Genomic DNA, 113,017 nt, shown 5'->3' on the forward strand with positions numbered 1-113,017 from the left:
AGCGGCTCGGCTGCCCCGCCCGCTCGGGCTTGCATGGCCCGGGATCCGCGCGTGTACGAGCATCTCGGGTGCCCCCCCTCGTCCCGGGGCTTGCGGGCATCGCCGGGTTCCTCGGATGCATGAGCGGCTCGGCTGCCCCGCCCGCTCGGGCTTGCATGGCCCGGGATCCGCGCGTGTACGAGCATCTCGGGTGCCCCCCCTCGTCCCGGGGCTTGCGGGGATCGCCGGGTTCCCTGGGGCGCACGGGTCACTGCGGCGTCCTGCTCGGGCTCGCGCTGCCCGGGTTCCCCGGATGCGCGGATGGCTCGGGTGTCCTGGCCGGGTCATGTGCCCGGGTGCTCCGGGCGTCGGCGGGGAAGGCCCGCCGGCGAGCGAAGGGTCGGGGGCTTCGCGTGATCCGGGGTCCGGGCGCCCTGGCCGGTGGGGCGTGGGAAAGGCCCCGCGAAACGTTTCCGTTCGCGGGGCCCTTGTGGCCGGTGGGGCTCAGCCGTTCGCGCCCACGTTGCCGAACGCCGGGTTCAGGGCACCGATGACGTTCACGCTGTCGCCGACCACGTTCACGGGGACGTGGACGGGGATCTGGGCGACGTTGCCGGAGCCGACGCCCGGCGACCGCACGGCCGCGCCCTCGGCGCCCGCGTCGGCCACAGCGGCACCGGCACAAGCGCCCGCGGCGATACCGGCGACGGTGACGGCCAGGGCGGCCTTCTTGGCGATGTTCATGGGAAGTGTTCCTCCTGCGTTTGCGGATCCGACCCTGCCGCGGGTCGTACGCTGAGCAACGCCGGGGAGTCGGGGACGGCACGGGACGGCCGTACTGATTGCCCCGTCCGATGCAGTCCGCCGATGAGCGGACAAGCCGACCGGCCCCCAGGGACACCCTGGAAGGCCGGTGGTCGTGTCGTTCCGGTGGGGAACCTCAGCGGTTGAGGCCGAGGTTGCCGAAGGCCGGGTCCAGGGCGCCGATGACGTTCACGCTGTTGCCGACCACGTTCACGGGAACGTCGACCGGGGCCTGGACGAGGTTGCCGGAGACGACCCCCGGGGAGCCCACGGCGTTGCCGGCGGCCGACGCGCCGTCCGTCGCCGAGGCCATGCCCGCGCCGGCGGCGACCAGGCCGCCCGCCACCATCGCGACGGCTGTGAACTTCTTCAGGTTCTTCACTTGCGAAACCCCTCCTCGCGAACACCGCGGCGGACCGCCGCGGCGCACTGGAGAACGGCCGGACCCCTCGCAGGATGCGCCATCCGGGTGACATACACCCGACGGTATGAATCTCATCCCGGAGCGGAACCCTCCGAGTTGACGCGCGGTGGCACCGTCCCGCCCGTGCGCCAGGGGAGTGCCCGGGGCGCGGATCCCCTGGTGGACGGTCGTTTGACGATCAGTCCGCGATCCCGTGGCGTACGGCCCAGAGCGCGGCCTGGGTGCGGTCGGCGAGGTCGAGCTTCATCAGGATGTTCGAAACGTGGGTCTTCACGGTCTTCTCGGAGAGGACGAGGGCGCGGGCGATCTCGCGGTTCGAGCGGCCGTCCGCGATCAGGCCGAGCACCTCGCGCTCCCGCTCGGTGAGGGAACCGCTTCTCCCCTGGCCCGAGTTGACCTCCTCCTGGGACAACAGGGCGCCCGCGACCTCGGCTTGGAGGACGACATGCCCCGCGTGGACGGAGCGGATGGCTCCGGCCAGCGCGTCCGGGTCCACGTCCTTGTAGACGTACCCTGCGGCGCCCGCGCGCAGCGCCGGCACGACCGTGCGCTGCTCGGTGAAGCTGGTGACGATCAGCACGCGCGCGGGGTTGGCGAGTTCGCGGAGCTTGCGCAGCGCGTCGACGCCGTCCATCCCCGGCATCTTGACGTCCATGAGGACGACGTCCGGTTTCAACTCCTCGGCACGGTCGACGCCTTCGGCCCCGTCGGATGCCTCTCCGACGACCTCGATGTCGTCCTGCACTTCGAGGAAGGTGCGCAGTCCCCGGCGGACGACCTGGTGGTCGTCGACGAGCAGCACCTTGATTGCGTCAGCCACCAGGGACCTCCATTTCGATCACGGTGCCCTTTCCGGGCGCCGATTCCACGGTGAGTGTGCCGCCGACCCCGCTCGTCCGGTCCCGCATCGACACCAGGCCGAGGTGGCGGCCGGCGCTGCGTATCGCGGTGGGGTCGAAGCCGCCGCCGTCGTCGGTGACGTGCAGGACGGCACCGGTGCCGCGTCGGTCCAGGGTGACGTCGACGTGGGTGGCGCCGGAGTGCCGCAACGCGTTGTGCAGGGCCTCCTGGGAGACCCGCAGCACGGCCTCCTCCTGGGAGGCGGGCAACGCTCGTACACCGTGGCTGGCGAAGGTCACGCGCGCGGAGTGGGCGCGGTCGAGGACCTGGATCTGGGTGCGCAGGGTGGCGACCAGGCCGTCCTCGTCGAGGGCGGCGGGGCGCAACTCGATGACGGCGGCGCGCAGTTCCTCGGTGGCCTCGGCGGCGAGAGCGGCCACGTGCTGGAGTTCGCCCTTGGCGCGGGAGGGGTCGCGGTCGACGAGGGTGGCGGCGGCCTGCGCCGTGAGGCGCAGGGAGAACAGCTTCTGGCTGACGGCGTCGTGCAGTTCGTGCGCGAGCCGGGAGCGCTCCTCCGCGATCGTGAGCTCGCGACTGCGTTCGTAGAGCCGGGCGTTGGTCAGGGCGATCGCCGCGTGCTGGGCGAGGATGGTGAGGAGTTCCTCGTCGTCCTCGGTGAAGCCGCAGCGGCCGTCCGGCTCGGGGCACGGTGGTCCCCCCTCGGGGCGCAGCTTGTTCGCGAGGAAGAGCGCGCCGATGGTCTCGTCGCCGTCGCGGATGGGCAGGCCCAGGAAGTCGGACATGTCGGGGTGGGCCTCGGGCCAGCCCTCGAAGCGGGGGTCCTTGCGGACGTCGGCCAGCCGCTCGGGGCGGGCCTCGCGCAGCATCGCGGCGAGGATGCCGTGCTGGCGCGGGAGCGGTCCGATGGCCTTCCACTGCGCGTCGCTGACCCCGTCGACGACGAACTGTGCGAAGCCGCCGTGGTCGTCGGGCACGCCGAGGGCCGCGTACTGCGCGTCGAGCAGCTCGCGGGCCGAGGCGACGATCGTCTTGAGGACGTCGCGCACTTCGAGATGCCTGCTCATGGCCAGCAGCGCGGAACTCACCGCGTACAGGCCCGACCGGGGTCCGTGACTCATGACCCCAAACTACCGGCGGGGTGTAACAGCGCGTATCGGGCGTGTGCGGCGTCCGCCGGGCCATTGGGCCTAGGACGAAGGGCCCCTGATCATTGCGCCCCGCGCACGAGGCGGCCGGGCGGCCCCCGTTCCTACGGTGAGGGCACCCGCCGGGAAGGCGGTCGGAGCGAGGGGACGGATGTCATGCCGGTAGCGATCATCACGGGGGCCTCGAAGGGGCTGGGTAGGGCGCTCGGCGCGGCTCTGGCGGAACGCGGCTGGGATCTGGTGCTCGACGCCAGAACGGCCGGGGTGCTGGAGGAGACCGCGGCGGCGCTGTCCGCGAACGGGACGCGCGTGGAGGCTCTGCCCGGGGACGTGACGGACGCGGGTCACCGCGCCGCGCTGGTGGCGGTGGCCCGGAAGCTGGGCGGTGTCGACCTGCTCGTGAACAACGCGAGCGCGCTGGGCGCGGAGCCGCTGGTGCGTCTGGAGGAACTGGGCCTGGACGGGCTGCGGCAGGCCCTGGAGGTCAATGTGGTCGCCGCACTGGGCCTGATCCAGGAGGCGCTGCCGCTGCTGAGGGCGGCCGGGGCGGGCGCGGTCGTCGACATCAGCTCGGACGCCGCGGCGGAGGCGTACGAGACCTGGGGCGGCTACGGCGCCTCGAAGGCCGCTCTCGACCGTCTCTCGGCGGTCCTCGGCGAGGAGGAGCCCGGCCTGCGGGTGTGGGCGGTGGACCCCGGGGACATGGGTACGGACCTCTACGCGGCGGCCGTGCCGGACGACGACGCTCCGCGGCCGACGCCGGAGAGTGCGGTTCCGGCCTTTCTGCGCCTGCTCGACGAGCGGCCGGCCAGCGGACGCTACGCGGCCGAGGCCCTGCTGGAGGAGCGGTGACGACGGCGATGGGGGTTCCTCAGGCCGGGCGCGGCCGGGAGTGGGGAAGCGTGCCGGAGGAGTTGTCGGCGCGGGTGCCGGCGGAGCAGCGTGGTCCCGGCCGCGACCGGGATTCCGTACGGCTGCTGGTGTCGCGCGGTACCGAGGTGTCGCATCACGCGTTCGTGGAGCTGCCCCGGCTGCTGCGGGCCGGGGACCTGCTGATCGTCAACACCTCGGCCACCCTGGCGGCGGCCGTGGACGGGCGGACCGGCCACGCGCGCGTGGTCGTGCATTTCTCCACGCGGGGCGATGACGGGCGGTGGGCGGTCGAGCTGCGGGATCCCGACGGAAGGGGGACCACGCGTGCGCGTGCGGGCGGCCCCGCGGGGACAGTGGTGTGCCTGCCCGGGGACGTACGCCTCGTCCTCGACGAGCCGTTGTCCGCGCGCGGTGGGCGGCTGTGGTGGGGGCGGGTGCCGGACACGGACGTGCTGGAGCTGCTGCGGCGGCACGGGCGGCCCATTCGCTACTCCTATACGGAACGGGACCAGCCGCTGTCCGTGTACCAGACGGTGTTCGCGCTGCCGTCCGGCGACGGTGCGGGGAGCGCGGAGATGCCGAGCGCGGCGCGTCCCTTCACCACGCGGCTGGTGGCGGAGCTGGTGAGCCGGGGGGTGCAGTTCGCGCCGGTCACGCTGCACACGGGGGTCGCTTCGGCGGAGTCGCACGAGCCTCCGTATCCGGAGCGGTACGAGGTGCCGTCGGTGTCGGCCCGGCTGATCAACGCGGCGCGGGCCGGCGGGGGCCGGATCGTCGCGGTCGGTACGACGGCGGTACGGGCCGTGGAGTCCGCGACCGGCACGGACGGGCTGGTGCGGGCGGCGAAGGGCTGGACCGGCCTCGTGGTGACCCCGGAGCGCGGCGTGCGGGCCGTCGACGGGCTGCTGACCGGGCTGCACGAGCCGGAGGCCTCGCATCTGCTGATGCTGGAGGCGATCGCGGGAGGGGCGGCGATCGACCGCGGCTACGAGGAAGCCCTGCGCAGGCGCTACCTGTGGCACGAGTTCGGGGACCTGCACCTCATCCTCCCGGCCGAGGGTGCTCACTCTGAGCATTGCTCTCGCAACTGCCGGTCAGAATGACCTGGGGCCCCTGTGAGCCCGCGCATAGGGTCCAGGTCACGTACGAAGGAGCATAGGAGATAAAAGGGACAAGATGACCAGGGAAGACGTGCCAGTCTGCCCCGATTTGCCCCATCCGTGTCCACTATCGGGCTTCGTACGTCACAGCTTTGCCAGGGCATTTTGCGACCGCTAAGAATTGCGTTGTCGCTCAGCGCATCGGGTTCTCCCCCGAAGCGTTTGTTCCGGAAACACAGTCCCCCGCCGGGACGAAGAGCGACCTCCGCGCTATTCGAAGAGGTCCATCAGTCATGCCCAAGAACATCGCCACTCCTGGTCATCGTCCGACGCTGACCAAGCTGCACAAGCTCTCGATCGCCGGTGTGGCCACCCTCGGTGCCGCCGCCCTCGCGTTCTCCGTGGTACCCGGCAACTCGCACACCACCACGGACGACGCCGCCGCCCCCACGGCGCAGGTCGCCTACAGCGAGCACCAGATAAAGGACGTCAAGGCCGGCGTCACCGGCCCGCTGGCCGGCGCCGACCTGAAGGCGCAGGCCATCGCGGCCAAGCAGAAGGCCACGGCCGACTCCGCGGCCACGGCGAAGAAGAAGGCGGCCCACGTGGCGGCCGCCAAGAAGAAGGCGGTCGTCCAGGCCGTCGCCAAGAAGAAGGCCGCCGCGACGAAGAAGGCCGCCGCCGAGCGGGCGAAGGCCGCCGTCGCGAGCCGTTCCACGCAGCGCATCAAGCTCCAGACGGTCGCCGCGAAGACGTACGCGAACAACCTCGACGGCTGGATCCGCGAGTCCCTCGACATCATGAAGGCCAAGGGCATCCCCGGCACCTACCAGGGGCTGCACAAGAACATCATGCGTGAGTCCTCGGGCAACCCGATGGCCATCAACAACTGGGACATCAACGCCATCAACGGCATCCCGTCGAAGGGCCTGCTGCAGGTCATCCCGCCGACGTTCACCGCGTACCACGTGGCGGGCACCTCGTGGGACATCTACAACCCGGTCGCCAACATCACCGCCGCCGCCAACTACGCGGCCGACAAGTACGGCTCGATGGACAACGTGAACAGCGCGTACTGAGGGCTCAGCGCGGAGTTCCCACACAGACGCCGAAGGGCGGCACCCCGATCCGGGGTGCCGCCCTCGCGTCGTTCCCGGGCCGCTACTTGCGCATGACCTCGGGCTCGTGGCGGCGCAGGAAGCGGGCCACGAAGAAGCCGCAGACCACGCCGAGGACGATCAGCGCGATCATGTCCAGGGTCCAGGCCCCGGCCGTGTGGTTCCACAGCGGGTCCGTGCTCGTCGGATCGTCCTGGTTCGGGAAGATGTTGTTCAGGTCCAGCGTGGCCCCGGAGGCGGCCACCGCCCAGCGGGCCGGCATCAGGTACGAGAACTGGTTGACACCCACCGTGCCGTTCAGGATGAACAGGCAGCCGGTGAAGACGACCTGGACGATCGCGAACATGACCAGGAGCGGCATGGTCTTCTCCGCGGTCTTCACCAGCGAAGAGATGATCAGACCGAACATCATCGACACGAAGCCGAGAGCCATGATCGGCAGCGTGAGCTCGACCTTGGGGAGGCTCTTGAGGATCAGCCCCTGGGCCGGGACCTCACGGCTGCCGAAGCCGATGGCGCCGACCAGAGCGCCCTGCAGCACGGTGATCACCCCGAGGACGATCACCTTGGACATCAGGTACGCCGAGCGCGACAGGCCCGTCGCCCGCTCCCGCTCGTAGATCACCCGTTCCTTGATCAGCTCACGGACCGAGTTGGCGGCGCCCGCGAAGCACGCGCCGACGGCGAGGATCAGGAGCACCGTCGTGGCCGTGCCGTTCGCCACATGGGCGCCCGAGGGCAGCACCTTGTCGTTGACCAGCAGCGTCTTTCCGTTGTCGATGAGCAGACTGACCGAGCCGAGGACCGCCGGCAGGATCACGGTCAGCGCCAGGAAGCCCTTGTCCGAGGCGATCACCGAGGTGTAGCGGCGGATCAGCGTCATGAGCTGGGAACCCCAGCTCTGCGGCTTCGGCGGCTTCATCGCCTGCGCGGGCGGCATCTGCGTCGACTGCGGAGCCACCGCGTCGATGTCCGCCGCGTACATCTGGTAGTGCTGCGAGCCCTTCCAGCGGCCGGCCCAGTCGTAGTCGCGGTAGTTCTCGAACGCGGAGAACACGTCGGCCCAGGTCTCGTAGCCGAAGAAGTTCAGCGCCTCCTCCGGCGGACCGAAGTAGGCGACGGAGCCACCAGGCGCCATGACGAGGAGCTTGTCGCAGATCGCGAGCTCGGCCACCGAGTGCGTGACGACGAGGACCGTACGGCCGTCGTCGGCGAGGCCGCGCAGCAGCTGCATGACATCGCGGTCCATGCCCGGGTCGAGACCGGAGGTCGGCTCGTCCAGGAAGATCAGCGACGGCTTGGTGAGCAGTTCCAGAGCCACCGAGACGCGCTTGCGCTGGCCACCGGAGAGGGAGGTGACCTTCTTCTCCTTGTGGATGTCCAGCTTCAGCTCGCGCAGCACCTCGTTTATGCGCGCCTCGCGCTCCTCGCCCGTGGTGTCGGCGGGGAAGCGCAGCTTGGCCGCGTACTTGAGGGCCTTCTTGACGGTCAGCTCCTTGTGCAGGATGTCGTCCTGCGGGACCAGACCGATGCGCTGCCGCAGCTCGGCGAACTGCTTGTACAGGTTCCGGTTGTCGTAGAGGACGTCGCCCTGGTTGGCGGGGCGGTAGCCCGTGAGCGCCTTCAGGAGGGTCGACTTGCCGGAACCCGACGGGCCGATGACCGCGACGAGCGACTTCTCGGGTACGCCGAAGGAGACGTCCTTGAGGATCTGCTTGCCGCCGTCGACCGTGACCGTCAGGTGGCGGGCCGAGAAGGAGACCTCACCGGTGTCGACGAACTCCTCGAGCCGGTCACCGACCAGACGGAACGTCGAGTGGCCGACGCCGACGATGTCGTTCGGGCCGAGCAGCGCGGAGCCGCCCTTGGCGATCGGCATACCGTTGACGTACGTGCCGTTGTGCGAGCCGAGATCGCGGATCTCGAAGCGGCCGTCCGGCGTCGCGTGGAACTCGGCGTGGTGGCGGGAGACCTGGAGGTCGGAGACCACCAGTTCGTTCTCCAGCGCACGGCCTATGCGCATCACGCGGCCGAGTGAGAACTGGTGGAAGGTCGTCGGGCTGCGGTCGCCGTAGACCGGCGGCGCCCCCGCGCCACCACCGGGTCCCTGCTGCTGCGGAATGCCCGCCGCCTGTTGCGCTCCCTGCGCGGGCTCCGGCGCCTGCGGCGTCGGCTGCTGAACCCAGCCGGGGCCTGCACCCTGCGCCGCCAGAGGCTGTTGCTGCGGCTGCGCCACCGGGGCCGCGGCACCGGACACGCTCAGACGCGGTCCGTCGGTCGCGTTGCCGAGGTGCACGGCCGAGCCGGGCCCGATTTCCAACTGGTGGATCCGCTGCCCCTGTACGAACGTGCCGTTGGTGCTCCCGTGGTCGTCGATGACCCAACTGCGGCCGTTCCAGCTGATCGTGGCGTGCCGCCAGGAGACCCTGGCGTCATCGAGCACGACGTCCCCCTGCGGATCACGTCCGAGGGTGTGAGGCCTGGACGCGTCGAGCGTCCAGGTCCGTCCATTCAATTCCAGTACGAGTTCCGGCACTCCAGCCCCACTGAGTTGTCCCCCGAGTTACCCCCATCACAGGGAGTCTAGGGATGTCGAACATCGTGGGGAACTATTTCAGTACAGGCCCCATGTCCGAAAGTCGGGCCTTGTGAACGATGGCCACGGGCGGGTTGCCTGTTTCCGTTGACGGGGTTGAAACCGGCCCGGAGAGTGGTAATCCCACGCGAGGGGGACATTCGCGGGGAACACCGCGGCGCGGATCGGGGGGTCTGGCGATGAGCATCGGGACCATGCACCACGGCGGGAGCACCAGGAGCGTGCCGTGGGGAGATGTGCTGTTGTCCGCGATCGCCTCCGTGAGCTGGGCGTTGATCGGCATGGCGGGCACCGCCGCGCTCGGGCTGCACCTGATCGGGGCGGATGCGGCGGCCTCGCTCGGCCCGATGACGGCGGCGGTGGTGGCTCTCGGGGTGAACGGCGCGGTGACGCCGTCCGGCAACGTCTCCGCCTTCGGGCTGAAGGGGGCCGACGCGCACACCGCCATCCAGATCACCCCGCTCGGTGTCGGGCTGGTCGGCGCCCTGCTGCTGTCGTGGTTCTTCCTACGGTCCTTGCGCGGGGCCGGAGTTGTCATCTCCCCGGCCGAACTCCTGGCGCGGGCGGGCGCGGTGATCGTCGTGTTCGTGGCGACACTGGGCGGGCTCGCCTGGGCCGGACACGACGTCATCACGATCGACGGCGGCAAGCTCGGGCTCGACAAGGTCACCGGCGGGGACGGCGGGCTCGGCAGGATCACGGACGGACTCCCGGGCGGGCTCGGGGACCTGGGTGGTCTGCTGCCCGGCAAGATCGGTGACCTCGTGAAGGCGAAGGCGGCCGTGGGCTTCTCCGTCGACACCGTGCCGACGCTGCTCGGCGGGGCCGCGTGGGCCGCCGGCGTCCTGCTGATCGCTCTGCTGGCCTCCCGGCGTACGCCGCTGCCGCCCGGCTGGGACGCCGTGCACCGCGCGGTGCGGCCGGCCGTCTCCTCTCTGGTCGCCGTTCTGCTGGTCGCCGTGCTGGCCGGGCTCACGGCGGCGGCGTACGCGGCGATCGGCGACGCCCATCCGAAGCGCATCGCGGGGGCGGCGCTGCTCGGGGCGCCCAACGGCGTGTGGCTCGGCGTCCCCGTCGGACTCTTCGTCCCCTGGGACGGCAAGGCCACCGGCGAACTCGCCAAACTGCTCCCCGCCCCCCTCGACAGGCTGCTGACCGTCGACACGTCCCGGCCCGTCACGCTCGGGCGGCTCGCCGAACTCGACGGGCGCGTATGGCTGTTGGGGGTCGCCGCCGCCTTGATGATGCTGTACGCGGGCGTCCTGACGGCTGCTCGTACGCCATATGTACGGGCGGGTGACGGCGCCGCTGCGGGAGCGCGTGCCTCAGATGTACGGGGTGACAGTGCTCTGCGGTTCGCCGGGCGCTGCGCACTTCGGCTCGGCGTCGTGACGGCGCTGGCCCTGCCGCTGCTCGCGTGGCTGACGGAGGTGTCGGTGGACGCCTCGCTGTCCGTGCTCGGGTTCGACGCGTTCGGGGCCGGGATCGAGTTGCACGGGCGGTTGGGGGTGGCGTTGGTGCTGGGGGCGCTCTGGGGGGCGGGGGCCGGTGCGGCGGGCGCGCTTCTGGCCTGTGCGAGTGGGGCCGCGGGGCGGCGGGCCGCGGGGTTGGCACGGGGTGACTCGGCGGGTGCGCGGATCGGGGAACCCGGGGGGCCCGGAGAGCTGGGCAGTGCCGGCGCGGGTGGTGGTGACGGTGGGAGTGCTGGGCCGTACCGGCCCGGGGGCTCGTACCGGGCACCCAACCCCGACACCAATCCGTATCTGAAGGTGCCGGACGAGTTGCGGGAGCCGGCGGATCGGAGGCCGGCTCCGAGGAGTCCTCGGGCGCCCGGTGATGTGTACGGGGCGCCTACCGTGGTGGGGCCGATAGGTCCCCCGCCGAAGCGGCGCCAGGACGGCCCGCCACCACCGCCTCCACCACCGGTCCCCCCTTCGCCGAACGAGGGACCGCCGCCCCCGCGCAGGCCACGGCGCTGAGGGTGCGCGGATGCGCTCCGGTGGGGCGCCGGCACCGACTGCGGTCGGCAGGTGACTGGGCTGCGCCCCCTCCCGCGACCTTCCGGCCGCAAAGGCAAGAGCCGGCCCCTGCGTGCGTCCCGCCCTCCGCCCGAGGCGAGGAATCCAGCCCCTCGGGCGCCTGGGAAGCGGGGAGCCGGGAGCGAGGAGCGGCTTGCGGGGGCTGGGGCTGATTCCAGCCCCTCCGGCGCTTGAGGAGCGGGGTCCGGGGCGGAGCCCAGGGGCCGGGAGGGGCAGGGGCTGAAAGGGCAGGGGCCCGGGGGGGCGAAGAGCGGGATGTGGGGCCCGCGCGACCAGAGGCCGGACGCAAACGGCGGGCGCGGGGGAAGAATTCAGCCCCTCCGGCGCTTGAGGAGCGGGGTCCGGGGCGGAGCCCAGGGGCCGGGAGGGGCAGGGCCGGGGACGGAGGGCGGGGTGTAGGGGCCGCGTGGCCCGGGGGCGGGGACAACGGCCGGTGCGGGGAGTTGTCTGGGATGTGGTGGATGCCGCCCGCGCAGCGGGGGTGGTCCGTTTGTCACCCGTGTGCCGTTTGGGCGTCACCCACTGTTCCGTGTCCGCTAGGCGGACCGGGCGGGCGGGAGGCACTGGGTGCCGGATACGGTGGGAACACCATGAGCGCTTTGCAGACCTCTGATGTGCCCACTCTTCTTGTCAAGATCTTCGGCAAGGACCGGCCGGGCATCACCGCCGGACTCTTCGACACCCTCGCCGCCTGGTCCGTCGACGTGGTCGACATCGAGCAGGTCGTCACCCGGGGCCGGATCGTGCTGTGCGCGCTCGTGACCGAGCCGCCCGCCGGCCTCGAAGGCGATCTGCGGGCCACCGTCCACAGCTGGGCGGAATCGATGAAGATGCAGGCGGAGATCATCTCCGGCCTCGGCGACAACCGCCCGCGCGGATCCGGACGTTCGCTGGTCACGGTGCTCGGGCATCCCCTCACCGCGGAGTCGACGGCCGCGATCGCCGCGCGGATCACGAAGACCGGCGGCAACATCGACCGTATCTTCCGGCTGGCCAAGTATCCGGTGACCGCGGTCGAGTTCGCGGTTTCCGGTACGGAGACCGCGACACTGCGCACGGCGCTGGTGACCGAGGCCTCGGCACTCGGTGTGGACATCGCCGTCGTGGCGGCCGGCCTGCACCGGCGGGCCCAGCGTCTCGTCGTGATGGACGTGGACTCCACGCTCATCCAGGACGAGGTGATCGAGCTCTTCGCCGCGCACGCCGGATGCGAGGACGAGGTCGCCGGGGTCACGGCGGCCGCGATGCGGGGTGAGCTGGACTTCGAGCAGTCGCTGCACGCGCGCGTGGCGCTCCTCAAGGGGCTGGACGCGTCGGTGGTGCAGAAGGTGCGCGAAGAAGTGCGGCTGACGCCGGGCGCGCGCACCCTGATCCGCACGCTGAAGCGACTCGGATTCCAAGTCGGTGTCGTCTCCGGCGGGTTCACGCAGGTGACCGACGATCTGAAGGAACGGCTCGGGCTCGACTTCGCCCAGGCCAACACGCTGGAGATCGTCGACGGGAAGCTGACCGGCCGGGTCACCGGGGAGATCGTGGACCGGGCGGGCAAGGCGCGGCTGCTGCGCCGGTTCGCCGCCGAGGCCGGGGTTCCGCTGGCCCAGACCGTGGCGATCGGCGACGGCGCCAACGACCTCGACATGCTGAACGCCGCCGGCCTCGGGGTCGCGTTCAACGCCAAGCCGGTCGTACGCCAGGCCGCGCACACCGCGGTGAACTTCCCGTTCCTCGACACGGTGCTGTATCTGCTGGGCGTCACCCGCGAAGAGGTCGAGGCCGCCGACATGCATGAGGACGACAACGCCCACTGAGTGACGTGCCACGACGGACGGGGGCCCGGCACCACCACGGTGCCGGGCCCCCGTCCGTCGTAGGGGTGGGTTCACTCCGTCGGGGCCCAGTAGTCGGTGAGGGCGCCCGATCCGGGCTCCAGGGACTTCCAGGGGCCGTCGAAGGAGAGCACCGCGAAGGCGGCGGTATGGAAGCCGTGGGCGTTCATGCGCGTACGGGTGTCACCCTCGGCCTGGCCCGCCAGGACATCGGCGAGGCCGTGCACGCCCGGGTTGTGACCGATGAGGATCACGTTGTGCGCGTCGTCCGGGGTTTCGTTGAGCACGGCGATCAGCTCGCCCGGCGAGGCTTCGTAGAGCCGCTCCTCATAGACCGTTTTCGGCCGGTGCGGGAGCTCCTGGACGGCGTGCTTCCATGTCTCGCGAGTACGGATCGCGGTGGAGCAAAGGGCCAGGTCCAGGGGGATGCCGGTGTCTGCCAGCCTGCGTCCGGCGACGGCGGCGTCCATGCGGCCCCGGTCGGCGAGCGGCCGCTCATGGTCGGACATCTGCGGCCAGTCGGCTTTCGCATGCCGGAAGAGGACAATCCTGCGGGGTTCTGCGACGCTCATGCGTCCCAGCTTCGCACGAAACATGCCATGGGGCGCAGGGAGTTGACGCGGTCCCCCGGCGGGGGTGACGCCGTGCTCCGTCAGGGCTGATGCCGTACCCCTTGAGGGGTGAAGCGGTCTCCCCGGGTTGCGGACGGCTTCCGGCTGTGCGTGAAGGCGCGACCCGGAATGCCTCCGGAACAGCTCGGTGGGGCGTGGCTTGATTGCGGTGGGTGAGACCCCGACGGCTCACGGAGCGTTGTGCAGGAACGTCTGCTGGATCCGTTCGAACATGTGGGTGATCGCCGGGTCGCTGCCCGCGGCGTGCGCGTCCGCCGGGTTGAGGATCATGAGCAGCAGGGAGATGAAGGCGAGCGTGGGCAGGGCGAGGGCCCACCAGGGCAGCCGGATGTCCACGCGGCCCCTGGTCGCCGGGTGGGGCCGGGTGTGCGTATGGGCCGACATGCCGCCTCCGAGAGTCTTCGAGTGGTCCCTGGACCGCGTCCAACGGTCACAACTCGAAGTTACGGACTCAGCCGGCCCCAACCCATCCGGTGATCCACCCACTTGACCCTGACACCCGCCCCCTAGGGGATGGGGGGTTAGCCCTACCTCCCGCGGCCCGAGGACGGTTCCGTGCCAGGGGCAGCATGCTCTGTGGGGCGTGCGAGGGCGTCCGAGCGGCTGCGGCTGCGGCTGCGGCTGCGGCTGCGGCTGCGGCTGCGGCTGCGGCTGCGGCTGCGGCTGCGGCTGCGGCTGCGGCTGCGGCTGCGGTCAGGGTGACGCCGCCGGCCGCGGGGCTCCGGCGATCACGGGGACGCGAAGGACGCGATGATGCCGATGATCACCGTGATGGCCAGCATCACGCCGAGCACGAGCAGCAGCTTCTTCTGGCCGTTCGGGGGGTTCGGGTCGAGCACAGGCATGCGGCAAGTCTCGCACCCTTCGTCCGCCGCGCCGCCGCCGGGGCCCATCACCGGGTCACCGGGTCACCGGGTCACCGGGTCACCGGGTCACCGGGCAGCCTCGTCCTCCACGGTGCGGTTGCGGCCCGCCAGGATGCCGATGCCGATCTGCGGGAGCATCAGCCCGGCCATCATCGCGAGCGGCAGGCCCCAGCCGCCGCTGTGCTGGTAGAGCACACCCACGAGCAGCGGGCCCGGGATCGAGATCAGATAGCCGGTGCTCTGCGCGAAGGCCGACAACTGGGCCACACCGGCGCCGGTCCGGGCCCGCATGCCGACCATGGTGAGGGCCAGCGGAAAGGCGCAGTTGGAGACGCCGAGCAACAGGGCCCAGGCCCAGGCACCCGCCGCCGGGGCCAGATAGAGGCCCGCGTATCCGGCGAGTCCGCAGAGGCCGAGGACGACCACGATGGGTCCCTGGTGGGGCAGGCGGGTGGCGAGGCGCGGGATGACGAAGGCCAGCGGCACGCCCATGACCATGGTGACGGCGAGGAGCAGTCCGGCGGTGCCGGCGGCTACACCCGCGTCGCGGAAGATCTGTGCCATCCAGCCCATCGTGATGTAGGCGGCGGTGGCCTGGAGGCCGAAGAAGACGGCGAGCGCCCAGGCCGTACGGCTGCGGGTGATGCGCAGCCTGCCGGACTCGTGCGCGGTGGCGGCAGCGGCAGCGGCAGCGGCAGCGGCAGCGGGCCCACGGTCTCCTGCACGGGCCGCGGCGGACCCGAGGTCACCGGTACGGACTGCGCCGGCGGCGACCGTCTCAGGGTCACCGGTACGACCTGCGCCGGACGCGGCGGGCCCTCGGTCATCGGTACGGACCGCGGTGGCGGCGGCAGCCTTACCGCGACCGGTGCGGGCCACGGCCGCGGCCGGCCCACGGTCAGCGTCGCGGGAATCGGCGCCCCGCGCGCGTACCAGCAGAATCCACGGGACGACGGCCGCCGCCGCGAGGCCCGCCCACACCACGAGTCCGGACCGCCAGGTGCCGCCCAGGGCGTCGGTCATCGGGACGGTCACCGCGGCGGCGGCCGAGGTGCCGAGCGCGAGGGCCATCGAGTAGAGGCCCGTCATGGAGCCGACCTTGTCGGGGAACCAGCGCTTGACGATCACCGGCATCAGGACATTGCTGACGGCGATGCCCATGAGCGCGAGCGCGCTGGCGGCCAGGAAGCCGGCGGTGCCCCCGATGTACGGGCGCACGGCCAGGCCCGTCGTGATGGCGACCATGCCCGCGCAGACGACGGCGGCGGGCCCGAAGCGGCGGGCGAGCCGCGGTGCCATCACGCCGAAGACGGCGAAGCACAGGGGCGGTACGGAGGTGAGCAGTCCGGCGACGCTGCCGCTCATGCCGAGGCCGCCGCGCACGTCTTCCAGGAGGGCGCCGAGGCTGGTGATGGCCGGGCGCAGGTTGAGTGCGGCGAGGACGACGCCGGCGACCACGAGTCGGGTCGTCCACGCGCGCGGGGCAGGCGTCTCGGGTGCCGTGCTCTCGGTGGAGCGGTGTATCGCTGGGGACGTCGTCGCCGTCCGGGTCTCCTCGATGGCCATGACGCCCATCATAGAATCATGGGATGATTGGCTGTCCAATCCTGCTGCGTTAATCTCCGGAACCTCCGGCCCCGCGCGAACGACCACAGCCGGGCCCGTACGAAGGACCGTCATGCCGCTGAGCCATCCCCGCCGTTCGGCCCTATCCGAGCAGGTCATCGCCGAGCTGCGGAACCAGATCACCTCGGGCGAGTGGCCGGTGGGCTCCCGTATCCCCACCGAGCCGGAGCTCGTCGACCAGCTCGGTGTCGCTCGCAACACCGTGCGCGAGGCCGTCCGGGCGCTCGCCCACAACGGGCTGCTGGACATCCGGCAGGGCTCCGGCACCTACGTCGTGGCGACCAGCGAGCTGGCGGGCGTGATGCACCGCCGGTTCGCGGACGCCGACCCGCGGCACATCGCCGAACTGCGTTCCACGCTGGAGTCGAGTGCCGCCCGGCTGGCCGCCGAGCGGCGCACCGAGCGCGATCTCAAGCAGTTGGACGCCCTTCTCGTACGCCGGGAAGAGGCTTGGGGGTCGGGCGACGCGGAGAGCTTCGTGGCCGCCGACGCGACCTTCCACCTGGCGGTGGTGGCCGCGTCCCACAACGACGTCATGACGGCGATGTACGCGGATCTGGGCGAGGTGCTGCGCGACTGGCTGCGCGAGGACGTCGGCAAGGAGCTGACGCCGGAGACGTACATGGACCACGACCGGCTCGTGGACGCGATCAGGACGGGCGACGCGGAGGCCGCCGCCTCGGAGGCCGCGAGCTACCCGTTCCAGTGCCGCCCCGGCCGGCCACCGGGTCAGGGCTAGTCACGCCTCCCGGCCGCCGACAGGCCCGCCTGCACACCCGGCCTGCACAGACACGGCCGGGGACGCCCGGCGGGCGCGGAGGCCACGAGCCAACCGTTCCAGCGCCGGCCCGACCCGCCGGCCGACAGGTCGGGGCTAGACACGCCTCCCAGCCGCGACAGGCCCGCCTGCACACCCGGCCTGCACGGACACGGCCGGGGACGCCCGGCGGGCGCGGACGGACGGGGACCGGCAAGCACGGGCACAGACCGGGACGCCGGCAGGCGCGGGCGCCGACCCGAGCAGTCAGCAGACGCGGGCACCGGACCCGGGACCGTCGGCAGGCCCGAGTGCTGGACCCGGGCAGGCAGCAGACGCGCACAACCGGCCCGGGCGGACGACAGGCGGGGGCGCCGGGCCCGGACAGCCGCCAGACCCGGACACCGGACCCGGGTGGGCGGGTGTCGCCGCCCGTGGGTGCGGGCAGTGGCTGCGGAGCGCGCTGGGCGTCATGGCCCGTGGGTGATCCAGACCGTGCGGATCTCCTTCCAGCAGCGGCCGGTCAGCCGGACCGTCATCGCGGGTCCGACGTCGACCGGGGCGCTGTCGCTGTCGATGTCCCACCAGCGGGCGCACTCGACGTGCAGACTCACGCGGTCGGTGCCCACATAGGGGTTGTGGCAGTACGCGACTACATGCGAACCGGTGACGGTGGTATGGCACTCGGCGCCGAACGGCTCGGGTACGGCGGGCGTCCGGGGCCCCCCGTTCGCACCGTCCACGCGCGGGTGGGGCATCGCTTCGTACGGCACGGCCATCACCAGGGCGACGGCGGCGAACACCGGGGCAATGCGGCGGGACAGGCGCACAAGGGGACCTCCTCGGCCGTACGGCTGCGGGGCGGTGCGTCCTCCCAGCGTGCGGGTCACGGGGTCCGGGCCGCCCGGTCGAATGGGCCGAACGGGCGACGCCCCGCTCCCCGCGCGCTGCGGGAAACGGGGCGTCGATGCCGTGCGTAAGCGTTTACGCGCCGATGGCGTGCAGACCGCCGTCCACGTGGATGATCTCGCCCGTGGTCTTCGGGAACCAGTCGCTCAGCAGGGCGACGACGCCCTTGCCGGCCGGCTCCGGGTCCTTGAGGTCCCACTCCAGGGGCGCGCGGGTGTCCCACACGGAGGCGAGCTCGCCGAAGCCCGGGATGGACTTGGCGGCCATGGAGCCGATCGGGCCCGCCGAGATGAGGTTGCAGCGGATGTTCTGCTTGCCCAGGTCGCGCGCCATGTAGCGGCTGGTCGCCTCCAGGGCGGCCTTGGCCGGGCCCATCCAGTCGTACTGCGGCCAGGCGTACTGCGCGTCGAAGGTGAGGCCGACGACGGAGCCGCCGTTCTGCATCAGCGGCAGGCAGGCCATCGTCAGCGACTTCAGGGAGAACGCCGAGACGTGCATGGCGGTGGCGACCGACTCGAACGGCGTGTTGAGGAAGTTGCCGCCGAGCGCGTCCTGCGGTGCGAAGCCGATGGAGTGCACGACGCCGTCGAGGCTGCCCAGCTCCTCGCCGACGACTTCGGCCAGACGCCCGAGGTGCTCCTCGTTGGTGACGTCCAACTCGATGACCTTGGTGGGCTTCGGCAGCTTCCTGGCGATGCGCTCGGTCAGCGTGGGCCGCGGGAACGCGGTCAGGATGATCTCGGCGCCCTGCTCCTGCGCCAGCTTGGCGGTGTGGAAGGCGATGGAGGACTCCATCAGCACACCGGTGATCAGGACGCGCTTGCCCTCGAGAATTCCGCTCATGGTGATCAGTGACCCATTCCCAGTCCGCCGTCAACCGGGATGACGGCTCCAGTGATGTACGAGGCTTCGTCCGAGGCGAGGAACCGCACCGTCGCGGCGATCTCCTCGGGCTGCGCGTAACGGCCCAGCGGTACCTGCGACACGATGTTCGCGCGCTGCTCCTCGGTGAGCGCCTGCGTCATGTCGGTGTCGACGAAACCGGGCGCGACGACGTTGAAGGTGAGGTTGCGCGAGCCGAGCTCCCGGGCGAGGGAACGCGCGAAGCCGACGAGGGCGGCCTTGGACGCGGCGTAGTTCGCCTGCCCCGCCGAGCCGAGCAGCCCGACGACCGACGAGATCAGCACCACGCGGCCCTTCTTGGCCCGCAGCATGCCACGGTTGGCGCGCTTGACCACGCGGAAGGCGCCGGTGAGGTTCGTGTCGATGACCGAGGTGAAATCCTCCTCGGACATACGCATGAGCAACTGGTCCTTGGTGACGCCGGCGTTGGCGACCAGGACCTCGACCGGGCCGTGCACGGCCTCGATCTCCTTGTAGGCCTGCTCCACCTGCTCGGTGTCGGTGATGTCGCACTTGACCGCCAGGCACCCCAATTCCGTCAGGGCGGCCGGCGGCTCACCGGACCGGTACGTGATGGCGACCTTGTCGCCTGCGTCGGCGAATGCGCGGGCGATGGCGAGGCCGATGCCCCGGTTGCCTCCGGTGACGAGAACCGAGCGGCTCAACGGATCACCCTTTCGTTAGCGGACTGAAACCCCTGCAATACAGGCGCCTTCCTCGAAAACCTATCGGTCCGCCCGGCCTCCCAGAGAATCGGGCACCGACAGTGGGTTCGGGTGACTGCTGTCGGATCCCTACAGAAAGCCGAGGCCGTACGGCCGGAAAGCCGGACGGCGCGGCCGAAAGACGCGCCCGGTCACGGCAAAGGCGTGGCCGCCGCACCGCCCGTCGCGACATGATCGGACCCGACGGGCCACGACAGCAGGGAGACCTCGGTGCCTCATTCCATCGACGAAGCCTTCACGGCGCTACCGCTGCGCGCACTCGCCGACGCCGCGCTCGCGCGGGCGCGGGCGCTGGGCGCCGACCACGCGGACTTCCGGTTCGAGCGGGTGCGCAGCGCGTCCTGGCGGCTGCGCGACGCCAAGCCCGCCGGGTCGTCGGACACCACCGACCTGGGGTACGCGGTACGGGTCGTGCACGGCGGGACCTGGGGGTTCGCGTCGGGTGTGGATCTGACGATGGACGCGGCCGCGAAGGTCGCCTCGCAGGCGGTGGCGATGGCCAAGCTGTCGGCCCAGGTGATCAAGGCGGCCGGGTCGGACGAGCGGGTGGAGCTGGCCCGGGAACCGGTGCATGCCGAGAAGACGTGGGTCTCGTCGTACGAGATCGATCCCTTCTCCGTGCCGGACGAGGAGAAGGCGGGGCTGCTCGCGGACTGGAGCGCGCGGCTGCTGGCGTCCGACGGCGTCAACCATGTCGACGCGTCGCTGCTGACCGTGCACGAGAACAAGTTCTACGCCGACACCTCCGGGACCGTGACCACCCAGCAGCGGGTGCGGCTGCACCCGCAGCTCACCGCGGTGGCCGTCGACGAGTCCAGCGGCGAGTTCGACTCGATGCGGACGATCGCTCCGCCGGCCGGGCGCGGCTGGGAGTACCTGCTGGGCACCGGCTGGGACTGGGACTCCGAGCTGGAGCGGATCCCCGGGCTGCTCGCGGAGAAGATGCGGGCCCCGAGCGTCGAGGCGGGGCTGTACGACCTCGTCGTCGACCCGTCCAACCTGTGGCTGACCATCCACGAGTCGATCGGGCACGCCACCGAGCTGGACCGCGCGCTCGGCTACGAGGCCGCGTACGCAGGGACCTCCTTCGCCACCTTCGACCAGCTCGGCAAGCTCAGGTACGGCTCCGATCTGATGAACGTGACCGGTGACCGCACCGCCGAGCACGGCCTCGCGACCGTCGGGTACGACGACGAGGGTGTCGAGGGCCAGTCCTGGGACCTGGTGAAGGAGGGCACGCTCGTCGGCTACCAGCTCGACCGGCGGATCGCGAGACTGACCGGCTTCGAGCGGTCCAACGGATGCGCGTACGCCGACTCCCCCCGGCATGTGCCGGTGCAGCGGATGGCCAACGTGTCGCTCCGGCCGGACCCCGGGGGGCTGTCCACCGAGGATCTGATCGGGGGCGTCGACCGCGGCATCTACGTCGTCGGCGACCGGTCCTGGTCCATCGACATGCAGCGCTACAACTTCCAGTTCACCGGCCAGCGCTTCTTCAAGATCGAGAACGGCCGGATCACGGGTCAGCTGCGTGATGTCGCCTACCAGGCCACGACCACCGACTTCTGGGGTTCGATGGCCGCGGTGGGCGGCCCGCAGACGTATGTCCTGGGCGGTGCCTTCAACTGCGGCAAGGCCCAGCCGGGCCAGGTCGCCGCGGTGTCGCACGGCTGCCCGTCCGCCCTCTTCAAGGGTGTCAACATCCTCAACACCACGTCGGAGGCCGGTCGATGAGCGCCCGTACGAGCAAGCCGCACGAGGTCGTCGAGCGCGCCCTCGAACTGTCCCGGGCCGACGGCTGTGTGGTGATCGCCGACGAGCAGTCCACCGCCAACCTCCGGTGGGCGGGCAACGCGCTCACCACGAACGGGGTCACGCGCGGGCGCACGCTCACCGTGATCGCCACCGTCGACGGCCGCGAGGGCACCTCGTCCGGTGTGGTCTCGCGCTCGGCCGTGACCGCCGACGAGCTGGAGCCGCTGGTGCGGGCGGCCGAGGCCGCGGCGCGGGGCGCCGGTCCCGCCGAGGACGGCCGGCCGCTGGTGACGGGCGTACCGGAGTCCCCGGACTTCACGGACGCGCCCGCCGAGACCTCCTCCACCGTCTTCGCCGACTTCGCGCCGACGCTCGGCGAATCGTTCGCACGCGCGCGGGCGGGCGGCCGTGAGCTGTACGGCTTCGCCAACCACGAGCTCGTCTCCAGCTACCTCGGTACGTCGACGGGGCTGCGGCTGCGGCACGACCAGCCGAACGGCACGCTGGAGCTCAACGCCAAGTCCCCGGACCGTACGCGTTCGGCGTGGGCGGGACGCTCGACGCGGGACTTCAAGGACGTCGACCCGGCCGCGCTGGACGCGGAACTGGCCGTACGGCTGGGCTGGGCGCAGCGGCGCGTCGAGCTGCCCGCCGGGCGCTACGAGACGCTGCTGCCGCCGACCGCCGTCGCGGACCTGCTGATCTACCAGATGTGGTCGGCAGCCGCCCGGGACGCGGCCGAGGGCCGGACCGTCTTCAGCAAGCCCGGAGGCGGCACCCGGATCGGCGAGCGGCTCACCGAGCTGCCGCTGACGCTGCGCAGCGACCCGAACGAGCCGGGGCTGGAGTCCGCTCCCTTCGTCCTCACGCACTCCTCGGGCGACGACGCCTCCGTGTTCGACAACGGGCTGCCGCTCAAGGCCACCGACTGGATCCACGAGGGCGAGCTGCGGCATCTGTCGACCACCCGGCACAGCGCCGGGCTGACGGGGCTGCCGGTGACGCCGACGATCGGCAATCTCGTCCTCGACGGCGGCGAGGACCGCTCCCTGGAGGAGATGGTCGCCGCGACCGGGCGCGGTCTGCTGCTGACCTGCCTCTGGTACATCCGCGAGGTCGACCCGGCGACGCTGCTGCTGACCGGGCTCACCCGGGACGGCGTCTATCTCGTCGAGAACGGCGAGGTCGTGGGCGAGGTGAACAACTTCCGGTTCAACGAGTCTCCGGTGAACCTGCTGGGGCGGGCCACGGAGGCCGGGCGGACGGAGAAGACGCTGCCCCGGGAGTGGAGCGACTGGTTCACCAGGGCCGCGATGCCCGCCCTTCGGGTGCCGGACTTCAATATGAGCTCTGTCAGCCAGGGCGTATAACCTCATACCTGATTCACGAGACCACTCAAGGAGATACGAGAACCGTGACGGACATCGTCGACGAGCTGAAGTGGCGGGGCCTGTTCTCCCTGTCCACTGACGAAGATGCTTTGCGCAAGGCGCTCGCGGACGGTCCCGTCACGTTCTATTGCGGCTTCGACCCGACCGCGCCCAGCCTGCACGTCGGCCACCTGGTCCAGGTGCTCACGATGCGCCGGCTCCAGCAGGCGGGGCTGCGGCCGCTCGCCCTGGTGGGCGGGGCGACGGGCCAGATCGGTGACCCGCGCCCGACGGCCGAGCGCACGCTGAACGACCCGGAGACGGTCGCGAACTGGGTGACACGGCTGCGTTCGCAGATCGAGCCGTTCCTGTCCTTCGAGGGCGAGAACGCCGCGCTCATGGTGAACAACCTCGACTGGACGGCGGGCCTGTCGGCCATCGAGTTCCTGCGGGACATCGGCAAGCACTTCCGCGTCAACAAGATGCTGACCAAGGACTCGGTGGCCCGGCGCCTGGAGTCCGAGGAGGGCATCAGCTACACGGAGTTCAGCTACCAGCTGCTGCAGGGCATGGACTTCCTGGAGCTGTACCGACGCCACGGCTGCACGTTGCAGCAGGGCGGCAGCGACCAGTGGGGCAACCTCACGGCGGGCCTGGACCTGATCCACCGCCTGGAGCCCGGCGCCCATGTGCACGCGCTGGCGACGCCCCTGATGGTCAAGGCGGACGGCACCAAGTTCGGCAAGACCGAGGGCGGCGCCATCTGGCTCGACCCCGAGATGACGACGCCGTACGCGTTCTACCAGTTCTGGCTGAACGTGGACGACCGGGACATCTCGACGTACATGCGCATCCTGTCCTTCCGTTCGCCCGAGGAGCTGGCGGAGCTGGAGCAGCAGACCGAGGAGCGTCCGCAGGCCCGTGCCGCCCAGCGCGCGCTGGCCGAGGAGCTGACGACGCTGGTGCACGGCGCCGATCAGACGGCTGCCGTGATCGCCGCGTCCAAGGCGCTCTTCGGGCAGGGCGAGCTGACAGAGCTCGACGAGCGGACGCTGAGCGCGGCCCTGTCCGAGGTGCCGCACATCCAGGTCGCCGAAGCGGGTCTCGTCGTGGACCTCTTCGCGGAGGTCGGTCTGGTGGCCAGCAAGTCCGCCGCGCGCCGCACGGTCAAGGAGGGCGGGGCGTACGTGAACAACGTGAAGGTCGCCGCCGAGGACGCGGTCCCGGGCAAGGAGGACCTGCTGCACGGGCGGTGGCTGGTGCTGCGCCGGGGCAAGAAGAGCCTGGCCGCGGTCGAGGTCACGGGCGGTTGAGGCCTGCCCGCGCCCATGCCCGCGCAGACGAAGGGGGCGGCTCCCTGACGGAGCCGCCCCCTTCGCCGTGCCGCCGTTTCCCGGGGAGGCCGGGTGGCGGGCGGTGGTCTCAGGCCTTCGCCTTGTCGCCCCGTAGGGCCATGTAGAGCATGTCGCCGAGGAAGACGAGGACGATCGCGGCGCCCAACTGCAGCGCGTGCCGTCCCCAGTCGATGCCTCTGGTCTCGGCGATGCCGAAGCCCCGGGCGATCGCGTTGCCGACGATCGCTCCGAGGATGCCGAAGATGGTGGTCAGCCAGAGCGGGCTGTGCTGCTTCCCGGGAATGATCGCCTTGGCGAGCAGGCCCAGCACGAACCCGACGATGATCGCCCACAACCAGCCCATGTCCGCCTCCTAGTACCGCTCCCCCGGTGCCGCTCCCCGTGAGCAGTACCGTCAGTCTCTTGCCGTCCGCCATACGGCGCATGTCGGGCGCCGCCGTACGCGCTACGACGCACCATGTCCACCCGATCGGGACATGCCCCGGTCTCGAAGGCGGCGCAGACGCGGCGTACCGTGGAGGGAGTCCGGGCCCGCTTCCTCGGCGGGTTCGTGCCGGGTACGGACCGGGGAGCGTCCGACAGGCAGGTGGTGGAGTGTGATCAGGAAGCAGAGCAACGTCCAGGTCTTCCGGATCACCGGAGCCAGGCAGAGCCTGGACGACGATGTGCGCGGCCGGCAGCGCCGCTATGTCATCTCGATGTCCGTCCGGACGGTGTCCGTGATCCTGGCGGCCACTCTGTGGAACGTCGAACGACCCGTCGCTCTCGTCGCGCTGGTCCTCGGGATCCTCCTGCCGTACGTCGCCGTGGTCATCGCCAACGCCGGCCGCGAGAACGCGCCGTCGCTCCCCTCGACTTTCGTCACCGCGCCGTTGCGTCCGATGATCACTCCGCCCCGGCAGGACGGCTCCGACGAGGCGTCTCCCCAGGGTGCCGCGGCCGATCCCGGGGCGCCGACGGGGGCCGAGCCGCGCGACCCCGGCTGAGCCCGGACCGGGGTCGCACCGACCCCGAACTCGCCGCGGGGGAAAGCCCGTTCAGCCCAGGACGGACATCGCGGGATGCTCCGAAAACGGAATATCGCCGCGCAAACAAGCTCAAGAAAAGCTCAGATCAATCATGTTGTTCCGGTGCCGGGTGGCGGGTTACCCGTGACATACTTCGTACGCGCTCCGCATCCCCCGTCGGAGCGACGGACCGACGCCGGGCAGCTCCCCCCGTGGCTGCTCGGCGTCGCCTTTGTGTGCCCTCGGAGCCCCACCCAAGAACACGGCAGGCCCACCGCGCGGAACGTGTGACGCGAGGCCTCGGCTAGGGTCGGCAGGGTGATTCTGAACGCCCCCGGCTCCGATCCCGCCTCCCCCGTCTGCTCGGCCAAGGCCTGCCGCGCGGACGCCGTGTGGGTGCTCGTCTGGAACAACCCGAAATTGCACACGCCCGAGCGCCGCAAGACCTGGCTCGCGTGCGAGGAGCACCGCGAGCACCTGTCGCAGTTCCTCGGTGTGCGCGGGTTCCTGAAGGACGTCGTGACGCTCGCCGAGTGGGAGGCCTCCCGGCCGGTCGAGCGCGGCGAGGAATAGCCGGCGGACCGCGTCAGCCGCCGATCGCCGACATCGGACGGTCGGGCTGCACGAACGACGGGTCGTCCAGGCCCGCCCCCGCCTTCTTGCCCCACATCGCGACGCGCCAGACGCGGGCTATCTCCTCGTCGGGCGCGCCCGAGCGCAGCGCGGCCCGCAGGTCGGTCTCCTCGGTGGCGAAGAGGCAGGTGCGCACCTGGCCGTCGGCGGTGAGCCGGGTGCGGTCGCAGGCCGAGCAGAACGGGCGGGTGACCGAGGCGATCACGCCGACGCGATGCGGGCCGCCGTCGACGATCCAGCGCTCGGCGGGGGCGGAACCCCGTTCGCCGGCGCCTTCCTCGGTGAGCTCGAAGCGGGTGCGCAGCGAGTCCAGGATGTCGCCGGCGGTGACCATGCCGTCGCGCTTCCAGCCGTGCTGGGCGTCCAGGGGCATCTGCTCGATGAAGCGGAGTTCGTAGTCGTGCTCCACGGCCCAGGCCAGCAGGTCCGGGGCTTCGTCGGCGTTCAGGCCCGGCATCAGAACCGAGTTGATCTTGACGGGGGTCAGGCCGGCGCCGTGGGCGGCTTCGAGGCCCTCGATGACGTCCTTGTGCCGGTCACGGCGGGTGAGGGTCTTGAAGACGTCGGGGCGCAGGGTGTCCAGCGAGACGTTCACCCGGTCCAGGCCGGCGGCCTTCAGGGCGGTCGCGGTGCGCTTGAGGCCGATGCCGTTGGTCGTGAGGGACATCCGGGGGCGGGGGGCGAGGGCCGCGACCCGCTCGACGATGCCCACCAGGCCGGGCCGCAGCAGGGGCTCGCCGCCGGTGAAGCGGACCTCCTCGATGCCGAGGCGGGTGACCGCGATCTCTATCAGGCGGACGATCTCGTCGTCCGTGAGCAGATCGGGCTTGGCGAGCCACTGCAGGCCCTCTTCGGGCATGCAGTACGTGCAGCGGAGATTGCAGCGGTCCGTCAGTGAGACACGCAGGTCGGTGGCGACCCGGCCATAGGTGTCGATGAGCACGCGGGCCCCCTCCCTCGATACAGATCTCTTTTCCGGACACCTGCGAGCCTACGTGACGGCACGGACAACGACAGGGGCCCGATCCCACGAGACGCGGCGCGGGCCCGTCGTAGGGACCTACCAGTGGTGATCCACCGGCAGCCCTGCGGCGGGCCCGCGCCGTGCCGTGTCCGGTCCCGGTCGCTAGTGCGCTCCGGTGCCCGTCAGGGAGCGGACCTCCAGCTCGGCGTACTTGCCGGCGTCCGGCTCCTCCTTGGACAGGACGGTGCCCAGCCAGCCCAGCAGGAAGCCGACCGGGATGGAGATGAGGCCCGGGTTCTCCAGCGGGAACCAGTGGAAGTCGACGTCCGGGAACATCGAGGCGGGCTTGCCCGAGACCACCGGGGAGAACAGCACCAGGCCGACCGCGGTGACCAGACCGCCGTAGATCGACCAGAGCGCGCCCGGGGTGGTGAACCTCTTCCAGAACAGGCTGTAGAGGATCGTCGGCAGGTTGGCGGAGGCGGCGACCGCGAAGGCGAGGGCGACCAGACCGGCGACGTTGAGGTCGCGGGAGAGGGCGCCCAGCAGGATGGACACGGCACCGATGCCGACCGTCGCGTAGCGGGCTGCCGCCATCTCCTGCTTCTCCGAAGCCTGCCCCCGCTTGATGACGTTCGCGTAGATGTCGTGCGCGAAGGAGGACGACGAGGCGAGCGTCAGTCCCGCGACGACCGCGAGGATCGTGGCGAAGGCGACGGCGGAGATGGTGGCGAGCAGGACCGCGCCCCAGGTGGAGTCGACGCCGCCGAGGTGCAGGGCGAGCAGGGGTGCCGCCGTGTTGCCCGCCTTGTTGGAGGCGATGATCTCGTCCGGCTTGATCAGCGCGGCGGCGCCGAAGCCGAGGGCGAGGGTCATCAGATAGAAGGTGCCGATGAGGCCGATCGCCCAGATGACCGACTTCCGCGCGGTCTTGGCGGTGGGCACGGTGTAGAACCGGATCAGGATGTGCGGCAGGCCCGCGGTGCCGAGGACCAGGGCCATGCCGAGCGAGATGAAGTCCAGTTTGGTGGTGGACGTGGCGCCGTACTTGAGGCCGGGTTCCAGGAACGGGGAGCCCTTGCCGCTGTTCTCGGCCGCCTTGCCGAGGAGGTCGGAGATGTTGAAGTGGAACTTCAGCAGCACCAGGAAGGTGAGCAGCAGGGCGCCGACGATCAGCAGGACCGCCTTGACCATCTGGACCCAGGTGGTGCCCTTCATCCCGCCGATGGTGACGTAGACGATCATCAGGACGCCGACGAGCGCGACGATGCCGATCTTACCGCCGTCGCTGGTGATGCCGAGGAGCAGCGAGACCAGGACGCCCGCGCCCGCCATCTGGGCCAGCAGGTAGAAGATCGACACGACGATGGTGGAGGTGCCCGCGGCGGTACGGACCGGGCGCTGGCGCATGCGGTACGCGAGGACGTCGCCCATCGTGTACCGGCCGGAGTTGCGCAGTGGTTCGGCGACCAGGAGCAGGGCCACCAGCCAGGCGACCAGGAAGCCGATGGAGTAGAGGAAGCCGTCGTAGCCGAAGAGGGCGATCGCGCCGGCGATGCCGAGGAAGGACGCGGCGGACATGTAGTCGCCGGAGACGGCGAGGCCGTTCTGGAAGCCGGTGAACTGGCGGCCGCCCGCGTAGAAGTCGGCGGCGTCCTTGGTCTGGCGGCCGGCCCAGACGGTGATGACGAGGGTGGCGGCGACGAACACCGCGAACAGGGTGATGATCAGCGGCCGGTGCTGGCTCGCCTCGCCCGCGGCCAGCACCGTGGTGTGCGCGGTCGTCCGTACGGAGCTCATGCGCCGCCCTCCATCCGGGACTTGATGGCGTCGGCCTTGGGGTCGAGCTGGGTGGCCGCGTGCCGCGAGTACCACCAGGCGATGAGGAAGGTGGTGAGGAACTGGGCGAGGCCGAGCACCAGGGCGACGTTGACGTTGCCGAACAGCTTGGTGCCCATGAAGCCGCCCGCGTAGTTCGAGAGCAGCACGTACAGCAGGTACCAGAGGATGAATCCGACGGTCAGCGGAAAGGCGAAGGAGCGGTGGGAGCTGCGGAGTTCACCGAATTCGGCGCTCTCCTGCATCTCGGTGAACGCCTCGGTGGACGGGAGCGGGGCTCCGGTTTTCGCGGGTGGTGGTGCGTCGGTGGCCACGGTGTCTCCTCGCGTTGCGGATGCGGTTACGACGGTGGACGGGGGCTGGTCGGGGACCCTCGGTCGGGGCGGGGACGGTTCGGGTGCGGACAGGGGGCGTTGACCTCAGAACGGCGGCATCACGTGACGGATCGCGATGACACGCATCCGTCCTGTGATCTTGTCGGGGGCTCGATCGTCCACGGGCTCCCTGCCCAAGGTCACGGCGCCACGCGTGGACCGGTTCAACTCCCCCGACTTCTTTCGGAAGTCGTGGCCGCAAGTCATTGCTGGCCCGGTCGGCGGGAGGATAGCTTCGGCCTGCACCATTCCGTCATGTACCTGCCCGGGCACCATCCGTGTTCGGGCAGCTCCGTTTTCCGGATGATGTGGAGATCCCATGGCTCATCTGCGTTCCAGACGCCGTCTCGCCCTCGCCGTGCCGGTCGTTCTGTCGCTCACCGCCTCGCTCGGCTTCCTGCCGGGCGCCGCGTCGGCCACACCTCTGACCGCGCCCGCCGCGACGACCGCGGACGGGCCGAACCTCTCGTACGTGGTCAACACGACCACGGACCACCGCACGATCGAGTCGGTGAAGAAGGCGATCGGCGCGGCCGGCGGGAGCGTCGTCATCGCGTACGAGCAGATCGGCGTGATCGTCGTCCACTCCGCGAACCCGGACTTCGGGCGGCAGATCCGGACGGTACGCGGAGTGCAGTCGGCCGGTGCCACGCGCACCTCGGCGCTGACCGCCGCGGGGACGACGGACGAGGGCGCGGTGCAGGTGCTGTCGGCCGCCGAGGCCGCCAAGGTCGCGAAGACCGCCGGGGCGGGCGAGGAACCCCTGGAGGCCGATCAGTGGGATCTGCGCGCGATAGGCGCCGACAAGGCGGCCGCCGTCGATCCGGGCAGCAAGAAGGTCACCGTCGCCGTGATCGACGTCGGCGTCGACGACACCCACCCGGACATCGCGCCCAACTTCTCCGCCTCGCAGTCCGCGAACTGTGTGGGCGGCAAGCCGGACACGACGTACGGCGCCTGGCGCCCGGTGGACGCGGACCACTACCACGGCACGCATGTCGCGGGGGAGATAGCCGCGGCCCGCAACGGCATCGGCGTCGCGGGGGTCGCGCCCGGCGTGAAGGTCGCGGGCATCACGGTGGCCGAGCCCGACTCCACCCAGTTGTTCTACCCGGAGAGCGTCGTGTGCGCCTTCGTGTTCGCCGCCGACCACGGTGTCGAGATCACCAACAACAGCTACTACGTCGACCCTTGGCTGTACAACTGCGTCGACGACCCCGACCAGAAGGCCATCGTCGACGCCGTCAACCGGGCCCAGCTCTACGCCCAGCGGAAGGGCACGCTGAACATCGCCGCGGCGGGCAACTCCAACGACGACCTCGACTCCAACGCGCTGACCGACGCGTCGAGCCCCGACGACTCGACCGCCACGACGCGCACGGTCGACCCGCACAAGTGCTTCGACGTACCCACCCAGTTGCCCGGTGTCGTCACGGTCGCCTCGACCGGCGTCAAGGGCGCCAAGTCCTACTTCTCCAGCTACGGCGACGGCGTCATCGATGTCGCGGCGCCCGGCGGCGACCGGTACCAGATCCCGGACACGCCGTCGCAGAACGGCCGCATCCTCTCGACGCTGCCGAACAACACGTACGGCTGGCTCCAGGGCACCTCGATGGCGACGCCGCACGTCGCCGGCGTGGCCGCGCTGCTGAAGTCCAAGTACCCCTGGGCGACGCCGGCTCAGCTCCAGATCCTGCTCAAGGCCCAGGCGGACAACCCGGGTTGCCCGACGGACCCGTACGACGGGAACGGCGACGGCGTCGTCGACGCGACCTGCGTGGGCGGCAAGCGGGTGAACGGCTTCTACGGATTCGGGATCGTCAACGCCCTGCGGGCGGTCAAGTAGCGCCTGCCGAAAGCCCCGTGGCCCCGGTCGTCCTGTGCGGCGACCGGGGCCGCGCCGTCGCCGGGGCGCCTTCCCTATTGATCGCGTCCACGCTGCATAGTGCGGCTATGACGCATTCACCGATGGCCGTTGTGTGGGAGGAACTGGGCGGAGACCCGGCGCTGCTCCCCGGGGTTTCGACCGTGGGGCGCGCGGGCGCGCTGGAAGCCCGGCTGCCCGTACGCGCGTTGGCGCGGGCCTGCGTGGGCGCCTGTGCGCTGGCGGCCGCCGAGCTGGGGGCCCGGCGGTCCGGGCTCGCGCGACTGCCGCGGGTGAACGTGGACGACGGCGCTGTCGCCACGGCCTTCGTCAGCGAACGGCACCTGCGGATCGACGGACGCGCACCGGTCAACTTCGCCCCGCTGTCCCGGTTCTGGCGGACCGAGGACGGCTGGGTGCGCACGCACGCGAACTATCCGCACCACCGGGCACGGCTGCTGGACGCCTTGGGGGCGGCGGGCGACGCGACCGTCGAGGACGTGGCCGGGGTGCTCGCCGGGCGGTCCGCGCGGGAGATCGAGGAGACGGTGTACGCCGCCGGCGGGCTCGCCGTCGCGCTGCGCACGACGAAGGAGTGGGCCGCGCACGAGCAGGCTCTCGCCCTGGCGGAGCGGCCGTTGATCGAGCGGGACCGGACCGCCGAGCGGGTCGGATCGGCCACCCCGGGCGCACGGGCCCTCGCCCCGCTGCCCGACGCGGGTCCGCTGCTGCCCGCCGCCGGGGTGCGCGTCCTCGACCTGACGCGGGTCATCGCGGGCCCGGTCGCCACCCGTACGCTCGCCCTGCTGGGCGCCGACGTGCTGCGCGTGGACGGCCCTCGACTGCCCGAGGACCCGGACGCGCACGCGGACACGGGCTTCGGGAAGCGCTCGACGGTGCTGGACCTGGTGGCCGGCCGGCGCGCCTTCGAGGAACTGCTGGCGACGGCGGACGTCGTCGTCACCGGGTACCGGCCCGGCGCCCTGGACCGCTTCGGGCTCTCCCCCGAGGCGCTGGCCGAGCGCCGTCCCGGCCTCGTCGTCGCCCAGGTGTCCGCATGGGGCGCGTACGGGCCCTGGGGCGGGCGGCGGGGCTTCGACAGTCTGGTGCAGGTCGCCACCGGGATCGCGGTGACGGAAGGGTCGCCGGAGCGGCCCGGCGCGCTGCCGGCGCAGGCCCTCGACCACGGCACCGGGTATCTGCTGGCGGCGGCCGTCCTGCGCGCGCTGACCGAACGGGAGGAGCACGGCCACGGGTCCGTCGTACGGCTGGCGCTGGCACGCACGGCGATGTGGCTGACGGACGGGATCGGCCGGGAGGAGGCGCCGGGCGCGGTGCCGGATCCCGCGGCGGGAGAACCGTACGACCGCCCCGACGCCTGGCTGTCCGAGCGGAACAGCCCCCTCGGCCGCCTCGGCCACGCCCTGCCCCCGGTCTCGTTCACGGGCGGCCCCACCGACTGGTCGCGCCCCCCGGGCCCCTGGGGGACGGACGGCGCGCGGTGGGCGTGAGCCTCGCGCTCTCGTCCTCGAACACCGTACGGGTTACGGTGACTTGCCCGGATCCGTGACCGCTGACGAGGTTCGTGGGGTGACGTTGATACGACCGACGGCCGGGGCGGCGGACACGAGCGGGGCGGCGCGGCGGCGGGCCACCCGCCGGGCCGTCGCCGTCCTCGCCCTGGTGGCCGTCGCGGTCCTGATCCCCTCGCTCGGCCCGCGCGCCGCGCTCACCGGCACGGGAGAGGCCGCGGCACCCGGCGTGGGCGGGATCGCCCTGCTGCGGACGGTGCTGTTCGCGGCGCTCTGCGTTCCCGTGGGGGAACTGTTCGCGGCCCGGCTGGCGCGCCGGGTGCCCGGCGCGCCGCCGGCGCCGCGGAGCTGGGCGGCGCCCGCGGCCGCCACCGGGTTCCTCGTCGCGCTGGGCCTGGCCTCCGTCGTGGCGACGGGCAATCTGCTGCCGCGTCACCTCGCCGACCTGGACATCGGCGGCCTGTACCGGATCCGGGACGGCCGGCTGGCGCTCCTGGAGGTCAACGCGTTCGCGGTGGCCTGGCTCTGCGCCCGCTCGCGCCGGCCCGCCGCCCAGGTGGGGCCGTTGGCCCTGGTGCTCCTCGCGGAGGCGCTGCGCGCGCATCCCGCGCCGGAGCACGACGCGCTGGTCGGCTCCGCCCTGACCCTCGTTCATCTGACCTGCGCGGCCCTGTGGGCGGGCGGTCTGCTGCAGGTTCTACGGCTGCTGCGCTGCTGGCGTGCCGCGGAGGGCGCACCCACCGGGGCGGGAGCGGTCGAGCCCACGGGCCAAGGAAGGACCGCGACCACCGGGCCGACTGCGGCTGCGGCTGCGGCTGCGGCTGCGGCTACCGGGCCAGGGACAGGCCTGACCACCGGGCCGGAGGCGGCCGGGGGTTCACGGGGCGGGGGTTCACGGGCCGGGGTCGCGCTACTCGGTCTCTACGCGCGCGTGGCGGCCGTCCTGTTCGCCGCGATCACCGCCTCGGGCATCTGGAGCGCGCTGCGCCGCATGCCGCCCGGCACGATCCTGGACCAGCTCACGTCGACGGCGTACGGGCGCACCCTGCTCGCGAAGGTGATCCTCGTGGCCGCCGTCGCCGCACTGGCCCTCCGGGCGCGGCTGCGGCTGCGTCGCGCGAAGGATCCGCTCGGCGCCTGCTCCCCGGCGCGCGCGGAGGTCGTGGCGCTGGGCGTGGTCGTCGCGGTGTCGGGCCTGCTGACGGCGCTCCCGCTGCCCATCCGGTGGTGAACCGCGGGACGGGCGGCGGGAGCGGGTGGCGGGACGGCGCGGCAGGAGTCGGGCGGCCGACCGTGAGCCCCTGGGTACCGCCCCGGCGTCAGTTGGTGACGAGGACCTTCAGCGCGGTCCGCTCGTCCATCGCCTTGTAGCCCTCGGGCACGCTCTCCAGGCCGATGGTCATGTCGAAGACCGGCGACGGGTCGATCGTGCCGTCGAGGACGTCGGGCAGCAGCTCGGGGATGTACGCGCGGACCGGGGCGACCCCGCCGCGCAGGGCGATGTTCCGGTCGAACATGACGCCCAGGTCGAGTCCCGTACCGCTGCCGTGGGGCACTCCGACGAAGCCGATCGCGCCGCCGTCGCGGGTGATGTTCACGGCCGTGCTCATGGACTGCTCGGTGCCGACCGCCTCGACGACGCACATCGCGCCCTGGCCCCGGGTCAGCTCGCGGACGGCCTCGACGGCCGCCTCGCCGCGCTCGGCGACGACGTCCGTGGCGCCGAAGCGGCGCGCTATGTCGGTGCGCACCTGGTGGCGGCCGAGCGCGATGATCCGATCGGCGCCGAGCCGCTTGGCGGCGAGCACGGCGCACAGTCCGACGGCGCCGTCCCCGACGACGGCGACGGTCGAGCCCTTGCGGACCCCGGCGCCGACGGCCGCGTGGTGGCCGGTGCCGAGGACGTCGGAGAGTGTCAGCAGCGCGGACAGCAGGTGGTCGTCGGAGGCCGCCTCCTTGGGCAGCTGTACGAGGGTGCCGTCGGCGAAGGGAACCCGCACGGCCTCGCCCTGGCCGCCGTCGTAGCCGACCGCGCCCCAGAAGCCGCCGTGCCGGCACGAGGTCGTGAGTCCGTCGCGGCAGTACTCGCACACGCCGTCGGACCACATGAAGGGCGCCACGACCAGGTCCCCGCGCCTGACGCCTGTCACCGCGGAGCCCGTCTCCTCGACGATGCCGAGGAACTCGTGCCCGATCCGCTGGCCCGCCTGCCGCTCCGCCTCGCCGCGGTACGCCCACAGGTCGCTGCCGCAGATGCAGGAGCGCAGCACGCGGACGACCGCGTCGGTGGGCAGTTGCACCATGGGCTCGGGAACGTCCTCCACGCGCATGTCGAACGGGGCGTGGATGGTGGTGGCGCGCATGGTGAGGATCCCTCTCGTGCGGGGCGTGGGTGAGATGCGCTCAGGGGGTGGTCGAGCGCATCTCACCGTACGCCGCCACGAGCGCGCGTCGCGCGGCGAGGGGGCCCAGGACGCCTCGGACCAGCAGAAACTGGGCCACGACGTACGTGAGCATGATCCAGAAGGCCGCCTTCGGAAGCTGCGGCCAGTCGGCCACGCCGGTGGCGATGAGCGTGTCCGAGAGCATGAAGAGAGCACCCCCGAGCGCCGCGACGGGCCCGAGCCGTGTGGCCCCGTACGCCATCGCGGTCAGCAGCACGCTGTAGCCCGCGACGGGGACGCGCAGGCCGGCCGGCAGACCGGGCCACAGGAGGACGACGAGGGCGACCAGGACGGTCGCGTACGCGCCGAGGAGCCGTGCGCTTCGCACGCGTGCGGTTCCGCGGAAGAGCACGAGGTAGCACACGTGCCCCGCCGCGAAGGAGGCCATGCCGAGGAGGAAGGCGGGGTCGGCGTCCGACATGAGCGCCAGGTCGCCGCACCAGCCAAGGAGCAGGGCCGTGACGAGGAGCCGGGGTGCGCCGCGTACGGCCGCGTACGCGGCGAGCAGCGGCATCAGGAGCGGCTTGGCGACCTGGTGCCCGAGGTCGGATCCGGCGAGCAGCGAGAGGAGGTCCACGGCCGCCGCCAGCGTGAAACAGACGAGCAGGACGCGCGCGGAACGCGGGCTCGGGCTCACGCGACGGACTCCGTGACCGGGGTCGGCGCGGTGGCGGCCGGGGGCGCGGGCTGCCAGCCGGGGCCGCCGAGGATCCGTCCGGCGCGCTCGCGCCAGTTCGCCGCCGCCCTGACGTCCCGGGCGATGGCGGTGTACTCGTGGGTGGCCACGCGCAGCGGGTTGTACGTGGTGATGTTCTTCGTGAGCCCGTAGACGGGCCGTTCGGTCTCCGCGACCCACGATCCGAACATCCGGTCCCAGACGATGAGGATGCCGCCGAAGTTGCGGTCCAGGTAGCCACCCTGGGAGGCGTGGTGGACGCGGTGGTGGGAGGGCGTGTTGAAGGCGGACTCGAACCATCGGGGCATCTTGTCGATGCGTTCGGTGTGGATCCAGAACTGGTAGACGAGGCTCACCGACGAGCAGAACGCGAGCGCGGCCGGGTGCACCCCGAGGGCGACCATCGGGAGGTAGAAGGGCCACGAGGTCCAGCCCGTCCAGGGCTGGCGCAGCGCGGTGGTGAGGTTGAACTTCCTGCTGGAATGGTGCACGACGTGACAGGCCCACAGGACGCGGATCACATGGTGGCCGCGGTGGGACCAGTAGTAGAAGAAGTCCTGCGCGAGCAGCATCAGCGGGATCGTCCACCACAGGACCGGTACCCGCAGCGGGGTCAGCGCGTAGACCGCCGTGTAGACCGCGACGATCGGGGTCTTCCACAGGAAGTCGAAGAACAGGCTGCCGAGTCCCATGCCGAGACTGGTCGCGGCGTCCTTCGTCTCGTATCCCGCGGCGTCGTCGTCCGGATGGATCCGGACGCTCACCATCTCGATCACGGCGAGCAGGACGAAGGCGGGTATCGACAGGAGCACGACGTCGGGCAGGTTCGGCATGGGTGCACCGTAGATGCGCTGGTCGGCTGCGTACAGAGTCTGTTACCGAGAAGTATTACCGCCGGTAGGCGCTTGTCTCCCGGTGCTCTCCGGCAAGGACGGTTCCCCGCGCCCGGCCTTGCGGCCGTACACCCGCCGGTACGGCCGCGCACGCGCCGGTACGCTCATACGCCCGTCGCTCCGAGCAGGGCTCCGGCCGCGTACGTCACCGCCATGGCGATTGCTCCCCCGGCCGTGTTCCGCAGCACCGCGCGCCGCGGGTCCGCCGAGCCCAGCCGTGCGCTGCTCCAGCCGGTGAGGGCGAGCGCGGCCAGCACGGAGACCACGGTGACGCCGAGCCGCCAGGCCTCCGGCGGGAGCACGATCGCCAGCAGCGGCAGCAGCGCTCCGGCGGTGAACGCGAGGAAACTCGCCCAGGCCGCGTGCCACGGGTTGGTCAGGTCGTCGGGGTCGATGCCGAGTTCCTCGGACGCGTGGGCCCGCAGGGCGTCCCGCTCGGTGAGCTGTCCGGCCGCCTCGCGTGCCACCTCCCGCGACAGGCCGCGCTGCTCCAACAGCTCGGTCAGCTCCTCCAGTTCGGCCTCCGGCTGTTCCTTGAGCTCCCGCTTCTCCATGGCCAGGGCCGCCAGTTCCGAGTCCCGCTGGGTGGAGACGGAGACGTATTCGCCCGCCGCCATGGACATCGACCCGGCGAGCAGTCCCGCGAGGCCCGCGGTGAACAGTGCCGCGCGGTCACTGGTCGCGCCGGCCACGCCCACGACGAGCCCCGCGGTGGAGACGATGCCGTCGTTGGCGCCCAGGACGGCGGCCCGCAGCCAGTTCAGCCGCGAGCCGAGGGTGCCGCCGTGGGCCTCGTCGTGCGTCGGTTGCGTCACACCGGGAGGATCGCACCCCGGGGCCGGGGCGCGCCGCACCGACCCGGTGGTGCCCCGGTCCGTACGGGCCGAGGAGCCCCCGGGGTGACGGCGGCGCTCACCACACGCGCACCGAGCCTCCTCTCGCGAACGCCGGGCTCGTCGCGTCGGCGGGCGGAGTGCCGAGCGGTTCGGCGATCTCGGCCACCGTGGGGCCGACCTTCGCGGCGATCTCGTCGAGATACTCCAGGTCGAAGCCGTAGACGCGGGCCGCGTTGCCGCCGACCATGGCGGCGATCTCGGCCCGGGGCAGGCCCGCGTAGGCGATGCGCAGGCCCTCGCGGGTGTAGGGATGGGTGCCTTCGTCGTGCGGGTAGTCGCTCCCCCACATGATCTTGTCGAGGCCGATGCGGTCGCGCAGCGGCACCTCGTGGGGGCGCATGAAACTGGCCCCGACGAAGCAGTTGTCGCGCCAGACCTCGGAGGGGCGCTCGCCCATCGTCGCGGCCAGCCCCGCGCCGAACTTCGACTCGGCCGTCGACGCCTTCGACGCGGTCGACGCCTTGCCGGCCGCCGCGACCAGGCGCCCGTGGTAGTAGTCCAGCATGTCGAGCACCCCGGGGATCCAGCCCGAGCCCTGCTCGGTCAGCACCAGTCTCAGACCGGGGTTGCGGCGGAACGCGCCGCCGAACACCAGGTGCCACAGTGCCCGGTGCGAGAACCAGGTCGTCTCCACCATGTAGACCGCGCGGGCCGCCGGTTCGTCCCCGAGCGGCGGCGAGGCGGAGCCCGCGTGGTGGTTCACCGGGACGCCCAGTTCGGCGCAGGCCGCCCAGATCGGGTCGTACGCCGACGAGTACAGCTCGGGCAGGCCCGAGCCCGGGGGTGCGCCGGGCAGCAGCAGACCGCCCCTGAGACCCGCGCCCGCCGACCGGTGGATCTCCTCGACCGCCGCGTCGACGTCGTTCAGGAGGATCTGGAAGACGCCCGCGCGCCGGCCGGGCGCCGCCGCGCAGAAGTCGGCGAGCCAGCGGTTGTGGGCCCGCAGACCCGCCCACCGCTGCTCGAACTCCCCTGCCGTCGGGGCCGGTGCCATCAGGGAGGCCGACGGGAAGAACGGCGGGATGGTGTTCGGGAAGACCACCTCCGCGACGATGCCGTCCTCCTCCAGCTCCGCGACGCGCCGCCCTGAGTTCCAGTTCCGGTCGGCGGTGTCGGCGAGCAGGTCCTCGTACGGGTTGACGTATCCGGCCGCCCAGGCGTCGAAGTCCTCGTGGTAGCGGCGCTCCAAGTACGGCTTGTAGTCGAGGAGATCGGCGCCCGCGTGGCAGTCGGCGGAGATGACGGTGTAGCGGTCCTCGGCGCTCATGGGCTCACTCCGAGCACGGGGAAGTCGTGGTCCGTCAGCCAGTGCCGGCCCACCTCGCGCGAGCGCGCCCAGGACGCCTCGACCGCCGACTGGTCCTCCGGCTGGCCCAGTTCGGCGGGGGTGGGGCCGATCCGCCGGGCGAGCGGGGCCAGTCGACCGACGTCGAAGCCGAACACCTCGGCCGCCGCGAGGCCGAGCATGCGGCGGGTCTCCGTCACCGGGATGTCGTGGAAGGTCTTCGCCAGCCACGCCCGGGTGTCGGGCCAGGTGCCCTCGGGGTGCGGGAAGTCGCTGCCCCAGAGGATGTTGTCGACGCCGATCTCGTAGCGCTGGGCGAGTTCGCGGCGCTTGGTGTTGGTCGCGCAGATGAAGACCTGCCGGTCCAGGTACTCGTGCGGGGGCCGCTTCAGCTCGGCGAACGGGGACAGCTTCTTGCCGCCGTGCGCGCCGAGATAGAGACGGTCCATGAACCACAGCAGGTTGGGCAGCCACCAGCAGCCCGACTCGGCGACGCCGAAACGGAGTCCGGGATGCCGCTCGAAGACCCCCGACCAGAGAAGGAACCAGAGGGGACGCGCGGGCCACCAGGTGACTTCGGAGACGTAGATTCCCAGGTGGTCGCCGTACTCGTGGCGCGGCGCCGCGCCGGAGTGGGTGAGCACGGGCATCGCGCACTCGGCGGCCGCCGCCCACACGGGGTCGTAACGGCGGTCGTGGTAGGGCGCCTTGTCGACCCACATGGAGGGGATCATCAGGGCGCCGAGGCCCGACTCCTTGGCGCGGTGCACCTCGGCGACGACCCGTCCGGTCTCGCCGGTGACCGGCAACAGGGCGACCCCGCAGTGCCGTTCGGGATGCTCGGAGACGAAGTCGGCGAGCCAGCGGTTGTGGGCCTGGGCTCCCGCCATGCCGAGTTCCGGGTCCTGGTCTCCGGAGAGGCCGAGGCCGACGCCGAAGGGCGCCGCGGTCCGGCTGTCCACGGCGTCCGCGTCGGGGAAGACGACCTCGGCCGCCACCCCGTCGCCGTCCAGTTCCTTGAGGCGCTGCGCGGTGTCCCAACCGCCGCGCAGACCCTCCTCGTTGTCGTGGAACCACTTGTCCGCGAACGCCTCGTTGCGGACGCCCAGGCGCGTCATCTCCTCGCGGCGCCGGTCACGGCCCGCGAGGAACTCGTCGAAGTCCCGGTGGAATCGGGAGTCCAGATAGGGCCGGTACTCCTCGGTGGGGAGTCCGGCGTGGCAGTCGGAGGAGATGATCAGATACGGGTCCTGTTCGGTCACCGCGCCCCCTCAGTCGAGGATGAAACTTTCCAGGTACGACGGATCGGCCCGGTCGAGCATCGACTGCGACCGGGCCCGGATCTGCCGGTCGCTGTGCTCGCTCTCGGGCAGCAGCCAGAAGCGGTCCGCGCGGATGCCCTCGGCGACCAGGTCGGCGACCTGTTCGACGGGGGTGAACCGCACGTCGTGGCCCGCCTCCTTCATCGCGGCCTCCCACTGTCCGAGGCTGCGGTACGGGGTCCTGCGGGGCCGCTCCTTCGCGTACCGCGCGGGCCGGTTGCGGTGCGACTCCCACAGGCCCGTGCGGAGCATGTGGGGCCCGGGGAACAGCACGGAGGCGCCCACGCGCGCGTGCTCCGCCTTCAGATGCGCGTACAGCGACTCGGTCATCGTCACCACGGCCGCCTTGGTGACGGCGTACACGGAGGCGGTGGGCAGCGGGGCGATCCCGCCGTCGCCGGACGAGGTGTTGACGACGTGGCCCGGTTCGCCCGCGGCGATCATCCGGGGCACGAACGCCTGGATGCCGTGGAAGACGCCCCACACGTTGACGGCGAAGGCCCACTTCCAGTCGTTCGGGTCGTGCTCCCACATCCGTCCCTCGGCGCCGGAGCCGACACCGGCGTTGTTGCACAGGACGTGCACCGCGCCGTACGTGCCGTACACGTCCTCGGCGAGCGCGACGACCTCGGAGCGCTCGCCGACGTCCACCACGCGCGCGTGGACGTCGGCGCCGTCCTCGCGCAGCTCCCCGGCGGCCTTCTCCAGGGCGCCCTCCTCGACGTCGGCGAGCACCACCTTCAGCCCCTCGGCCGCGAAGCGTCGTGCCATGGCGAGCCCGATGCCGCTCGCCGCGCCGGTGACCACGGCGACCTGTCCCGCGCGCAGTTCCATCAGACGCTCCCCTCGGGCGGACCGTCGAGAATCTGCTGCGGATCGTCGTAGCGCTGGTGGATGTAGGGCAACAGGGCCCGGCCGCTGACGCGTTCGGCGACCCGGCCCGTCTGGTCGCTGGTCTTCTCGCCGATGGTGATCTCCACCAGCCGGCGTACGGGCAGATCGGCGACCGGGTCGTACATCGACTCGCGCAGGACGACGTCCCCGGTGACGCGCTCCAGTCTGCGGACCTTCTCGTTGCGCACGCAGTGCACGAGGACCGGGTCGGCGTCGAAGCCCGAACCGTCCACCGCGGGAAGGAACTTGAAGTAGAAGTCGGTCTTCCGCGCCGGTTCCGGCAGCGGCAGGGCCCCGCTCACCGCGCCGCGTACCTCGACGAAGGCGATGCCGTGGCGGGCGAGCACGCCGCGCACGACGAGTCCGTCGCGCTCGACCGTCACCTCGCCGAGCTTCTTGGGCTCCCCGAAGACCTCGCGGCCGCCGATCAGGGCCCGTTCGTGGGTCATCGGCATGACGAGCGGATACCAGCCCTCGACGTCCTGGTGCGCGGCGGCGACGGCGAACGAGCCGGCGCCCAGCGGGTATCCGGGCAGATCGACCTTGCTGATGTTCACCCGCACCAAAGGCCGTGCGGTGGGTTTCAGCGGGGGCGGCAGGACCGCCGCGACCGCGTCCGGGTCGCTCTCCCAGACGGCCACCACACCGGTGGACCAGATGTCGGGGAGTCTGGAGCTCGCGGTGCGCGAAGCGGCGATCTCCGCCTCGGTCCGTGCGCCGTACCTCACTCGTGCCATGTCCGTACCGCCCTTCGTAGGCGCTACCTGCTGGGGCGCGCAGCACGCTTGCACCGCACGGGCGAAAGGTCCATAGCCGTGCGCCGACCGGACGCCCGGGTCCGGAACCTGAGCGGACGGACCGGCTTCCCCGGTCCCAGGAATATTCGACGGCCCCGCGGACCGACGCCTCCCTGGACCCGGTTTCCGCGGCGGCTCCGCGAAACCGGGCGCCGACCGCACCCCTATGCGCCTGTTCCGCAGCGTCCCGGCCTCGGTGCCCGACGACACCTTCCAGTTCTACGTCGACCGGGTCTTCACCCTGCCGCCGCAGGACCGGGACGATGTGAAGCTGCTGCCGGCGCACGCGCCCACCACGTCGGAACGGCTGCCCGCGGACGTCCCCGTCCGCGAGACGAAGGCCCTGGTGCTCGGGAGTCTCCCGCTGGACCGGCGCACGCGCGCGGCCGTGCGCCCGCCGCTCGCCGCGCACCTCACCACGGCGACCGACGTGCTGCGGCTGCTCGCCACCGGGCGTACGCCCCTGTGGGACCTGGCTGTGTGGCACGCGGCGGCCCGTACGGACGAGGTCGCGGTGGTCCGGCGGGCGGCGTCGGACGACGAACCGTGGCACTACGCGCGCGGGGAGGGCGGGACGGACGTGCCCTTCGCCGCCCGGGTCCGCGCTCTGGAGCTCCCGGAGCGGCGGCACCCGGCCGAGGACCCGGACGGGCTCGCCGCAGGGGGGCCGCGAAGAGGCATGTGCTGCTCGCCCTGGTGCACGGGGGCGTCGCCCCGCAGGGCGCGAGCGGATCCGTGTACCGGCTGCCGCCCGGCCCGGTCGACGGCCGCGGTCCGACCGCCCTGACGGCGGGGGACCTGATGGCGGCGCTGGGCTGAGCGCGTCAACGCCGGGCCCGCCGCGCCCGGTTGCGGGGCTCGCGCGCGGGTGGCCCGGTGGCGGGCGCTCGGGGGCGCCGGATCCGGGAAGGCGGGGGCCGGACTGTCAGTCACGGCCCGTATCCTCATTGACCATGCTCGAAGACCTCACGACCGCAGCGTCCCCAGCCTCCTGGCCGGCCGCGTATCCGCAGGGATACGCGGTCGTTGACGTGGAGACCACCGGACTGGCCCGCGACGACCGGATAATCTCCGCCGCCGTCTACCGGCTGGACGCGCGCGGCGAGGTCGAGGACCACTGGTACACGATGGTCAATCCGGAGCGGGACCCTGGCCCGGTGTGGATCCACGGCCTGACGAGCGAGATGCTCGAAGGGGCTCCGCTCTTCCAGGACGTCGCCGAGGAGTTCGCCGCCCGGCTCGACGGCCGGGTGCTGGTCGCGCACAACGCGGTCTTCGACTGGTCGATGATCGCGCGGGAGTACGCGCGCGCGGAGCGCGAGGCGCCGGTGCGCCAGCGCCTGTGCACCATCGCGCTCTCCAAGGAACTGGGCCTGCCGCTGCCCAACCACAAGCTGGAGTCGCTGGCCGCGCACTTCGGGGTCGTACAGCAGCGGGCGCACCACGCGCTGGACGACGCGCGCGTGCTGGCCGAGGCGTTCCGGCCGAGCCTGCGGGCCGCCGCGCGCGAGGGGGTGCGTCTGCCGCTGCTCGAGTGCCTGCCGCTCAAGGAGTGGTCGGACAGTGCCGCCGCGCCGCGGATCGGACGGCAGGCCGGGGGCTACGCGTCCGGCGGTTACCCGTCCGGGAGTTGGCGCCCCTCCCGCAAGCGCCCCGCATGCCCCCATCCCAACCCGGGCCGGTACGAGTCGAACAAACCGCTCAAGCAGGGCATGCGGGTCGCGTTCTCCGGGGACACGTCCGTCGACCGCGAACTGCTGGAGGACCGGGCGGTCGAGGCCGGGTTGCACGTCGCGACGAGCCTGTCCCGGCTCACCAGCCTGCTGGTGACGAACGACCCGGACTCCAGCACGTCGAAAGTGGTCAAGGCCAAGCAGTTCGGGACACCGGTGATCGACGAGGCGGCGTTCGGACAACTGCTGCGCGACGTCGAACCCGCGTCGGAAGGGTGACGGACGTACGGGTGATTGACGGGCGACTCGCCCGGGATCCGCTCGCCCGCACCGCCCCCGCACCCCACCCTGTGGCGCATGGCGAGATGCGAAGTTTGCGGCAATGACTACGGAATGAGCTTCGAGGTGCACGCACAGGGCGCTGTGCATGTCTTCGACTGCTTCTCCTGCGCGATCCACCGGATGGCCCCGATCTGCGAGCACTGTCGCGTCCAGGTCATCGGCCAGGGCGTCGAGGTCGAGGGCCACTGGTACTGCGGCGCGCACTGCGCCCGCGCGGAGGGGAGGGCGGGGATCGTCGACAAGGTCTGAGTCCCGGGCCCGGGCCCGGCCCCGTGCAGGGCATCGCACGGCCCTCGGCGGGACCCTCCCGTCGAGGGCCGAATCATGCCGAGTACCGTCAATGGGGTGTACCGCTTCCTGTTGTCCCGGCAGTGGGTGATCCTCACCCTCGTGGCCCTCGCGCTCATCCCGACGATGATCAAGCTGGGCTTCTGGCAGCTTCACCGGCATGAGCACAAGGTCGCCCTGAACACGGTGATCTCCGACTCGCTCGCCGCGAAGCCGGTGTCCGCAGAGACGGTCACCGCCCCGGGACAGGGGATCCGGAACGACGACCTGTTCCGCCGGGTGACCGCGAAGGGGCACTTCGACACCGCGCACGAAGAGGTCGTCCGCCGCCGCACCAACGCCGACGGCGAGGTCGGCTACCACGTCCTGACCCCGTTCGTCCTGGCCGACGGCCGCGTCCTGATGGTCAACCGGGGCTGGGTCCCGGCGGACGGCGCGCAGACCGCCTTCCCGAAGATCCCGGCCCCCTCCCGGGGCGAGATCACCGTCACCGGCCGGCTGATGGCCGACCAGACGACCGCCGACAGCGGCATCAAGAACGTCCGGGGCCTGCCCGCCCGTCAGGTCATGCTGATCAACAGCGGGCAGGAGGCGGGGCGGCTCGGCGAGCAGGTCCTCGGCGGCTACATCGAGCAGACCGCGCCCGAGCCCAAGGGCGGCTCACCCGAGCTGATCCCGGACCCCGAGCACAGCGACATCGGCCCGCACATGGCGTACGCGATCCAGTGGTGGCTCTTCTCCGCGGGCGTCCCCGTCGGCTTCGTGGTCCTGGTCCGCCGCGAGCGCCGCGACCGGGCGGAGGCCGCCGCCGCGCAGGCCACGCCGGAAGCGGAACCGGCGACCGTGTAGCGCCCGGAACCCTCACGCCACTCCGGCGGCCCGATTGACCGTCACCCCGTTCGGGAACCCGTCCTCCGTGCACCGACGCATCGAGGACTACGCGCTCATCGGGGACGAACAGACCGCCGCTCTGGTGGGCCGCGACGGCTCCGTCGACTGGCTGTGCCTGCCGCGCTTCGACTCCGCGGCCTGCTTCGCGGCCCTGTTGGGCGACGAGGACAACGGTCACTGGCGGATCGCGCCCGAGGGGGCGGACGCGTGCACCCGGCGCGCGTACCGCCCGGACACGCTGGTGCTCGACACCGAGTGGGACACCGCCGGGGGCTCGGTCCGGGTGACCGACCTGATGCCGCAGCGCGAGCACGCCCCCGATGTCGTACGCATCATCGAAGGTCTCAGCGGCACCGTCCGGATGCGCAGTCTGCTCCGGCTGCGGTTCGACTACGGCTCGGTCGTGCCCTGGATGCGCCGCGCGGACGGCCACCGGGTGGCGGTCGCGGGGCCTGACTCGGTGTGGCTGCGCAGCGAGCCGCCCGTGCACACCTGGGGCAAGGACTTCCGCACGCACTCTGAGTTCACCGTGGCGGCGGGCGAGAAGGTGGCCTTCGTCCTGACCTGGCACCCCTCGCACCGGCCCCGGCCGCCCCTGTGCGATCCCTTCGAGGCACTGGAGACCAGCGTCCAGGACTGGCGGGCGTGGGCGGCTCACTGCCGCTACGACGGGCCGCACCGGGACGCCGTCGTACGCTCCCTGATCACGCTCAAGGCCCTCACCTACGCGCCGACCGGCGGCATCGTGGCCGCCCCCACCACCTCGCTGCCCGAGGAACTCGGCGGCGTCCGCAACTGGGACTACCGCTACTGCTGGCTGCGCGACTCCACGCTCACCCTCGGCGCGCTCCTCGCGGCCGGCTACCACGAGGAGGCCGAGGCGTGGCGCGACTGGCTGCTGCGCGCGGTCGCGGGCGACCCGTCGGACCTCCAGATCATGTACGGCCTCTCGGGGGAACGCCGACTGCCGGAGTACGAGATTCCGTGGCTGTCCGGCTTCGCCGGCTCCGCGCCCGTCCGGGTCGGCAACAGCGCCGTGGAGCAGTTGCAGCTCGACGTGTACGGCGAGGTCATCGACTCGCTGTCGCTCGCCCGGCGTTCGGGCCTGCCGTCACGGCCCCACATGTGGCGGGTGCAGTGCGCCATGATGGAGTTCCTGCGGGTCGCCTGGCGGCAGCCGGACGAGGGGATCTGGGAGGTGCGCGGCCCACGCCGGCACTTCGTGTACTCGAAGGTGATGGCCTGGGTGGCCGCCGACCGCGCGGTGCGCACCCTGGAGGACGACCCGACCCTCGACGGCGACCTGGAGGGCTGGCGGGAGATGCGCGACGACGTGCACCGGGAGGTGCTCGAGCGCGGCTTCGACCCCGGCCGGAACACTTTCACGCAGTCCTACGGTTCACCCGAACTGGACGCCTCCCTGCTGCTCATCCCCCGGGTGGGTTTCCTGCCCCCCGACGATCCCCGGGTGGTCGGCACGGTCGACGCCGTCCGCGCCGAACTCGCCCGCGACGGCTTCCTGGTGCGCCGCTACAGCGCCGCGACGACCGGCGTCGACGGACTCCCGGGCGACGAGGGCACGTTCATCGTCTGCTCGTTCTGGCTCGCGGACGCGCTGTATCTGACGGGCCGTACGCGGGAGGCGCGCGAGCTGTTCGAACGGCTGGTCGGCCTCACCAACGACCTGGGCCTGCTGTCCGAGGAGTACGACCCGGTCGCGGGCCGCCAGCTCGGCAACTTCCCGCAGGCCTTCAGCCACATCGGTCTGGTGGTGTCCGCCCTCAGCCTGTTCGGCGTCGAGAACGCGGGCGAAACGGAAGGGGTCGCACCACCGGGATAGGGGAGGATGGGGCCATGGATCTTGGACTGAAGGATCGTGTGTACGTCGTCACGGGAGCCACCCGGGGCCTGGGCAACGCCGCCGCGCGTGAACTCGTCGCCGACGGCGCGAAGGTGGTCGTCACCGGGCGCGACGCGAAGAGCGCGGCCGACGCCGCCTCCGCGCTCGGCGCGAACGCGGTCGGGGTCGCGGCCGACAACGGCGCCGCCGAGACCCCGGCCCGGCTGATCGCGGGCGCCCGTGACCACTTCGGCGGCTTCGACGGCATCCTGATCAGCGTGGGCGGACCGCCGCCCGGGTTCGCCGCGGACAACAGCGACGAGCAGTGGATGGTCGCGTTCGAGTCGGTGTTCCTCGGTGCCGTCCGGTTGGCCCGCGCGGCCGCCGCGGAGCTCGGCGAGGGCGGTGTCGTCGGTTTCGTGCTCTCCGGCTCGGTGTACGAGCCGATCCCCGGGCTGACCATCTCCAACGGTCTGCGTCCGGGCCTCGCGGGCTTCGCCAAGTCCCTCGCGGACGAGCTGGGCCCGCGCGGCATCCGGGTCGTCGGGCTGCTGCCGTCCCGTATCGACACGGACCGCGTCCGCGAACTGGACGGGCTGTCCGCCGACCCCGAGGCCACCCGCGCGGCCAACGAGTCCCGCATCCCGCTGCGCCGCTACGGCACCCCGGAGGAGTTCGGCCGCACGGCCGCGTTCCTGCTCTCCCCCGCGGCGTCGTACCTGACCGGCATCATGGTGCCGGTGGACGGCGGAATGCGCAGCGGATTCTAGACCCGGATGCCGAGCCCGCCCACGGAGCCGAGCCCCTGGGGCCGTCGCGGACGCATGGGGGCCCGCAGAAGCGCCCTCCCGAAAGCGGGCGGCCCCGGGCAGAACGCCTACCCGCAAGCGGGCACCGGTCAGGCGCTCCGCGCGGTGCTTGACGCCCGCGAAGACGTGCCTTCGCGGGAGCGCGGCAAGGCCTTCGAGGCGGCAGGGCCAGACAGACCTCCTCCCGAAGCCGGGCGGGGCGGCGGATCCGCGCGGCAGGGTCCTCCCCGGCGGCAGGCGGTCCCGGTGGACCCGCCCCAGGGGGAGGGAACGGCACCGTGAGCGCCCGACCGCAAGCGGGCGCCCGTCAGGTCACGCGCTCCGCGCGGTGCTTGACGCCGCGGAGGCGGACCTCCGTGGGGAGCGTGGCGAGGCCGGCCGAGTCACGTGCGTGCGCGAGTGCTTCCACGGTCAGCAGGTGCAGCGCGCGCCCGGGGTCCACGTGCGGTTCCAGCAGGAGCCGCACGCGCGCCTCGGGCAGACTGCGCCGGCCGGTCAGATGGACGTGCGCCTGGTCGACCCCGACCAGCCGGGCCGACTCACCGGCCAGCACCCCCTCCAGGGCCCGGCCGCGCAGCAGCGCGCCCGCCCCGTCGCCGGTGTCGACGAGCACGTCGGCAAGACGTCGGCGCCGCACGACGGCGGCCAACCACCACAGGGCGAGCAGCAGGAGCACCGCGAACGCGGCGATGACCGCGGGCCACCACCAGCCCTGGTCCCGCCACTTGGTCCGTTCGGCGGTGCTGAGCAACACGTCGTGCCGCCCGTCGTGGATCCACCACGACGGCGGCCGTACGCCGAGTCCGACGGCGAGCACGGAGCCGCCGAGGACGAGCAGCACGAGCCCGATGAAGCCGATCAGTACGCGGTTGACGATCCGGAGCACGGACCCTCACCCCTTCCTTCCGGGGCGCGCGACATGCACCGACAGGGCGGGCGAGCGGGCCAGTCCCAGCCCCTTGATGCCGTCGGTGAGCGTGGTGTCGAGGTCGGCGCGCACGTCGTCGAGTTCCCGGAAGTGCGACACCGCGCGGACGTCGACCTTCCGGCGCTTCACGCGCACCCGGACCGACTGCACACCGGCGACCTCCATGGCCCGGTCGCGGAGCGCCATCGCGGCGGCGCCCCGGTGCAGCCCGGCCCGGACATCGGCGTGGGTGCGCCGCATCGGCAGCACGTCCCGCAGTCCGGGCGTGGCCGCGAGGACGATGAGCCAGAGTCCCACCGCGGCGGCGATTCCGGCGCCGACGAGGACCGCGGTGTCGTCGAGCGGCCGTTCGGCAAGCTGCTGGGACAGCCAGGTGCGCCAGCGCAGGGCCATCCGCCCGGCACGCACGGCCACGACGTCGTACAGGAAGGCGCCCGCGGCGACGAGGAGCACGAGCGCGAGGATGCCCGCCGGGATGCGCCGCGCGGACCAGAACCGGCCCTGGCGCCCGTCCTCGTCGTCGACGGTGTTCAGCGGTTCGTAGGCGGCCGCGGAGGCGGACTGCCCGAGCGCGCCCGCGTCGTCCCCCTTCTCCGGCTTCTCCAGTACGGGCAGCTTGCGGGTGTTCTCGGAGCCCTGGGGCTCGCTCATTGCGTCCTCCCCTGTGCCGCGCCGGGCCCGTGCGCCAGGTGCAACCGCTCCACCTGGACGGCCACCTCCGGCACTTCCATTCCCGCCAACGCCCTTACCCGCTCGGCGACATGACGACGCACCTCGCCGCACTGGGCACCGATGTCGGCCGGGTAGCCGAGTTCGAGGCTGACCCGGACCTGCGCGCTGTGCGTCGGTGTGCCGTCCGCTCCGCCACCGGCCGACTGCCGTCGCACGACGACCGTCGCGTGCGGGGGCACGGCGTCGGCGGGCAGCGGGGGCAGCGCCTCGCGCGCCGCCTGTGACGCGATCTTCGCGACGACCCGGTCGGCGATCCGGGTGGCGCCCCGCTCGGCGGCCGCGACGGTCGCGAGGCCCGGCCGTGTCTCACCGAGCCGGTCGACATGACCTGGCACGCGTCACCGCCGCCGGTCGTCACGGGCACGGAAGAAGTCGCCGATGTCCAGGTCCCCCTCCAGGAGCCGTCCGACGACGAACCCGACGGCCCCCAGGGCGGCCACCAGGAGGAAGGCGCCGAAACCGCCGAAGTACCCGGCGAAGGCCAGCGCCATTCCGGCGATCATGCCGATCACGGCCAAGCTCATGGTGCGCTCCTCAGCAGTCGGTGGCCGCGTGATCACTCGTGGTGCGGTGGCCGGGACGTCCGGGGCGTTCCGGTGGCCCGAGGGTCACTGGAGCCGCGACTCCGGCTCCTCGTCTTCTTCCTCGGGAAGCTTCACATCACTCACCGCGATGTTGACTTCCACCACTTCGAGGCTCGTCATGCGCTCGACGGCCGCGACGACGTTCTCGCGCACGTCCCGCGCCACGTCGGCGATCGAGACGCCGTAGTCGACGACGATCTCCAGGTCGAGCGCCGTCTGCAGCTCGCCGACCTCGGCCTTCACACCCCGTGTCACGGATTTGGACCCGCCCGGCACCCGGTCGCGCACCGCTCCGAAGGTCCGGCTCAGCCCGCTGCCCATCGTGTGGACACCGACCACGTCACGGGCGGCGAGCCCGGCGATCTTCTCCACGACTCCGTCGGCGATCGTGGTCCGTCCCCGCGTGGCGGGATCTCCACCGCCGCGCCTGGTGGGCTTACGGGTCTGCTGGCTCTCCTTCTCGATGTCGGGGCTGTCCGTCCGGTTCCGCTCGGTCATGTCGGTCATTGCCGTACGTCCCTTTCGGTCGTCCTCCTCTGCTCACAGTAGGTCGGGTCGCGCGGTCGCGCGCCATGGATGGGGCAGGCTGGGGTGATGACGGCGGACCGATGGACGCAAGTGGTACGGCATCAGCTCGGGCTCGGCAGACTCCTGCCGCTGGGCCTTCCTCGCGACGGCGCGTGGATCACCGAGGAGGCGGCCGAGTCCGCGTTGCGGCGCGCGGCGGCCGGTGTGGACGGTGTGCGTCTCGGCGCGCTCCGGATCGCGCTCGCCGATCCCGACCGGACCGGCTCGCCCGCGGTGCCGCCTCCGCCCAGCGCCCTGCCGCCCGGCCCGCTGCGGGTCACGGCGGAGTTCCTGGCCTCGGCGGATCCCACGGTCCCGGGTGTCGAACCCCTCCCGGCCATCGCGGCCCGGCTGCGCCAGACCCTGGCCACCGCGGCGACACAGCGGCTGGGTCTCGACATCACCGAGGTGGACCTACGGGTGACGGACCTACTGGAGGAGGACGAACCATCCGCCGCGCTCCCGGCGACCGAACCCCCGGAGACCCCCGCAGCCGTCCCGGCCACCGACGTACGGGACTCACCTCCTGCCGCCCCGGCGGACAACGGACAGGAGTCACAGACCACCGCCCCGGCCGACGACGTACGGAAGTCAGGGCCTGCGGGCCCGGCGGACAACGGGCGGAAGTCACAGGCCGACGTCCCGAGCGACCGGGCACAGGAGCCACAGGCCGACGTCCCGAGTGACCGGGCACAGGAGCCACAGGCCACCGGCCCGGCCGCCGACGTACGCAAGCCACCTCCTGCCGTCCCGGCGGACAACGGACCGAAGTCGCAGGGCAGCGTCCCGGCCGACGGCGTCCAGGAGCCACCGGCCACCGGCCGGGCCGACCGCGTCCAGGAGGCGCAGACGGCCGGCTCTGGTGACCTCCTACGGGCGACACAAGCCGCCGTTCCGGCCGACGACCCGGGGAAGGGGGCCGTCGCCGGGTCGGCCGACGACGGGCGTGGGGCGGTCGTGCCGAAGGATCCCGAGCGGGCTCGGATCGCGGCGGCCGCTCTCGCCGTCCCGGGCGTCACCCGTCTGACGGACGTCCTCGGCCAACCGGTCCACGTCGAGACCGCGCCCGCCACGGAACCGGCCCTGCCGCGCCGCCACATCCGCGTCGAACTGGCGGTCTCCCCGGACGAGCGGGCGGTGGACGTGGCGCGGGCGGTCAGGGCGGCGGTCGCGGAGGCGGCTCGGGACACGCCGTCCGTGGCGGTCCTGGTGACGGCCGTGAGCCGGGACGCCCGTCCTTAGGGAGCGGGGACGTCCGCCGCCGGTGGGCGTCCTGCCCCGGAGAGCCTCAGGGGGTGGCTAGGACCTGTCCTAGTCCCCCACGCCCGCGAGGTCGCGGAGCCGGCGGGCCTGGGACGCCCGCTCGGCGGAGCGCTGCTCCTCGTACGACCGGTCCTGGGCCCCGCGCAGCAGGGCCTTCGTCTCGATCACGGCGTCGCGCGGCGCGGCCAGCAGCGCGGCGGCCAGGTCGCCGACCGCGGCGTCGAGCTGCTCGCCGGGCACGGCGAGGTTGGCGAGCCCGGTGCGTTCGGCCTCCTCCGCCAGGACGAAGCGGCCCGTGGCGCAGATCTCCAGCGCGCGGGCGTATCCCACGAGGCTGACCAGCGGGTGCGTTCCCGTGAGGTCGGGCACCAGACCGAGGCTGGTCTCGCGCATGGCGAACTGCACGTCGTCGGCGACGACGCGCAGGTCACAGGCGAGCGCGAGCTGGAACCCCGCACCGATGGCATGCCCCTGCACCGCGGCGATCGACACGAGGTCGCTGCGCCGCCACCAGGTGAACGCCTCCTGGTACTCGGCGATGGTCGCGTCGAGCTCGGCGTCGGAGCCACGCGCGAGGTCGATGAACGACGGTTCCCCGTCGAAGCCCTCGGGCGTGAACGCCTGCCGGTCCAGCCCCGCGGAGAAGGACTGGCCTTCGGCACGCAGAACGACCACGCGGACGGAGCCCGGCAGTGACCGGCCGGCCTGCGTCAAGGCCCGCCAGAGAGCAGGACTCTGGGCGTTGCGCTTGGCCGGATTGGTCAGCGTCACCGTGGCGATCGCGCCGTCGACGGTGAGCCGTACGCCGTCCTTGTCGAGTACCGGGTCGAGATCCTTGTCGAGCGAAGCCATGGGGTGCCTCCGATGGGTGCGGTCGGATCAGCTGCGCACCCCGCGAAGACACGAGGGAACGCACCTAAGTGACTGCACAGTAACCACCCGGTCGGTCACCCGACCGACCGGGTGGTCACCACCGAAGCCGATGGGGACGCCCGGCCTCAGGCCGAGGCGGCCTTCTTGCCCCGCGTCGCTCCGCCACGCCCTCGGAGCGTGACTCCCGACTCACTGAGCATCCGGTGCACGAAGCCATACGAACGGCCGGTCTCTTCGGCCAGCGCTCGGATGCTCGCACCGGAGTCGTACTTCTTCTTCAGGTCTGCCGCGAGCTTGTCGCGCGCGGCGCCGGTAACCCGGCTGCCCTTCTTCAGAGTCTCGGCCACCCGGTCCTCCTCATGGGAAGTGCGCTCTGGACTCTCATGATCACCCCTTTCGGGCGCCATGGCCACCCATTCGGCAAGGTCCGTAAGACACGGTTTTGACGACAGGAGTCCGTCCCCACGAGTGGAATCAGTCATTCCGGCTGGTGACGTCCGTACAGCCGAACGGGTTCCTCCGCGAAGTGCCTGGTCAGCGACGCAAGACGGCCGAGCCCTTGGGAACAAGGGACTCGGCCGTGAAATCGGTGTAGGACACACCTCGGTACGAGGAGATCTCACACAGATGGTGGATCACGGATCGGCCGAATGATCCATGCGCAGTGGATCAGTCATTCGATCATCTGGCGCGGACCCCCTCCCAGGGGCAGCGCACGGGCTCAGGCGAGGGCCACCAGGTCGGCGTAGTCGGAGCCCCACAGGTCCTCGACGCCGTCCGGCAGCAGGATGATCCGCTCCGGCTGGAGCGCCTGGACGGCGCCCTCGTCGTGAGTGACGAGGACGACGGCGCCCTTGTAGGTGCGCAGCGCGCCGAGGATCTCCTCGCGGCTGGCCGGGTCGAGGTTGTTCGTCGGCTCGTCGAGCAGCAGGACGTTCGCGGACGAGACGACGAGGGTCGCGAGCGCGAGCCGGGTCTTCTCGCCGCCGGAGAGCACGCTGGCCGGCTTGTCGACGTCGTCGCCGGAGAACAGGAACGAGCCGAGTGTCTTGCGGACCTCGACCAGGTCCAGGTCGGGGGCGGCGGAGCGCATGTTCTCCAGGACCGTGCGCTCGGGGTCGAGGGTCTCGTGCTCCTGCGCGTAGTAGCCGAGCTTGAGGCCGTGGCCCTCGATGACCTCTCCGGTGTCGGGCTTCTCGGCGCCGCCGAGCAGGCGCAGGAGGGTCGTCTTGCCGGCGCCGTTCAGGCCGAGGATGACGACGCGGGAGCCCTTGTCGATGGCCAGGTCGACGTCGGTGAAGATCTCCAGCGAGCCGTACGACTTCGACAGGCCCTCCGCCATGAGCGGGGTCCTGCCGCAGGGCGCGGGCTCGGGGAAGCGCAGCTTGGCGACCTTGTCGGAGACGCGGACCGCCTCCAGGCCGGCGAGCAGCTTGTCGGCGCGCTTGGCCATGTTCTGCGCGGCCACGGTCTTGGTGGCCTTGGCACGCATCTTGTCGGCCTGCGAGTTCAGCGCGGCGGCCTTCTTCTCGGCGTTCTGACGCTCGCGCTTGCGGCGCTTCTCGTCGGCCTCGCGCTGCTGCTGGTAGAGCTTCCAGCCCATGTTGTAGACGTCGATCTGGGCGCGGTTGGCGTCCAGGTAGAAGACCTTGTTGACGACCGTCTCGACGAGGTCGACATCGTGGGAGATCACGATGAAGCCGCCGCGGTACGTCTTCAGGTAGTCGCGCAGCCAGACGATGGAGTCGGCGTCGAGGTGGTTCGTCGGCTCGTCCAGGAGCAGGGTGTCGGCGTCCGAGAAGAGGATGCGGGCCAGCTCGATACGGCGGCGCTGACCGCCGGAGAGCGTGTGCAGGGGCTGGCCGAGCACCCGGTCGGGCAGGTTGAGCGCGGCGGCGATGGTCGCGGCCTCGGCCTCGGCGGAGTACCCGCCCTTGGTGAGGAACTCCGTCTCCTGGCGCTCGTACTGCCGCATGGCCTTCTCGCGGGTGGCGCCCGAGCCGTTGGCGATGCGCTGCTCGTTCTCGCGCATCTTGCGGATCAGGACGTCCAGGCCGCGGGCCGACAGGACGCGGTCGCGGGCGAGGACGTCGAGGTCGCCGGTGCGCGGGTCCTGCGGCAGGTAGCCGACCTCGCCCGAGCGGGCGACGGTGCCCGCGGCGGGCTGGCCTTCGCCCGCGAGGACCTTGGTGAGGGTCGTCTTGCCCGCGCCGTTGCGGCCGACCAGGCCGATGCGGTCGCCCTTCGTGATGCGGAAGGTGGCGGACTCGATGAGGATGCGGGCGCCGGCGCGCAGCTCGATACCGGAGGCGGAGATCACGGACAGACTCCAGGGCAGGGTCGTTGGCGGGGTGGACGGCTGAGGACGTTCCCGCCGTCTAATGCGCGAGGAGAATGGCCATGGGCCAAGTCTAACGGGGCGACGCAACCGCTTTTCCGGTGTGCGGGCGTCGCGCACCGTGACACTCACCCCGCCGCGCGGTGCCTCTCGGGCGCCTCTCGGGCGCCCCCGCAGGGTGTCGAGGGGGCTCGGCCCGGGTGATCCGGTGCTGGTCCTGCATGACGATGATCTCTCCGGTCCCGCTGTGATGATTATCGCCGCTCCGGCCGCCCGGGGCGGCACGAGGCCGTGGGAGCCGCGCGGATCGACGGGCAGCCCACCCGGGGCAGGGAGGCCGGACACGCGGCCTGACCGGCGGCGGTGCCGTGCGTCGCCCGTTCGGACCTCGGTCCGGGGCCGGGGGTCCGGGAGCGTATGAGGATGGCGCCACGGAGCGACGTACGGCAGGAAGTGGTGCGCCCATGCAGTTCGACGACGACGCCGGTCTGGACACCTCCGAGGTGCAGGACGTGCGCGCCAGTCGGATCCCCGGCGGCAGGGCGACCATCGGCGGCGGCCTCGCCGGCCTGATCGCCCTCGTCATCGGACTGCTCTTCGGGGTGGGGCCCGACCAGCTCGGGCTCTCCTCGGGCGGCGGCCGGTCCGGGGCGACCGCCTCCTCACTCGCGCAGGTGCGGCAGGCCTGCCGGACGGGGCGGGACGCGAACGCCCAGGAGGACTGCCGGACCGTGGCGGTGGTCAACAGCGTCCAGGCGTACTGGACCCGCGAGTTCGCGCGCAGGGGCGGCACCTACACGCGCGCCCCGATGGTGTTCTTCAGCGGCCGGGTCGACACCGCGTGCGGCACCGCCTCGTCGTCCGTCGGGCCCTTCTACTGTCCCCGTGACCGCAAGGGGTATCTGGACCTCGGTTTCTTCGACGACCTTCGTACGAAGTTCGGCTCCGGCGGCGGACCGTTCGCGCAGGCGTATGTGGTGGCGCACGAATACGGGCATCACGTGCAGAACCTGATGGGCACGCTGAACCGGTCGCAGGGCGGCGTGACCGGCGCGAACAGCGACTCGGTGAAGGTGGAGCTCCAGGCCGACTGCTACGCGGGGGTGTGGGCGCGGCACGCGACCACCACACCGTCCTCGTCGACGGGGAAGCCGTTGCTGACCTCGCTGACGGACACCGACATCCGTGACGGCCTGGATGCGGCGGCGGCCGTGGGCGACGACCGGATCCAGTCGAGGTACCAGGGCCGGGTGACCCCGGAGACCTGGACGCACGGGTCGGCCATGCAGCGCCGGCAGTGGTTCTACCAGGGCTTCACCAGCGGCGACATGGCGCAGTGCGACACGTTCCGGTGAGCGGGAGCCGAACCGGGGCGCCGGGGCGCCGGAGCGCCGGGCCGGGCGACACGGCGGGCGACGGATTCCGGGCCGCGGGGCGTTGTCAGTGGCCGGTGCCAGACTGGGCGGCGGATCGAAATCCGGCAGTGTGGGACGAGACGGAGTGATCGGCATGGCTGGCACGAACGGCGGACGCCCGAGCATCTACCCCTCGATGCTGTACACCGACGCGAAGGCGGCGATCAGGCAGCTCACGGAGGCCTTCGGCTTCACCGAGCTGTCCGTGTACGAGGGGGAGGACGGCTCGGTGATGCACGCCGAGCTGGTGCAGGGCAACGGAGCGGTGATGCTCGGCTCCAAGGGCCGCGGCGGCCGCTTCGACGAGGCGATGAAGAGCGCCGGCCCGTGCGGGGTCTACATCGTCGTGGACGACGTCGACGCGCACCACCAGCGCGCCGTGGACCACGGCGCGGAGATTCTGATGGCCCCGACCGACCAGGACTACGGCTCGCGTGACTACATGGCCCGCGACGTCGAGGGCAACATCTGGAGCTTCGGCACCTACGCCCCGGAGATAGGCGCGTAGCAACGCCGGGCGGCGGCTCGCGCCGGGTCCCGGCCGGTTCCCCCGCCCGCTCCCGGTCGGCTTCCCCCGGTCAGCTTCCCCCGGTGTGCACCTGGAAGGCGGCCCTGCGTACGGCCTTGGCGAGGGCCGGGTCCGGGTGGGCGGCGGCGAGCGCGACCAGCACCTGCACCGTGCGCGGGTGTCCGACCGCGCGCACCTCGTCGAGCAGCGCGGGCACGGTGGGCTGCACCGCGGACTCCAGATGGCGGACGAGGAGCGGGGCCTCGCCGTGGTCGGCGACGGCGGCCGCGGTGTCGACCCACAGCCAGGTGGACTCGGCGCGGGTGAGGACCTCGTGGGCGTCCTCGGGGTCGTAGCCGTCGTGCTCGGCGAGCCACAGCAGGGCGTAGGGGCGCAGCGGGGTCTCTTCGACGACGGCGCGCACATCGGGCTCGGCGGGGGCGCCGACCACGCGCAGCGCCTCGAAGGCGAGGCCGCGGGTGAGGGCGTCCTCGCCGCGGGCGGCGTCGATGAGTTCGGTGACGGCGCCGCCTACCGGGCGGGCGGCGAGCCAGGCGCGGTACTCGGCGCGGGCGGCGTTGGGGCGGAGCTGGGCGCAGCCGCGGAGCATGTCCTCGGCGGACTGCTCGATGTTCCCGGCGGGGCTCTGCGCGGCGACGCAGATCTGCTCCAGCTTGACCCAGACCGCCCAGCTTCCGAGCGGGGTGAGCGTGGCCTGCCCTCCCCCACAGGTCAGGGCTCCGACGGAGGCGAGGGCGTGCAGGGCCCAGTCGAGGAGGGGGGCGAGGGGGGCGTCCGGGACCTCGGCGGGCTCCGGGGCGGGCACGGGCTCGGGGCCGTAGGGGATTTCGCAGCGCTCGGTGCGCAGTTCCGTGACGCGCTGTCCGAGGAGGTCGAGGAGCTGGTCCACGGGGACGGGCCCGGCGGAGAGCTGAAGGAAGGAGAGCACCTGGGGCATCGCGGAGACGACCTCGGCGACGGCCGCGGGCTCGCGGTCCGCCGGCTCGGGATACGCGAGGGACCAGGCGTCGAAGAGCGCGACCCAGCCGCGCAGGACGGCGCTGTCGTCGCGGCTCCAGGCGCGCAGCCGCCATCCCGGGCGGGCGGTGTCGCCGTGCACCTCGATGAGGCCGGCCAGACGGGCCGTGTCCCAGTCGGCGCGGACCTGAACCGGGGTCAGTCCGAGATCCGCGGCGGCCCGTTCGGCGGTGGCGTCCGAGAGGGCGCCCTTGCCGCCGGGGTTCGCGCCGTCGCGCCCCGGGCGCAGGGCGGCGTCGGCCCAGCGCGCGACACGGGCCGCGTCGGACAGGCCGGTGCGTGCCATACGGGCGAGTTCCGCGGGCGGCGGTGTGCCTTCCGGCGGTCGCGGTGCGGGGCGGCGCGTGCGGCGTTGGGTGACCGCTCGGGGAGCGGCCGCGAGGGACCGCGGGCTGACGAGTCGGAGCCTGGAGTCGCGCGGGTTACGGGACGTCACGGGTGCAGTCTTGCGGTTGACGGTCCGAAAACCCAAACGGAATGCCGTCGCAGGCCACGGGGGCGGTGGGAGCGGGCCCCTCCCGGGGTGCCCGACACGCGGGAAAGCGGGCCGCGCCGAGTTGTTCAGGACCGAACCGGAAGCGTGCCTTCACGTGGCCCGGGGCCCGCCGGGACACCCCGCGCAGAGCCCCGGCGCCGCTGTCGAACCGCCCGCGACGGGGCCGCGCGATGGCCTCACTCCGGGCGCGCGCCGGGGGGCTTCGCGCTGGGGTTGCGTGCCGGTTTCGCTCCCGGGGCGTGCGTGGGCCTCACTCCGGGCGCGCGCGACGGCTCGGCCTCCGGCGCGCGCCGGAGGGGAGAGCCCCGTGTACGGCGGGGGCGCGCCGACCTGCGGCAACGGCGTGCCGTGGCCGTCTCCGTGCCGCGCCACGCCACGGCCGTCTCTGCCGAATGCCGTGGCCTGGCTCAGGCCTGGCTTGGCTTGGCTCAGGCCTGGCCCGGATCAGGCCTGGCCCGGGGCCGGGATCGCCCGGGGCCGGGAGATGGCCTGGATCAGGGGACGGGTCACATCAGGGGGATCACATCAACGGGGTGAGGAAGCGGCGCAGGGCCTCTTCGTAGGTCGCCGGGTCGGCGTTCCACATGGCGCCGTGCGGGGCGTTCGGGACGGTGTGCAGGGTGACGAGGTCGGGGCGGCTCGCGGCGAGGTGGCGGGAGGGACCCCAGGGGGCGATGGTGTCGTCCGGGCCGTGCACCAGCAGGGTCGGCACCTTGACCTGCGCGGGATGCGCGGCGTGCGCGATGCGGTCTCCGCGGACGCCGGTGCGGCCCTGGGCGGCACGCACCGCGAGAGGCAGCAGGAAACTCGGCGTGTGCCGGGCTCCGGCGAGGGCCCGCAGCGTGGCCTCCCAGTCGAGGACCGGCGAGTCCAGGACGATCCCCGAGATCCGCTCGCGCAGCGCGGAATGGGCGGCGGCGCGCAGCGCCATGGTGGCGCCGGTGGACCAGCCGTACAGGACGACGCGCTCGGCGCCGTACCGCACGGCGTACCGGATGGCCGCGTCGAGGTCGCGCCACTCGGTCTCGCCGAGGTGGTTCAGGCCGTCCGGGGGCCGGGGTGCCCCGAGGTCGCCCCGGTAGGCGAGGTCGAGCACGGGGAAGTGCCGGCCGTTCAGGAACTCCATCACGTTCATGGGGTGTTCCCGGGTGGCGCCCAGGCCGTGCACGGTGATGATCCAGGTGTCGCGGACGGCGGGCACGAACCAGGCGGGCAGGGCGCCGAGTTCGCCGGGCACGTCGACGTCGGCGTGTTCCAGTCCGAGGGCGGACCCGGGGTCTCCTACGTACAGGTTCGGTGTGAGCCACACCTTGTCGCCGGGTTCCAGGGAGCCGTGCGTGACGCGTTCCAGCCGGCGTACGACGGTGTCGGCGGTGTGCGGGACGGAGTTCTGGAGGGGTCCGACGACCCCGTGGGAGCCGTCGCCCGCCAGGCCGTAGGTTCCGGGGCGCCGGGAGGCGAGGGCCCGGGTGAGGGTGATGCTCCCCGCCGTCGTGGCGTGCACGGTGAGCCGGGGCTCGGTGGGCAGGGGCTTGCCGGGCCTCGTCTTCAGCGCGGCGTCGCTGGCGAACCGGCCCGCCGCCACGGAGGCCGCGCCTGCCGCAATGGCTACGGTGACGGCCGCTGCCGTGGCTCTTAGGGTGCGCACCCGACCAGTTTCCCGGGGGACCCGGCCATCGGCCAGCGGGAGCGCCCCCAGGGGTGACGGCCGTCGCCCACCGGACCCCTGCCGCGGGGGCCGTCCGGCGCCCCTGCCGCGGGCCGTCCGGCAGGGCACTACCGCTTCTGGCCGTACCCCCGCAGCCGCTCCCCCGCCTCCCGGAGCTGGTCCGGTGAGAGCAGGGCGGGCGCGAGGCCCGGGACGGAGGAGGAGAGGAGCCAGACGCGGCACATCCATTCGAGCTGAGCCGTGCGGTCGTACGCCTGGTTGAGCGAGGCCCCGTAGGCGATGGTGCCGTGGTTCTGGAGGAGGCAGGCGGTGCGGTCGGCCAGGGCCCGGAGCATGTTCTCGGCCAACTCCGGCGTGCCGTAGGTCGCGTAGGGGGCGACGCGGACCGGGCCACCGAGGTCCGCGGCCATGTAGTGGATCAGCGGGAGCTCGGGGACGAGGGTCGAGACGGCCGTCGCGTGCGCGGCGTGGGTGTGAACGACGGCCCGCGCTCCGGTGACGCGGTACACCGCGAGGTGCATCGGCAGTTCGCTGGTCGGGCGGAGCGAACCGAGCACCTGCCGGCCGTCGAGGCCGACGCCGACGAGGTCGTCGTGCGTCAGCCGGTCGTAGGGCACGCCCGTGGGCGTGACCAGGACGGTGTCGCCGACACGGACCGAGACGTTGCCCGAGGTACCGACGACCAGCCCGTCGGCGACCGTCCGGCGGGCCGTCGCGACGAGTTCGTCCCAGGCCCGCCGAAGGCCGTCCCGCGCGTCGTCCCGCGCGGCCGTCTCGTCCCGCTCGTCGCGTTCGTCGCGTTCGTCTGCCATCCGTGGGCCCTCCCGCCCGTCCCGTGCGGCCCGTGCGGCCCCGTTCCGCTCCGTCATGACGCGATCCTGCCAGGCACGGCCGAGGCCGCACCCCGGGCGGGCGCACCTTAGGCCGGAAGCCGAGCCTCCGTAAGGGTGCATACAGCTACATATCCCCCTCGTCGGCGAATGGCCGGGGACCGACGGGCGGCGCGGGATCTTCCCGTAGCCTCTGGGGGATTTGTCGCACACGTCGCCATTTCCGGGGGGAAATGTGGCCCGTGATCACAAACCGTTCCGTCGTCGCGCCCTCGTGGCCGCGACCGCCGTCGCGGCGACGCTCGCCCTGGGGGGCGCCGGCCTCACCGCCGTCCCGGCCGAGGCCGCGGGCAACGCCAAGGGCCACGACGTCTCCTCTCACCAGAAGAACGTGGACTGGCCGAGCGCGAAGGCGAGAGGCGCGCGATTCGTCTACGTGAAGGCGACCGAGTCCATCACCTACCGCAACCCCTACTTCGCCCGGCAGTACGACGGCGCGCGCGACGCGGGAATCCTGCACGGCGCCTATCACTTCGCGGTGCCGAACCAGTCCTCAGGCGCCGCGCAGGCCGCGTACTTCGTACACAACGGCGGGGCGTGGCGCGCGGACGGCTGGACGCTGCCGCCCGCACTGGACGTCGAGTACAACCCGTACGGCAGGAGCAAGTGCTACGGCCTCAGCAAGGCCGGAATGGTGCACTGGATCAGGGCCTTCAGTGACGAGATCCGCCGCGAGACCGGCCGCCGCCCTGTGATCTACACCACAACGCGCTGGTGGAACACCTGCACCGGCTCCAGCCGGACATTTGCCGCGGATCACACACTGTGGCTGGCCCGCTACGACTCGGCGGGCACCGGAGCGCTTCCCGCCGGATGGTCCGCCTGGACCTTCTGGCAGTACGACAACAGCGGCAGCCTGCCGGGTGACCAGAATCTCTTCAACGGATCCCCGGCCGGGCTCAAGCGACTCGCCCTGGGGTAGCACCCCAAGCGGAACAAGAGATTCCGTATCCGTTCGAACCCGCAGGCCCGCCCCTCCGATGCAAGCGGAGGGGCGATTCACCATTCAAGACACTCCAATGCCCGACTCAGTTCATCTTCCGTTCATCCAGGTTGCCTACGGTCCACCTGCCACTGACGTCCAACAGAAGCCTGGGTAAATGGAACACATCACGCTCCTCCTCGGAATCGTGATCGTCACCGCTCTCGTGTTCGATTTCACGAACGGTTTCCACGACACCGCCAACGCGATGGCCACCACCATCTCGACCGGCGCACTCAAGCCCAAGGTCGCGGTGGCCATGTCCGCCGCGCTCAACCTTGTCGGCGCCTTCCTCTCGGTGGAGGTCGCCAACACGATCTCCAAGGGCCTCGTCGACGAATCCGGGATCAAGCCGGAGGTGATCTTCGCCGCGCTCGTCGGCGCGATCCTCTGGAACCTGGTGACCTGGCTCGTCGGACTCCCGTCCAGTTCCTCGCACGCCCTCATGGGCGGCCTGGTCGGCGCCACCATCGCCTCCGCCGGTACCGGCGCCGTGCACGGGGACGTCCTGGTCGGCAAGGTGCTCCTGCCCGCGGTCGCGGCCCCGATCGTCGCCGGCCTCGCCGCGATGTTCGCGACCCGGCTGTCGTACAAGCTCAGTGGTGACGCCGAGACCAAGGCGACCAAGAAGGGCTACCGCGCCGGCCAGATAGCCTCCGCGGGCCTGGTCTCGCTGGCCCACGGCACCAACGACGCGCAGAAGACGATGGGCATCATCACCCTGGCCCTGGTCGCGGGTGGCGCCGTCGCTCCGGACTCCAACCCGCCGGTCTGGGTCATCCTGTCCGCCGGTCTCGCCATCGCGCTCGGCACCTACCTGGGCGGCTGGCGCATCATCCGCACGATGGGCAAGGGCCTGACCGACCTCCGGCCGCAGCAGGGCTTCGCCGCCCAGACCAGCGCGGCCACGGTCATCCTCGCCTCCTCGCACATCGGCTTCTCCCTCTCCACCACGCACTCGGTCTCCGGTTCCGTGATGGGCGCCGGCCTCGGCCGCAAGGGCGGTGTGGTCCGCTGGTCCACCGCCAAGCGGATGGTCGTCGCCTGGGTCCTCACGCTGCCCGCCGCCGCCCTGGTCGGCGCGCTCGCCGAGTGGGTGACCGGATTCGGCGCCTGGGGCACCGCACTCGTCGCCGTCTTCCTGGTCGCGTCCAGCCTCGCGATCTGGCGCCGCTCGCGCCGCGAGGTGATCGACCACAACAACGTGAACGACGCCGAAGAGCCCGCCGGTGTGGTGACCACGGCCATCGCCGCCGTCACCCCGCCCCCGGCCGGCACCGTGGCCGAGGAGCTCACGGCCACCATCCCGGCTCCCGCCGAACCCACGGCGAGCCCGTCCGCGCCGTCCCCCGTGGCCTGAGAACCGAAGGAAGAAACAGCATGAACATCGACTGGTCAGCCCTCGGGTCCGTCTTCGGGGTCAGTCTCGGAGTGACCGTGGGCCTCGTCGCCCTCTTCACCCTCGGTGTCGCCGGCCTCTCCAAGAAGGAGTCGGCCCAGGGTGGTTCCGCGGTCGCGGCGGCCACCGGCGCGTACGTCTGCTTCGCGGCCTGCGCCGCGGCGGTGGCGTACGGCATCTCCCTGATCATCACCAAGTAACCCGGCACAAGCGGCCCGAAACAGGGTTGCGCCGAGCGGTACCGCGCGTGGGGTGCGGGACGGATCACCGTCCCGCACCCCACGCGTATGTGGGCCTGCGCACACTGTCCCCCCGCAGGTCAACAGCCAGTTGACGGCCGTTCTCACCCCGTGGTGGACTGCCGGAGCCAAGTACGGCGGCATGAGAGGAAGCCGGTGCGAATCCGGCGCGGTCCCGCCACTGTCATCGGGGAAGTAACTCCCCGGGAGCCAGGAACTCTCACCGCCGGTCTCGTCGAACCAGGGCGTGGACACCCTGAGTGAGGACATATCGCCATGCGCGGCTGCCCGTTGCCCGATCCGCTGAGTACGAGGGTTCCACTCCACCCGATCGCGGGCTGACCCCGTGCGTGCCGATCGCGTCTTCGCGTACGGCGCCGCCGCCGGCCTCCTCGGCGACCTGCTGCTCGGCGATCCCCGCCGTGGGCATCCGGTCGCCGCGTTCGGGCGGGCCGCCGCGTCCGTGGAGCGGACCCTGTGGCGCGACCACCGCGGGTGGGGTGCGCTGCACACGGCTGTCTGCGTGGGCGGTGCCACCGGACTCGCCGCGCTCGCCAGTCGTTCCGTACGTACCTCACGCACCGCTTCCGTCGCGCTGACCGCCGCCGCCACCTGGACCGTCGTCGGAGGAACCTCCCTCGGCCGCGAGGCGCGGGCGATCGGCGGCGCGCTCGCGGCCGGTGACATCGACGCGGCCCGGGAGCGGCTGCCGCATCTGTGCGGCCGCGATCCGCAGGCGCTCGACGCCGACGGGATCGCGCGGGCCGTCGTCGAGTCCGTCGCCGAGAACACGTCGGACGCCGTCGTCGGTGCCCTGGTCTGGGGCGCCGTCGCCGGTGTGCCCGGACTCGTCGCCTTCCGCGCCGTGAACACGCTCGACGCCATGGTCGGGCACAAGTCCCCCAGGCACCGGCGTTACGGCTGGGCCTCGGCCCGGCTCGACGACGTCGCCGGCTGGCCCGGAGCCAGGCTGACCGCCGTCCTCGCGGCCGTGGCCGGTTCCGACCCGGGCGGGGCCGTGCGCGCCTGGCGCGCGGACGCCCGCAAGCATCCGAGCCCCAACGCCGGGCCCGTGGAGGCCTCCTTCGCGGGCACGCTCGGCGTACGGCTCGGCGGCACCCTCTCGTACGGGGGACGCGTCGAGCACCGGCCCGTGCTCAATGCCGCGGGGCGCGCCGTCCACACCCATGACATCGAACGGGCCGTACGGCTCTCCCGGCGCGTCGGCTGGCTCGCGCTCGGCGTGAGCGCCGCCGGACGGGTGCTGCTCACGGCTCGGCTCACCAGGAAGGGGCGCACCGCATGAGCGGCGGGCTGCTGATCGCCGGGACCACCTCGGACGCGGGCAAGAGCGTGGTGACCGCCGGGATCTGCCGGTGGCTGGTGCGCCAGGGCGTCAAGGTCGCGCCGTTCAAGGCGCAGAACATGTCCCTCAACTCGTTCGTGACGCGCGAGGGCGCCGAGATCGGGCGGGCGCAGGCCATGCAGGCGCAGGCCGCCCGCGTGGAACCGACCGCGCTGATGAATCCGGTGCTGCTCAAGCCGGGCAGCGACCGCACCAGCCAGGTCGTCCTGATGGGCAGGCCGGTCGGCGAGATGAGCGCGCGCGGGTTCTTCGGGGCGTCCGGACCCGCCGGGGAGCCGCTGTCGGGCGCCGGACCGAGCGGGGAACGGCTGCGCGGAGGGCGTCAGGAAGCACTCCTCGGCACCGTCCTCGACTGTCTGGCTCAGTTGCGGGGCACGTATGACGCGGTGATCTGTGAGGGAGCCGGCAGTCCGGCCGAGATCAATCTGCGGCGCACCGACATCGTGAACATGGGAGTGGCGCGCAACGCGGGGCTTCCGGTGCTCGTCGTCGGTGACATCGACCGGGGCGGTGTGTTCGCCTCGTTCTTCGGGACGGTCGCGCTGCTGGCCCCCGAGGACCAGGCGCTCGTCGCCGGGTTCCTCGTCAACAAGTTCCGGGGTGACGTCAGCCTGCTGGAGCCCGGGCTCGACATGCTGCACGGCCTCACCGGGCGGCGCACCTACGGCGTCCTGCCCTTCCAGCACGGTCTGGGCATCGACGAGGAGGACGGACTGAGGGTCTCGCTGCGCGGGGCGGTCCGGGAGTCGGCGGTCTCCTCCCCCGTCGGCGCGGACATCCTGCGGGTGGCCGTCTGCGCGATCCCGCTGATGTCCAACTTCACCGACGCCGACGCGCTGGCGGCCGAACCCGGCGTCGTCGTGCGGTTCGTGGACCGGGCCGAGGAACTGGCCGACGCGGACCTGGTCGTCGTGCCCGGGACCCGGGGCACGGTGAAGGCGCTCCAGTGGCTGCGCGAGCGCGGCCTCGCGGACGCGATCGCGCGCCGGGCCGCCGAGGGGCGTCCCGTGCTCGGCATCTGCGGTGGCTACCAGATCCTCGGACAGCACATCGAGGACGAGGTCGAGTCGCGCGCCGGTCACGTCGAGGGGCTCGGACTGCTGCCCGTCCGCGTGCGGTTCGCGCGGGAGAAGACGCTGACACGGCCGGTCGGCCAGGCTCTCGGCGAACACGTCGAGGGCTACGAGATCCATCACGGTGTCGCCGACGTGAGCGGCGGCGACGCGTTCATGTGCGATGACGACGGAAACAGCCTGGACGGGTGCCGGGTCGGCTCCGTCTGGGGCACGCACTGGCACGGATCACTCGAGTCGGACGGATTCCGGCGGGCCTTCCTGCGCGAGGTGGCCGCCGCCGCGGGCCGCCGCTTCGTGCCGGCGGCCGACACGTCGTTCGCGGCGCTGCGCGAGGAGCAGCTGGACCGGCTCGGCGACCTGATCGAGGAACACGCGGACACGGACGCGCTGTGGCGGCTCATCGAGTCCGGCGCGCCGCAAGGACTGCCCTTCATTCCACCGGGAGCACCCGCATGAGCACAGTGTTGTTGTTGTCGACCGCCGACACGGATCTGCTGGCCGCCCGCGCCGGTGGAACCGCCTACCGGATCGGCAATCCGACCCGGGTGGACGTCGCGGGCGAACTCCCCGCGCTCGTCGAGGGCGCGGACGTCGCCGTCGTACGGCTGCTGGGAGGCAAGCGGGCCTGGGAGGACGGGCTGGCCTTCCTGAAGGCGTCCGGTATCCCGACCGTGCTGCTCGGCGGCGAGTCCGTCCCCGACGCCGAGCTGATGGCCGAGTCGTCGGTGCCCGCGGGTGTGGTGGCGGAGGCGCTGCGCTATCTCGTCGAAGGCGGTCCCGCCAACCTGGCCGAGCTGGCCCGCTTCCTCTCGGACACCGTGCTGCTGACGGGTGAGGGCTTCGAGGAGCCGCACAAGACCGCGGAGTTCGGCGTCCACGGCGAGCGCGCCTTCGTCGAGGGCCGCCCGACCGTCGGTGTGCTGTTCTACCGCGCGCACGAGCTGTCCGGGAACACCGCGTTCGTGGACACACTGTGCGACGCGATCGAGGCGCGCGGCGCCAACGCCCTTCCCGTGTACTGCGGTTCGCTGCGCGGCGCGGACCCGGGCCTGTACGAGATCCTGGGCCGGGCCGACACGCTCGTCGCCACGGTCCTCGCGGCGGGCGGCACGCACGCCTCGGAGGCGTCCGCGGGCGGCGACGAGGAGGCCTGGGACATCGGGGCGCTCGCCGACCTCGACATCCCGGTGCTCCAGGGGCTCTGTCTGACCTCGTCGAAGAGTGCCTGGGACGCTTCGGACGCGGCCCTGTCCCCCATGGACGCGGCGATGCAGGTCGCGATCCCGGAGTTCGACGGCCGGATCGTCACCGTGCCGTTCTCCTTCAAGGAGCAGGGCCCGGACGATGTCCCGGTGTACGTCGCCGACCCCGAGCGGGCCGCGCGTGTCGCCGGAATCGCCCTGCGCCACGCCCTGTTGAAGCACAAGCCGAACGCGGAGAAAAAGCTCGGGATCGTCTTCACCGCCTACCCGACCAAGCACTCGCGGGTCGGCAACGCGGTCGGCCTCGACACACCCGCCTCCGCCGTAAGGGTGCTCGACGCGCTGCGGGACGCGGGCTACGCCCTCACCGAATATCCCGACAACGGCGACGAGTTGATCCACCGGCTCATCGCGGCCGGCGGTCACGACGTCGAGTGGCTGACCGAGGAGCAGCTCGCCGCCGCTCCGGCCCGGGTGCCGCTCGCCGACTACCGGGCCTGGTTCGACACGCTCGACCCCGCGCTGCGCGCGGGCATGCTGGAGGCCTGGGGCGAGCCGCCGGGCTCCCTCTACGTCGACGGCGACGACATCGTGCTCGCCTGCCTGGAGTTCGGGAACGTCGTCGTGATGATCCAGCCGCCGCGCGGCTTCGGCGAGAACCCGATCGCGATCTACCACGACCCGGACATGCCGCCCTCGCACCACTACATGGCGGCCTACCGCTGGCTGGAGAACAGTTTCGGCGCGGACGCCGTGGTGCACATGGGCAAGCACGGCACGATGGAGTGGCTGCCGGGCAAGGGACTCGGGCTCAGCGGCGGCTGCGCCCCCGACGCCGTCCTCGGCGAACTCCCCCTGGTCTACCCGTTCATCGTCAACGACCCCGGCGAGGGCACGCAGGCCAAGCGGCGCGGGCACGCCACCGTCGTCGACCACCTCGTTCCGCCGATGGCGCGCGCGGACACCTACGGGGACCTCGCGAAGCTGGAGCAGCTCCTCGACGAGTACGCGCTCGTCTCCGACCTGGACCCGACGAAGGCCCCGGCGGTCCGCGCGCAGATCTGGACGCTGGTCAAGGCGGCCGAGCTGCATCACGACCTGCACGTCGACGAGCAGCCGGACGACGGCGACTTCGACTCGTTCGTGATGCACATCGACGGCTATCTGTGCGAGATCAAGGACGTGCAGATCCGCGACGGCCTGCACATCCTGGGCGGCGGTCCGGAGGCCGAGCCGCGGGTGAACCTGGTGCTGGCCGTGCTGCGCGCCTCGCAGGTGTGGGGCGGCACGGCGAACGCGCTGCCCGGTCTGCGCGCCTGCCTGGCCGAGTACTTCGGCCTGGTGGAGAAGGAGTTGCTCGCCGAGCCGGGCGCTCCGGTGAAGGCGCCCGTCGAGCTGACGGACCTCGTCGAGGGCCCGTCCCGCACGGCGGCCGACGCGATCGACCTGCTGGAGCAGCTGTGCCGCCGGGCGGCGCTCGGCCTGGAGGAGCGCGGCTGGGACGCGGCCGCCGTCCCGGCGCTCGTGCGCGAGGTGCTGGGCGTCGAACTCCCCGACGCCGTCGCGGTGCTGGAGTTCGCCTGCCGCGAGGTCGTGCCGCGGCTCGCCCGGACGACGGACGAGATCGGGCACATCCTCAAGGCGCTGAACGGCGGTTACGTCCCGGCGGGTCCGTCGGGCTCGCCGACGCGCGGGCTCGTCAACGTCCTGCCGACCGGCCGCAACTTCTACTCGGTCGACCCCAAGGCCATTCCGTCCCGGCTCAGTTGGGAGGTCGGCCAGTCGCTGGCGGACTCCCTCGTGCAGCGGTATCTGCAGGACACGGGCGCCTACCCGACGTCCGTGGGACTGACGGTCTGGGGCACGTCCGCCATGCGCACCCAGGGCGACGACATCGCGGAGATCCTCGCGCTGCTCGGCTGCCGCCCGGTGTGGGACGACGCGTCGCGGCGCGTGACCGGCTTCGAGGTCGTCCCGCTCGACGAGCTCGGCCGCCCGCGCATCGACGTCACGGTCCGCATCTCGGGCTTCTTCCGGGACGCGTTCCCGCACGTCGTCGGTCTGCTCGACGACGCGGTGCGCGCGGTCGCCGAGCTGGACGAGCCCGCCGACCGGAACTACGTGCGCAAGCACGCCGACGAGGACACCGCCGAGCACGGCGACCGGCGGCGCGCGACCGCCCGTATCTTCGGCTCCAAGCCCGGCGCGTACGGCGCGGGTCTGCTGCCGCTGATCGACGCCCGCAACTGGCGCTCGGACGCCGACCTCGCCGAGGTGTACGCGGTGTGGGGCGGCTACGCCTACGGACGCGGGCTCGACGGGCGGGCGGCGCGCGGGGACATGGAGACGGCGTTCAGGCGCATCGCGGTCGCGGCGAAGAACGTCGACACCCGCGAGCACGACCTCGTCGACGCCGACGACTACTTCCAGTACCACGGCGGCATGGTCGCCATGGTGCGGCATCTGACGGGGGCCAGCCCCGAGGCGTACGTGGGCGACTCCGCCGTACCGGACCAGGTGAAGACGCGCACGCTGGGCGAGGAGACGCACCGCGTGTTCCGCGCCCGGGTGGTCAACCCGCGCTGGATGGCCGCGATGCGCCGGCACGGCTACAAGGGCGCCTTCGAGATGGCGGCGACCGTCGACTACCTCTTCGGCTACGACGCCACGGCCGGGGTCGTGGACGACTGGATGTACGAGAAGTTGGCCTCCGAGTACGTGTTCTCGCCGGAGAACCAGGAGTTCATGCGCAAGTCCAACCCCTGGGCCCTGCGCGGCATCACGGAACGGCTGCTGGAGGCAGCGGACCGCGGGCTGTGGGCGGAGCCGGACGCGGAGACGCTGGAGCGGCTGCGTGCCACCTATCTGGAGCTCGAAGGCGACTTGGAGGGCGACGACCAGTGAGTACCCCGTTCCCGTTCACGGCCGTTGTCGGCCAGGACGACCTGCGGCTCGCGCTGTTGCTGAACGCCGTCAGTCCGGCGGTCGGCGGAGTCCTCGTGCGCGGCGAGAAGGGCACCGCCAAGTCGACGGCGGTGCGCGCCCTTTCGGCACTGCTGCCGGAAGTGGCCGTCGTTCCCGGGTGCCGGTTCTCGTGCGATCCGGCCGCTCCCGACCCCGCGTGCCCGGACGGGCCGCACGAGGCGGCGAGCGGCACGCAACGCCCCGCCCGTATGGTCGAGTTGCCCGTCGGCGCGTCCGAGGACCGGTTGGTGGGCGCGCTCGACATCGAGCGGGCGCTCGCCGAGGGCGTGAAGGCCTTCGAGCCGGGCCTGCTCGCCGACGCCCACCGCGGGATCCTCTACGTCGACGAAGTGAACCTGCTGCACGACCACTTGGTGGACCTGCTGCTGGACGCGGCCGCGATGGGTGCCTCGTACGTCGAGCGCGAGGGTGTCTCCGTACGGCATGCGGCCCGGTTCCTGCTCGTCGGGACGATGAACCCCGAAGAGGGCGAGCTGCGGCCGCAGTTGCTCGACCGGTTCGGGCTGACCGTCGAGGTCGCGGCCTCGCGGGAGCCGGACCAGCGGGTCGAGGTCGTCCGGCGCAGGCTCGCCCACGACGACGACCCGGCCGCCTTCGCGGCGCGCTGGGCCGACGAGGAGGCCGCCGTGCGGGCCCGGATCGTGGCGGCCCGCGCGCTGCTGCCCTCCGTACGGCTCGGTGACGGGCCGCTGCGGCAGATCGCGGCGACCTGCGCGGCCTTCGAGGTGGACGGCATGCGCGCCGACATCGTGATGGCGCGGACCGCGACCGCGCTCGCCGCGTGGGCGGGACGCACCGAGGTGATCGCCGAGGACGTGCGGCAGGCGGCGCTGCTCGCGCTGCCGCACCGGCGCCGCCGCAACCCCTTCGACGCGCCCGGGATCGACGAGGACAAGCTCGACGAGACGCTGGAGGAGTTCGGGGGCTCGGACGGCGGCTCGGAGGACGACGAGCCGGACCCGGATCCGGACGGGCCGGGAGGCGGCGGGCAGCCTCCGCAGGACGGGCCGGACGACGGCTCCCCGGCCGGTGACGTGCCCGCGCAGGGCGAGCCGTCGGACAGCGGGCAGGCACCGGGGGGGCAGGGCGGCGAGCAGTCTCCCGTACGGGCCGCCGAGCCCTTCCGTACCAAGGTGCTGAGCGTTCCCGGGATCGGTGAGGGCGCGGCCGGACGGCGTTCGCGGGCTCGGACCGAGCACGGGCGCACCACCGGGTCGCGGCGGCCCCGCGGGGCCCTCACCAAGCTGCACCTGGCGGCGACGGTGCAGGCCGCCGCCCCGCATCAGCTGGCGCGCGGGCGGTCGGGCCGGGGACTCGTCGTACGGCGGGACGATCTGCGGCAGGCGACGCGCGAGGGCCGTGAGGGCAACCTCGTCCTCTTCGTCGTGGACGCCTCCGGGTCGATGGCGGCGCGGCAGCGGATGGGCGCCGTCAAGGGCGCCGTGCTGTCGCTGCTGCTCGACGCGTACCAGCGGCGGGACAAGGTGGGTCTGGTGACCTTCCGCGGGTCGGCCGCCGAGGTCGCGCTGCCGCCCACCTCCTCGGTGGACGCGGCCGCGGCCCGGCTGGAGTCGCTGCCCACGGGCGGCCGGACGCCGCTCGCGGCCGGGCTGCTGCGGGCCCACGACGTGCTGCGGGTCGAGCGGCTGCGGGACGCCGCCCGGCGGCCGCTGGTCGTCGTCGTGACCGACGGGCGGGCCACGGGCGGGCCGGAGCCGGTCGCCACGGCGGGGCGCGCCGCGCGGCTGTTCGCGGCCGCCGGGGTCGCCTCGGTGGTCGTCGACTGCGAGACGGGGCCGGTACGGCTCGGGCTCGCGGGGCAGCTCGCGGGGGAACTGGGCGGCACGCCGGTGACACTGGACGAGCTGCGGGCCGATTCCATCGCCGGGCTCGTCCGGGACGTGCAGGGAACTTCGAGGAGGGCCGCGTAGTGCCGCAGGGACAGCCGAGTGTCGTACCGGAGGACGGTCTGACGACCCGTCAGCGTCGTAACCGGCCGCTGGTCGTCGTGCACACGGGGATCGGCAAGGGCAAGTCGACGGCCGCGTTCGGGCTGGCGCTGCGCGCCTGGAACCAGGGGTGGCCCATCGGGGTGTTCCAGTTCGTCAAGTCGGCGAAGTGGAAGGTCGGCGAGGAGAACGCGCTGCGCGTGCTCGGCGCCTCCGCCGAGGGCGGGTCCGTCGACTGGCACAAGATGGGCGAGGGCTGGTCCTGGGTCCAGCGCGACGCGCAGATGGACAACGAGGAGAAGGCCCGCGAGGGCTGGGAGCAGGTCAAGCGCGACCTCGCCGCCGAGACGTACAAGCTGTACGTGCTCGACGAGTTCGCGTACCCGATGCACTGGGGATGGATCGACACGGACGAGGTCGTGGCGGTGCTGCGGGACCGTCCTGGCACCCAGCACGTCGTGATCACAGGGCGCAACGCCCCTGAGAAGCTGGTCGACTTCGCCGATCTCGTGACCGACATGTCCAAGGTCAAGCATCCGATGGACGCCGGCCAGAAGGGGCAGAGGGGCATCGAGTGGTGACGTCCTCCGTTCCCCGGCTGGTCATCGCCGCACCCTCCTCGGGCAGCGGCAAGACCACCGTCGCCACGGGGCTGATGGCGGCCTTCGCCTCGCGGGGGCTCGCCGTGTCCCCGCACAAGGTGGGGCCCGACTACATCGACCCCGGGTACCACGCGCTCGCCACCGGGCGCGTGGGACGGAACCTCGACGCGTACCTGTGCGGCGCCGAGTTGATCGGGCCGCTGTTCGCGCACGGGGCGCGCGGCTGCGATCTCGCGGTCGTCGAGGGCGTGATGGGGCTGTACGACGGGGCCGCGGGCGAGGGCGAACTCGCGTCCACGGCACATGTGGCGAAGCTGCTGCGGGCACCGGTGGTGCTGGTCGTCGACGCGTCCTCGCAGTCGCGGTCCGTGGCCGCGCTGGTGCACGGGTTCGCCTCCTGGGACCCCGCGGTGCGGGTCGCGGGGGTCATCCTCAACAAGGTGGGGTCCGAGCGGCACGAGGCCATGCTCCGCGAGGCGCTGGACGCGTCCGGGGTACCGGTACTCGGCGTGCTGCGGCGGGCTCCGCAGGTCGGTACGCCGTCGCGCCATCTGGGGCTGGTACCGGTCGCCGAACGGCGTTCGGAAGCGGTCGAGGCGGTCGCCGCGATGGCCGAGCAGGTGCGGGCCGGGTGCGATCTGGACGCGCTGTTCGCGCTGGCGCGCGGCGCGGGCGAGCTGTCGGGTCCGGCCTGGGACGCGGCCGAGGCGGTGCGTCCCCCGGGCGGAGCCGACGCGGCTCCCTCCTCGGCCGCGGCCGGGGCGTCTCCCGCCTCGCCCGTGCCGCCCCCCTCCCCCTCCGCCGTGGCGGCATCCCCGGGACCCGGCCCGGCCCGTCATCGAGGGCACGGCGGGCCGGCGGACCGAACTCCGTCCGGGGTGAGGAGAGTTGCCGTCGCCGGTGGCCCGGCGTTCACCTTCTCGTACGCCGAGCACGCCGAGCTGCTCACCGCCGCCGGGGCCGAGGTCGTCACCTTCGACCCGCTCCGGGACGAGCAACTACCTGAAGGGACCGGCGGGTTGGTCATCGGCGGCGGGTTCCCCGAGGTGTACGGGCCCGAGCTGTCCGCCAACGAGCCGTTGCGCAAGGCCGTCGCGGAACTGGCCTTCGGCGGGGCGCCGGTGGCGGCCGAGTGTGCCGGACTGCTGTATCTGGCGCGGGAGCTCGACGGGCGGCCCATGTGCGGGGTGATCGACGCCGTGGCCCGGATGGACGAGCGGCTCACCCTCGGCTACCGGGACGCCGTGGCCCTGAGCGACAGCGCGCTGGCCGCGGCCGGTACCCGGATGCGCGGGCACGAGTTCCACCGGACGGTCGTGGAGCCCGGCGCCGGGGCGGCTCCCGCCTGGGGAGTGCGCGCCCCCGAGCGGCGCGTCGAAGGTTTCGTGCAGCACGGCGTGCACGCGAGTTATCTGCACACGCACTGGGCGTCCGAGCCCGGTGTGGCCCGTCGGTTCGTCGAGAGGTGCCTGACGTCATGAGCAGCAAGCTGATCGGAGTCGGGGTCGGTCCCGGCGACCCGGAGCTGGTGACCGTCAAGGGCGTCAACGCCCTGCGCGCGGCCGAGGTCGTCGTCGTCCCCGTCATGGCTGCGCCGGACGGGAAGGACGGCGGCGAGCGGGGGCGGGCCGAGGCGACCGTCCTGCACTACGTGCCCGAGGAGAAGGTCGTCCGGGTGGTGTTCGCGCTCAACGAGCGGAGCGACCGGGGGCGGCGCGAGGCCGCCTGGGACGCCGCCGGCGCACGGGTCGCGGGCCTTCTCGGCCGGCACGGCACGGTCGCCTTCGCCACCATCGGCGACCCCAACGTGTACTCGACGTTCACGTATCTCGCCCACACCATCGCGGAGCTGGTTCCCGGCACGGTCGTGGAGACCGTGCCCGGCATCACCGCCATGCAGGACCTCGCCGCGCGGTCGGGGGCCGTTCTCACCGAGGGGACCGAGCCGCTCACGCTCGTCCCGGTGACCGCCGGGGCCGCCGTGCTCAAGGACGCGCTGAACGGGCCCGGCACGGTGGTCGCGTACAAGTTCGGGCGGCAGGCGCGGGAGGTCGCCGAGGCACTGCGGGACAGCGGGCGGATCGACGACGCCGTCTGGGGCTCGGCGCTCGGCCTCGATGACGAGTCGATCCGGCCTGCGGGCGAGCTCGACGGGGAGCCGCTCCCCTACCTCTCGACGCTCATCGCGCCGGCGCGCCGCGACGGGAAACGCGGCGGAAAGCTGTGACCCGCATCCACCCGGCGGACGCCCCCCGCGCGACGGACCGCCCGGATTCAGCGCGCGCGGCACGCACAGCGGCCGGTACGGGCTCAGCCCGCCCGGCACGCCGGACATGCCCGGCGCCCGAGGCGGGCCGCTCGGGCTCAACCCGCCTGGCGGCCATGGCGGGCCGCTCGGAGTCATCCCGCCCGGCGCCCGCGACCGGCCGAACGGGCTCACGACGCGAGGCCCACCACCAGCCAGATGAAGGCCACGCCCGCGACCGTGCACAGCAGGGTCGAGCGGGCGGGGTGCTCGTGGTGTGCCTCCGGCAGGATCTCGGCGGCGGCGAGATAGAGGAGCACGCCGCCGAAGAGCCCGAGGTAGCCGCCGAGCAGCGGCTCGGGGATGGTGAAGAGGAGCGTCGAGGCGGCGCCGATCATGGGGGCCGCCGCGTCCGCGTACAGCATGAGCAGGGCCTTGCGGCGGGCGTTCCCGTACAGGCTCGTGATCGTGTACGTGTTGAAGCCGTCCGCGAAGTCGTGGGCGATCACCGCGAGGGACACCGCGAGCCCCATGCCTCCGCCGACCTGGAAGGCGGCGCCGATCGCGACGCCGTCCATCGCGCTGTGCCCGACCATGGCGGCGGCAGCCGTGAGGCCCACCTCGGGCGCGCGCCCGTCGTTCTCGTCGCCGCCGTGCGCGGCCTGACGGTGCGCGAGCAGGCGTTCGACCAGATGGGCCAGCAGGAAGCCGGCCACGAAGAGGAGCAGCGCGGCCGGTACGCCGAACACCTCGGTGCCCGCCGCGGCCAGCGCCTCCGGCAACAGGTCGAGGCCGACCACGCCGAGCATCAGGCCACCGGCCAGGCCGAGGACCAGATGGCGGCGGTCGGTCACGCGCTGCGCCGTCCAGCCGCCGGCCAGCGTCATCAGGAACGCGCCGAGCGCGACGAGGACCGCCATAGGCCCTTGCTATCCGATCAACCCCCGTTCGCGCACCTGGGGCGACGGCCCCGCACGCACTGAAGCTTTCGCAACACCCCTGATCTTTCGTAGGAGAGGACCGATTCCCATGGCCGATGCCCCCACCGGCAAAGTGACCTTCGTCGGTGCCGGCCCCGGCGCCGCCGACCTGCTGACGTTCCGCGCCGCGCGCGCCATCGCCGAGGCCGACGTGGTGATCTGGGCGGCGAGCCTGGTGCAGGCCGAGGTCCTCGATCACGCACGCGAGGGCGCCGAGATCCTCGACTCCGCGACGATGTCGCTGGAGGACGTCGTCGCCGTGTACGAGCGGGCCCGTGCCGAGGGGCTGCGGGTGGCGCGGATCCACTCCGGCGACCCGGCCCTGTGGGGCGGCACGCAGGAGCAGGTCGACCGGTGCGCCGAGCTCGGCGTCGAGACCGAGATCGTGCCGGGTGTCTCGTCCTTCTCCGCGGTGGCCGCGATCGCGCAGCGCGAGCTGACGATCCCCGAGGTCGCGCAGTCCGTGATCCTCACCCGGCTCGGCGGCGGCAAGACGCCGATGCCGCCCGGGGAGGAGGTACGGGAGTTCGCGAAGCACGGCACGACGATGGCGCTGTTCCTGTCGGCGGCCCGCAGCGGCCAGCTCGTGCGGGAGCTGCTGGAGGGCGGCTATCCGACGAGCACGCCGGTCGTGGTCGCCTACCAGGCGACCTGGCCGGAGGAGCTGATCGTGAAGTGCACGATCGGCACGCTGGAGGAGACCGTCAAGGAGCACAAGCTCTGGAAGCACACCCTCTTCCTGGTCGGCCCGGCGCTCGACGCGAGCGGCACCCGTTCGCACCTCTACCACCCCGGTCACTTCCACGGCTTCCGCAAGGCCGACCCGCAGGCGCGCGCCGAGCTGCGCGCCGCGCGCCGCAGCGGTGCGCAGGGCCCGGCGTCGTGAGCGTGGAGGTCGTCGGCTCGGAGGGTGAACACCTCGGCGCGGAGGGGGAGTCGATCCGCGCGGAGGGTGGGTCCGTCGTCCCGGCGGACCGCTCCGTGGTGATCACCGTCGTCGGTACGGGCACGGGGGCGCCGCTGTCCCCGGACGCCGGGAGGGTGCTCGCCGGGGCCGGGCTCGTCGTGGGTGCCGGGCGCCATCTGGCGGCGGCCCCGCTGCCGGAGCGGGCGGAGCGGGTGGTACTCGGGCCGCTGGCACCGGCGCTGGACCGTATCGAGCGGTACGCGGACGACGGGGCCCGCGGGGGCCCGGTCGTGGTGCTCGCGTCGGGCGACCCCGGATTCTTCGGGATCGTGCGGGCGCTGGCCGAGCGGTTCGGGGCCGAGCGGCTGGACGTCCGCCCCGGTGTCTCGTCCGTGGCGACCGCCTTCGCCCGGCTCGGGCTGCCCTGGGACGACGCGGTGGTGGTCAGCGCACACGGGCGTGATCTGCGTACCGCCGTCCAGGTCTGCCGGTCGCGGCCCAAGGTGGCCGTCCTGACCGGTCCGGGGTCCGGGCCCGCCGAGCTGGGCGCCGCCCTCGCCCACCGGGGCGGGGAGCGCGTGCTCGTCGTGGCGAGCGCCCTCGGGGACCCGGAGCGCGAGCGCGTCGAGCGGGTCACGCCGGCCGAGGCCGCCGGCCGCGACTGGGGTACGGCGGTCAGCGTCGTGCTGTGCCTGGACGAGTCGCGGGCCCTGAATCCCGTGCGGACGGTCGCGGGGCCGGTCGCCGGACCCGACCGATGGGCCCTGGACGAGAGCGAGTTCGCCCACCGCGACTCGATGATCAGCAAGTTCGAGGTACGGGCGCTGGCGCTGGCCAGGATCGGACCGCGGCTGGGCGAGCTGGTCTGGGACGTCGGCGCCGGCTCCGGTTCCGTCGCCGTGGAGTGCGCGCGGTTCGGCGCCGCGGTGACCGCCGTCGAGAAGACCCGGGACGGCTGCGACCGCATCCGCGCCAACGCGGCGGCGCAATGCGTGGACGTGCGGGTCGTGCACGGGGCCGCGCCCACGGTGCTGTCCGACCTGGACGATCCGGACGCGGTCTTCATCGGCGGCGGCGGACGTGAACTGCCCGCCATCGTCACGGTGTGCGCGCGCCGGACCCGGCGGGCCGTCGTGATCGCCATGGCCTCGCTCGACCGGGTGCCGGCCGCCCGGGACGCGCTCACCGCCGCCGGATTCGCCTGCGACGGCGTCCTGTTGCAGTCGTCGCGGCTCGCCCCGCTGCCGGGTGACGTGTCCCGGCTCGCGGCGACCAATCCCGTCTTCCTGCTGTGGGGCGTCCGGCCTCCGGCCCATACCGAAGGAGTCCCCCAGTGATCGGCCTGATTTCCGCCACGGCGGCGGGCGCGGCGGCCCGTGACCGGCTCGCCGCGGCCTGGTCCACACGTACCCGGGTGTACGACGGGCCCGTGGCGGAGGGCGTGCGGCGGGCCTTCGCGGAGTGCGACCAGGTGGTCTGCTTCCTCGCCACGGGCGCGGTCGTACGGCTCGTGGCGCCGCTGCTCGCCGACAAGGGGTCGGACCCCGGAGTGGTGTGCGTCGACGAGGCGGGACGGTTCGCCGTGTCGCTGGTCGGCGGCCACGCGGGCGGGGCGAACGAACTCGCCCGCGAGGTGGGCGAGTTGCTCGGCGCCGAGCCGGTGGTGACGACGGCGACCGACGCGGTGGGGGTGCCCGGTCTCGACACCCTGGGTCTTCCGGTGGAAGGTGATGTCGCCGCGGTCTCGCGGGCCATGCTGGACGGCGAACCGGTGCTGCTGGAGTTGGAGTTGAGCTGGCCGCTGCCCGCCCTGCCGCCGAACGTGGGGAGCCGGGCAGCGGAGGGGGCCGCCGTCGTTCGCGTCTCCGACCGCGACCGGGAACCCGCCGCGCGCGAGGTCGTCCTGCGCCCGCCGTCCCTCGTGGTCGGTGTCGGCGCCTCCCGGGGCGCGCCCGTGGAGGAGGTCCTCGGCCTCGTCGGTGACGCCCTGCGGGAGGCAGGTCTCTCCGCCCGGTCGGTGGCCCAACTCGCCACCGTCGAGGCCAAGTCCGAGGAGCCCGGCATCGTCGGGGCCGCCGCGCGGCTCGAGGTGCCGGTCGTCACGTACACCGCCGGGGAACTGGCGGCGGTGGCGGTTCCGAACCCCTCCGACGCGCCGCTCGCCGCCGTCGGAACGCCGTCCGTGGCGGAGGCCGCCGCGCTGGCGGGCGGGGGTGAACTCCTCGTCCCCAAGCGGAAGTCGGTACGCGCGGACGGACAGCCCGCGATGGCGACCTGCGCGGTGGTGCGCCGGCCGGCCCGTGGGCGGCTCGCCGTCGTGGGCCTCGGCCCCGGAGCCCGCGACCTGCTGACCCCGCGGGCGACGGCGGAGCTGCGGCGGGCCGCGGTGCTCGTCGGGCTCGACCAGTACGTCGACCAGATCCGCGACCTGCTGCGCCCCGGCACGCTGGTCCTGGAGTCGGGGCTCGGCGCCGAGGAGGAACGGGCGCGCACGGCGGTGGCCGAGGCGCGCCGCGGGCAGGCCGTCGCGCTGATCGGCAGCGGCGACGCGGGCGTGTACGCGATGGCCTCGCCCGCGCTGGCCGAGGCGTCCGACGACATCGACGTCGTCGGGGTGCCGGGGGTGACCGCGGCGCTCGCGGCCGGGGCGATCCTCGGCGCGCCGCTCGGCCACGACCATGTCTCCATCAGCCTGTCCGACCTGCACACGCCGTGGGAGGTCATCGAGCGCCGGGTGCGCGCGGCGGCCGAGGCCGACATCGTCGTGACCTTCTACAACCCGCGCAGCCGGGGCCGGGACTGGCAGCTCCCCAAGGCGCTCGCGATCCTCGCGGAGCACCGTGAGCCGACGACGCCGGTGGGTGTGGTCCGGAACGCCTCGCGCCCGGACGAGTCGAGCCGGGTCACGTCGCTGGGGTCCCTGGATCCGGCGATCGTCGACATGATGACCGTGGTGACCGTGGGCAACACGGCGACCCGTGAGATCGCCGGGCGCATGGTGACACCGCGCGGCTACCGCTGGCAGGAGGAGGCCAATTGAACCCTCCTCCTCGCCAACGAGGAGGATTCCTGGCTCACGCTGCTCGGTCGCTCGGCGAACGATCGAGTCTTCCGCGATCAACACCAGCCGGGTTGGAACCAGCCCGGTTTCCCCAAGGATTGGAGGTTGCTGTGCTGGCTTGGTTCTCGCTCAGCACGCGGCGACGCTACCACCGGGAGGCCCGGTGAACCGCGTGATTCACCCGATCGAGCAGGAGTCCTTCCGGCGGCTGCGCGCCCGCCTGGACACCTCGCACCTCCCGCCGCTGACGCGCGCGGTGGTGGAGCGGGTGATCCACTCCGCCGCCGACCTGGAGTACGCGAGCGATCTCGTCACCGACGAGGACGTCCTGCTGCGGGCGCACGCGGCGCTGCACGCCGGGGCGCCGGTGGTGGTGGACGTCGAGATGGTGGCGGCGGGCATCACGCGCCGCGCCACCGTCTGCCGTCTCAAGGACGCCAGGTCGGGCCCAGGACTGACGCGTTCGGCGCACGCGGTCCGGCTCGCGTACGAGCAGGTCGGGCCCGGCGCGCTGTGGGTGATCGGCTGCGCGCCCACCGCGCTGGAGGAGTTGCTGCGCCTTGACGCCGATCCGGCGCTCGTGATCGGTCTGCCCGTCGGGTTCGTCGGCGCGGCCGAGTCCAAGGCCGCGCTCCGCGAGAGCGGCCTGCCCGCTGTCAGCAACGTGTCCGAGAAGGGCGGTTCGGCGGTCGCGGCCGCCGCGCTCAACGCCCTGCTGTACCACCCTGGTCCGCAGGCCGGCCAGGCCGCGAAATCCGTTCAGGCCGACCAGGCCGCGACGACCGATCGGGCCGAGACGGCCCCGCCGACCGCCGAGACCACCTCGGCCGCCAAGGAGACATCGTGACCACCCCGCCCCCCGCGCTGCTCATCGCCGGACACGGCACCCGGGACGAGGCCGGAGCCGAGGCCTTCCGTTCCTTCGTACGGGAGTTGGGGCGCCGTCATCCCGAACTGCCCGTCGCCGGGGGGTTCATCGAGCTGTCGCCGCCGCCGCTGGGCGACGCCGTGAGCGAACTCGTCGGGCAGGGGGTCCGGCGTTTCGCCGCCGTGCCGCTGATGCTGGTGTCCGCCGGGCACGCCAAGGGGGACATCCCGGCGGCGCTGACCCGTGAGAAGGAGCGGCACCCCGGGATCTCCTACACGTACGGGCGTCCGCTGGGCCCGCATCCGTCGCTGCTCGCCGTGCTGGAGCGGCGCCTCGACGACGCCCTCGGCGGCGGTGTCCTGACCCCCGAGGAGCGGGCCGAGGTGACGGTGCTGCTCGTGGGCCGCGGGTCCACCGACCCGGACGCCAACGCCGAGGTGCACAAGGCCGCGCGGCTGCTGTGGGAGGGCCGGGGGTACGCGGGCGTCGAGACGGCCTTCGTGTCCCTGGCGGCGCCCGACGTGCCGTCCGGCCTGGACCGCTGCGTGAAGCTGGGCGCGCGCCGGATCGTGGTCCTGCCCTACTTCCTGTTCACCGGTATCCTCCCGGACCGGGTGCGGAGGCAGACGGAGGACTGGGCCGCCGAGCACCCGCGGGTCGAGGTGGGCTCGGCCGAGGTCATCGGCCCCGAGCCCGAACTGCTCGACCTGGTCATGGAACGCTACCGGGAGGCGGTGAAGGGCGACCTGCGGATGAACTGCGACTCCTGCGTCTACCGGATCGCGCTGCCCGGCTTCGAGGACAAGGTGGGGCTCCCCCAGCAGCCGCACTTCCACCCGGACGACGACGGCCACCACGACGGCCAGGGTCACCAGGACGGACACGGTCACCACCATCACGGGGGGCACACGCATACCCATGCGCACTGAAGAGGCCGCCGAGGGCGGGCACGATCTGCGGCACCACGGGGACGCCGAGGTGCGCGACGACGGATCCAAGCTCACCGATCTCGCCGTGAACGTCCGCGCGGACACCCCGCCGACCTGGCTGCTCGACCGGATCGCCGCGTCGCTGCCGGGCCTCGCGGCCTACCCGGACGGGCGGGCCGCGCGGGCCGCGGTGGCGGCGCGGCACGGGCTGCCGGTGGAACGGGTGCTGCTCACGGCGGGCGCGGCGGAGGCCTTCGTGCTGCTCGCGCGGGCTCTGCGGGTACGCCGGCCGGTCGTCCTGCATCCGCAGTTCACGGAGCCGGAGGCCGCGCTGCGGGACGCCGGCCACACGGTGGGCCGCGTCCTGCTGCGCGAGGAGGACGGCTTCCGGCTCGACGCGGCCGCCGTCCCCGAGGACGCCGACCTCGTCGTGATCGGCAATCCGACGAATCCGACGTCCGTCCTGCACCCGGCGGCGGCGATCACCGAACTGGCCCGCCCCGGGCGGGTGCTGGTGGTCGACGAGGCGTTCATGGACGCGGTGCCGGGTGAGCGCGAGGCACTGGCCGGGCGGACGGACGTGCCCGGACTCGTCGTGCTGCGCAGTCTCACGAAGACGTGGGGGCTCGCGGGCCTGCGGATCGGCTATGTGCTCGCCGATCCCGGGACGATCGCCGCACTGGAGCGCGCCCAGCCGCTCTGGCCCGTCTCGACGCCCGCGCTCGCGGCGGCCGAGGCCTGTATGTCCTCGCAGGCGCTCGCGGAGGCAGCGCACGCGGCACGCCGGATCGCCACCGACCGGGCCCATCTGGTTGCGGGGCTGAGGGAGTTCGGCTGTTCGGACGGGCTCCGGGTGGTGGAGCCCGCGGAGGGATCGTTCGTCCTGGTACGGCTCCCGCGAGCCGCCGGAGTACGCCGGGTTCTTCGCGATCTCGGGTTCGCGGTGCGGCGCGGGGACACGTTTCCCGGGCTCGGGGACGAGTGGCTGCGGATCGCGGTACGGGACCGGGCGACGGTCAACCGGTTCCTGCAGGCGCTGGACCGGGCGATGACCGTGAACGGCGGCGCGGGCGGAACCGAAGGCGGCACGGGGGTTGTCGCCCCCCGACAATCCCCACCGCCCCTGTAACCCCGGGTCCACCGCCGCCACTGGGGCCCCGGGTCCACCGCCGCCGCTGAGGCCCCGGGTAGCCAAACGCCGTCCCTGTGACCCTGGGCGGCCTCCGTCGCCCCTGTGACCCTGGGCGGCCTCCGCCGTCCCCGTGACCCTGGGGAGCCTCCGCCGTCCCCATGACCCTGGGCGGCCTCCGCCGTCCCCGTGACCCTGGGGAGCCTCCGCCGCCTCCGTGACCCTGGGGAGCCTCCGCCGCCTCCGTGACCCTGGGGAGCCTCCGCCGCCTCCGTGACCCTGGGGAGCCTCCGCCCGTCCCCGTGGCCTGACGGCTGCCACCGGGCCTGCGCCCGGAGTCGCCGCCTGGCCTGTGCCCGAAGCCGCCGACCGACCCGAGGCCGGAGCCGTCGATCCGGACGTCCGGACGGCGGCTCCGGCCACGGTCCGAAGGGTCCTCGAACGCCGGACGGGCTGAGGCTGTTCAGCCCGTCCGGCGTTCGAGGAGCGGAGTCCGGGCACGGGCAACGGGCGGCGGGACCCCGGCGGAGCCGTCAGCTTCGGCGGCGCCGGGAGAACACGACCGCTCCACCGCCCGCGGCGAGCAGCGCCACCGCGCCGCCGGCCAGATACGGCGTCATGGAGCTGCCCCCGGTCTCGGCGAGGCCTTCCTCCACATGAGCGCCCTGCGGGGTCATCTCGGCCACCGGTTCGGCGGATTCGGACGGCCCGGCCGCGGCCTCTTGGGCGACGGGCGTCGCCGGTGACTCGCAGGTGGCCTTCGCCAGCGTCAGCGTGCCCTCCACCTCGGCCACGTTCAGTTTCAACGGGTTGATGGACACCGTGAGTTCGAGCGCGGACGCGGCGGCCGTACGGGAGGTGGTCTCCGTCCTGGAGAGGTCGAGCCGCACCTCACCGACCCCGGGGACCTTCACGTGCGTCGGGCCGCCCGTCGTCAGGGTGACCTTCTTGCCGAGAACCTTGACCGATCCCAGCAGGTTGGCGGTGGCGACGGGCTTCTTCCCGGCCTCGCAGGTCGCCTTCGAGATCACGCCCTGCACCTCGATGACCGACAGCAGCGGCAGTCCGGGGACGTGGACGGCGGCGTGCGCGAGGCGGGTGGAGCCCTCGGCCTTCCCGGCGGAGACGGTGGCCTCGGCGGTGGCGACGTCCGCGCGCAGCACGCTGAACGGACGTCCGTGGTCGACACCGTCCAACTGGGCGGTGAGCGCGGTCTTCTCGGCACTCCGCGGTGCCCGCACCTCGTTCAGGGAGACCGTGAGCGGGACGTCCACGGTCTTGTCGAGGAGGGACACGTCGAGTCCGGTGCGGAGCACGACGGCGCTCGCGCGACCGTGGTCGGCGGTCGCGTGGGCGGAGCCCGCTCCGGCCAGCGCGGTGGGACCCGCGGCGAGGACGGTGGCGGCCGCGGTGACGGCGAACCGGCGTGCGGGCATACGGTGGTTGATGCTGTTCAAGGGTGGGACCCCCATAGGAGAAAGCCTGGGACCCCGAAAGAATTACCCACTGAGAGTGAACAGTCAGCCACCTGGCGTGAGTTCACTCCATCGTGGGGTTTCCGTGCGCGCCTTCGAATCCCGAGGCACGGCTGTTCCCCATCGTCACTCGCTCAACACCCCTGAACGAACGCGCTGGTTGACGCGCCGGTCGACACCGGGTTGACGCGCCGGAGCGCACCCGGCGGTGCGTAACGAGCACCCCACCCCGGCCGTAACGCTCCGTCAACCAGGCGCCCTTCAGCCGTGTGGGGCCCGGATCAGCCGTGTCGACCGCGCGAGCCGGCCGGGACGTGTCAGCCGACGATCCGCCCGCTCAGGACCACCCGCCGCGGAGCCGCCAGGACCCGTACGTCCGCGCGCGGGTCCCCCTCGTAGACGACGAGGTCCGCGGGTGCTCCCTCGTCGAGACCGGGCCGACCGAGCCAGCGCCGGGCGCCCCAGGCGGTGGCGGAGAGTGCCTCGACGGGCGGGATGCCAGCGGTGACGAGTTCGGCGACCTCGGCCGCGACCAGCCCGTGCGCGAGGGAGCCGCCCGCGTCGGTGCCGACGTACACCGGGATGCCGGCGTCGTACGCGGCGCGCACGGTGTCGTAGCGGCGCTCGTGCAGCCGTCGCATGTGCGCCGACCACTGGGGGAACTTGGCCTCGCCGCCGGCCGCGAGCCGCGGGAAGGTGGCGATGTTCACGAGGGTGGGGACGATGGCGACACCCCGCTCGGCGAAGAGCGGGACCGTGTCCTCGGTGAGACCGGTGGCGTGCTCGATGCAGTCGATGCCCGCCTCGACCAGGTCGCGGAGCGAGTCCTCGGCGAAACAGTGCGCGGTGACCCGGGCGCCGAGCCGGTGTGCCTCGGCGATCGCCGCCTCGACCGCCTCGCGCGGCCAGCAGGCGCTCAGGTCGCCGGTGCCGCGGTCGAGCCAGTCCCCGACGAGCTTGACCCAGCCGTCGCCGCGCCGGGCCTCCTGGGCGACGTACGCGACCAGGTCCTCGGGCTCGATCTCGTGGGCGTAGTTGCGGATGTAGCGGCGGGTGCGGGCGATGTGCCGGCCCGCGCGGATGATCTTCGGGAGGTCGTCGCGGTCGTCGATCCAACGGGTGTCGGAGGGCGAGCCGGCGTCCCGGAGGAGGAGGGTGCCGGCGTCGCGGTCGGTCAGCGCCTGCTTCTCGGAGACGTCCGCCGGGACCGGGCCGTGGGCGTCGAGCCCGACATGGCAGTGCGCGTCGACCAGGCCGGGCAGTGCCCAGCCCTCGACGGTGCGGATGTCACGGGCGCCGCCGGGGCGCTCGTACGAGATCCGGCCGCCGACGACCCACAGCTCGTCGCGGACGTCGTCGGGTCCGACGACGACCCGCCCCTTCACGTGCAGTACCGGGTGATCGCTCATGGAAATCACCTTAGTGAGAAGGCTCCCCCTGCCCGCCCGGCCGGTCCGGCTTCTCGCCCGGCCGGTCCTGGCCAGTACTATTCCTGGTCCGTCGCGTCCGGTGTCCTGTTCTCCTCGACGTCCGCCCTCGCCGGGTCGAGCAGCCTGGACAGGAAGTGCCGTGTCCGCTCGTGGACCGGGTTGCCGATGACCTGCGCCGGGGCGCCCTGCTCGACGATCACGCCGCCGTCCATGAAGACGACCCGGTCGGCGACCTCGCGCGCGAAGGACATCTCGTGGGTGACGACCATCATCGTCATGCCCTCGTCGGCGAGCATGCGCATGACGGCGAGCACGTCGCCGACGAGTTCGGGGTCCAGCGCCGAGGTCGGCTCGTCGAAGAGCATCACGTCGGGCCCCATCGCGAGCGCACGGGCGATCGCGACACGCTGCTGCTGACCGCCGGAGAGCGAGGCCGGATAGGCGTCGGCCTTCTCCGCGAGGCCCACCCGGTCGAGGTTCTCGGCGGCGATCCGGGCCGCCTCCGTCTTGTCCCGGCCGAGCACCCGGCGCTGCGGCAGCGTGAGGTTGCCGGTCACCGACAGATGGGGGAAGAGGTTGAACTGCTGGAAGACCATGCCGATACGGCGGCGTACGGCGTCGATGTCGACGTCGGGGTGCGTGACCTCCGTACCGCCGACGAACACCTGGCCCTTGGTGGGTTCCTCCAGGAGGTTCACACAGCGGAGCAGGGTCGACTTGCCGGAGCCCGACGGGCCGATGACACACACGACCTCGCCCTGTCCGACCTCCAGGTCGATGCCGCGCAGCACCTCGTTGTCGCCGAAGGACTTGTGCAGGTCCTTCACCTGGATCTCGGGCGTGCTCACTTGGCGGCCTCCTTCCTCTTGGCTTCGAGATGTCGTGCGAGGAAGCCGAGCGGGATCGTGACCAGCAGGTAGCACAGGCCCGCGACCAGGATCGGCGTGGAGTTGGCGGTCGTGCTGGCCAGGTCGCGGCCGTACTTGGACAGTTCGCGCTCCTCCAGCGTGACGCCGAGGAAGAGCACCAGCGAGGAGTCCTTGAACAGGGTCACGAGTTCGTTGGTGAGCGGCGGGATGATGATCCGGAACGCCTGCGGGACGATGATCGAGACCATGGCCCGCGCGTGCGAGAAGCCCAGCGAACGGGCCGCCTCCATCTGCCCCTTGGGCACGGCCTGGATCCCCGCTCGGAAGGTCTCGGCCATGTAGGCGGCGCCCACCAGACCGAGCGCGATGGCGACCTTTCCGTACGTTCCGCCGGGGATCTCCGTGCCCGGGAACGCGAGCGGTACGGCGACCCCCACGAAGATGAAGATCACCAAAGCGGGCAGGCCGCGGAAGACCTCGATGTAGATCCCGGCGGCCCAGCGGTAGGGGCCGACCGAGGACAGGCGCATCAGAGCGATGACGATGCCCAGGACGAGTCCGACGACGAAGCCGAACGTCGTGTAGAGGACGGTGTTCTTCAGCGCCAGCGTGATGACTTCCGGGAACATCTGCTTGACCAGGTCCCACTGGAAGAACTGGTTCTGCAGACGGCCCCAGTCCGCCGTGACCGCGAAGGCGATCACGACGGCGACGAAGACGACGTACTGCGCGCCGCGCGAGAGCAAGCGCTTCTGGCGCCGGCTCAGGCCGGACCTGCGGGGCTGGAGGGGTGTGTCGGCACCACTCATGAGGCGGACGGGGAGGCGGAGGCCGCGGCCGCGTCGTACGGGCCGATCCACTGCTCGTAGAGCTTCTTGTACGTGCCGTCGGCCTTCGCGTCCGCGATGGCCTTGTTGATGGCGGCGACGAGCTTGGTGTTGCCCTTCTTCACCGTGAAGCCGTACTGCTCACCGGTGTTGATGTTGTCGGCCACCTTGAAGGCGTCGGCGTTGGCCTTGTCCTTGAGCCAGCCCTGGACGACCGGGTAGTCGATGATGACGGCCTGCACCTGACCGCTGCGCAGTCCGCTGAGGACCGCGTCGGAGGACTCGAAGGAGACCGGGTCGAAGCCCTGCTTCTTGGCGTAGTCCTCGCCGGTGGTCTGCGCCTGGGCGCCGAGCTTCTTGCCCTTCGCCTTGACGTCGGCGAGGGAGGTGATGCCGCTGTTCTTGGCGACCAGGACACCCTGGGTGGCGTCGAAGTACGGGTCGGAGAAGTCGACGTTCTTCTTGCGCTCCGGGGTGATCGTCATGCCCGCCGCGGCGAGGTCGCACTGCTCGGAGTTGAGGAACGCGCCCGTCTTGAAGTTCTCGAAGGGCGTGTCGACGATGGCCTGCTTCACGCCCAGGTCCTTGGCGACCAGGTCGATCAGCGAGACGTCGAAGCCCTGCACCTTGCCGTCGATCTCCGACTGGAAGGGCGGGTACGGCAGGTGGGTGCAGGTCGTGAGCTGACCGCTCTTGACCAACGGGACCCCGCTCGCGGTGGTGGTCTTCCCGCCCCCGCTGTCCGAGGAGCAGCCGGCCACGAGCAGCAGCCCGGCCGTGGCGGTGGTGGCGGCCAGAATGCGGGTCCGGCGTCCGGGGACCGAGTACACGGAGACCTCCTGTGGGGGGAACAGAGGGTTCTGATTATAAGGAAAGGTTTGGGTTCCTCAAATCAATCCGATGGCCGCTGGGCCGTCTGGCCTCAGAACTCGCCGGTCCGGGTACGCCGCGGGCCGCCGGTTACGCTCTGATCGTCGACCCCACCGTGAGCGAAGAGAGCACCACCGTGACCCACCCCTTCCTTGACCTGGCGCCGCTGAGCGCCGCCCGCTTCGCGTCGATCGAGGACCGTGTCGCCCGGCTGCTCTCCACCGAGCAGGACGTCGTGATCATGCAGGGCGAGGCGCTGCTTCCCCTGGAGGGGGCCATTCGCGGCACGGCCGGTCCCGGCACCACCGCCCTGAACGTCATCACCGGCCCCTACGGCCAGACCTTCGGGAACTGGCTGCGGGACTGCGGGGCGACCGTGATCGACCTGGCGGTGCCGTTCCACACCGCGGTCACCGCCGAACAGGTCCGCGAGGCCTTCGCCGAGCACCCGTCGATCGACTTCGTGTCGCTCGTGCACGCCGAGGCCGCCACCGGGAACACCAACCCGGTGGCCGAGATCGGCGAGGTCGTCCGCGAGCACGGCGCGCTCTTCTATCTGGACGCCGTCGCGTCCATCGGCGCCGAGCCGGTACTGCCGGACGCCTGGGGTGTCGACCTGTGCGTGATCGGGGCGCAGAAGGCGATGGGCGGTCCCGCCGGGGTGTCGGCGGTGTCGGTGAGCGAGCGGGCGTGGGCGCGGATGGCCGCGAACCCCGCCGCGCCGCGCCGCTCCTACCTCTCCCTGCTGGACTGGAAGGAGCGCTGGATCGACGGGGGCCGCACGACGCTGCTGCACGCGCCTGCGCAGTTGGAGATGCTGGCCCTTGAGGCGTGTGTCGAGCGGATCGAGGGCGAAGGGCTCGACGTGGTGATGGCCCGTCACGCCTCGGCCGCCGCGGCCACCCGGGCCGGAGCCCTGGCCCTCGGCGGGGGGCTCGCGCCGTACGTGGACGCCGCCTCCGACGCGGCGCCCGTCGCCACCACGCTGCGGGTGCCCGAGGACGCGGACGCGTCCGCCGTGGTCGCCAAGGCGCTGGCCGCCGACCCCGCGCTGCCGCTCGCCGCGGGGGGCGGCGCTCTCGCGCAGTCGATGATCCGCGTGAACCACTACGGCCCCGACGCCACCCGGGGTGTCGTCCACTCCGCCCTCGCGGGCCTGGGCGCGGCGCTGGCCGAGTCCGGCTTCCCGGTGGACCTTGAAGGGGCGCGCCGGGCCGTGGCACTGGCCTGGGGCTGACCCCGGGGCGACCGGCGGAGGCGTCCGCGCCTGCCGGAACGGAGAACCCCGGCGCCCCGAGGCGCCGGGGCGCGGAACCCTGACGCGCACATGCGACGGGAATCGAACTCCGCTTCATTCACTTATTCTGCCCTTAATTCCCGGCGGAATTGTTCGGCATTGTTCGGCGCAGCTTCCCGTATTCTCCTGCCCGCTCCCCGTGTACCTAAACGCAAAGATTCCGCGAACGCCGGCGAAGCGATTCGGGCAGGTCACCTGCACATTTCGCCACCGTGACACACTCCACAACGCGCCCGCTTTCTGCGGTATTTCCCGGGCGAACCCACCCATAGGGTCGCATGCAATGCCGCCCTTCACGGGCGCGTGATAACACACGAGTGCGCCATTCGTAACCCCGTCCGACGATGCAATTTGAACTTTCCGTCGGTAAATTCAATCCGCATGACCGCCGCACCCACAGACCTGTCAGCGGAATTCCTGGAAATGCCGGAGGGCCTTCGGATCGACCGTCCGGGGGTGGCCGACGGGGCCGCCCTCTGGCGTATCGCCAAGGACTCCCGAACCCTCGACCTGAACTCGTCGTACAGCTATCTGCTGTGGTGCCGTGACTTCGCCGGCACCTCGGCCCTGGCCCGCGACGCCGAGGGGCAGCCCGTCGGTTTCGTCACCGCGTACGTGCGCCCCGAGCTGCCCGGCACGCTCCTCGTGTGGCAGGTGGCCGTCGACGCGGCACACCGTGGCCGCGGACTGGCCGCGCGACTGCTCGACGGGCTGACCGCGCGGGTGGCGGCCGAACGCGGGCTGACCCTGGTCGAGACCACCATCACGCCGGGCAACACCGCCTCCGAGCGCCTGTTCACGTCGTACGCACGGCGTCATGGCGCGGCCGTAGAGCGCGAGGTGCTGTTCGAGACGGGTCAGTTCCCCGACGGACCGCACCACCCCGAAGTGCTGTACCGCATCGGCCCGTTCTCCCGCTGACCCTCGTCCTCCCCCACGTTCTCCCTCCCCCTCCCCCCACGTTCTTCCTCCCCCCACGCACAGAGGAGCGATTCGCCTTGACCATCACCCAGCCCGACCTGAGCGTCTTCGAGACCCTGGAGTCGGAGGTCCGCAGCTACTGCCGCAACTGGCCCACCGTCTTCGACCGGGCCCGGGGCAGCCGGATGTACGACGAGGACGGCCACGAGTACCTCGACTTCTTCGCCGGTGCCGGGTCCCTGAACTACGGGCACAACAACCCCGTGCTCAAACGGGCCCTGATCGACTACCTGGAACGCGACGGCGTCACCCACGGGCTCGACATGTCGACGACCGCCAAGCGCGGCTTCCTGGAGACCTTCCAGAACCTGGTGCTGCGGCCGCGCGACCTGCCGTACAAGGTGATGTTCCCCGGGCCGACCGGCACCAACGCGGTCGAGTCCGCGCTGAAGCTCGCGCGGAAGGTGAAGGGGCGCGAGGCGATCGTGTCGTTCACCAACGCCTTCCACGGGATGTCGCTCGGCTCGCTGGCGGTGACCGGCAACGCCTTCAAGCGGGCGGGCGCCGGCATCCCGCTGGTGCACGGCACCCCGATGCCGTTCGACAACTACTTCGACGGCCAGATCCCGGACTTCCTGTGGTTCGAACGGCTCCTGGAGGACCAGGGGTCGGGGCTCAACCAGCCCGCCGCGGTGATCGTCGAGACCGTGCAGGGCGAGGGCGGCATCAACGTCGCGCGGCCCGAGTGGCTGCGCGCGCTCGCCGACCTGTGCGAGCGCCGCGACATGCTGCTGATCGTCGACGACATCCAGATGGGCTGCGGCCGGACCGGCGCCTTCTTCTCCTTCGAGGAGGCCGGGGTCGTGCCCGACATCGTGACCGTCTCCAAGTCCATCAGCGGGTACGGGCTGCCGATGTCGCTGTGCCTGTTCAAGCCGGAGCTGGACATCTGGGAGCCGGGCGAGCACAACGGCACCTTCCGCGGCAACAACCCGGCGTTCGTCACGGCCGCCGCCGCCCTGGAGGCCTACTGGTCCGACGGCTCTGCCATGGAGAAGCAGACCCGCGCCCGCGGCGAGCAGATCGAACAGGCGCTGATCTCCATCACCGAGGAGAACCTCGCCGACATCAAGGAGTACCGGGGCCGCGGGCTCGTCTGGGGCATCGAGTTCAAGGACAAGGCCCGCGCCGGACGCGTCGCCCATCGCGCCTTCGAACTCGGGCTGCTCATCGAGACGTCCGGCCCCGAGAGCGAGGTCGTGAAACTGCTGCCCGCGCTCACCATCACCCCCGACGAGCTCGACGAGGGCCTGCGCACCCTCGAACGCGCCGTCCGCGAGACCGTCTGACCGGCCGCCCAGGAACCCGGGCTGCGCGAGAGACCACGAGAAGCGCGAGAAGCACGAGAGAGAGGCATCGCACCACCGTGATAGTCCGTTCGTTCAAGGATGTCGAAGGCACCGACCGGCACGTGAAGGCCGCGTCCGGCACGTGGGAGAGCAAGCGCATCGTCCTCGCCAAGGAGAAGGTCGGCTTCTCCCTGCACGAGACGATCCTGTACGCGGGTACGGAGACCCGGATGTGGTACGCGAACCACATCGAGGCCGTGCTCTGCGTGGAGGGCGAGGCCGAGCTCACCGACGAGGAGACCGGCGAGAAGCACTGGATCGAGCCCGGGACGATGTATCTGCTCGACGGCCACGAGCGCCACACCCTGCGTCCCCGGACCGACTTCCGGTGCGTCTGCGTCTTCAACCCGCCCGTCACCGGACGGGAGGACCACGACGAGAACGGCGTCTACGCCCTGCTCACCGAACCCGAGGAGGTGTGACACACCGATGACCACACTCACCGATCCGTACCCCAGCCGCGCCGCCACCGAAGTGGCCGTGCCCCGCCAGGACCCGGTCGTCTGGGGCGCGCCGGACACGCCCGGCCCGATCTCGGTCCCCGAACTCCACTCCTACGAGCGCGACGGGTTCCTCTCCGTCGAGCAGCTCATCGGCGAGGACGAGGTCGCCGTCTACCGGCGCGAGCTGGAACGGCTCGTCACCGATCCGGCGGTCCGCGCCGACGAGCGCTCGATCGTCGAGCCGAGCACACAGGAGATCCGGTCCGTCTTCGAGGTGCACCGGATCAGCGAGGTCTTCGCCCGTCTCGTGCGCGACGAGCGCGTCGTCGGCCGGGCGCGGCAGATCCTCGGCTCGGACGTGTACGTCCACCAGTCGCGGATCAACGTCAAGCCGGGCTTCGGGGCCAGTGGCTTCTACTGGCACTCGGACTTCGAGACCTGGCACGCGGAGGACGGTCTGCCGAACATGCGGACCGTGTCCGTCTCGATCGCGCTGACCGAGAACCACGACACCAACGGCGGCCTCATGATCATGCCGGGGTCGCACAGGACGTTCCTCGGGTGTGCGGGGGCCACGCCGAAGGACAACTACAAGAAGTCGCTCCAGATGCAGGACGCCGGAACTCCCTCCGACGAGGCGCTCACCGGCCTCGCGAGCCGGCACGGCATCAAGCTCTTCACGGGCAGGGCGGGTTCGGCGACCTGGTTCGACTGCAACTGCATGCACGGCTCGGGCGACAACATCACCCCGTTCCCGCGCAGCAACGTCTTCATCGTGTTCAACAGCGTGGACAACGAGGCCGTGGAACCGTTCGCGGCACCGGTGCGCAGGCCGGAGTTCATCGGGGCGCGGGACTTCACGCCGGTGCGGTGACGCCTCCGGCCGGGTGAGCGGGAGACGGGAGGTCCCGGGGAGCGCGTGCTCCCCGGGACCTCCGGCCGCGTCAGCCGGCCAGCATGTCCAGGAGACGGTCGACGTCGGCGGACGTGTTGTAGAGGTGGAACGACGCCCGCAGGTTGCCGGAGCGGTTGGACACCTCGATGCCGGCCCGGCTCAACTCGCCCTGGCGGTAGCCGAGTCCGGGCACGGAGACGATGGCGGAGCCGGGCGCGGGCAGCGCCTCGTGGTCCAGCGCGGCCAGCCCCGCACGGAACCGTCCGGCGAGGGCCAGGTCGTGCTCGCGCACGGCGTCCACGCCGAGTTCCTCGATCAGGGCGAGGGAGTGACGCACCCCGGTATGGGTGAACAGGGCGGGGCTGACGTCGAACCGGCGGGCGGAGTGGGCGAGTTCCTGCACCGGGCCGTAACAGGCGTCCCAGGGCCGCTCCGCGGCGACCCAGCCCGCGTACAGCGGGGTGAGCCCGCCGAAGTCCTCGGGCACCACGAGGAAGGCCGCGCCGTGCGGGCCCAGCAGCCACTTGAAGGTGGTGCACACGGTGAAGTCGTAGCCGTCTGCGTCGAGCGGCAGCCAGCCCGCCGCCTGGGAGAAGTCGACGTAGGTGCGCGCCCCGTGGGCGCGGGCCGCCTCGCGCAGCGCGGGCAGGTCGGCGATCCGGCCGTCGGCGGACTGGGCGGCGCTGACCGCGACGAGCGCCGTGCCGGGCCTGACGGACTCGGCGAGCCGCTCCAGCGGTACGGCGCGCACCTTGAGGTCACCGCGGACGTGGAACGGGTTCAGCACGGAGGTGAAGTCGTCCTCGACGGTGAGGACTTCGGACCCCGGGGCCAGCCCGGAGGCGACCAGCGCGGTCTGGGCCGCGACGGACGGGCCCGCCGCGACCCGGGCGGCCGGGACACCGGCCAGCCGGGCGAAGGAGGCGCGGGCCAGCTCGACGTCCTCGAAGAGGGAGTCGATCGGCCTGCCCGCGGCCCGCAGGGCCACCGCCTCGTGCAGGGCCGCGACGGTACGGGCGGGGAGCAGGCCGGTGCTCGCGGTGTTCAGAAACGTGTTCTTCGGGGCGAACTCGGCACGGACGAGGGTCTCGAAGGTCTCCATGGAACCACTGTGGGCCCGGACGATGCCCAAGTCCATGGAGAACTTTTACGTGGTTTCCCCAAGCAGCGCTTATGAATGGGCCCCGACCTGCGTCTTCCGGCGCCGGGGCCCTCTCCCGCGCTTCTCAGTTCTGCGGAACGGCACAGCCGTCCGGGCCACAGGCCTCGGCGTCGGCGCCCTCGTCCTGGATCAGCGTGAGCTGCGGACGCTCGCCCCAGGCCTGGGCCAGCGCCTGGGCGAAGACCTCGGCGGGCTGCGCGCCGGAGACGCCGTAGGTGCGGTCGAGGACGAAGAAGGGGACGCCGTTCGCGCCGAGCTCGGCGGCCTCGCGCTCGTCGGCGCGGACGTCGTCGGCGTAGGCGGTCGGGTCGGCGAGCACCCGGCGGGCCTCGTCGGTGTCGAGCCCGGCGGCGACGGCCAGCTCCACGAGCCGCTCGTCGTCACCGAAGACGGTCCGCTCCTCGGCGAAGTTGGCCCGGTAGAACAGGCCGATCAGCTCGTCCTGCCGGCCCCGCGCCTTGGCGAGGTGCAGCAGACGGTGCATGTCGAAGGTGTTGCCGTGGTCGCGGTCCCGGGTGCGGTAGGCGAGGCCCTCGGCGGCGGCCTGCGTGCCGAGGTTCTCCTCGCCCGCCCGGGCCTGCGCCTCGCTCATGCCGTACTTCTTGGTGAGCATCGTGAGCACCGGCTGGATGTCGCCCTTGGCGCGGCCCGGGTCGAGCTCGAAGGAGCGGTGCACGACCTCGACCTCGTCGCGGTGCGGGAAGGCGTCGAGCGCCTTCTCGAAACGCGCTTTCCCGACATAGCACCAGGGGCATGCGATGTCGCTCCAGATTTCGACGCGCATTCTTCGGCTCTCTCTCCAGGTCGTACGGATACGGGACACCCTCCAGGGACGTCGTTGTGTGAACGTTCAATCGGCTCGGCTCATTCCCCGGGCGCGGAGCCGGGCGGGGTTCCGGGCTCGTAACCAGCACCGGGGGCGGCCGCCGGGCCGGACACCGCGTACCGCAGACACAGGTGGTGATCACCCTCCTCGGGCGGGTTCTCCGGGTCGGGAATCCAGCCCAGGCGGGCGTAGAAGGCCTGGGCGCGCAGATTGCCGGCGTGCACGTCGAGGGTCGCCGTGCGCTTCCCGTCCGCCTGCCACTCCTCCACACAGGCCGCGTGCAGCGCCCTCCCGATCCCGGCCCGCCAGTGGTCGGGATCGACGTGGAACTGGAAGAGCTTGACCGTGTCGGCGGGCGCGCCCTCGTCCATCACGGGGCGCTACGGGCCGCGGCTGCCGATGCTGGTGGGACAGCCGGTGGCCGCCGCGGGGCTGCTCGCCCTCCTCTGCGTCGACGCCCGCACGTCCCCGCTGCTGGTGGCTGTCCTGCTGGTCCCGCTGGCGCTGGGGTGCGCCCTGACGATGCCGCCGCTCACCGCCGCGATGATGGACGCCGTCCCCGCCGAGCGGGCGGGGCTGGCGGCCGGTGTGCTCAACGCGGCCCGGCAGGTGTCCGGGGGCCTGGGCATCGCGGTGTTCGGGGCGCTGGTCGCGAGCGGTTTCGAGACCGGCATGCGGCTGAGCCTGGCCGTCAGCGCGGCCCTGCTCACCGTGACGTTCGCCCTCAGCTTCCGTCTCTCAGGTCGCTCGGCCAGTCAGGCCTGAACTCGATGCCGTCGTACGTCACCACGCAGCCCTCCCCCATCGGCGACTGGGTCATGAAGCCCACCAGCGCCGCCCCGGTCTCCTTCTCGCCGGCCAGGGTGAAGAGCCGGACGAAGGTCCAGCGCTCGCCGTCGCGGGAGGCGTGGAAGGAGAAGGCGCGGCCCGTGCGGCTCACCCGCAGCCAGACGGAACTGCCTTCCACGGTGAAGGAGTTGGCGTCGTCGGAGTGTCCCCGGGTGACCACCGTGCAGACGGTGGGCACGTCCGGGGAGTACTCCAGACACAGCTTCGCCCAGGCCCGCTCCCCGACATGCACGTAGAGCACACCCGCGTCGAAGGCCGCCCCGAAACCCACCGTCACGCGGGCGATCAGCTGGAAGTCCCCCTCCGGCGAGCCGAGCAGCCGCGGCGCGTCCGAGGCCGGGTCGAGCCCTTCACCGGTGGGCGGAACGAATCGGTCCTGCCGGGGCCCGGCCCAGCCGGCGAGCACACCGTCCTCGTAGGACCAGTGCCCGCCGGGGCCGTAGGTACGGAGGGAGAAGGGGAGTTCGGGGAGTGTGACGTCCATGGATCGCAGTCTCTCAGGTTCACGGCCTGCCCCTCCGCGGGCGTGGGTGCCACGTGATCGAACACGCGGCACCCACGGCACCGACGGCCCGCGAAGGACCGGTAAAGGACCGGCAAGGACCGACGGGGGCCGGGAAAGGGCCGGAAAAAGGAGCGGCCCCTCGGAACTAGCGCTCCAGACGCCCGTCGTACCGGCGGGGCAGCCCCAGCGGGTTCTCGTCGCGCAGCTCGGGCGGCAGCAGGGCCTCGGGCACGCCCTGGTAGGCCACCGGCCGCATCCAGCGCTCGATGGCGCTGCCGCCGACCGACGTGGACGTCGAGGTCGTCGCCGGGTACGGCCCGCCGTGGTGCTGGGCCGGCGCCACGGCGACACCGGTCGGCCAGCCGTTCACCAGCACGCGGCCCGCGAGGGAGGTCAGTTCGGCGAGGATCGCCGCGCCGCGCCCCTCGCCCGCCGCCTCCTCCGCGGAGAGCTGCACCGTGGCCGTGAGGTTGCCCGGCAGCCGGGAGAGCACCGCGCCGGCCTCGGACTCGTCCTCGTAGCGCGCCACGACCGTGAGCGGCCCGAAGCACTCCTCCAGGAGCAGATCGTGCTCGCCCTCGGCCGCGAGCCTGCTCGCGGGCACGGTCAGGAAGCCGGGGCTCACCGTGTGCTCGCCGCCCGCGCCCGGTGTCACCGGGGCCTGGACGTCCGGGAGTCCGGCGCGCTCGGCGACCCCGGCGATGAAGTTGTCGCGCATGCGGTGGTCGAGCAGGACCCCGGAGGCGGTGTCGCTCACCGCGTCGGTCAGGGACTTCAGCAGCCGGTCGCCCGCCGCGCCGGACGGAGCGAGCACCAGGCCCGGCTTCACGCAGAACTGCCCGACGCCCAGGGTCATCGAGCCGGCGAGTCCCGCGCCGATCTCCTCGGCGCGCTCGGCGGCCGCGGCCTCGGTGACGACGACGGGGTTGAGGGAGCCCAGCTCACCGTGGAACGGGATCGGCACCGGACGCGAGGAGGCCGCGTCGAACAGCGCGCGCCCGCCGCGGACCGAGCCGGTGAACCCGGCCGCCGCGATCAGCGGGTGCCGGACCAGCTCGACACCGGCCTCGAAGCCGTGCACGAGACCGATGACCCCCTCGGGGATGGCGTGCCGGGCGGCGGCGCGGCGCAGGACGGCCGCGACCAGCTCGGAGAGCGCCGGGTGGTCGGGGTGGGCCTTCACGACGACCGGGCAGCCCGCGGCCAGCGCGCTCGCGGTGTCGCCGCCGGCGACCGAGAAGGCGAAGGGGAAGTTCGAGGCCGAGTACACGGCCACGACGCCCAGCGGCACCTTGTAGCGGCGCAGGTCCGGGATCGGCGGGGTCGCCGTGCCGTCGGGGTGGTTGATGACCACGTCGAGGAAGGCGCCCTCGTCGACGATCGAGGCGAAGGCACGCAACTGGTAGCAGGTGCGGGCGAGCTCGCCGGTGAGCCGGACCGGGCCGAGCGCGGTCTCCGCGTCGGCGGCCTCGACGAGCTGGTCCTTGGCGCCTTCGAGCAGGTCGGCTGCGGTGCGCAGGAACGCGGCGCGTACGGTGCGGTCGACGAGCGCGGGACGGGCGGCGTGCGCGGCACGGACGGTCTCGTCCACCTCCTGGGCCGTGGCCTCGACCGCGACCTGCTCCCGCTGCTTCCCGGTACGGGGGTCGACACTCCAGACTGGTGCTGCTGCCACCGCGGGTCCCTTCAGATGTAATGCCACAGTTCTTGTGTCGCTCACCAGGGGTGTTCGATATGCTGAACGCTGTCTCTGATGGTGAACTCCTGTCGGAGACTATTTCCCGTCCAACGAAGGGGTCAAGGGCGATGTCGGCAGGCGAGACAGGCGGCGGGGCGCAGGTCAAGTCCGCGGTGCGGACGGTGGAATTGCTGGAGTACTTCGCCGGCAAGCCCGGAATGCACTCCCTGGCCGCGGTCCAGGAGGCCGTCGGCTATCCCAAGTCCAGCCTGTACATGCTGCTGCGCACGCTCGTGGAGCTCGGCTGGGTCGAGACGGACGCGACGGGCACGCGGTACGGCATCGGCGTACGGGCCCTGCTGGTCGGCACCTCGTACATCGACGGCGACGAGGTGGTCGCCGCGGCCCGCCCCACCCTCGACCGGCTCTCGGACGACACCACAGAGACGATCCACCTCGCGCGTCTGGACGGCACGAACGTCGTCTATCTGGCCACCCGGCAGTCGCAGCACTATCTGCGCCCCTTCACCCGGGTCGGCCGCCGGCTGCCCGCCCACTCCACCTCGCTCGGCAAGGCGCTGCTGGCCACGCACACCGACGAGCAGGTCCGCAAGATGCTGCCGGAGACGCTCCCCGCGCTGACCGAGCACACGATCACCGACCGGGAGAAGCTCATCGGGGAGCTGCGCCAGGTGCGGGAGCAGGGCTTCGCGGTGGACCGCGAGGAGAACACGCTGGGGCTGCGCTGCTTCGGCGTGGCGATCCCGTACCGCACGCCCGCCCGTGACGCGATCAGCTGCTCGGTGCCGGTGGCCCGGCTCACCCCCGCGCACGAGCAGATGGTGAAGGACGCCCTGTTCGACGCCCGCGACCGGCTCACCCTGGCCACCCGCAGGCTCTGACGGGCGACCGGACCGCCCGGTGACTTCATGAGGGACTCGTGAGAAAACCGGTCGGACGGGAACGATTCGCTCCTGATCGCTCGTCCTTCTGTGCGGGATGAACAAGACGATCAGGCGTGCCGCCGTCTTCACTCTGCTGCTCGTGCTCTCTCTGCTGGTCAGGGCGACGTGGGTGCAGTTCTACGACGGCAGGGCACTCGCGGACGACAAGAACAACCGACGGAACATGATCTCGCTGTACGCGAATCCGCTCGGGAACATCATCGTGGCCGGTGACGCGATCACCGGCTCCGCGAAGACGACAGGGGGCGACCTCAAGTACAAGCGGACGTACAAGGACGGCAGCCTGTACGCGGCGGTCACCGGCTACAGCTCGCAGGTGTACGGGGCGACCCAGCTGGAGGGCATCTACCGGAAGCTGCTGGACGGCACGGACCTCCAGCTGAAGAACCCGCTGGACACCCTGACCGACAAGCGCGCCGACCCCGGTGATGTGATCACGACGATCGACCCGGCCGTGCAGAAGGCCGCCTACGCGGCGCTCGGCGGCAACAAGGGCGCGGCCGTCGCGATCGACCCGAAGACCGGCAAGATCCTCGCGGTCGTCTCGACCCCGTCCTACGACCCGACATCGATCAGCGCGGGCAACAACAGTGTCTGGAAGAAGCTGACCACGGACTCCGACAAGCCGCTGGTCAACCGCGCGCTGCGGCAGCCGCTGCCGCCGGGCTCGACGTTCAAGCTGGTCGTGGCCGCCGCCGCGCTGGAGGACGGGCTCTACCCGGACGTGGACGCGAAGACGGACAGTCCTAACCCGTACACCCTGCCGGGCACGACGACCGTCCTGAAGAACGAGAGCGCGTCCGCACCGTGCGAGAACGCCTCGATCCGGGTCGCGCTCCAGTACTCCTGCAACAACGTCTTCGGGAAGATGGCCGTCGACCTGGGCCAGGACAAGGTCAGGGCGATGGCGGAGAAGTTCGGCTTCAACGACACGGCGCAGGACGTGCCCGTGCGGGCCTACACCAGCGTCTACCCCACCGGCATGGACAAGTCGTCCACCGCGCTGACCGGCATCGGGCAGTTCGACGTCACCGCGACCCCGCTCCAGATGGCCATGGTGTCCGCCGCTATAGCCAACGACGGCAAGCTGGTCTCGCCGCATATGGTGTCGCAGACCAGTGACGCCAACGGCGATGTGCTGAAGGACTACGACGACAGCACCGGTACGAAGGAGATCGTCAGCTCGGACACGGCCCGGCAGCTCCAGTCCGCGATGCAGACGGTCGTCGAGAAGGGCACGGGCACGAACGCCATCGTCCCCGGCGCGACCGTGGGCGGCAAGACCGGCACGGCCCAGCACGGCGAGAAGAACAGCAAGACGCCGTACGCCTGGTTCACGTCGTACGCGAAGTCCGACTCGAACGGCAAGGAGGTCGCCGTCGCGGTGATGGTCGAGCAGTCGGACGCGGCGCGCTCGGAGGTCAGCGGCAACGGACTGGCGGCACCGGTCGCCAAGGCGATGATGCGGGCGGCTCTGAAGAACTGAGGCACGCAGGGCTCGTACGCGAGACGGGCTCGTACCGGGGGAGGCGGCCCCGCACCTGATCGGGTGCGGGGCCGGTTCTCGTACGGGCTCCGTCGCGACGGGTCCGTCGCTTCACGGACGGGCTCCCGCGCGACGGGTCCGTTGCTTCACGTTTGCGGCTCCTGCGCGACGGGCTGTCGGCCGGCCATGGTCACCCGCGGCCGGCCGGTATCCCGCGAAGGACCGTTACTTCACGCCGAGCAGCTGCTCCACCGGGTCGATCGCGAAGTACACCAGGAACAGCGCGGAGGCCGCCCACAGCAGCCAGTTGACCTCCTTGGCCTTCCCCAGCACCGTCTTGATGACGACGTAGGCCAGGAATCCGGCACCGATGCCGTCGGTGATGGAGTACGTGAACGGCATCGCGACGATGGTCAGGAACGCCGGGATCGCGATCTCGTACTTGTCCCAGTCGATGTGCTTGACGTGGGTCATCATCAGGAACCCGACCGCGATCAGCGCGGGCGCCGCGGCCTGGAGCGGGACGATGGTCAGCAGCGGGGTGAGGAAGAGTGCGAGGCCGAAGAGGCCGCCGGTGATCAGGTTGGCGAAGCCGGTGCGGGCACCCTCGCCGACGCCGGCCGCGGACTCGATGTAGGCGGTGTTGGAGGAGGCGGAACCCATACCGCCCGCGACGGCGGCGGCGCCGTCGATGAACAGGACCCGGCCGATGCCCGGCACCTGCCCCTGCTCGTCGAGCAGCCCGGCCTCGGCACTGATCCCGACGATGGTGCCCATGGCGTCGAAGAAGTCCGACAGGATCAGCGTGAAGACCAGCAGGACCGCGGTGAGCACCCCGGCCTCGGCGAAGCCGCCGAACAGGCTGAAGTGACCGATGAGCCCGAAGTCCGGAGTGTCGACGATCTTGTCCGGGACCTTCGGGGTGGTCAGGCCCCAGCTCTTGACGTCGGCGACGGCGTTGACGGCGATCGCGACGACGGTCATCGTCACGATGCTGATGAGGATCGCGCCCTTCACCTTGCGGGCGAGCAGCGCGATGGTCAGCAGGACGCCGAGACAGAAGACGAGGACGGGCCAGCCGGTGAGGCGGCCCACGGCACCGAGCTGCACCGGGACGGTGGTGTTCGCGATGTCCGGGATACGGCTGACGAACCCGGCGTCCACGAAGCCGATGAAGGCGATGAACAGGCCGATGCCGACGCCGATGGCCTGCTTGAGTTGCTGCGGGATGGCATTCATGATCGCCTCCCGGAGCCCGGTGAGCACCAGGACGCAGATCAGGACGCCTTCGAGGACGACCAGACCCATCGCGTCGGGCCAGCTCATCAGCGGCGCCAACTGGAAGGCGACGACGGCGTTGAGGCCGAGGCCCGCGGCGATGGCGAGCGGAAGGTTGCCGCCGACACCCATGATCACGGTCATCACACACGCCACCAGCGCGGTCGCGGTGACCAGTTGGCCGGTGTCGAGCGTGTGCCCGAACTTGTCCTTGGCGCTGCCCAGGATGATGGGATTCAGGACAAGGATGTACGCCATGGTGAAGAACGTGGCGAATCCGCCGCGTATCTCCCGGCCTATGGTGGAACCTCTGGCGGATATCTTGAAGAACCCGTCGACCCCACCTGCCGCCGGTGTTGCGGCACTTGGCCGGTTGTCGACCTTTTGAGCTTCGGACATGGCGATTCTCCTCGTTGCCTGCGCGCGCGGTGTGCGGATGCTGGCTGGATTGTTCCCCCGATCAACTGCTTTCAGGTTTTCTCCGTGTTACGGAAATCGAGTTCGGTCCGTCATACGCCGTTCGAAGGCCCGTACGACCGGCTGGTACGCTTCCGCATCCCGCCCCAGCAGAACCCCCTTGGCCCACAGGCGCATCACAGGGGCGAATCGCAGGGGCCGTATACGCCGCACCCGCACCGGTGCCACAGCCGAAGCGAGGAGAGGTACCCCGTGGGCACTGTCGTCGACGACGCCGCCTCCGTGGAGTTCCACGCCTTCTTCGAACGGCACTACGCCGAACTGGCCCGCCTGGCCAACCTGTTGACGGGCGAGCCGGACGCCGCAGACGATCTGGCCGCGGACGCGCTGCTCGCGCTGTGGCACCGCTGGGACCGGGTGCGGGCGGCGGACCATCCGGTGGCGTACGCGCGCGGTGTGGTCGCCAACCTCGCCCGGACCCGGATCCGCGCGGCGGTGCGCGAGCGCCGGCGGATCACGCTCTTCTGGTCGCAGCGCGAGGACAGGACCGAGAACCCCGACGTGGCGGGCACGGTCGACGTCCAGGACGCGCTGCGCCGGCTGCCGTTCCGCAAGCGGGCCTGTGTCGTGCTGCGGCACGCCTTCGATCTGTCGGAGAGGGACACCGCGCTCGCCCTCGGGATCTCCGTGGGTACCGTGAAGAGCCAGACGTCCAAGGGCATGACGGAGCTGAGGCGGCTGCTCGGCACCGACGAGGCGGCGGTCCGGATCCGCGAGGGAGTGCTGCCCGCGGGCGGGGCCCGAGGACGAGAGCGATGAGGGAGGCGCGGGACGTGCACGACGAGCTGCGCGCCCGGCTGCGCGAGGCGGCCGGGGCGTACGAGCCCGACCGCGCGCGCATCCTGGCCCGGGTGGAGCGCGGTATGGGGGGCGCGGGCGAGCGGCGGCCCTCGCGGCGCGCGGCGCGCCCGCCGCTGCTCGGCTGGGCCCGTGTCCTGGGCGCCACGGCAGCGGTCGCGAGTGTCCTGGCGGTGGGCGGCTACGCGGTCGCCTCGGCGGTGAAGGACGACACCCCGCCCCAGCAGACCGTCGCGGTCTCGCCGACCCCCGACCCGTCGCCGGACCCGACCGGCCGGACACCGGTCGCACCCGGTCCCGGCCGACGCTCCGGGACGCCGCAGCAGTCGGGCCGGCCGGGTCCGTCGCCCTCGGACACCCCCACGGCGACCGCGACCGCCCCGGTCCGGGCGCCCGCCGGGGGCACCGCGGACGGCCCGCTGTGGTCGGACGGCTCGGTCGACCCGCACAGCAACGACTTCTGGGCACAGAGCGATGTCACCCTGAAGACCACTGAGCAACTCACCTCGCTCACGGTCGAATTGAAGGTCAGACAGACCGGCGGGGTGAGCGACATGGGTGCCTGGCGTTCGCTGCCCGAGGGTGACTTCACGACGACGGTCGTGGAGCGGGACGGCTTCCTCGTCTACACCTGGGCGCTCAAGCCGGGCCGCACGGTCTGGCCGGGCGAGTGGGTCTTCGCCGGCCAGTACGACCACGACCGCGGCGGCCGGGACGCGAAGGACGACGCCTACGCCGTCTCGGCGACCGCGAAGGGCGGCGAACGGTCCACCGTGTCCGGGGACTTCGCGACCCAGGACGCCGGCGACGGCGTTCCGTAGCGCCCGGTCACCGTCGGGCCCGCAGGGCGGTCGTGTGCCGGCCGGCCACGCGCGGCGCGCCTTGGCCGCACAGCGGGACGGCAGGACGGCGGACGGCAGGACGACAGGACGGCGGACGACCCTACGTCGGGACGGAGCAGACGTCGGGACGGAGCAGACGTCGGGCAGGGCAGCAGCTCCTGGCGGGACCCCGCCGACGGCGGCCCGTGACGGACACGAGCCGAAGAAGATCCGCGGACGCGGCAACCCTTTCCCTGCCGGTGGCGACCAGGAGACGCAAGATCTCCTCACCACTCAAGGAACTCGGTTCATGAACGCACGAGTTGAACAGCGCGTCCGCCACCGCCGCCGGGTCACCGGACGGCGTGCCGTCATCGGCGGCGTGTCCGCCCTCGCCCTCACCGGCACGGCGATCGTCACGACCTCGATGCTGGGCTCGGCCGGAGCGGCGACGACCTGGCCGGAGGCCGAGGGCAGCAAGGCCGTGTCGTCGACGATCTCGGTGTCGGGCACGTTCGACGGGAAGCTGACGAAGTTCTTCGGCAGCGGCGCCCTCGGGACGAGCGGCCAGGAGGAGGATCAGGGACCGATCTTCGAACTCGCGGACGGCGCGGTCCTGAAGAACGTCATCATCGGCACGCCCGCCGCCGACGGAGTCCACTGCCTGGGGAGCTGCACCCTGCAGAACGTGTGGTGGCTGGACGTCGGCGAGGACGCGGCGACCTTCAAGGGCAAGTCGCCCTCGGCCGTCTACAAGGTCTACGGCGGTGGCGCCAAGGGCGCGGACGACAAGGTCCTGCAGTTCAACGGCGCGGGCAAACTGGTGGTCAGCAAGTTCCATGTCGAGAACTTCGGCAAGCTCGTGCGCAGTTGCGGCAACTGCAAGACGCAGTTCAAGCGCACGGTCATCATCGACGACGTGGATGTGACGGCGCCGGGCAAGGCGATCGTCGGAGTCAACTCCAACTACGGCGACACCGCCTCGCTGCGCAACATCCGCGTCCACGGCGACAGCAAGAAGAAGATCAAGACGTGCGTCCGCTTCCAGGGCAACAACACGGGCAAGGAGCCGAAGGAACTCGGCACCGGCCCGGACGGAACATCGTGCAGGTTCACGGCGTCGGACGTCACGTACGACTGAGTCCGAAGATTCGTTCGCCCCTCGGAAACAACCTCACCCTCGTTTTTGACATCATCGACTGTGTGGACCTGTCGGCCTGAGCCCCCCTCGGCCGGCAGATGAACGCCCCCGCCGGTGACGACCGGCGGGGGCGTTCGCCCATGGGGGGGTATCAGCTCACGAAGTAAGTGGGGTTCGGGAGTTTGTAGGTCTTGTCGGCGTAGCCGCCGTCGAGGTCCGAGTACTGGTCGCCGAAGTTGGCGACGATGTCGTACCCGAGGGACTCGATGTGCTTGCGGGTGCCGGACTTGTACTGCACGGTGGTGCAGTTCCAGGCGACGGCGGTGGCGCAACCGCTCAGGTAGGCGGGCGGGTTGGCCGCGTCCTTGAGGAACATGTGCGCGGCGTCGAGGTTGACGTCCACACCGATCTTCTTCAGGTTCTCGACCGCGGAGACGCGCTGCGACTCCTTCAGGCCCGAGTTGTAGAACACCTCGACGCCCTTGGACGCGGCGTACTCGACGAGTTCGGGGCTGCCGAAGACGGCCGGGCGGTCCGCCTGGGCGACGTACGCGGCCCAGGAGGCCGAGTTGTAGGTGTAGTTGGTCTTCTTCTCGTAGTCGAGGGAGAGCAGCAGCGTGTCGTCGATGTCGAACACGACCGCGGCCTTCTCGTGGCGGTGGTGGGCCTTTCGGGCCGCCTGGTCGATGTGCCGCTTCGCGGCGGCGTCGAGGCGTGCCAGGTCCTTGGCGTACGGGCTGTCGGGGGATGCCTGGTAGACCCCGTTGCCGTCGGCCGCGGTGCCGTAGTAGGTGTCGATGTCCTTGACGAGGAGCCCGATGTTGTAGGGCTCGTGCGTCGAGTTGGCCGTCGACTGACCGGCGGTGGCGACACCGGTGCCGTACAGGGCGGCACCGGCGACGGCACAGGCGGCGGTGACGGCCGCGATGCGTAGTGACTTATGCATGACAGTTTTCTACGCGCGTCACCCCTTTGGACGCGAGGCCCGTTGCCTGATCGATACATACTTCACAGGCGAGTTGGGCCTCGCGCCTTGCTCGGGAAGCGGTCAGTTCATGGTGGCGCCGATGGTCGAGCTGCCCGTGGTGAGGAAGGTGGTGGTGGGCAGCGTGCCGCTGGACGAGCGGGCGTTGTACGTGGTGCTCGCGTCCCTGGAGACGAACGACGGGGTGGAGATCCCGGAGTCCCAGTTGTTGCCGGCCGAGGTCACCGAGGAGCCCTTGGACACCGCGGTGCCGTTGCTCACGGCGAGGTTCTTGCCGAGCTTGGCGGCGCTGGTGGCGAAGTAGTACCCGTAGTTGCCGTTGGCGTAGGCGGTGGTGCGGTTGATGACGATGGCACCGGTGTTGGAGTTCTCGGTGAAGCCGTTGCCCGCGTCGTCCCAGGCGGCGGAGTTGTTGATGACGTGCGCGACGACCTCGCCGTCGCCGCCCAGCTTGTAGCCGTTGCCGTCGCCCGCGAAGGCCGAGTCGCCCCAGCGGTTCTTGCCGTTGCCGAAGGACCAGGAGTGTTCGACGGTGACGGGCGAGGAGAACGACCAGAAGTCGATGCCGTCGTCCGAGTTGTTGTACAGGCGGGCCCCGGTGATCAGGTTGCCGGTGCCCGAGCCGAACTTCACGGCGACACCGTCCGCGTTCTCGCCGTGGGTGGCGGCGTCGTAGTTGCCGTACGAGTCGATGTTCTTGACCGTGTTGTTGACGGTTCCGTCGCCGGTCAGCGTGAAGCCGGAGTCTCCGCCGTTGATGGTCTTGACGTTGTTCCACACCGTGCCGGTGCAGGACTGGCAGACGACCGCGCTGTCAGGGGAGTTCTGGAAGGTCAGATTGGAGACGTTCCAGTAGTCGGCGGTCAGCTTGAAGATCCAGGAGCCCGACGGGAGCGAGGAACCGTCGATCTTCACGGTCTCCGAGCCGTACGCGGTGAGCGTGACCGGCGAGGAGGACGTGCCGTTGGTCGTCGACTGGAGGGTGGCCGTCGGGTAGTAGGTGCCGCCGCGCACCTGGATGACGGTTCCGGCGGTGGCACCCGAGATCGCGCTGGTCAGTTGGGCGGTGGTGGAGACGACGACGGTGGCGGCCTGCGCCTGGGTGGGGAGGACGGCGAGGCCTGTGCCGAGCGCCAGGGTGACGCCTAAGGAGAGAGCGGTACGACGAGACATGGAGTGCGGTCCTTTCGTCGTGCTGTCGGATGGAACGGGGGAATCACGGGCACCAGTCGCCGAGATACGCGGCACGGGTGTGCCGCTCGGCCTCCGCGTCCGTGAGCTGGGGACGGTTCTCCGGGACGGTGATCACCGCGCCGGGTCCGGTGTTGCGGTACTCGCGAAAGCGCATGGACTGCCACGGATAGGCCGCGCGCATGTCGGTGTAGGGCGCCACCGCGTCGATGCCGGGCCCGAGTTCGCATCCGCGGACCACGAGCGAGGGCCAGGCCGTGGTCTCGTACGACGGGACCCAGGGCCGGGCGATCTTGTACGCCCCGTCCTCGGCGCCGGAGGTGATGCGGCCGCCGACGGCCAGGAAGCCGTGGGGGTTCGCGCGGGCCGTGGACGGTGCGAAGACCATGCCCTCCGGTTTGAAGGCGACGTCCCGGTCGAGCGTGTGGAAGTGGCAGCGTTCGAAGACGGCGGTGGCGCGGCCGAAGACGAAGTCGACGTCGCCCTCGATGTAGCAGTCGCGGTAGGAGTGCCGGTCGAAGGCGGCCAGGTCCGTGGTGTCCGCGAACAGCGTGTCCTGGTGGGCGAGCAGCCGTACCCGGGCGAAGGACGAACGGTCGCCGGTGACGTAGGCCGCGACCGCCTGGGTGCCGGTGATCTCCGGGTGGTCCGCCCGCAGCCAGTCGTTGGCGATCGTGAGCCCGCGCACCGTCAGCCCGGGGGCCGCCGAGGTGAGGGTCGCCGAGCCCGCGGTCCCGTAGGTGCCGGAGCCGTCCGGTTTCGGCGTGCCGTTCGCCCGGTCGAAGACGATGACCGCGTCACGCGGGTCGCGGGTGGCGCCGCGGAGCGTCAACTCCCGCTTGTCGGCGGGGATGACGACCACTTCGCGGTACGTCCCCGGGTGGACGACGATCGTCTGCCCGGGTCCGTCCACCGCGTCCACGGCGGCCTGGACCGAGTCACCGGGACGCACGTGCAGGACACGGCGCCCGTGGGCGGCGGCCGGGCTGCCGCCGAGGGCCGCCACGACTCCCCCGGCCGCGCCGGCGAGAAGGGTGCGCCTGCGCATCTCAGCACCCCCTCCCCGGCGTCCAGTCGCCGAGGTACGCCGCACGGGTCGCCGAACGGGCCTCCTCGTCGCTGAGCTGCGGCCGGTTCTCCGGGACGGTGATCACCGCGCCGGGGCCGGTGTTGCGGTACTCGGCGAAGCGCTGGCTCTGCCACGGATAGGCGGCGGACATGTTCGTATAGGGCGCGACCGCGTCGATGCCCGCCTCCAGGCGCGTGTCGCGGACGGTCAGCATCGGGCGGGCGGTGAGGTCCGATCCTGGCACCCAGGGGCGGGCCAGCTTGTAGGACGCGTCCGGCGCCGCGCTGCTGATCCGGCTGCGGGTGACCAGGTATCCGCGCGGGTCGGCGACGGCCGTGGACGGCGCGAACACGAAGCCGTACGGGGCCCCGGCCAGGTCCGTGCGGTTCAGGGTGCGGAAGTGGCAGTGCTCGAAGACCGCCGTGGCCCGCCCGAAGACGAAGTCCACGTCCCCCTCGACGTAGCAGTCCCGGTAGTACTGCCGGGCGAAGGTGCCCAGGGCGAACGAGTCGGCGTACAGCGTGTCCTGGTGGCCGAGGAACCGGCACCGGTGGAACGCCGAGCGGTCGCCCTGCACCTTGATGGCCACGGCCTGGGTGCCGGTGATCCCGGGGTGGTCGGCGCGCAGCCAGTCGTTGGCGAAGGTGACCGCGCGGGCCGTGAAACCGTCGGTGCGCACGGTGGTCGTCGCGGACCCGGTGGTGCCGTAGGTGCCCGAACCGTCGGGCCTGGGCGTGCCGTTGGCGTTGTCGTACACGACGACGACATCACGCGGGTCGTCGGAGGCGCCGATCCAGGTCATCTCGGAGCCCGCGGCGCCGGGCAGCCCGGTCGCCGGGTCGACCGCTCCGACCGAGACCGTCTCGCGGTAGACGCCGGGCGCGATGACCAGGGTGTATCCGGCGCCGGTCGCGGCGGTCACGGCGGCCTGCACGGTGGTGTGGTCGCCGAGGCCGCCGGGGTGGACGTACAGCGTCTTCGCGTCGAGCCGCGCGGACGGCGAACCGTGGCGCCCGAACGGCGGTCGCCCGACGGTCGGGCGCCCGGTGGCGCGGGCGGGGGCCGCGAGCACGGTTGCCAGGGCGGCTCCGGTGCTCGCGGCGACGAACGCCCTTCTGCTGACGGGGTGTCCGGTCATGGTCAGCAGATCTTTCCGGCGCCTGCGCGGTGGTCGACGATGCCGGGAACGGCCCTCGGCGCGTCGACCTTCGTCCGCAGGGCCGGTGTCCAGCCGGCACCGGACTGGAGCGTCTCGGCGGGGATCTCCGCGTTGTGCACGGCGATCAGATCGGTCAGGACGCCGTTGACGTAGTTGTCCGCGGCGGTCAGCGGCGCCTCCTTCCACTTCTTGAGGACCGTCGCGGCGCTGACGGAGTCCGGCAGCGTGAACGCGTTGTGCTCGGCGACGAGTTGGGACTCCATCCCGATGCCGTAGCTGTAGCCGTACGAGGAGTCGGCGACGAAGTGGTTGTTGTAGGAGTCCACTTGTCCGAACCGGACGCGCGGGGCGCGCTCGACGAGGCCGGTGAACAGGTTGTGGTGGAGGGTGACCTTCAGATGGCCGCGGTCCACGGCGGCGGTCGACGCGCTGTCGCTGTTGCCGATCAGGATGGTCTTGTCGTGGTCGGCGAAGACGTTCCAGGAGGCGGTCACGTAGTCGGCGCCCTTGACGATGTCCAGTTCGCCGTCGTGCTGTTCGTAGATCCGGCCGTAGTACGTCGGCAGGGAGCTGTCCGGGTGGGCGCCGTCGGTGAACGAGTTGTGGTCGAGCCAGACGTGCGTGGCCCCGTAGATCACCGCGCTGTCGTACTCGGAGTTCCAGTTGCCGGTGTCGCCGTCGGTGGGGTCCCACTGCGGGAAGCAGTCGAGGGGGCTCTCGAAGGAGAGGTTCCGGACGATGACGTTGTCGACGCCCTTGATCTGGAGGCTCGCGCCCTTGAAGCCGGCATTGCGGCCGATGCCGACGATGGTGGTGTCGGCGGGGACGTACGCCTTGATGGCGGTGTCCTGGTTCGCGGCGGAGGCGGCGCGCAGATCCTCCTGCTCGCCGCTGACCACCTGGTCGTAGCCCCACACGGCGGGGTCGTAGTCGGCGAGGTACCGGGCGAAGTCGTAGCCGGGCGCCGCGAAGGAGTCGCAGCCCTCGGCGTTGGCGTCGATCGTCCCCCTGACCTTGATGATCTTCGGCGCGCTGCCGCCCGCGGCGAGCGCGGCCTTGAACTCCGCCCAGGTCGTGACCGTGCTGACCTGGGCGGCCACGGCGGCCGAGCCGCCGGTGGTGCCGGTCCCCTCGGACGCCCAGCCGTCGCCCGCGGCGAGTGTCTGCCGGCCGAGCTCGCGGGGACGGGCCTCGGCGGTGGTGCCGGTGACGGCGAGCACGAGGGCGGTGCAGCCGATCAGCGCGGCCGTCCGCCGCACGGTGACCGCACTCCAACCTGTGGCATGCCCATGCCATTTCTGTGTGTTCATGGTGCGACTCGACTCTCTTTCCTTCGGCTCAGGGACTCGGGGGGTTCGAGGACCGGGGGTTCAGGGGTTCACTGACAGGGGTTCACTGGCTCAGGAGTTCACTGACTCAGGGGTTCAGGCGGTGGCCAGGTGATCCAGGACTCGGGTATGTCCGCGTCGAGGCGGCGTACGTCCCGGGGCGCGAGCACCCGGCGGTGCAGCAGCCCGGCCGCGACGAGACGGGCCACGGCAATGGCGCCGGGCGGGTTGAAGTGCGTGTTGTCCTGCTCGGTCGCGGTCCAGTTGAAGTACTTCTTCGTCTCCTCGACGCCGAGCCGCTGCCACAGGGCGATCGAGCGGGCCTGGATGTCGAGGAGCGCCACGTGCTCGGCCGCGGCGAGCGCGCGCATCGACGCCGGGTAGTCGCCGTGCGTCGGCACGGCGTTGCCGTCCGCGTCGAACTTCCTGCGCTCGACGGGGGTGGCGAGCACCGGCCGCGCACCGCGGGCCCGCGCTCCGTCGAGGTACTGCCGCAGACAGTCCTGGAACGTCGTCCACGGCTCGGTGTAGCGCGTCGGGTCGGCGGTCTTCTCGTCGTTGTGCCCGAACTGGACGAGCAGGAGGTCGCCGGGGCGGATCACGTCGAGGATCGCGCCGAGCCGCCCCTCGTCGATGAAGCTCTTCGAACTACGGCCGTTCACGGCATGGTTGGCGACCACGACGTCCTCGTGGAGGAAGAACGGAAGCGCCATGCCCCACCCGGTCTCGGGTGCGGCGTCGGCGTACTTCTGGGCGGCGGTCGAGTCACCGGCGATGTGGAGGGTGCGGGGCCCGCGACGCGGACGCGCCGAGGCGGGTGCCGCCGCCACGGCGGGGAGGGGTAAGGCGGCCACGGCCGCCGAGGTGACCTGTCTGCGCGTGAGGGACACGGGCGTGTGCCTTTCGACAGAGGATCCGACGGAGATGTCGACGGAGGGTTCGACGGGGGGCGACAGGGGGTTCGACGGGGGCTTCGATACGGGCGAGGAGGCGCCCCACGGGACGCGTGGCTGCCGCGATGTGCGGCTCCACCGTGGCCGGCGCACCACCTGTCCGGTGCGCCGGCCACGGCGGGCACACCGGGCTAGTGGTGCGCCTTCCAGTCCGCCTGCGCCTTGTTGAGCTGATCGGCGAGCGTGTCCAGGAAGTCCTTCGCGCTCATCTTGCCGAGCAGCACCTTCTGGAAGTTCGGCTCGTTGTCGGCCTTGGAGATGGTGTTCCAGTCGGGCAGGTAGTACGGCAGCTGCACGATCTTGGTACCGGTGCCGTTCAGCGCCTCGGCGGCGAGCTTGGTCGGCTCCGCCTGCTGGATCCAGGCGTCCTTGGCGGCGTCGGTGTTCGCCGGCACCTGGCCCGCGGACTCGTTGAACTTGGAGTTCTCCGCCGCCGAGACGGCGAACTCGATGAACTTCCAGGCGGCCGCCTTGTTCTTGCCGGACTTGAACAGGCTCAGCCCGTCGACCGGGTTGGAGATCTGAACGCGTGTGCCGTCGTCCAGAGTGGGGTTCGGGATGCCGCGGAACTTGGCGGCGCCGAGCGCCTTCAAGTGGTCCTGGTAGGAGCCGAGGTTGTGGCTCAGCATGCCGATCGTGCCGCTGTCCCACTGCGCGACCATCTTGGTGAAGTCGTTGTTGACGTCGGCGGACGGGGTGACCTTCTTGTACAGGGCGATGTACTTCGCGAGGGCCGCCACGTTCTTCGGGTCGTTGACGGTGGTCTTGTCGCCGTTCCAGAAGGAGGTGATGCCGGTCTGGCCGTACGTCGCGTCGAGTGCCGGGGCGATGGAGCCCTCGCCGCCACGGATGGTGAAGCCGAACTTGTTCTTGCCCTTGTCGGTGAGCTTCGCGGCGGCGTCGTAGAACTTCGACCAGGAGGTCGGCGCGTCCAGGCCCGCCGACTTGAACAGGTCGGTGCGGTACCAGAGCGTGCCGTTGTTGGCGGAGGTCGGCACCTGGTACAGGGTGTCTCCGCCGCCCGCGGCCCGGCTGACGTCCAGCAGGTTCTGGCTCAGCCTGCCCTGCAGCGAGCTCTTCTCGATCCGGCTGTCCAGCGGCTCCAGCGCTCCCTGGACGGCGACCTCGGCGAGCATCGCGGTGCCCACGCCGCCGACGTCGGGCAGGCCGCCGCCCTGGATGGCGGTGTCGTACTTGGACTGGGCGCTGGCCGCCGGGATACCGACGTAGTTGACCTTGATGTCCGGGTACTTCTTCTCGAAGTCGGCGATGATCTGCTTCCAGATGTCGGTGCGGACACCGCCGTTGTTGTCCCAGAAGGTGATCTCGCCCTTGCCTGAACCCTCGGTGCCCTTGTCCCCCGCGCTGCCGCTGCCGTTGTCACCACAGGCGGTGGCGGTCAGCGCGAGCACGGAGCCGAGGGCGACGGCCACGGCCGCGCGCCCGCCGCCACGGATGCCGGACTTCGGTGAACCGGTGTTCAGCGGGCCGGACTTCGGCGCACCGGTCCCGAGTGGGCTGTTCTCGAGTGGGCTTCTCTTCATCGGTCGGCTCTCTTCTTCTGGATCCAACGGGGTGGTGGGGTCGGTGCGGTGTCCTCGGAGGTCGGCACCGGGCTGCTTCCGGAAGGGACGCGCCCTTCCTTCCTCGTCCGGTAAGCGCTTGCCACGGGGGTGCGTCATTGCGGCTCCCAACGGGCGGACGTACGAAGGGAAGTGACCCTCAGGGGGTCGGGGTGACACGAAAACGGGTGAACGAGGCGGC

At 71.9% G+C, this 113,017-nt stretch carries 103 protein-coding genes, 3 pseudogenes and 1 riboswitch (1 of these 107 running past the window's edge); of the genes and pseudogenes, 51 read left to right on the top strand and 55 right to left on the bottom strand.

Features of this window, described 5'->3' with window-relative positions:
* Positions 1-483 precede the first annotated feature (483 nt).
* The 4 genes from ACIQRL_RS00045 to ACIQRL_RS00060 all read right to left on the bottom strand — a co-directional run bounded on the left by ACIQRL_RS00045 (position 484) and on the right by ACIQRL_RS00060 (position 3,186).
* Complete coding sequence (locus tag ACIQRL_RS00045; RefSeq protein WP_401324840.1) at positions 484-723, bottom strand: chaplin; 240 nt, start codon at positions 721-723, stop codon at positions 484-486.
* Between the two features lie 196 nt (positions 724-919).
* Complete coding sequence (locus tag ACIQRL_RS00050) at positions 920-1,165, bottom strand: chaplin (RefSeq protein WP_401324842.1); 246 nt, start codon at positions 1,163-1,165, stop codon at positions 920-922.
* A gap of 220 nt (positions 1,166-1,385) precedes the next feature.
* Positions 1,386-2,027, bottom strand: a complete 642-nt coding sequence (locus tag ACIQRL_RS00055) for a response regulator (protein WP_401324845.1) — start codon at positions 2,025-2,027, stop codon at positions 1,386-1,388.
* Positions 2,020-3,186 (bottom strand): GAF domain-containing sensor histidine kinase, encoded by a 1,167-nt coding sequence (locus tag ACIQRL_RS00060; protein ID WP_401324848.1) that lies wholly within the window; start codon positions 3,184-3,186, stop codon positions 2,020-2,022. The genes ACIQRL_RS00055 and ACIQRL_RS00060 overlap by 8 nt, the downstream gene beginning before the upstream one ends.
* A gap of 183 nt (positions 3,187-3,369) precedes the next feature.
* Here ACIQRL_RS00060 and ACIQRL_RS00065 point away from each other — a divergent pair, with 183 nt between their 5' ends.
* The 3 genes from ACIQRL_RS00065 (at position 3,370) to ACIQRL_RS00075 (ending at position 6,265) form a co-directional block, all read left to right on the top strand.
* On the top strand, positions 3,370-4,065 hold the full coding sequence (locus ACIQRL_RS00065; protein WP_401324851.1) for an SDR family NAD(P)-dependent oxidoreductase: 696 nt from the start codon (positions 3,370-3,372) through the stop codon (positions 4,063-4,065).
* An 8-nt stretch (positions 4,066-4,073) separates the two neighbouring features.
* The gene (locus ACIQRL_RS00070; protein ID WP_401324854.1) at positions 4,074-5,189 is read left to right on the top strand and encodes an S-adenosylmethionine:tRNA ribosyltransferase-isomerase; all 1,116 of its coding nucleotides are present in this window, start codon (positions 4,074-4,076) and stop codon (positions 5,187-5,189) included.
* A 290-nt stretch (positions 5,190-5,479) separates the two neighbouring features.
* Positions 5,480-6,265 (top strand): transglycosylase SLT domain-containing protein, encoded by a 786-nt coding sequence (locus ACIQRL_RS00075; protein ID WP_401324856.1) that lies wholly within the window; start codon positions 5,480-5,482, stop codon positions 6,263-6,265.
* A gap of 82 nt (positions 6,266-6,347) precedes the next feature.
* Here the strand turns inward: ACIQRL_RS00075 and ACIQRL_RS00080 are convergent, their stop codons facing one another.
* On the bottom strand, positions 6,348-8,840 hold the full coding sequence (locus ACIQRL_RS00080; protein WP_401324859.1) for an FHA domain-containing protein: 2,493 nt from the start codon (positions 8,838-8,840) through the stop codon (positions 6,348-6,350).
* A gap of 239 nt (positions 8,841-9,079) precedes the next feature.
* Here ACIQRL_RS00080 and ACIQRL_RS00085 point away from each other — a divergent pair, with 239 nt between their 5' ends.
* Together ACIQRL_RS00085 and serB are read left to right on the top strand one after the other, a co-directional pair.
* The gene (locus ACIQRL_RS00085) at positions 9,080-10,879 is read left to right on the top strand and encodes a streptophobe family protein (RefSeq protein ID WP_401324861.1); all 1,800 of its coding nucleotides are present in this window, start codon (positions 9,080-9,082) and stop codon (positions 10,877-10,879) included.
* Positions 10,880-11,529: 650 nt separating this feature from the next.
* On the top strand, positions 11,530-12,747 hold the full coding sequence (gene serB, locus ACIQRL_RS00090; RefSeq protein WP_401324864.1) for a phosphoserine phosphatase SerB: 1,218 nt from the start codon (positions 11,530-11,532) through the stop codon (positions 12,745-12,747).
* 71 nt (positions 12,748-12,818) lie between these two features.
* Here serB and ACIQRL_RS00095 read toward each other — a convergent pair whose 3' ends face one another.
* Together ACIQRL_RS00095 and ACIQRL_RS00100 are read right to left on the bottom strand one after the other, a co-directional pair.
* Positions 12,819-13,337, bottom strand: coding sequence for a SixA phosphatase family protein (locus tag ACIQRL_RS00095; protein WP_401324867.1), 519 nt, complete (start codon positions 13,335-13,337; stop codon positions 12,819-12,821).
* A gap of 228 nt (positions 13,338-13,565) precedes the next feature.
* A complete protein-coding gene (locus ACIQRL_RS00100; RefSeq protein ID WP_401324869.1) occupies positions 13,566-13,781 on the bottom strand; it encodes a hypothetical protein in 216 nt (71 codons plus the stop codon).
* A gap of 192 nt (positions 13,782-13,973) precedes the next feature.
* Here ACIQRL_RS00100 and ACIQRL_RS00105 point away from each other — a divergent pair, with 192 nt between their 5' ends.
* Positions 13,974-14,099, top strand: coding sequence for a hypothetical protein (locus ACIQRL_RS00105; RefSeq protein ID WP_401324872.1), 126 nt, complete (start codon positions 13,974-13,976; stop codon positions 14,097-14,099).
* A gap of 26 nt (positions 14,100-14,125) precedes the next feature.
* On the opposite strand, the gene ACIQRL_RS00110 is transcribed toward ACIQRL_RS00105, so the two are convergent.
* Entirely contained in the window at positions 14,126-14,242 is a 117-nt protein-coding gene (locus ACIQRL_RS00110; RefSeq protein WP_401324874.1) for an SGM_5486 family transporter-associated protein, read from the bottom strand.
* A gap of 87 nt (positions 14,243-14,329) precedes the next feature.
* Positions 14,330-15,829, bottom strand: coding sequence for an MFS transporter (locus tag ACIQRL_RS00115; RefSeq protein WP_401324877.1), 1,500 nt, complete (start codon positions 15,827-15,829; stop codon positions 14,330-14,332).
* A 112-nt stretch (positions 15,830-15,941) separates the two neighbouring features.
* On the opposite strand from ACIQRL_RS00115, the gene ACIQRL_RS00120 reads away from it, so the two are divergent.
* Positions 15,942-16,628, top strand: coding sequence for a FadR/GntR family transcriptional regulator (locus tag ACIQRL_RS00120; protein ID WP_401324880.1), 687 nt, complete (start codon positions 15,942-15,944; stop codon positions 16,626-16,628).
* Between the two features lie 488 nt (positions 16,629-17,116).
* On the opposite strand, the gene ACIQRL_RS00125 is transcribed toward ACIQRL_RS00120, so the two are convergent.
* From ACIQRL_RS00125 to fabG, 3 genes are all read right to left on the bottom strand, one after another.
* Entirely contained in the window at positions 17,117-17,476 is a 360-nt protein-coding gene (locus ACIQRL_RS00125; RefSeq protein ID WP_401324883.1) for a hypothetical protein, read from the bottom strand.
* 154 nt (positions 17,477-17,630) lie between these two features.
* Positions 17,631-18,398 carry an enoyl-ACP reductase FabI gene (fabI, locus tag ACIQRL_RS00130; protein ID WP_328556313.1) on the bottom strand — a complete coding sequence of 256 codons (768 nt, stop codon included), beginning with the start codon at positions 18,396-18,398 and terminating at the stop codon, positions 17,631-17,633.
* A gap of 5 nt (positions 18,399-18,403) precedes the next feature.
* Entirely contained in the window at positions 18,404-19,123 is a 720-nt protein-coding gene (fabG, locus tag ACIQRL_RS00135) for a 3-oxoacyl-[acyl-carrier-protein] reductase (RefSeq protein WP_401324886.1), read from the bottom strand.
* A 270-nt stretch (positions 19,124-19,393) separates the two neighbouring features.
* Here fabG and ACIQRL_RS00140 point away from each other — a divergent pair, with 270 nt between their 5' ends.
* Genes ACIQRL_RS00140 through tyrS form a run of 3 tightly spaced genes read left to right on the top strand, consistent with a single transcriptional unit; the run spans position 19,394 to position 23,621 of the window.
* On the top strand, positions 19,394-20,917 hold the full coding sequence (locus tag ACIQRL_RS00140) for a TldD/PmbA family protein (protein ID WP_401324888.1): 1,524 nt from the start codon (positions 19,394-19,396) through the stop codon (positions 20,915-20,917).
* The gene (locus ACIQRL_RS00145; protein WP_401324891.1) at positions 20,914-22,308 is read left to right on the top strand and encodes a metallopeptidase TldD-related protein; all 1,395 of its coding nucleotides are present in this window, start codon (positions 20,914-20,916) and stop codon (positions 22,306-22,308) included. The genes ACIQRL_RS00140 and ACIQRL_RS00145 overlap by 4 nt, the downstream gene beginning before the upstream one ends.
* Before the next feature lie 44 nt (positions 22,309-22,352).
* Entirely contained in the window at positions 22,353-23,621 is a 1,269-nt protein-coding gene (tyrS, locus tag ACIQRL_RS00150; RefSeq protein ID WP_401324893.1) for a tyrosine--tRNA ligase, read from the top strand.
* Between the two features lie 109 nt (positions 23,622-23,730).
* Here the strand turns inward: tyrS and ACIQRL_RS00155 are convergent, their stop codons facing one another.
* Entirely contained in the window at positions 23,731-24,006 is a 276-nt protein-coding gene (locus tag ACIQRL_RS00155; RefSeq protein WP_401324895.1) for a GlsB/YeaQ/YmgE family stress response membrane protein, read from the bottom strand.
* A gap of 253 nt (positions 24,007-24,259) precedes the next feature.
* On the opposite strand from ACIQRL_RS00155, the gene ACIQRL_RS00160 reads away from it, so the two are divergent.
* Complete coding sequence (locus ACIQRL_RS00160; RefSeq protein WP_401324898.1) at positions 24,260-24,649, top strand: DUF3099 domain-containing protein; 390 nt, start codon at positions 24,260-24,262, stop codon at positions 24,647-24,649.
* Positions 24,650-24,988: 339 nt separating this feature from the next.
* Positions 24,989-25,243 carry a hypothetical protein gene (locus tag ACIQRL_RS00165; protein ID WP_401324901.1) on the top strand — a complete coding sequence of 85 codons (255 nt, stop codon included), beginning with the start codon at positions 24,989-24,991 and terminating at the stop codon, positions 25,241-25,243.
* 13 nt (positions 25,244-25,256) lie between these two features.
* On the opposite strand, the gene moaA is transcribed toward ACIQRL_RS00165, so the two are convergent.
* The 3 genes from moaA to ACIQRL_RS00180 all read right to left on the bottom strand — a co-directional run bounded on the left by moaA (position 25,257) and on the right by ACIQRL_RS00180 (position 28,420).
* Entirely contained in the window at positions 25,257-26,246 is a 990-nt protein-coding gene (moaA, locus tag ACIQRL_RS00170) for a GTP 3',8-cyclase MoaA (RefSeq protein ID WP_401324904.1), read from the bottom strand.
* Between the two features lie 183 nt (positions 26,247-26,429).
* A complete protein-coding gene (locus ACIQRL_RS00175) occupies positions 26,430-28,067 on the bottom strand; it encodes a cation acetate symporter (protein WP_401324907.1) in 1,638 nt (545 codons plus the stop codon).
* The gene (locus ACIQRL_RS00180; protein ID WP_401324910.1) at positions 28,064-28,420 is read right to left on the bottom strand and encodes a DUF485 domain-containing protein; all 357 of its coding nucleotides are present in this window, start codon (positions 28,418-28,420) and stop codon (positions 28,064-28,066) included. The genes ACIQRL_RS00175 and ACIQRL_RS00180 overlap by 4 nt, the downstream gene beginning before the upstream one ends.
* 379 nt (positions 28,421-28,799) lie before the next feature.
* On the opposite strand from ACIQRL_RS00180, the gene ACIQRL_RS00185 reads away from it, so the two are divergent.
* The 3 genes from ACIQRL_RS00185 (at position 28,800) to ACIQRL_RS00195 (ending at position 33,107) form a co-directional block, all read left to right on the top strand.
* Positions 28,800-30,326, top strand: a complete 1,527-nt coding sequence (locus ACIQRL_RS00185; RefSeq protein WP_401324913.1) for a S8 family serine peptidase — start codon at positions 28,800-28,802, stop codon at positions 30,324-30,326.
* Between the two features lie 107 nt (positions 30,327-30,433).
* Positions 30,434-31,855 (top strand): CoA transferase, encoded by a 1,422-nt coding sequence (locus ACIQRL_RS00190; protein WP_401324915.1) that lies wholly within the window; start codon positions 30,434-30,436, stop codon positions 31,853-31,855.
* Between the two features lie 79 nt (positions 31,856-31,934).
* The gene (locus tag ACIQRL_RS00195) at positions 31,935-33,107 is read left to right on the top strand and encodes a CopD family protein (RefSeq protein WP_401324918.1); all 1,173 of its coding nucleotides are present in this window, start codon (positions 31,935-31,937) and stop codon (positions 33,105-33,107) included.
* 88 nt (positions 33,108-33,195) lie between these two features.
* Here ACIQRL_RS00195 and ACIQRL_RS00200 read toward each other — a convergent pair whose 3' ends face one another.
* From ACIQRL_RS00200 to ACIQRL_RS00235, 8 genes are all read right to left on the bottom strand, one after another.
* Entirely contained in the window at positions 33,196-34,239 is a 1,044-nt protein-coding gene (locus ACIQRL_RS00200) for a zinc-dependent alcohol dehydrogenase family protein (protein WP_401324921.1), read from the bottom strand.
* 40 nt (positions 34,240-34,279) lie between these two features.
* A complete protein-coding gene (locus tag ACIQRL_RS00205; protein ID WP_401324924.1) occupies positions 34,280-34,957 on the bottom strand; it encodes a lysoplasmalogenase in 678 nt (225 codons plus the stop codon).
* Entirely contained in the window at positions 34,954-35,829 is an 876-nt protein-coding gene (locus tag ACIQRL_RS00210; protein WP_401324926.1) for a sterol desaturase family protein, read from the bottom strand. The genes ACIQRL_RS00205 and ACIQRL_RS00210 overlap by 4 nt, the downstream gene beginning before the upstream one ends.
* Positions 35,830-35,993: 164 nt before the next feature.
* On the bottom strand, positions 35,994-36,704 hold the full coding sequence (locus ACIQRL_RS00215) for a VIT family protein (RefSeq protein ID WP_401324929.1): 711 nt from the start codon (positions 36,702-36,704) through the stop codon (positions 35,994-35,996).
* Positions 36,705-36,801: 97 nt separating this feature from the next.
* A complete protein-coding gene (locus tag ACIQRL_RS00220; RefSeq protein WP_401324932.1) occupies positions 36,802-38,052 on the bottom strand; it encodes an amidohydrolase family protein in 1,251 nt (416 codons plus the stop codon).
* Positions 38,049-39,332, bottom strand: a complete 1,284-nt coding sequence (locus ACIQRL_RS00225) for an amidohydrolase family protein (protein ID WP_401324935.1) — start codon at positions 39,330-39,332, stop codon at positions 38,049-38,051. The genes ACIQRL_RS00220 and ACIQRL_RS00225 overlap by 4 nt, the downstream gene beginning before the upstream one ends.
* Before the next feature lie 9 nt (positions 39,333-39,341).
* Positions 39,342-40,226, bottom strand: coding sequence for an SDR family NAD(P)-dependent oxidoreductase (locus ACIQRL_RS00230; RefSeq protein WP_401324937.1), 885 nt, complete (start codon positions 40,224-40,226; stop codon positions 39,342-39,344).
* Positions 40,226-41,023, bottom strand: a complete 798-nt coding sequence (locus tag ACIQRL_RS00235) for an acetoacetate decarboxylase family protein (RefSeq protein WP_401324940.1) — start codon at positions 41,021-41,023, stop codon at positions 40,226-40,228. Before ACIQRL_RS00235 ends, ACIQRL_RS00230 begins: the two co-directional genes overlap by 1 nt.
* Before the next feature lie 226 nt (positions 41,024-41,249).
* Between ACIQRL_RS00235 and ACIQRL_RS00240 the strand changes: the two genes are divergently transcribed.
* The 6 genes from ACIQRL_RS00240 (at position 41,250) to ACIQRL_RS00265 (ending at position 46,887) form a co-directional block, all read left to right on the top strand.
* Complete coding sequence (locus ACIQRL_RS00240; protein WP_401324943.1) at positions 41,250-41,870, top strand: hypothetical protein; 621 nt, start codon at positions 41,250-41,252, stop codon at positions 41,868-41,870.
* A gap of 166 nt (positions 41,871-42,036) precedes the next feature.
* Positions 42,037-43,035 (top strand): DEDDh family exonuclease, encoded by a 999-nt coding sequence (locus ACIQRL_RS00245; RefSeq protein ID WP_401324945.1) that lies wholly within the window; start codon positions 42,037-42,039, stop codon positions 43,033-43,035.
* Between the two features lie 78 nt (positions 43,036-43,113).
* Positions 43,114-43,347 carry a hypothetical protein gene (locus ACIQRL_RS00250; RefSeq protein WP_328909420.1) on the top strand — a complete coding sequence of 78 codons (234 nt, stop codon included), beginning with the start codon at positions 43,114-43,116 and terminating at the stop codon, positions 43,345-43,347.
* 96 nt (positions 43,348-43,443) lie between these two features.
* Positions 43,444-44,235 (top strand): SURF1 family protein, encoded by a 792-nt coding sequence (locus tag ACIQRL_RS00255; RefSeq protein ID WP_401327955.1) that lies wholly within the window; start codon positions 43,444-43,446, stop codon positions 44,233-44,235.
* Positions 44,236-44,302: 67 nt separating this feature from the next.
* Positions 44,303-46,117, top strand: a complete 1,815-nt coding sequence (locus ACIQRL_RS00260) for a glycoside hydrolase family 15 protein (protein ID WP_401324948.1) — start codon at positions 44,303-44,305, stop codon at positions 46,115-46,117.
* Between the two features lie 14 nt (positions 46,118-46,131).
* Positions 46,132-46,887, top strand: a complete 756-nt coding sequence (locus ACIQRL_RS00265) for an SDR family oxidoreductase (protein ID WP_401324951.1) — start codon at positions 46,132-46,134, stop codon at positions 46,885-46,887.
* A gap of 346 nt (positions 46,888-47,233) precedes the next feature.
* Here ACIQRL_RS00265 and amaP read toward each other — a convergent pair whose 3' ends face one another.
* The 5 genes from amaP to ACIQRL_RS00290 form a co-directional block, all read right to left on the bottom strand.
* A complete protein-coding gene (gene amaP, locus ACIQRL_RS00270; RefSeq protein WP_401324954.1) occupies positions 47,234-47,812 on the bottom strand; it encodes an alkaline shock response membrane anchor protein AmaP in 579 nt (192 codons plus the stop codon).
* A 6-nt stretch (positions 47,813-47,818) separates the two neighbouring features.
* Positions 47,819-48,505: a DUF6286 domain-containing protein gene (locus ACIQRL_RS00275; RefSeq protein ID WP_401324957.1), complete on the bottom strand. Its 687-nt coding sequence runs from the start codon at positions 48,503-48,505 to the stop codon at positions 47,819-47,821.
* Positions 48,502-48,921 carry an Asp23/Gls24 family envelope stress response protein gene (locus ACIQRL_RS00280; RefSeq protein WP_401324960.1) on the bottom strand — a complete coding sequence of 140 codons (420 nt, stop codon included), beginning with the start codon at positions 48,919-48,921 and terminating at the stop codon, positions 48,502-48,504. The genes ACIQRL_RS00275 and ACIQRL_RS00280 overlap by 4 nt, the downstream gene beginning before the upstream one ends.
* A gap of 3 nt (positions 48,922-48,924) precedes the next feature.
* On the bottom strand, positions 48,925-49,110 hold the full coding sequence (locus ACIQRL_RS00285; RefSeq protein ID WP_261703263.1) for a hypothetical protein: 186 nt from the start codon (positions 49,108-49,110) through the stop codon (positions 48,925-48,927).
* A gap of 84 nt (positions 49,111-49,194) precedes the next feature.
* The gene (locus ACIQRL_RS00290) at positions 49,195-49,677 is read right to left on the bottom strand and encodes an Asp23/Gls24 family envelope stress response protein (protein ID WP_401324963.1); all 483 of its coding nucleotides are present in this window, start codon (positions 49,675-49,677) and stop codon (positions 49,195-49,197) included.
* 87 nt (positions 49,678-49,764) lie between these two features.
* Between ACIQRL_RS00290 and ACIQRL_RS00295 the strand changes: the two are divergent.
* Positions 49,765-50,277, top strand: a pseudogene (locus ACIQRL_RS00295) (nucleopolyhedrovirus P10 family protein); the annotation flags it as partial.
* Positions 50,278-51,048: 771 nt separating this feature from the next.
* Here ACIQRL_RS00295 and ACIQRL_RS00300 read toward each other — a convergent pair.
* The 3 genes from ACIQRL_RS00300 to ACIQRL_RS00310 all read right to left on the bottom strand — a co-directional run bounded on the left by ACIQRL_RS00300 (position 51,049) and on the right by ACIQRL_RS00310 (position 54,193).
* Positions 51,049-51,852 (bottom strand): enoyl-CoA hydratase/isomerase family protein, encoded by an 804-nt coding sequence (locus ACIQRL_RS00300; protein ID WP_401324965.1) that lies wholly within the window; start codon positions 51,850-51,852, stop codon positions 51,049-51,051.
* 146 nt (positions 51,853-51,998) lie between these two features.
* Positions 51,999-52,220, bottom strand: coding sequence for a helix-turn-helix domain-containing protein (locus ACIQRL_RS00305; RefSeq protein ID WP_006123601.1), 222 nt, complete (start codon positions 52,218-52,220; stop codon positions 51,999-52,001).
* A 374-nt stretch (positions 52,221-52,594) separates the two neighbouring features.
* On the bottom strand, positions 52,595-54,193 hold the full coding sequence (locus ACIQRL_RS00310) for an ABC-F family ATP-binding cassette domain-containing protein (RefSeq protein WP_401324968.1): 1,599 nt from the start codon (positions 54,191-54,193) through the stop codon (positions 52,595-52,597).
* A 482-nt stretch (positions 54,194-54,675) separates the two neighbouring features.
* Here ACIQRL_RS00310 and ACIQRL_RS00315 point away from each other — a divergent pair, with 482 nt between their 5' ends.
* Both ACIQRL_RS00315 and ACIQRL_RS00320 read left to right on the top strand, forming a co-directional pair.
* Positions 54,676-55,566 carry a neutral zinc metallopeptidase gene (locus tag ACIQRL_RS00315; protein WP_401324970.1) on the top strand — a complete coding sequence of 297 codons (891 nt, stop codon included), beginning with the start codon at positions 54,676-54,678 and terminating at the stop codon, positions 55,564-55,566.
* 154 nt (positions 55,567-55,720) lie between these two features.
* Complete coding sequence (locus tag ACIQRL_RS00320) at positions 55,721-56,134, top strand: VOC family protein (protein ID WP_401324972.1); 414 nt, start codon at positions 55,721-55,723, stop codon at positions 56,132-56,134.
* A gap of 70 nt (positions 56,135-56,204) precedes the next feature.
* Here the strand turns inward: ACIQRL_RS00320 and ACIQRL_RS00325 are convergent, their stop codons facing one another.
* From ACIQRL_RS00325 to ACIQRL_RS00335, 3 genes are all read right to left on the bottom strand, one after another.
* Positions 56,205-57,608, bottom strand: a complete 1,404-nt coding sequence (locus ACIQRL_RS00325) for a hypothetical protein (protein WP_401324975.1) — start codon at positions 57,606-57,608, stop codon at positions 56,205-56,207.
* A 580-nt stretch (positions 57,609-58,188) separates the two neighbouring features.
* Positions 58,189-59,316: an alpha/beta hydrolase gene (locus ACIQRL_RS00330; protein ID WP_401324977.1), complete on the bottom strand. Its 1,128-nt coding sequence runs from the start codon at positions 59,314-59,316 to the stop codon at positions 58,189-58,191.
* A gap of 128 nt (positions 59,317-59,444) precedes the next feature.
* Complete coding sequence (locus ACIQRL_RS00335; protein ID WP_401324980.1) at positions 59,445-60,149, bottom strand: class II aldolase/adducin family protein; 705 nt, start codon at positions 60,147-60,149, stop codon at positions 59,445-59,447.
* A gap of 253 nt (positions 60,150-60,402) precedes the next feature.
* On the opposite strand from ACIQRL_RS00335, the gene ACIQRL_RS00340 reads away from it, so the two are divergent.
* From ACIQRL_RS00340 to cobI, 10 genes are all read left to right on the top strand, one after another.
* Positions 60,403-61,149, top strand: coding sequence for a lysozyme (locus ACIQRL_RS00340; RefSeq protein ID WP_401324983.1), 747 nt, complete (start codon positions 60,403-60,405; stop codon positions 61,147-61,149).
* 178 nt (positions 61,150-61,327) lie between these two features.
* On the top strand, positions 61,328-62,569 hold the full coding sequence (locus ACIQRL_RS00345) for an anion permease (protein WP_401324986.1): 1,242 nt from the start codon (positions 61,328-61,330) through the stop codon (positions 62,567-62,569).
* 20 nt (positions 62,570-62,589) lie between these two features.
* A complete protein-coding gene (locus tag ACIQRL_RS00350) occupies positions 62,590-62,808 on the top strand; it encodes a hypothetical protein (RefSeq protein ID WP_401324989.1) in 219 nt (72 codons plus the stop codon).
* Between the two features lie 136 nt (positions 62,809-62,944).
* Positions 62,945-63,088: riboswitch (cobalamin riboswitch) on the top strand.
* A gap of 105 nt (positions 63,089-63,193) precedes the next feature.
* Positions 63,194-64,153 (top strand): cobalamin biosynthesis protein, encoded by a 960-nt coding sequence (locus ACIQRL_RS00355; RefSeq protein ID WP_401324992.1) that lies wholly within the window; start codon positions 63,194-63,196, stop codon positions 64,151-64,153.
* Positions 64,150-65,745: a cobyric acid synthase gene (locus ACIQRL_RS00360; RefSeq protein WP_401324994.1), complete on the top strand. Its 1,596-nt coding sequence runs from the start codon at positions 64,150-64,152 to the stop codon at positions 65,743-65,745. The genes ACIQRL_RS00355 and ACIQRL_RS00360 overlap by 4 nt, the downstream gene beginning before the upstream one ends.
* Positions 65,742-69,395: a cobaltochelatase subunit CobN gene (cobN, locus tag ACIQRL_RS00365; protein ID WP_401324997.1), complete on the top strand. Its 3,654-nt coding sequence runs from the start codon at positions 65,742-65,744 to the stop codon at positions 69,393-69,395. The genes ACIQRL_RS00360 and cobN overlap by 4 nt, the downstream gene beginning before the upstream one ends.
* Positions 69,392-71,407 carry a putative cobaltochelatase gene (locus ACIQRL_RS00370; RefSeq protein WP_401325000.1) on the top strand — a complete coding sequence of 672 codons (2,016 nt, stop codon included), beginning with the start codon at positions 69,392-69,394 and terminating at the stop codon, positions 71,405-71,407. The genes cobN and ACIQRL_RS00370 overlap by 4 nt, the downstream gene beginning before the upstream one ends.
* On the top strand, positions 71,407-72,006 hold the full coding sequence (cobO, locus tag ACIQRL_RS00375; protein WP_401325002.1) for a cob(I)yrinic acid a,c-diamide adenosyltransferase: 600 nt from the start codon (positions 71,407-71,409) through the stop codon (positions 72,004-72,006). Before ACIQRL_RS00370 ends, cobO begins: the two co-directional genes overlap by 1 nt.
* On the top strand, positions 72,000-73,508 hold the full coding sequence (locus ACIQRL_RS00380; RefSeq protein WP_401325004.1) for a cobyrinate a,c-diamide synthase: 1,509 nt from the start codon (positions 72,000-72,002) through the stop codon (positions 73,506-73,508). Before cobO ends, ACIQRL_RS00380 begins: the two co-directional genes overlap by 7 nt.
* A complete protein-coding gene (cobI, locus tag ACIQRL_RS00385; RefSeq protein ID WP_401325007.1) occupies positions 73,505-74,254 on the top strand; it encodes a precorrin-2 C(20)-methyltransferase in 750 nt (249 codons plus the stop codon). Before ACIQRL_RS00380 ends, cobI begins: the two co-directional genes overlap by 4 nt.
* Positions 74,255-74,463: 209 nt before the next feature.
* On the opposite strand, the gene ACIQRL_RS00390 is transcribed toward cobI, so the two are convergent.
* Positions 74,464-75,192, bottom strand: coding sequence for a ZIP family metal transporter (locus ACIQRL_RS00390; protein ID WP_401325009.1), 729 nt, complete (start codon positions 75,190-75,192; stop codon positions 74,464-74,466).
* A 109-nt stretch (positions 75,193-75,301) separates the two neighbouring features.
* Between ACIQRL_RS00390 and cobM the strand changes: the two genes are divergently transcribed.
* The 6 genes from cobM (at position 75,302) to cobC (ending at position 82,146) form a co-directional block, all read left to right on the top strand.
* Positions 75,302-76,138: a precorrin-4 C(11)-methyltransferase gene (cobM, locus tag ACIQRL_RS00395; RefSeq protein WP_401325012.1), complete on the top strand. Its 837-nt coding sequence runs from the start codon at positions 75,302-75,304 to the stop codon at positions 76,136-76,138.
* A 98-nt stretch (positions 76,139-76,236) separates the two neighbouring features.
* On the top strand, positions 76,237-77,496 hold the full coding sequence (gene cbiE, locus ACIQRL_RS00400; protein WP_401327958.1) for a precorrin-6y C5,15-methyltransferase (decarboxylating) subunit CbiE: 1,260 nt from the start codon (positions 76,237-76,239) through the stop codon (positions 77,494-77,496).
* Positions 77,493-79,199 carry a precorrin-3B C(17)-methyltransferase gene (gene cobJ, locus ACIQRL_RS00405; protein ID WP_401325014.1) on the top strand — a complete coding sequence of 569 codons (1,707 nt, stop codon included), beginning with the start codon at positions 77,493-77,495 and terminating at the stop codon, positions 79,197-79,199. Before cbiE ends, cobJ begins: the two co-directional genes overlap by 4 nt.
* Positions 79,200-79,383: 184 nt before the next feature.
* A complete protein-coding gene (locus tag ACIQRL_RS00410) occupies positions 79,384-80,067 on the top strand; it encodes a precorrin-8X methylmutase (protein ID WP_401325016.1) in 684 nt (227 codons plus the stop codon).
* Positions 80,064-81,017: a sirohydrochlorin chelatase gene (locus tag ACIQRL_RS00415; RefSeq protein WP_401325019.1), complete on the top strand. Its 954-nt coding sequence runs from the start codon at positions 80,064-80,066 to the stop codon at positions 81,015-81,017. Before ACIQRL_RS00410 ends, ACIQRL_RS00415 begins: the two co-directional genes overlap by 4 nt.
* A complete protein-coding gene (cobC, locus tag ACIQRL_RS00420) occupies positions 81,007-82,146 on the top strand; it encodes an Rv2231c family pyridoxal phosphate-dependent protein CobC (protein WP_401325021.1) in 1,140 nt (379 codons plus the stop codon). Before ACIQRL_RS00415 ends, cobC begins: the two co-directional genes overlap by 11 nt.
* Before the next feature lie 533 nt (positions 82,147-82,679).
* Here the strand turns inward: cobC and ACIQRL_RS00425 are convergent.
* The 5 genes from ACIQRL_RS00425 to ACIQRL_RS00445 all read right to left on the bottom strand — a co-directional run bounded on the left by ACIQRL_RS00425 (position 82,680) and on the right by ACIQRL_RS00445 (position 87,577).
* Positions 82,680-83,582: an SCO1860 family LAETG-anchored protein gene (locus ACIQRL_RS00425; RefSeq protein WP_401325023.1), complete on the bottom strand. Its 903-nt coding sequence runs from the start codon at positions 83,580-83,582 to the stop codon at positions 82,680-82,682.
* Positions 83,583-83,938: 356 nt separating this feature from the next.
* Entirely contained in the window at positions 83,939-85,030 is a 1,092-nt protein-coding gene (locus ACIQRL_RS00430) for an amidohydrolase family protein (RefSeq protein WP_401325026.1), read from the bottom strand.
* Positions 85,031-85,107: 77 nt separating this feature from the next.
* Positions 85,108-85,899 carry an amino acid ABC transporter ATP-binding protein gene (locus ACIQRL_RS00435; protein ID WP_401325029.1) on the bottom strand — a complete coding sequence of 264 codons (792 nt, stop codon included), beginning with the start codon at positions 85,897-85,899 and terminating at the stop codon, positions 85,108-85,110.
* Entirely contained in the window at positions 85,896-86,729 is an 834-nt protein-coding gene (locus ACIQRL_RS00440) for an amino acid ABC transporter permease (protein ID WP_401325032.1), read from the bottom strand. The genes ACIQRL_RS00435 and ACIQRL_RS00440 overlap by 4 nt, the downstream gene beginning before the upstream one ends.
* Positions 86,726-87,577: a transporter substrate-binding domain-containing protein gene (locus tag ACIQRL_RS00445; RefSeq protein WP_401325034.1), complete on the bottom strand. Its 852-nt coding sequence runs from the start codon at positions 87,575-87,577 to the stop codon at positions 86,726-86,728. Before ACIQRL_RS00445 ends, ACIQRL_RS00440 begins: the two co-directional genes overlap by 4 nt.
* A gap of 176 nt (positions 87,578-87,753) precedes the next feature.
* Between ACIQRL_RS00445 and ACIQRL_RS00450 the strand changes: the two genes are divergently transcribed.
* The 5 genes from ACIQRL_RS00450 (at position 87,754) to thpD (ending at position 92,561) form a co-directional block, all read left to right on the top strand.
* A complete protein-coding gene (locus tag ACIQRL_RS00450) occupies positions 87,754-88,854 on the top strand; it encodes a pyridoxal-phosphate-dependent aminotransferase family protein (RefSeq protein ID WP_401327961.1) in 1,101 nt (366 codons plus the stop codon).
* 441 nt (positions 88,855-89,295) lie between these two features.
* Entirely contained in the window at positions 89,296-89,835 is a 540-nt protein-coding gene (gene ectA / locus ACIQRL_RS00455) for a diaminobutyrate acetyltransferase (RefSeq protein ID WP_401325037.1), read from the top strand.
* Positions 89,836-89,912: 77 nt separating this feature from the next.
* A complete protein-coding gene (gene ectB / locus ACIQRL_RS00460) occupies positions 89,913-91,184 on the top strand; it encodes a diaminobutyrate--2-oxoglutarate transaminase (protein WP_401325039.1) in 1,272 nt (423 codons plus the stop codon).
* Positions 91,185-91,261: 77 nt separating this feature from the next.
* Positions 91,262-91,666, top strand: coding sequence for an ectoine synthase (locus ACIQRL_RS00465; protein WP_401325041.1), 405 nt, complete (start codon positions 91,262-91,264; stop codon positions 91,664-91,666).
* Between the two features lie 7 nt (positions 91,667-91,673).
* A complete protein-coding gene (thpD, locus tag ACIQRL_RS00470) occupies positions 91,674-92,561 on the top strand; it encodes an ectoine hydroxylase (RefSeq protein ID WP_401325043.1) in 888 nt (295 codons plus the stop codon).
* Between the two features lie 70 nt (positions 92,562-92,631).
* Here thpD and ACIQRL_RS00475 read toward each other — a convergent pair whose 3' ends face one another.
* The 3 genes and pseudogenes from ACIQRL_RS00475 to ACIQRL_RS00485 all read right to left on the bottom strand — a co-directional run.
* Positions 92,632-93,684 (bottom strand): aminotransferase class V-fold PLP-dependent enzyme, encoded by a 1,053-nt coding sequence (locus ACIQRL_RS00475; protein WP_401327964.1) that lies wholly within the window; start codon positions 93,682-93,684, stop codon positions 92,632-92,634.
* A gap of 124 nt (positions 93,685-93,808) precedes the next feature.
* The gene (locus ACIQRL_RS00480; RefSeq protein WP_401325046.1) at positions 93,809-94,528 is read right to left on the bottom strand and encodes a DsbA family oxidoreductase; all 720 of its coding nucleotides are present in this window, start codon (positions 94,526-94,528) and stop codon (positions 93,809-93,811) included.
* Between the two features lie 80 nt (positions 94,529-94,608).
* Positions 94,609-94,935: pseudogene (locus tag ACIQRL_RS00485) on the bottom strand (GNAT family N-acetyltransferase); the annotation flags it as partial.
* 4 nt (positions 94,936-94,939) lie between these two features.
* On the opposite strand from ACIQRL_RS00485, the pseudogene ACIQRL_RS00490 reads away from it, so the two are divergent.
* Positions 94,940-95,335, top strand: a pseudogene (locus tag ACIQRL_RS00490) (MFS transporter); the annotation flags it as partial.
* Here the strand turns inward: ACIQRL_RS00490 and ACIQRL_RS00495 are convergent.
* Both ACIQRL_RS00495 and ACIQRL_RS00500 read right to left on the bottom strand, forming a co-directional pair.
* Positions 95,295-95,903, bottom strand: a complete 609-nt coding sequence (locus ACIQRL_RS00495) for a DUF1349 domain-containing protein (protein ID WP_401325049.1) — start codon at positions 95,901-95,903, stop codon at positions 95,295-95,297. The pseudogene ACIQRL_RS00490 and the gene ACIQRL_RS00495 sit on opposite strands and share 41 nt — an antisense overlap.
* Positions 95,904-96,069: 166 nt before the next feature.
* Positions 96,070-97,599 (bottom strand): aldehyde dehydrogenase (NADP(+)), encoded by a 1,530-nt coding sequence (locus ACIQRL_RS00500; RefSeq protein ID WP_401325052.1) that lies wholly within the window; start codon positions 97,597-97,599, stop codon positions 96,070-96,072.
* Positions 97,600-97,730: 131 nt separating this feature from the next.
* Between ACIQRL_RS00500 and ACIQRL_RS00505 the strand changes: the two genes are divergently transcribed.
* Positions 97,731-98,504 carry an IclR family transcriptional regulator gene (locus tag ACIQRL_RS00505; protein WP_401325055.1) on the top strand — a complete coding sequence of 258 codons (774 nt, stop codon included), beginning with the start codon at positions 97,731-97,733 and terminating at the stop codon, positions 98,502-98,504.
* 97 nt (positions 98,505-98,601) lie between these two features.
* Entirely contained in the window at positions 98,602-100,053 is a 1,452-nt protein-coding gene (locus ACIQRL_RS00510; protein WP_401325058.1) for a peptidoglycan D,D-transpeptidase FtsI family protein, read from the top strand.
* A gap of 225 nt (positions 100,054-100,278) precedes the next feature.
* Here the strand turns inward: ACIQRL_RS00510 and ACIQRL_RS00515 are convergent, their stop codons facing one another.
* Entirely contained in the window at positions 100,279-101,730 is a 1,452-nt protein-coding gene (locus ACIQRL_RS00515) for an NCS2 family permease (protein WP_401325061.1), read from the bottom strand.
* 270 nt (positions 101,731-102,000) lie between these two features.
* Here ACIQRL_RS00515 and ACIQRL_RS00520 point away from each other — a divergent pair, with 270 nt between their 5' ends.
* The 3 genes from ACIQRL_RS00520 to ACIQRL_RS00530 all read left to right on the top strand — a co-directional run bounded on the left by ACIQRL_RS00520 (position 102,001) and on the right by ACIQRL_RS00530 (position 104,568).
* Positions 102,001-102,567 (top strand): SigE family RNA polymerase sigma factor, encoded by a 567-nt coding sequence (locus ACIQRL_RS00520; protein WP_401325064.1) that lies wholly within the window; start codon positions 102,001-102,003, stop codon positions 102,565-102,567.
* Positions 102,564-103,427, top strand: a complete 864-nt coding sequence (locus tag ACIQRL_RS00525) for a hypothetical protein (RefSeq protein ID WP_401325067.1) — start codon at positions 102,564-102,566, stop codon at positions 103,425-103,427. Before ACIQRL_RS00520 ends, ACIQRL_RS00525 begins: the two co-directional genes overlap by 4 nt.
* A gap of 310 nt (positions 103,428-103,737) precedes the next feature.
* A complete protein-coding gene (locus ACIQRL_RS00530) occupies positions 103,738-104,568 on the top strand; it encodes a pectate lyase (protein WP_401325070.1) in 831 nt (276 codons plus the stop codon).
* 151 nt (positions 104,569-104,719) lie between these two features.
* Here the strand turns inward: ACIQRL_RS00530 and ACIQRL_RS00535 are convergent, their stop codons facing one another.
* The 8 genes from ACIQRL_RS00535 to ACIQRL_RS00570 all read right to left on the bottom strand — a co-directional run.
* Positions 104,720-105,514, bottom strand: coding sequence for an HAD family acid phosphatase (locus ACIQRL_RS00535; RefSeq protein ID WP_401325073.1), 795 nt, complete (start codon positions 105,512-105,514; stop codon positions 104,720-104,722).
* A 102-nt stretch (positions 105,515-105,616) separates the two neighbouring features.
* Entirely contained in the window at positions 105,617-106,726 is a 1,110-nt protein-coding gene (locus tag ACIQRL_RS00540) for a pectate lyase (protein ID WP_401325076.1), read from the bottom strand.
* A 43-nt stretch (positions 106,727-106,769) separates the two neighbouring features.
* Positions 106,770-107,792 (bottom strand): pectinesterase family protein, encoded by a 1,023-nt coding sequence (locus ACIQRL_RS00545; protein ID WP_401325079.1) that lies wholly within the window; start codon positions 107,790-107,792, stop codon positions 106,770-106,772.
* A gap of 1 nt (position 107,793) precedes the next feature.
* Entirely contained in the window at positions 107,794-108,951 is a 1,158-nt protein-coding gene (locus tag ACIQRL_RS00550) for a pectinesterase family protein (protein ID WP_401325082.1), read from the bottom strand.
* A gap of 2 nt (positions 108,952-108,953) precedes the next feature.
* Positions 108,954-110,282 carry a polysaccharide lyase family 1 protein gene (locus tag ACIQRL_RS00555; RefSeq protein WP_401325085.1) on the bottom strand — a complete coding sequence of 443 codons (1,329 nt, stop codon included), beginning with the start codon at positions 110,280-110,282 and terminating at the stop codon, positions 108,954-108,956.
* Positions 110,283-110,380: 98 nt separating this feature from the next.
* A complete protein-coding gene (locus tag ACIQRL_RS00560) occupies positions 110,381-111,190 on the bottom strand; it encodes a rhamnogalacturonan acetylesterase (RefSeq protein ID WP_401325088.1) in 810 nt (269 codons plus the stop codon).
* Positions 111,191-111,384: 194 nt separating this feature from the next.
* A complete protein-coding gene (locus ACIQRL_RS00565; protein WP_401325091.1) occupies positions 111,385-112,797 on the bottom strand; it encodes an ABC transporter substrate-binding protein in 1,413 nt (470 codons plus the stop codon).
* A gap of 178 nt (positions 112,798-112,975) precedes the next feature.
* Positions 112,976-113,017 carry the 3' end of a family 43 glycosylhydrolase gene (locus ACIQRL_RS00570; RefSeq protein WP_401325094.1) on the bottom strand. Its footprint extends 1,593 nt past the window's final position, so only the last 42 of its 1,635 coding nucleotides appear in the window; the start codon falls outside the window, past its right edge; the stop codon is at positions 112,976-112,978.

The sequence above is a fragment of the Streptomyces sp. NPDC091209 genome, assembly GCF_044757755.1.
Classification (GTDB): domain Bacteria; phylum Actinomycetota; class Actinomycetes; order Streptomycetales; family Streptomycetaceae; genus Streptomyces.

Excerpts from the sequence above, each read along its gene's own strand:
- ACIQRL_RS00045 (WP_401324840.1), bottom strand. The coding sequence starts at position 723 with ATGAACATCGCCAAGAAGGCCGCCCTGGCCGTCACCGTCGCCGGTATC.
- ACIQRL_RS00060 (WP_401324848.1), bottom strand. The coding sequence starts at position 3,186 with ATGAGTCACGGACCCCGGTCGGGCCTGTACGCGGTGAGTTCCGCGCTG.
- ACIQRL_RS00065 (WP_401324851.1), top strand. The coding sequence starts at position 3,370 with ATGCCGGTAGCGATCATCACGGGGGCCTCGAAGGGGCTGGGTAGGGCG.
- ACIQRL_RS00070 (WP_401324854.1), top strand. The coding sequence starts at position 4,074 with ATGGGGGTTCCTCAGGCCGGGCGCGGCCGGGAGTGGGGAAGCGTGCCG.
- ACIQRL_RS00075 (WP_401324856.1), top strand. The coding sequence starts at position 5,480 with ATGCCCAAGAACATCGCCACTCCTGGTCATCGTCCGACGCTGACCAAG.
- ACIQRL_RS00085 (WP_401324861.1), top strand. The coding sequence starts at position 9,080 with ATGAGCATCGGGACCATGCACCACGGCGGGAGCACCAGGAGCGTGCCG.
- serB (WP_401324864.1), top strand. The coding sequence starts at position 11,530 with ATGAGCGCTTTGCAGACCTCTGATGTGCCCACTCTTCTTGTCAAGATC.
- ACIQRL_RS00095 (WP_401324867.1), bottom strand. The coding sequence starts at position 13,337 with ATGAGCGTCGCAGAACCCCGCAGGATTGTCCTCTTCCGGCATGCGAAA.
- ACIQRL_RS00100 (WP_401324869.1), bottom strand. The coding sequence starts at position 13,781 with ATGTCGGCCCATACGCACACCCGGCCCCACCCGGCGACCAGGGGCCGC.
- ACIQRL_RS00110 (WP_401324874.1), bottom strand. The coding sequence starts at position 14,242 with ATGCCTGTGCTCGACCCGAACCCCCCGAACGGCCAGAAGAAGCTGCTG.
- ACIQRL_RS00115 (WP_401324877.1), bottom strand. The coding sequence starts at position 15,829 with ATGGCCATCGAGGAGACCCGGACGGCGACGACGTCCCCAGCGATACAC.
- ACIQRL_RS00120 (WP_401324880.1), top strand. The coding sequence starts at position 15,942 with ATGCCGCTGAGCCATCCCCGCCGTTCGGCCCTATCCGAGCAGGTCATC.
- fabI (WP_328556313.1), bottom strand. The coding sequence starts at position 18,398 with ATGAGCGGAATTCTCGAGGGCAAGCGCGTCCTGATCACCGGTGTGCTG.
- ACIQRL_RS00145 (WP_401324891.1), top strand. The coding sequence starts at position 20,914 with ATGAGCGCCCGTACGAGCAAGCCGCACGAGGTCGTCGAGCGCGCCCTC.
- ACIQRL_RS00155 (WP_401324895.1), bottom strand. The coding sequence starts at position 24,006 with ATGGGCTGGTTGTGGGCGATCATCGTCGGGTTCGTGCTGGGCCTGCTC.
- ACIQRL_RS00175 (WP_401324907.1), bottom strand. The coding sequence starts at position 28,067 with ATGAGCTCCGTACGGACGACCGCGCACACCACGGTGCTGGCCGCGGGC.
- ACIQRL_RS00185 (WP_401324913.1), top strand. The coding sequence starts at position 28,800 with ATGGCTCATCTGCGTTCCAGACGCCGTCTCGCCCTCGCCGTGCCGGTC.
- ACIQRL_RS00190 (WP_401324915.1), top strand. The coding sequence starts at position 30,434 with ATGACGCATTCACCGATGGCCGTTGTGTGGGAGGAACTGGGCGGAGAC.
- ACIQRL_RS00200 (WP_401324921.1), bottom strand. The coding sequence starts at position 34,239 with ATGCGCGCCACCACCATCCACGCCCCGTTCGACATGCGCGTGGAGGAC.
- ACIQRL_RS00210 (WP_401324926.1), bottom strand. The coding sequence starts at position 35,829 with ATGCCGAACCTGCCCGACGTCGTGCTCCTGTCGATACCCGCCTTCGTC.
- ACIQRL_RS00220 (WP_401324932.1), bottom strand. The coding sequence starts at position 38,052 with ATGAGCGCCGAGGACCGCTACACCGTCATCTCCGCCGACTGCCACGCG.
- ACIQRL_RS00230 (WP_401324937.1), bottom strand. The coding sequence starts at position 40,226 with ATGGAACTGCGCGCGGGACAGGTCGCCGTGGTCACCGGCGCGGCGAGC.
- ACIQRL_RS00235 (WP_401324940.1), bottom strand. The coding sequence starts at position 41,023 with ATGGCACGAGTGAGGTACGGCGCACGGACCGAGGCGGAGATCGCCGCT.
- ACIQRL_RS00240 (WP_401324943.1), top strand. The coding sequence starts at position 41,250 with ATGCGCCTGTTCCGCAGCGTCCCGGCCTCGGTGCCCGACGACACCTTC.
- ACIQRL_RS00245 (WP_401324945.1), top strand. The coding sequence starts at position 42,037 with ATGCTCGAAGACCTCACGACCGCAGCGTCCCCAGCCTCCTGGCCGGCC.
- ACIQRL_RS00250 (WP_328909420.1), top strand. The coding sequence starts at position 43,114 with ATGGCGAGATGCGAAGTTTGCGGCAATGACTACGGAATGAGCTTCGAG.
- ACIQRL_RS00265 (WP_401324951.1), top strand. The coding sequence starts at position 46,132 with ATGGATCTTGGACTGAAGGATCGTGTGTACGTCGTCACGGGAGCCACC.
- ACIQRL_RS00275 (WP_401324957.1), bottom strand. The coding sequence starts at position 48,505 with ATGAGCGAGCCCCAGGGCTCCGAGAACACCCGCAAGCTGCCCGTACTG.
- ACIQRL_RS00285 (WP_261703263.1), bottom strand. The coding sequence starts at position 49,110 with ATGAGCTTGGCCGTGATCGGCATGATCGCCGGAATGGCGCTGGCCTTC.
- ACIQRL_RS00290 (WP_401324963.1), bottom strand. The coding sequence starts at position 49,677 with ATGACCGACATGACCGAGCGGAACCGGACGGACAGCCCCGACATCGAG.
- ACIQRL_RS00300 (WP_401324965.1), bottom strand. The coding sequence starts at position 51,852 with ATGGCTTCGCTCGACAAGGATCTCGACCCGGTACTCGACAAGGACGGC.
- ACIQRL_RS00315 (WP_401324970.1), top strand. The coding sequence starts at position 54,676 with ATGCAGTTCGACGACGACGCCGGTCTGGACACCTCCGAGGTGCAGGAC.
- ACIQRL_RS00320 (WP_401324972.1), top strand. The coding sequence starts at position 55,721 with ATGGCTGGCACGAACGGCGGACGCCCGAGCATCTACCCCTCGATGCTG.
- ACIQRL_RS00335 (WP_401324980.1), bottom strand. The coding sequence starts at position 60,149 with ATGGCAGACGAACGCGACGAACGCGACGAGCGGGACGAGACGGCCGCG.
- ACIQRL_RS00345 (WP_401324986.1), top strand. The coding sequence starts at position 61,328 with ATGGAACACATCACGCTCCTCCTCGGAATCGTGATCGTCACCGCTCTC.
- ACIQRL_RS00350 (WP_401324989.1), top strand. The coding sequence starts at position 62,590 with ATGAACATCGACTGGTCAGCCCTCGGGTCCGTCTTCGGGGTCAGTCTC.
- ACIQRL_RS00360 (WP_401324994.1), top strand. The coding sequence starts at position 64,150 with ATGAGCGGCGGGCTGCTGATCGCCGGGACCACCTCGGACGCGGGCAAG.
- cobN (WP_401324997.1), top strand. The coding sequence starts at position 65,742 with ATGAGCACAGTGTTGTTGTTGTCGACCGCCGACACGGATCTGCTGGCC.
- cobI (WP_401325007.1), top strand. The coding sequence starts at position 73,505 with ATGAGCAGCAAGCTGATCGGAGTCGGGGTCGGTCCCGGCGACCCGGAG.
- ACIQRL_RS00390 (WP_401325009.1), bottom strand. The coding sequence starts at position 75,192 with ATGGCGGTCCTCGTCGCGCTCGGCGCGTTCCTGATGACGCTGGCCGGC.
- cobM (WP_401325012.1), top strand. The coding sequence starts at position 75,302 with ATGGCCGATGCCCCCACCGGCAAAGTGACCTTCGTCGGTGCCGGCCCC.
- cobC (WP_401325021.1), top strand. The coding sequence starts at position 81,007 with ATGCGCACTGAAGAGGCCGCCGAGGGCGGGCACGATCTGCGGCACCAC.
- ACIQRL_RS00425 (WP_401325023.1), bottom strand. The coding sequence starts at position 83,582 with ATGCCCGCACGCCGGTTCGCCGTCACCGCGGCCGCCACCGTCCTCGCC.
- ACIQRL_RS00430 (WP_401325026.1), bottom strand. The coding sequence starts at position 85,030 with ATGAGCGATCACCCGGTACTGCACGTGAAGGGGCGGGTCGTCGTCGGA.
- ACIQRL_RS00440 (WP_401325032.1), bottom strand. The coding sequence starts at position 86,729 with ATGAGTGGTGCCGACACACCCCTCCAGCCCCGCAGGTCCGGCCTGAGC.
- ectA (WP_401325037.1), top strand. The coding sequence starts at position 89,296 with ATGACCGCCGCACCCACAGACCTGTCAGCGGAATTCCTGGAAATGCCG.
- thpD (WP_401325043.1), top strand. The coding sequence starts at position 91,674 with ATGACCACACTCACCGATCCGTACCCCAGCCGCGCCGCCACCGAAGTG.
- ACIQRL_RS00475 (WP_401327964.1), bottom strand. The coding sequence starts at position 93,684 with ATGGAGACCTTCGAGACCCTCGTCCGTGCCGAGTTCGCCCCGAAGAAC.
- ACIQRL_RS00480 (WP_401325046.1), bottom strand. The coding sequence starts at position 94,528 with ATGCGCGTCGAAATCTGGAGCGACATCGCATGCCCCTGGTGCTATGTC.
- ACIQRL_RS00495 (WP_401325049.1), bottom strand. The coding sequence starts at position 95,903 with ATGGACGTCACACTCCCCGAACTCCCCTTCTCCCTCCGTACCTACGGC.
- ACIQRL_RS00505 (WP_401325055.1), top strand. The coding sequence starts at position 97,731 with ATGTCGGCAGGCGAGACAGGCGGCGGGGCGCAGGTCAAGTCCGCGGTG.
- ACIQRL_RS00510 (WP_401325058.1), top strand. The coding sequence starts at position 98,602 with ATGAACAAGACGATCAGGCGTGCCGCCGTCTTCACTCTGCTGCTCGTG.
- ACIQRL_RS00515 (WP_401325061.1), bottom strand. The coding sequence starts at position 101,730 with ATGTCCGAAGCTCAAAAGGTCGACAACCGGCCAAGTGCCGCAACACCG.
- ACIQRL_RS00525 (WP_401325067.1), top strand. The coding sequence starts at position 102,564 with ATGAGGGAGGCGCGGGACGTGCACGACGAGCTGCGCGCCCGGCTGCGC.
- ACIQRL_RS00530 (WP_401325070.1), top strand. The coding sequence starts at position 103,738 with ATGAACGCACGAGTTGAACAGCGCGTCCGCCACCGCCGCCGGGTCACC.
- ACIQRL_RS00535 (WP_401325073.1), bottom strand. The coding sequence starts at position 105,514 with ATGCATAAGTCACTACGCATCGCGGCCGTCACCGCCGCCTGTGCCGTC.
- ACIQRL_RS00540 (WP_401325076.1), bottom strand. The coding sequence starts at position 106,726 with ATGTCTCGTCGTACCGCTCTCTCCTTAGGCGTCACCCTGGCGCTCGGC.
- ACIQRL_RS00545 (WP_401325079.1), bottom strand. The coding sequence starts at position 107,792 with ATGCGCAGGCGCACCCTTCTCGCCGGCGCGGCCGGGGGAGTCGTGGCG.
- ACIQRL_RS00550 (WP_401325082.1), bottom strand. The coding sequence starts at position 108,951 with ATGACCGGACACCCCGTCAGCAGAAGGGCGTTCGTCGCCGCGAGCACC.
- ACIQRL_RS00555 (WP_401325085.1), bottom strand. The coding sequence starts at position 110,282 with ATGAACACACAGAAATGGCATGGGCATGCCACAGGTTGGAGTGCGGTC.
- ACIQRL_RS00565 (WP_401325091.1), bottom strand. The coding sequence starts at position 112,797 with ATGAAGAGAAGCCCACTCGAGAACAGCCCACTCGGGACCGGTGCGCCG.